Annotated in this window: 62 protein-coding genes and 1 other RNA gene; 49 read left to right on the plus strand and 14 right to left on the minus strand. The window is 59.8% G+C overall.

Annotated elements, in window-relative coordinates:
* Nucleotides 1-268: 268 nt before the first annotated feature.
* The 4 genes from I2H19_RS05250 (at nt 269) to I2H19_RS05265 (ending at nt 3,600) form a co-directional block, all read left to right on the plus strand.
* Nucleotides 269-511, plus strand: a complete 243-nt coding sequence (locus tag I2H19_RS05250; RefSeq protein ID WP_229089794.1) for a FeoA family protein — start codon at nt 269-271, stop codon at nt 509-511.
* A 40-nt stretch (nt 512-551) separates the two neighbouring features.
* Nucleotides 552-773 (plus strand): FeoA family protein, encoded by a 222-nt coding sequence (locus I2H19_RS05255; RefSeq protein WP_006234774.1) that lies wholly within the window; start codon nt 552-554, stop codon nt 771-773.
* A gap of 123 nt (nt 774-896) precedes the next feature.
* Nucleotides 897-3,224, plus strand: a complete 2,328-nt coding sequence (gene feoB / locus I2H19_RS05260; protein ID WP_195621783.1) for a ferrous iron transporter B — start codon at nt 897-899, stop codon at nt 3,222-3,224.
* A gap of 175 nt (nt 3,225-3,399) precedes the next feature.
* Nucleotides 3,400-3,600 (plus strand): hypothetical protein, encoded by a 201-nt coding sequence (locus I2H19_RS05265; protein WP_035136858.1) that lies wholly within the window; start codon nt 3,400-3,402, stop codon nt 3,598-3,600.
* Nucleotides 3,601-3,785: 185 nt separating this feature from the next.
* Here the strand turns inward: I2H19_RS05265 and I2H19_RS05270 are convergent, their stop codons facing one another.
* Both I2H19_RS05270 and I2H19_RS05275 read right to left on the minus strand, forming a co-directional pair.
* Entirely contained in the window at nt 3,786-4,490 is a 705-nt protein-coding gene (locus tag I2H19_RS05270; protein ID WP_195621785.1) for a response regulator transcription factor, read from the minus strand.
* Entirely contained in the window at nt 4,483-7,218 is a 2,736-nt protein-coding gene (locus I2H19_RS05275) for a sensor histidine kinase (RefSeq protein WP_195621786.1), read from the minus strand. The genes I2H19_RS05270 and I2H19_RS05275 overlap by 8 nt, the downstream gene beginning before the upstream one ends.
* Before the next feature lie 334 nt (nt 7,219-7,552).
* Between I2H19_RS05275 and kdpA the strand changes: the two genes are divergently transcribed.
* The 4 genes from kdpA to I2H19_RS05295 all read left to right on the plus strand — a co-directional run bounded on the left by kdpA (nt 7,553) and on the right by I2H19_RS05295 (nt 14,251).
* Nucleotides 7,553-9,376, plus strand: coding sequence for a potassium-transporting ATPase subunit KdpA (kdpA, locus tag I2H19_RS05280; RefSeq protein WP_195246057.1), 1,824 nt, complete (start codon nt 7,553-7,555; stop codon nt 9,374-9,376).
* A gap of 16 nt (nt 9,377-9,392) precedes the next feature.
* Nucleotides 9,393-11,453 (plus strand): potassium-transporting ATPase subunit KdpB, encoded by a 2,061-nt coding sequence (gene kdpB / locus I2H19_RS05285; RefSeq protein ID WP_195621787.1) that lies wholly within the window; start codon nt 9,393-9,395, stop codon nt 11,451-11,453.
* 12 nt (nt 11,454-11,465) lie between these two features.
* On the plus strand, nt 11,466-12,056 hold the full coding sequence (kdpC, locus tag I2H19_RS05290; RefSeq protein WP_195621788.1) for a potassium-transporting ATPase subunit KdpC: 591 nt from the start codon (nt 11,466-11,468) through the stop codon (nt 12,054-12,056).
* Nucleotides 12,057-12,301: 245 nt separating this feature from the next.
* Nucleotides 12,302-14,251 carry an NAD(P)/FAD-dependent oxidoreductase gene (locus I2H19_RS05295; protein ID WP_195621789.1) on the plus strand — a complete coding sequence of 650 codons (1,950 nt, stop codon included), beginning with the start codon at nt 12,302-12,304 and terminating at the stop codon, nt 14,249-14,251.
* A gap of 353 nt (nt 14,252-14,604) precedes the next feature.
* Here the strand turns inward: I2H19_RS05295 and I2H19_RS05300 are convergent, their stop codons facing one another.
* Entirely contained in the window at nt 14,605-15,696 is a 1,092-nt protein-coding gene (locus I2H19_RS05300; RefSeq protein WP_195621790.1) for an ATP-binding protein, read from the minus strand.
* Nucleotides 15,697-16,196: 500 nt separating this feature from the next.
* Here I2H19_RS05300 and I2H19_RS05305 point away from each other — a divergent pair, with 500 nt between their 5' ends.
* The 11 genes from I2H19_RS05305 (at nt 16,197) to ligA (ending at nt 27,493) form a co-directional block, all read left to right on the plus strand.
* Nucleotides 16,197-16,886, plus strand: coding sequence for a GntR family transcriptional regulator (locus tag I2H19_RS05305; RefSeq protein WP_195621791.1), 690 nt, complete (start codon nt 16,197-16,199; stop codon nt 16,884-16,886).
* A 125-nt stretch (nt 16,887-17,011) separates the two neighbouring features.
* Nucleotides 17,012-18,034 carry a LacI family DNA-binding transcriptional regulator gene (locus I2H19_RS05310; RefSeq protein WP_195621793.1) on the plus strand — a complete coding sequence of 341 codons (1,023 nt, stop codon included), beginning with the start codon at nt 17,012-17,014 and terminating at the stop codon, nt 18,032-18,034.
* Between the two features lie 42 nt (nt 18,035-18,076).
* On the plus strand, nt 18,077-18,571 hold the full coding sequence (locus tag I2H19_RS05315; protein ID WP_195621795.1) for a type II toxin-antitoxin system RelB/DinJ family antitoxin: 495 nt from the start codon (nt 18,077-18,079) through the stop codon (nt 18,569-18,571).
* Nucleotides 18,558-18,929: a HepT-like ribonuclease domain-containing protein gene (locus tag I2H19_RS05320; RefSeq protein WP_195621797.1), complete on the plus strand. Its 372-nt coding sequence runs from the start codon at nt 18,558-18,560 to the stop codon at nt 18,927-18,929. Before I2H19_RS05315 ends, I2H19_RS05320 begins: the two co-directional genes overlap by 14 nt.
* Nucleotides 18,930-19,063: 134 nt before the next feature.
* Complete coding sequence (locus I2H19_RS05325; protein ID WP_195621798.1) at nt 19,064-20,401, plus strand: glutamine synthetase family protein; 1,338 nt, start codon at nt 19,064-19,066, stop codon at nt 20,399-20,401.
* A gap of 50 nt (nt 20,402-20,451) precedes the next feature.
* A complete protein-coding gene (locus I2H19_RS05330) occupies nt 20,452-21,114 on the plus strand; it encodes a response regulator transcription factor (protein WP_118256204.1) in 663 nt (220 codons plus the stop codon).
* Nucleotides 21,115-21,294: 180 nt separating this feature from the next.
* Nucleotides 21,295-22,422, plus strand: coding sequence for a hypothetical protein (locus I2H19_RS05335; RefSeq protein ID WP_195363716.1), 1,128 nt, complete (start codon nt 21,295-21,297; stop codon nt 22,420-22,422).
* Entirely contained in the window at nt 22,412-22,765 is a 354-nt protein-coding gene (locus I2H19_RS05340) for a hypothetical protein (RefSeq protein WP_195363717.1), read from the plus strand. The genes I2H19_RS05335 and I2H19_RS05340 overlap by 11 nt, the downstream gene beginning before the upstream one ends.
* 21 nt (nt 22,766-22,786) lie before the next feature.
* A complete protein-coding gene (locus I2H19_RS05345; RefSeq protein WP_195520927.1) occupies nt 22,787-23,371 on the plus strand; it encodes a hypothetical protein in 585 nt (194 codons plus the stop codon).
* Between the two features lie 172 nt (nt 23,372-23,543).
* Complete coding sequence (locus tag I2H19_RS05350; RefSeq protein WP_195621800.1) at nt 23,544-25,004, plus strand: S1C family serine protease; 1,461 nt, start codon at nt 23,544-23,546, stop codon at nt 25,002-25,004.
* 260 nt (nt 25,005-25,264) lie between these two features.
* Nucleotides 25,265-27,493, plus strand: a complete 2,229-nt coding sequence (gene ligA / locus I2H19_RS05355) for an NAD-dependent DNA ligase LigA (protein ID WP_195621802.1) — start codon at nt 25,265-25,267, stop codon at nt 27,491-27,493.
* A 427-nt stretch (nt 27,494-27,920) separates the two neighbouring features.
* Here the strand turns inward: ligA and I2H19_RS05360 are convergent, their stop codons facing one another.
* From I2H19_RS05360 to I2H19_RS05370, 3 genes are all read right to left on the minus strand, one after another.
* Nucleotides 27,921-29,093, minus strand: a complete 1,173-nt coding sequence (locus tag I2H19_RS05360; RefSeq protein ID WP_195621804.1) for a hypothetical protein — start codon at nt 29,091-29,093, stop codon at nt 27,921-27,923.
* 109 nt (nt 29,094-29,202) lie between these two features.
* Entirely contained in the window at nt 29,203-30,042 is an 840-nt protein-coding gene (locus I2H19_RS05365) for a MerR family transcriptional regulator (protein ID WP_195621806.1), read from the minus strand.
* Nucleotides 30,043-30,098: 56 nt separating this feature from the next.
* Complete coding sequence (locus I2H19_RS05370) at nt 30,099-31,445, minus strand: MATE family efflux transporter (RefSeq protein ID WP_195621808.1); 1,347 nt, start codon at nt 31,443-31,445, stop codon at nt 30,099-30,101.
* 259 nt (nt 31,446-31,704) lie between these two features.
* On the opposite strand from I2H19_RS05370, the gene I2H19_RS05375 reads away from it, so the two are divergent.
* The 15 genes from I2H19_RS05375 to I2H19_RS05450 all read left to right on the plus strand — a co-directional run bounded on the left by I2H19_RS05375 (nt 31,705) and on the right by I2H19_RS05450 (nt 56,810).
* Nucleotides 31,705-33,534, plus strand: a complete 1,830-nt coding sequence (locus I2H19_RS05375; protein ID WP_195621810.1) for an ABC transporter ATP-binding protein — start codon at nt 31,705-31,707, stop codon at nt 33,532-33,534.
* Nucleotides 33,527-35,425 (plus strand): ABC transporter ATP-binding protein, encoded by a 1,899-nt coding sequence (locus I2H19_RS05380; RefSeq protein ID WP_195621812.1) that lies wholly within the window; start codon nt 33,527-33,529, stop codon nt 35,423-35,425. Before I2H19_RS05375 ends, I2H19_RS05380 begins: the two co-directional genes overlap by 8 nt.
* 215 nt (nt 35,426-35,640) lie before the next feature.
* A complete protein-coding gene (locus I2H19_RS05385) occupies nt 35,641-36,678 on the plus strand; it encodes a hypothetical protein (RefSeq protein ID WP_195621814.1) in 1,038 nt (345 codons plus the stop codon).
* 232 nt (nt 36,679-36,910) lie between these two features.
* On the plus strand, nt 36,911-37,966 hold the full coding sequence (gene moaA, locus I2H19_RS05390; RefSeq protein ID WP_271745826.1) for a GTP 3',8-cyclase MoaA: 1,056 nt from the start codon (nt 36,911-36,913) through the stop codon (nt 37,964-37,966).
* A gap of 4 nt (nt 37,967-37,970) precedes the next feature.
* Nucleotides 37,971-39,278 carry a molybdopterin-guanine dinucleotide biosynthesis protein B gene (gene mobB, locus I2H19_RS10115; RefSeq protein WP_195621816.1) on the plus strand — a complete coding sequence of 436 codons (1,308 nt, stop codon included), beginning with the start codon at nt 37,971-37,973 and terminating at the stop codon, nt 39,276-39,278.
* A 386-nt stretch (nt 39,279-39,664) separates the two neighbouring features.
* On the plus strand, nt 39,665-40,945 hold the full coding sequence (locus I2H19_RS05400; RefSeq protein WP_195621818.1) for an MFS transporter: 1,281 nt from the start codon (nt 39,665-39,667) through the stop codon (nt 40,943-40,945).
* 223 nt (nt 40,946-41,168) lie between these two features.
* Nucleotides 41,169-41,990 (plus strand): HAD family hydrolase, encoded by an 822-nt coding sequence (locus I2H19_RS05405; RefSeq protein WP_195621819.1) that lies wholly within the window; start codon nt 41,169-41,171, stop codon nt 41,988-41,990.
* A gap of 675 nt (nt 41,991-42,665) precedes the next feature.
* Nucleotides 42,666-45,830, plus strand: a complete 3,165-nt coding sequence (locus tag I2H19_RS05410; RefSeq protein WP_195621821.1) for a SpaA isopeptide-forming pilin-related protein — start codon at nt 42,666-42,668, stop codon at nt 45,828-45,830.
* Nucleotides 45,823-47,493, plus strand: a complete 1,671-nt coding sequence (locus I2H19_RS05415) for a SpaA isopeptide-forming pilin-related protein (RefSeq protein ID WP_195621829.1) — start codon at nt 45,823-45,825, stop codon at nt 47,491-47,493. Before I2H19_RS05410 ends, I2H19_RS05415 begins: the two co-directional genes overlap by 8 nt.
* 114 nt (nt 47,494-47,607) lie before the next feature.
* Nucleotides 47,608-49,290, plus strand: coding sequence for an isopeptide-forming domain-containing fimbrial protein (locus I2H19_RS05420; protein ID WP_229089795.1), 1,683 nt, complete (start codon nt 47,608-47,610; stop codon nt 49,288-49,290).
* Between the two features lie 1,041 nt (nt 49,291-50,331).
* Nucleotides 50,332-51,249, plus strand: coding sequence for a class C sortase (locus I2H19_RS05430; RefSeq protein ID WP_195621836.1), 918 nt, complete (start codon nt 50,332-50,334; stop codon nt 51,247-51,249).
* Nucleotides 51,250-51,553: 304 nt separating this feature from the next.
* On the plus strand, nt 51,554-51,865 hold the full coding sequence (locus I2H19_RS05435; protein WP_195621837.1) for an Asp-tRNA(Asn)/Glu-tRNA(Gln) amidotransferase subunit GatC: 312 nt from the start codon (nt 51,554-51,556) through the stop codon (nt 51,863-51,865).
* Nucleotides 51,865-53,379, plus strand: coding sequence for an Asp-tRNA(Asn)/Glu-tRNA(Gln) amidotransferase subunit GatA (gene gatA / locus I2H19_RS05440; RefSeq protein ID WP_195621838.1), 1,515 nt, complete (start codon nt 51,865-51,867; stop codon nt 53,377-53,379). Before I2H19_RS05435 ends, gatA begins: the two co-directional genes overlap by 1 nt.
* The gene (gatB, locus tag I2H19_RS05445) at nt 53,379-55,055 is read left to right on the plus strand and encodes an Asp-tRNA(Asn)/Glu-tRNA(Gln) amidotransferase subunit GatB (RefSeq protein ID WP_138375153.1); all 1,677 of its coding nucleotides are present in this window, start codon (nt 53,379-53,381) and stop codon (nt 55,053-55,055) included. The genes gatA and gatB overlap by 1 nt, the downstream gene beginning before the upstream one ends.
* Before the next feature lie 390 nt (nt 55,056-55,445).
* Nucleotides 55,446-56,810, plus strand: a complete 1,365-nt coding sequence (locus tag I2H19_RS05450) for an ATP-binding protein (protein WP_195233721.1) — start codon at nt 55,446-55,448, stop codon at nt 56,808-56,810.
* Nucleotides 56,811-56,874: 64 nt separating this feature from the next.
* Here the strand turns inward: I2H19_RS05450 and I2H19_RS05455 are convergent, their stop codons facing one another.
* Complete coding sequence (locus I2H19_RS05455; protein ID WP_195621839.1) at nt 56,875-57,873, minus strand: helix-turn-helix transcriptional regulator; 999 nt, start codon at nt 57,871-57,873, stop codon at nt 56,875-56,877.
* A 120-nt stretch (nt 57,874-57,993) separates the two neighbouring features.
* On the opposite strand from I2H19_RS05455, the gene I2H19_RS05460 reads away from it, so the two are divergent.
* The 6 genes from I2H19_RS05460 to I2H19_RS05485 all read left to right on the plus strand — a co-directional run bounded on the left by I2H19_RS05460 (nt 57,994) and on the right by I2H19_RS05485 (nt 65,107).
* Nucleotides 57,994-59,820, plus strand: coding sequence for an ABC transporter ATP-binding protein (locus tag I2H19_RS05460; RefSeq protein ID WP_195621840.1), 1,827 nt, complete (start codon nt 57,994-57,996; stop codon nt 59,818-59,820).
* Entirely contained in the window at nt 59,821-61,578 is a 1,758-nt protein-coding gene (locus I2H19_RS05465) for an ABC transporter ATP-binding protein (protein ID WP_195621841.1), read from the plus strand. It abuts the gene before it with no gap.
* 180 nt (nt 61,579-61,758) lie between these two features.
* Nucleotides 61,759-62,004 (plus strand): DUF6110 family protein, encoded by a 246-nt coding sequence (locus I2H19_RS05470; protein WP_195621843.1) that lies wholly within the window; start codon nt 61,759-61,761, stop codon nt 62,002-62,004.
* 78 nt (nt 62,005-62,082) lie between these two features.
* A complete protein-coding gene (locus I2H19_RS05475; protein ID WP_271745854.1) occupies nt 62,083-64,098 on the plus strand; it encodes a heavy metal translocating P-type ATPase in 2,016 nt (671 codons plus the stop codon).
* 143 nt (nt 64,099-64,241) lie between these two features.
* Nucleotides 64,242-64,595 (plus strand): hypothetical protein, encoded by a 354-nt coding sequence (locus I2H19_RS05480; protein ID WP_195621847.1) that lies wholly within the window; start codon nt 64,242-64,244, stop codon nt 64,593-64,595.
* Complete coding sequence (locus tag I2H19_RS05485) at nt 64,592-65,107, plus strand: type II toxin-antitoxin system VapC family toxin (RefSeq protein ID WP_195621849.1); 516 nt, start codon at nt 64,592-64,594, stop codon at nt 65,105-65,107. The genes I2H19_RS05480 and I2H19_RS05485 overlap by 4 nt, the downstream gene beginning before the upstream one ends.
* Nucleotides 65,108-65,167: 60 nt before the next feature.
* On the opposite strand, the gene I2H19_RS05490 is transcribed toward I2H19_RS05485, so the two are convergent.
* The gene (locus I2H19_RS05490; protein WP_195621851.1) at nt 65,168-65,602 is read right to left on the minus strand and encodes a hypothetical protein; all 435 of its coding nucleotides are present in this window, start codon (nt 65,600-65,602) and stop codon (nt 65,168-65,170) included.
* Between the two features lie 239 nt (nt 65,603-65,841).
* On the opposite strand from I2H19_RS05490, the gene ssrA reads away from it, so the two are divergent.
* From ssrA to I2H19_RS05530, 8 genes are all read left to right on the plus strand, one after another.
* Nucleotides 65,842-66,205, plus strand: a transfer-messenger RNA (tmRNA) gene (gene ssrA, locus I2H19_RS05495).
* A gap of 359 nt (nt 66,206-66,564) precedes the next feature.
* Entirely contained in the window at nt 66,565-67,443 is an 879-nt protein-coding gene (locus tag I2H19_RS05500) for a patatin-like phospholipase family protein (RefSeq protein WP_195621853.1), read from the plus strand.
* 157 nt (nt 67,444-67,600) lie between these two features.
* The gene (rplM, locus tag I2H19_RS05505; RefSeq protein WP_022094635.1) at nt 67,601-68,044 is read left to right on the plus strand and encodes a 50S ribosomal protein L13; all 444 of its coding nucleotides are present in this window, start codon (nt 67,601-67,603) and stop codon (nt 68,042-68,044) included.
* A gap of 2 nt (nt 68,045-68,046) precedes the next feature.
* On the plus strand, nt 68,047-68,442 hold the full coding sequence (gene rpsI / locus I2H19_RS05510) for a 30S ribosomal protein S9 (RefSeq protein ID WP_022094634.1): 396 nt from the start codon (nt 68,047-68,049) through the stop codon (nt 68,440-68,442).
* A 123-nt stretch (nt 68,443-68,565) separates the two neighbouring features.
* The gene (glmM, locus tag I2H19_RS05515; protein ID WP_195621855.1) at nt 68,566-69,903 is read left to right on the plus strand and encodes a phosphoglucosamine mutase; all 1,338 of its coding nucleotides are present in this window, start codon (nt 68,566-68,568) and stop codon (nt 69,901-69,903) included.
* Nucleotides 69,904-70,004: 101 nt separating this feature from the next.
* The gene (locus tag I2H19_RS05520) at nt 70,005-70,472 is read left to right on the plus strand and encodes a PTS sugar transporter subunit IIA (protein WP_306421699.1); all 468 of its coding nucleotides are present in this window, start codon (nt 70,005-70,007) and stop codon (nt 70,470-70,472) included.
* Between the two features lie 271 nt (nt 70,473-70,743).
* The gene (nagB, locus tag I2H19_RS05525) at nt 70,744-71,472 is read left to right on the plus strand and encodes a glucosamine-6-phosphate deaminase (RefSeq protein WP_022094631.1); all 729 of its coding nucleotides are present in this window, start codon (nt 70,744-70,746) and stop codon (nt 71,470-71,472) included.
* 444 nt (nt 71,473-71,916) lie between these two features.
* A complete protein-coding gene (locus I2H19_RS05530; RefSeq protein WP_195621857.1) occupies nt 71,917-74,916 on the plus strand; it encodes a BTAD domain-containing putative transcriptional regulator in 3,000 nt (999 codons plus the stop codon).
* Between the two features lie 69 nt (nt 74,917-74,985).
* Here the strand turns inward: I2H19_RS05530 and I2H19_RS05535 are convergent, their stop codons facing one another.
* The 6 genes from I2H19_RS05535 to I2H19_RS05560 all read right to left on the minus strand — a co-directional run bounded on the left by I2H19_RS05535 (nt 74,986) and on the right by I2H19_RS05560 (nt 82,373).
* Nucleotides 74,986-75,285 (minus strand): YhbY family RNA-binding protein, encoded by a 300-nt coding sequence (locus tag I2H19_RS05535; RefSeq protein WP_117583334.1) that lies wholly within the window; start codon nt 75,283-75,285, stop codon nt 74,986-74,988.
* 182 nt (nt 75,286-75,467) lie between these two features.
* Complete coding sequence (locus tag I2H19_RS05540; RefSeq protein WP_195621859.1) at nt 75,468-76,193, minus strand: methyltransferase domain-containing protein; 726 nt, start codon at nt 76,191-76,193, stop codon at nt 75,468-75,470.
* Nucleotides 76,194-76,670: 477 nt separating this feature from the next.
* Entirely contained in the window at nt 76,671-78,035 is a 1,365-nt protein-coding gene (locus tag I2H19_RS05545) for a PFL family protein (protein ID WP_195621861.1), read from the minus strand.
* Nucleotides 78,036-78,143: 108 nt separating this feature from the next.
* Nucleotides 78,144-80,702, minus strand: a complete 2,559-nt coding sequence (locus tag I2H19_RS05550) for a homocysteine S-methyltransferase family protein (protein ID WP_195621863.1) — start codon at nt 80,700-80,702, stop codon at nt 78,144-78,146.
* Nucleotides 80,703-80,712: 10 nt separating this feature from the next.
* A complete protein-coding gene (locus I2H19_RS05555) occupies nt 80,713-81,501 on the minus strand; it encodes a hypothetical protein (RefSeq protein ID WP_195621866.1) in 789 nt (262 codons plus the stop codon).
* Complete coding sequence (locus I2H19_RS05560) at nt 81,501-82,373, minus strand: methylenetetrahydrofolate reductase (RefSeq protein WP_195621869.1); 873 nt, start codon at nt 82,371-82,373, stop codon at nt 81,501-81,503. Before I2H19_RS05560 ends, I2H19_RS05555 begins: the two co-directional genes overlap by 1 nt.
* A 427-nt stretch (nt 82,374-82,800) precedes the next feature.
* Between I2H19_RS05560 and I2H19_RS05565 the strand changes: the two genes are divergently transcribed.
* Entirely contained in the window at nt 82,801-84,888 is a 2,088-nt protein-coding gene (locus tag I2H19_RS05565; RefSeq protein ID WP_195621871.1) for a glutamine synthetase III family protein, read from the plus strand.
* The last annotated feature ends 143 nt before the right edge of the window (nt 84,889-85,031 follow it).

Here is an 85,031-nt window from a genome sequence, read left to right on the forward strand (position 1 = left end):
GGCGCCTTTAGACGCGTGCCGGAAATCCAAGGGTTATACCCTAAGAGCAAACCACCCCTTTTAGGGGTGGTTTTGATTGGTATCAAAAGGCACCGCAAAGAGATGGTCTTTGCGGTGCCTCTTTTGTTTCGTATAGGAAACTTTTTCGAAATCTGAATGGGGACCCTTTCCAAAAAGTTAACCACGTGTTAGTTTACTATAGCGAACATAGGCGTGGTTAACTTTTACCGCGTCGATGTTGAGGACGAACTGACGTTAGGAGCCACTCATGTCTTGCGGACCGCAGATGCCGGCAATGCCGCTTTCGATGGTAAAAGCGGGCGAAACCGTGCGCGTGTCTCGTGTAAAGGGCAATGAGGATATGAAGCACCACCTCAAGGACCTCGGCTTTGTCGAGGGCAACGAAATCCACGTGGTGAGCTCGAGTGGCGCCAACATCATCGTTACCGTGCTGGGTGCCCGCTTTGGTATCGATTCCAAAGTGGCCATGCACATCATGACCGTCGCCTAGACGACGGTATTTTTGCAAGTACTGAAAGGGGGACAAGTAAATGAAGACGTTGGGTGACGTTAAGGTGGGCGAGAGCTCCACCATCGTCAAGCTTCACGGTGAGGGCGCGCTTCGCCGCCACCTTATGGACCTGGGGCTCATCAAGGGCACTTCGTTCAAGGTTGTGAAGGTTGCACCGCTCGGTGATCCGGTCGAGATCAACGTACGCGGCTACGAGCTTTCCATCCGCAAGGAGGAGGCGGCCGTCGTCGAGGTCCAGTAAGGGCTCGCGGCGTATATTTCTGCAGGTAAAGTTAGGTATTTCTAACTTAATGCAGCAACTTTGAAGCACATTATCCAGCCTGCGCGGAGAAAGCAGCGCAGGCACACAAGGAAGAAGGATTGAATGGCGGATTCTCAGATCCATGTCGCGCTGGCGGGTAACCCCAACTGCGGCAAGACCACGCTTTTCAACCTGATCACCGGCGCCAACGGCTACGTTGGCAACTGGCCCGGCGTCACGGTTGAGAAAAAGGAGGCCAAGCTCCTAAGCGACAAGAACGTTACCATCACGGACCTCCCTGGCATCTACTCGCTTTCCCCCTACAGCCCCGAGGAGCAGTGCTCGCGCGACTACCTCATGAGCGGCGAGCCCGATGTTGTCGTCCAGGTTGTCGACGCCACCAACCTCGAGCGCAACCTGTACCTGGCGCTTCAGGTTATCGAGACCGGCCTGCCCGTGGTCGTCGCCCTCAACATGGCCGACTTGGTCGAGAAGAACGGCGACAAGATCGACACGGACAAGCTCTCCAAGAAGCTCGGCTGCCCGGTCATGATGATCTCCGCTCTTAAGAACAAGGGCATCACGGAGCTGTTCGAGCAGGTTAAGAAGTCCGCTGCCTCCAAGGGCCAGGTGCCGGAGCACAAGTTCGACTCCTCCATCGAGGATGTCCTGACGCACATCGAGAACAACCTGCCGGCGAGCGTTCCCGCCAACAAGCGCCGCTATTACGCCGTCAAGCTGTTCGAGCGCGATGCGGACGCCTGCAAGCTCATCAACCTCACCAAGGAGAGGGCCGCTCGCGTGGAGGAGCTGGTCGCCCAGTGCGAGCAGGATTGCGACGACGATGCCGAGTCCATCATCACCGGCGAGCGCTATGGCGTCATCGCGCACATTATCGACGAGTGCATGACCAAGGCTCCTGCCAAGATGAGCACCTCCGAGAAGATCGACCGCGTGGTTACCAACCGTATCCTGGGCCTGCCGATCTTTGTCGTCATCATGTTCTGCGTATACTACATCGCCGTTTCCACCCTGGGCGGCACGGTGACCGACTTCACCAATGACCAGCTCTTCGGCACCGACGGCTGGTATGTGCTCGGCCAGGGTCGCGACGCCTACGACGCAGCTGTCGAGGCTGCGGGCGACGACGCCGATTCGGTCGACCCGGCACAGTACGGCCCCTATGTTCCGGGTATCACCACCGTGGTGCACGATGCCCTTGTGGCGGGCGGCACCGAGGACGGTGGCCTGGTCGATTCGCTCGTCTGTGACGGTATCGTCGGCGGCCTGGGCGCCATCTTCGGCTTCGTCCCGCAGATGTTCCTGCTGTTCGTCATGCTGTCCTTCTTGGAGGACTGCGGCTACATGGCCCGCGTCGCCTTCATCATGGACCGCGTGTTCCGCCGCTTTGGCCTGTCCGGTAAGTCCTTTATCCCCATGCTCGTGTCCTCGGGCTGCGGCGTCCCCGGCGTCATGGCCACCAAGACCATCGAGAACGAGAAGGACCGCCGCATGACGGTCATGACCACCACGTTCATTCCCTGTGGCGCTAAGCTGCCGATCATCGCCCTGCTCATGGGTTCCATCATCGGCGATTCTTCCACCACCGCCGCGTGGATCAGCCCGCTCTTCTACTTCCTGGGCGTTTTCGCCGTCATCGGTTCGGGCCTCATGCTCAAGAAGACCAAGCTCTTCGCCGGCCGTCCGACCCCGTTTGTCATGGAGCTTCCTGCCTACCACTTCCCGGCGATCCGTTCCTGGGCGCTGCACGTGTGGGAGCGCTGCTGGGCCTTTATCAAGAAGGCCGGCACGGTCATCTTCGCGTCCACCGTCGTCGTTTGGTTCCTCTCCAACTTTGGTAGCTATAACGGTTCCTTTGGCTTCCTGCCTGCGATGGACGGCATCCCCGAGGAGTTTATGGACTACTCCGTGCTTGCCATGCTCGGCAACCTGGTCGCTTGGATTTTCGCCCCGCTCGGCTTTAGCACCTGGCAGGCAACCGCGCTGACCGTCTCTGGTCTCGTCGCCAAGGAGAACGTCGTCGCCACCGCCGGTTCGCTGCTCTCCGTTGCCGACGCCGCCGAGACTGACCCGAGCCTGTGGACCGCATTTGCCGGTATGTTCCCGACCATGGGCGCTTGCGTGGCCTTCGGTGCCTTCAACCTGCTGTGCGCCCCCTGCTTCGCTGCCATGGGCACCATCCGCAACCAGATGGATTCCGGCAAGTGGACTGCGATCGCCATCGGTTACGAGTGCGCCTTCGCTTGGGTGATCGGCCTGTTCATCAACCAGTTCTACAACCTGTTCGTTCTTGGACAGTTTGGTATCTGGACGATTGTGGCCATCGTGCTGCTGGTTGCGATGCTCTTCCAGATCTTCCGCCCCATGCCCAAGCATGCTTGGACGGACGAGGACGAGGCCAACACCGCTTCTGCCGCGGTTTCCGCCTAAGTCCGAATAAGGATTAACCCCTTTCCACGAGCCCGGGTGTCCCAGCGACACTCGGGCTTTTTGGTGGGGGAGATGTGGCGTTTCCTCAGATAAAACCGACCAAAATAAACCTGTCCCTATTTGGTAGGTGGAGAATGGGGTAAAGTAAGTGGTGGTTAACTAGAGGAGGCTTCCTATGGCACCTATCGATATTGTTGTACTGGCTGTTATCGGTATTGCGTTTGTTGCCGTGTGCGTGCGCATCTACCGCAAGGGCACCTGCGCCGACTGCGCTCAGGGTGGCGTTTGCACGGGGCATTGCTCCAACAAAAAGACATGCGCCGCACTTAAGGGCGTGGACAAAATCGCTGAGGACCTGGGCCGCGGTATCAAGTAGGGCCCAGACATCCAAGTGCCCCGCGGGCATTCGTTCGCGGGGCACCTTGCGCATTTGGACGCGAGCGAGGCGAGCTGAAGAGTATTTTTGGGTATCGTTAAATCAGGTGCGGTGAAATACGGACTGTTTTGGCTGTCAAAGGCCTTATCTACTCCGTATTCCACCGCAACTTTTTGTGGGGTGGGCTAGAGACGCTGCATGCGGTACCCGACACCCATGTGCGTCTGAATCATCTTGGGGTGAGAGGGGTCTGCCTCGATCTTCTTGCGCAGGGTGCGCATGAACACGCGCAGACTCGCCAGATCGCTGTCCCAGCTCGTGCCCCATATCTCACGGGTGATGAAGGTGTGGGTGAGCACCTTGTCGACGTTTTTCGCCAGAAGGACGAGCAATTTGTACTCGGTCGGGGTAAGCGAGAGCTCGCGTCCGTCTTTCGTCGCGTATCCCGCGGCGTAGTCGATATGCAGCGGACCGTTGTCGAACGTGCTTGCTTCTGTCGACTCGTTCGACGCCATCGAGGAGCGCCTCAAATTCGCACGGACGCGCGCGAGCAACTCATCCACAGAAAAGGGCTTGGTGAGGTAGTCGTCTGCCCCTGCGTCAAGTGCTGCAATCTTGTCGGAATCTTCGGTGCGCGCCGAAATGACGATAATGGGGACTGCCGACCAGCTTCGGATCTTCGTGATGACCTCGATACCGTCAATGTCGGGAAGGCCGAGGTCGAGCATGATGAGGCTGGGGCCGTGCGACACCGCATCCATGATGGCGGCCTGGCCGTTGCAAACCTTGCTCACGACATAGCCGTGGAGGTCAAGCGCGGTCGAAACGAGGTTTTGAACGGTCAGGTCATCTTCGACCAGGAGGATGCGTGGCTTAGCGGCATTATTCATGAATCTCGATCTCCTCGGCGGGCAGGGTAAAACGGAAGACGGCCCCATGGGGGTGGTTGTCGCGAACCTCGATGACGCCGCCATGCGCCTCCACGATGGAGCGGCAGAGCGACAGCCCAAGGCCGATGCTTCGGCGCGAATCCACGGGCCGCGTATTGCTTGAGGTGAAGAAGCGCTCAAAGATATGAGGCTTGTCGCAGTCTGCCACACCCGGCCCATCGTCTGCGACGTCCACCACGACGAACGCGCCCTCGCGACGTGCGCCGATGGTGACAGTCGAGTCCTCGGGCGTGTATTTGAAGGCGTTCATGATGAGATTCGTAAGCACCTGCATGATGAGATGGACGTCGATGCGTACCAGCAGGATGTCGTCAGTGTGCTCGATGGTGACGGCACGTCCATGCGATGCTTGGGCGACATGGCTGAGGGCGGCCTCGATGACCTCGTCGATGAGCTCAGATGTGAGGTTGAGGCGAATGGTGCCGTCCTCGACGCGTGTGATGGCGAGGAGGTTCTCCACGGTATCGATAAGCCAGAGGGAGTCGTCGTAGATGGCATCGGCAAGATCGCAGCGTTGTTCGAGGCTGAGCTTCTCGTCGCTCTTCCGAAGGATTGCCGCAGATCCGGATATGGCCGTGAGGGGTGTCCTCAAATCGTGGCCGATGGAGCGCAAAAGGTTGGCGCGCAGCTGCTCATTTTTCGCCAAGACCGCAGCCTCTTCGCGCTCTTGCGCCGCCCGGTCGCTTTCGAGCGCCAAGGCGCATTCACCTACGATAGATAGGACGATCGAATGCTCGAAGGCTTCGATCTCGCGCTCCTCCAGGGCGATGCCGATGACACCGAATACCTTGTCGCCGGTGCGAACCGCGAGGTAGAGACAGCGCGCCTCAGGCAGGGTCCGCGTGCTTGCGCCCGCGCGCTTGTTGTTGGTGTAGGTCCAGGTTGCAACGGCGCGCTCGTAGTCGGTGAGCAGCGACGCGGATCGGTTTTCGGTGCCAGCGGACTCATAGAGCGCCTTGACGAGCGTGCCGTGTTCGGCGGGGTAGAAGACCACGTCGAGTTTTAGCAGTTTGATGAGTTGGTTCATGGCGACGCGGGCGCACTCCTCCGCGCTATGGGCTTGCTGCAAGAGCTGGTTCGTTTCGAGGAGTACACGCGTTTTGAATGCGTTCTCGGCGGAGGTACGGGCGTTGTCGGCGATGCGCGCAGTTAACTCGCCGGCGACCATAGCGGTAGCGAACATGATGCCGAACGTGACCAGATAGCTCCGGTCGTAGCTGGCGAGCGAAAACAGGGGCGTGACGAAGCAGAAGTTGTAAAGCACTACAGAGAGCACGCTCGATACGATCGTGCAGATACGCCCCGTCGTGGTGACGGCGGTCAGCAGGGCCGTGAGGATATAGAGGGATATGATGCTGGAATCGGCAAATCCCAGATGGCGGAAAGCCGTGCCGATCGCCGTGGCGACAAGAGAGAGGGCCAGCGTGCGAAGCACGTTTCGGCTGCTGGGCGGCTGCAGGGCGAGCGCATGGCGGCGTCCTTTGGGTCGGGAGGGCGGAGTCGACTGGTCTGGAATGATGTAAATGTCGAGGTTCGGGGCGAATGTTATGAGCTGTTCTACGAGAGATTTGCGGCCGAAGAGGGCCTGACGGACGCTGCTGCGCTCGCCCGTGCGCCCCATGACGATCTTCGAAATACCCGACAGGCGCGCGAACTCGGAGATCTGAAACGCGATGTCGTCGCCATAGACGGTTTCCATATGTGCTCCGAGCTGCTCGGCTAGGGCGATATTGGCTGCAAGCTTGGCGCGCTCATCATCGCTCATGGCTTGCGTGCGCGGGCTCTCTACGAACAGGGCGACGAGCTCGCTGCGAAACGCTTTCGCCATGCGTGCGGCGGCACGGACGATGCGGGGATTGGTCGGCGCCGGGGAGACACAGACTAAGATACGCTCCCTGGTGTAGTAGTCACGGTTTCCCAGCACGCGTGCGGCGTCTGTGAGGTGACCGGTGCGATCGGCGCAGCGGCGCAGCGCGATTTCTCGGAGTGCGGTGAGGTTCTCGACGGTAAAAAAATGCTGTTGCGCTCGGTCGGCTTGTGCGGGACGGTAGACGAGGCCGGCGCGAAGGCGCTCAAGTAGGTCTTCGGGCTCTATGTCGACGAGCTCGACCTGGTCGGCATCATCGAAGATACGGTCGGGGATTCGTTCGCTCACGACAACGCCGGTGATGGATGCAACCATGTCGTTTAGGCTCTCGATATGCTGAACGTTCACGGTCGTATAGACGTCGATGCCCGCATGTAGAAGTTCCTCGACGTCTCGATAGCGTTTGTCGTGGCGAGACCCCGGCGCATTCGTATGGGCGAGCTCGTCGACAAGGATGAGCTGAGGGGCGCGTTCGATAGCCGCATCTAGATCGAACTCGCTGAGCGCAATGCCGTTGTGCTCGATGAGTTTACAGGGCACGTTCTCAAGCCCTTGTGCAAGATGGGCAGTTGCCGGACGTTCGTGCGGCTCGATGTATCCCGCGACGACGTCGACACCTCGCCGCTTGGCGGCGTGGGCGGCTTGAAGCATCGCGTAGGTTTTGCCTGTGCCAGCAGCGTAGCCAAAGAAAATTTTGAGGTGTCCCCGGCTGGTTCGAGTGTCATCGGCGACCTCGTCTTTCTCAATTGCCTTGAGGATGAGGTCTGGATTGACGCGAGTGTCCGATGCGTCGCGCTGCATAGCGTAGCCTTTCTGAAGCGTTGTCCATGCGTGCATACGCGGTGAAGACACCACTGTATGCTCGCGAGGTCGAGTATAGGCGCACTGCAGCTGCAATAGTGCTTTCTACCTGCATCTTTACGGCATCTTAAGGATGTGAGCCCCGGCCCTCACGCCTCTTTAATCCCTAGAAGCGTTTACTGTCCCCAGACGCTTGCGAGGGCAGGCGTCCGAGACATCGGACCGCGTGTGAAAGGGGCGGTAAATGGACATCCTCATTCCCATCATCGGAGTCGTCTGCATTGGACTTCTTATCTATTACATCTACATTCTGATGAGGAGTGATTCGTAAACTATGGACGCTGCGATTCAGTACATCTTGTACTTTGCCGTACTCGTCGTCCTGGCCGTTCCGCTCGGTCGGTTCATGGCCCATATCATGGATGGTGAGCATACGTTCCTGTCGCCTGTGATTGCTCCTGTGGAGCGTGGCGTCTATCGTCTGCTTCGCATCGACGCGGCAGAACAGATGGGGTGTAGGCGCTATCTGGCGAGCGTGCTGGTCTTTTCGGGGATCGGCCTCGTGACTCTTGTGGCACTCCAGGCGCTTCAGTCCTTCTTGCCAGGCAATCCCCAGCACCTGCCGGGTGTGTCATGGGACCTGTCGTTCAATACGGCTGCTTCCTTCATAACCAACACCAACTGGCAGTCCTACTCCGGTGAGACCACCCTGTCCTACCTTGTGCAGTTCATGGGTCTCACTGTGCAGAACTTCGTTTCCGCTGGCACCGGTATCGCGGTCATGTTCGCGCTGATCCGCGGCTTCCGTCAGGTCAAGGAGCAGGGTCTGGGTTCCTTCTGGGTCGACCTCACCCGCACCGTCCTGTATGTGCTCATCCCGCTGAACCTCGTGTTCGGCATCTGCCTGGCTGCCGGTGGCGTCATCTCCAACTTCCAGCCGGCTCAGAAGGCTGAGCTCGTAGAACCCGTCGCTGTTCAGCCTAATGCAGACGGCGGCTGGAGCGTCATCGACGGCGCCCAGATTGAGGGCGACACGGTCAAGGTCGACGGCAAGGTTGTCGAGGGCGCGCGCGTGGTCACCGAGCAGTTCCTGCCCCAGGGTCCCGCGGCTCCTCAGGTCGCCATCAAGCAGTCCGGCACCAACGGCGGCGGCTTCTTCGGCGTGAACTCCGCCCATCCGTATGAGAACCCCAGTGCCTTCACCAACATCATCGAGATGACCAGCCTGCTGCTGATCCCGGCCGCCTGTTGCTTCGCCTTCGGTATCGGCGTCAAGAACACCAAGCAGGGCAAGGCCATCTTTGCCGCCATGTTCATCCTGCTGGTGATCTTCACCGGCATCATCGCCGTCAACGAGCATGCGGGCACCCCGCAGCTGGCCGATGGCGGAGCGGTCAATATCGAGATGACCGACGGCCAGGCCGGCGGCAACATGGAGGGCAAGGAGAGCCGTTTCGGTATCGCCTCCTCTTCTACCTGGTCCGCTTTCACGACGGCTGCTTCCAACGGCTCGGTTAACTCCATGCACGACTCCTACACCCCGCTGGGCGGTTTTGTCCAGATGCTCCAGATTGCTCTGGGCGAGGTCGTCTTCGGCGGCGTGGGCTGCGGCCTGTACGGCATGATCGGCTTCGCCATCCTCACAGTGTTCATCGCCGGCCTCATGGTCGGACGCACGCCTGAGTTCCTGGGCAAGAAGATCGAGCCGGGCGAGATGCGCTGGGCAGTTGTCCTGTGCTTGGCAACTCCGTTTGCCATTCTGGTGTGCTCGGCCATCGCCTGCATGGTGCCCGGTCTTGCCGACCAGCTCAACAATGGTGGCGCGCACGGCTTCTCCGAGGCGCTGTATGCCTTCACCTCATGCGGCGGCAACAACGGCTCGGCGTTTGCAGGCATGAACTGCAACATTCCCTGGATCAACGTCATGCTCGGCCTCGAGATGCTGTTCGCTCGCTTCATGCCCATCATCGGTACGCTGGCTATCGCCGGCTCGCTGGCCAAGAAGGGCAAGGTCGCCGAGAGCGCCGGTACCCTGTCTACCACCAACGGCATGTTCGTATTCCTGCTCGTGTTCATCGTTCTGCTGATCGGTGCCCTGAGCTTCTTCCCGGCCCTGGCGCTTGGCCCCGTTGCCGAGTTCTTCCAGATGATTGCGTAAAGGAGGGCGCAGATTTATGGCTATGCAAAAAGACATGATGGGCCGCGCGGTCCGCGACTCGTTTGCCAAGTTGGATCCTCGCGTCCAGATTCAAAACCCGGTCATGTTCCTGGTGTGGCTTTCCGCCGGCATGACCTCCGTCCTGGCCGTCGCTTCCATCTTCGGTGTGCAGGACGCGGGTGTGCCCACCTACTATGTGGTCGCCATCGCGGTCATCCTGTGGCTCACAGACCTGTTCTCGAACTTCGCCGAGGCGCTTGCCGAGGGCCGCGGTAAGGCTCAGGCCGATTCCCTGCGTGCGGCCAAGAAGGATGTCGAGGCCCATCGCATCGAGTCCGTTGAGGACAAGGAGCACTTCACCGTCGTTCCCGGCACCGAGCTTACGCGCGGCGACCTGGTGATCGTACGCGCCGGCGAGCAGATTCCCGGCGATGGCGACGTCATCGAGGGCGCTGCCTCCGTTGACGAGTCCGCCATCACCGGCGAGTCCGCCCCCGTGGTCCGCGAGGCCGGCGGCGATCGCTCTGCCGTTACCGGCGGTACCACGGTGCTGTCCGACTGGATCATCGTCAAGATCTCCAGTGAGCCCGGCCAGAGCTTCCTGGACAAGATGATCGCGATGGTCGAGGGTGCCGCGCGCAAGAAGACCCCTAACGAGATCGCTCTGGAGATCTTCCTGGTGGCCCTCTCCATCGTCTTTATCCTGGTCACGCTGGCCCTGTATTGTTACTCCTGCTTCTCGGTCGGTCTTAACGACATGGACAACCCCACGGCCGTGACCACGCTCGTGGCGCTGCTCGTGTGCCTGGCTCCCACTACCATCGGCGCCCTTCTTTCCGCCATCGGCATCGCCGGCATGAGCCGTCTGAACGAGGCCAACGTGCTGGCCATGTCCGGCCGCGCCATCGAGGCCGCCGGCGACGTCGACATCCTCATGCTCGATAAGACCGGTACCATCACCTTGGGCAACCGCCAGGCCGCTGAGTTCATTCCGGTCGACGGTGTCGATCCGGCAGAACTCGCCGATGCCGCGCAGCTGTCCTCTCTGGCGGATGAGACCCCCGAGGGCCGCTCCATCGTCGTGCTCGCCAAGGAGCAGTTTGGGCTGCGCGGCCGCACACTCGAGGATAAGGGCATGGAGTTCATCCCCTTCACCGCGGCGACCCGCATGTCCGGTGTGAACTACGCCGACAGCGAGATTCGCAAGGGTGCGGCCGATTCCGTTCGCGCTTATGTGGAGGCTGCCGGAGGAGTGTTTTCGAAGGAGTGCGACGAGGCCGTCGAACGCATTGCGAAGGTGGGCGGCACCCCGTTGGTCGTGGCAAAGGACCGACGTGTGCTGGGCGTCGTCTACCTTAGGGACATCATCAAGTCCGGCGTGAAGGAGAAGTTCGCCGACCTGCGCCGCATGGGTATCAAGACCACCATGGTGACGGGTGATAATCCGCTGACGGCCGCCGCCATCGCAGCCGAGGCGGGCGTGGACGACTTCCTGGCCGAGGCCACCCCCGAGGGCAAGCTCGAGAAGATCCGCGCGTTCCAGCATGAGGGCCATCTGGTCGCGATGACCGGCGACGGCACCAACGACGCGCCGGCGCTGGCGCAGGCGGATGTCGCCGTGGCCATGAACACGGGAACCCAGGCTGCCAAGGAGGCCGGCAACATGGTCGACCTCGACTCCAGCCCCACCAAGCTCATCGATATCGTGCGTATCGGCAAGCAACTGCTCATGACCCGCGGCTCGCTCACGACCTTCTCGGTCGCCAACGACGTCGCCAAGTATTTCGCCATTATCCCGGCGCTATTCTCGCCGATCTACCCCGGGTTGGACGCCCTCAACATCCTGGGGCTCACCAGCCCGTTGACTGCCGTGCTGTCCGCCATTATCTACAACGCGCTGGTCATCGTCGCGCTGATTCCTGCCGCCCTGAAAGGCGTGAAGTACCGCGAGCTTTCGTCCGGCCAGCTGCTGACCCACAACCTGCTGGTGTGGGGTCTGGGCGGTATCGTGGCGCCGTTCGTATTCATCAAGATTATCGACATGCTGCTGGCCTTGTTCGGCATTGGCATGATGTAGACGGAGGTTTGTATGTTCAAAGGTATCGCATCGCGCGCACTTGGCGTGTTCGCGCTGTTTACCATCGTCTGCGGCCTGGGATACACGCTCGTGGTGACCGGCGTCGCGCAGCTTGCGTTTCCGTACCAGGCGAACGGATCGCTTATTACGGTCGACGGCAAGGTTGTGGGTTCCGAGCTCATCGGCCAGAACTTCGATGATGAAGCCCACATGTGGGGTCGTATCCAGAACGTGTCAATTGTCGAAGGCGAAGACGGCGAACTCATGGCGTATGGTGCCCCGTCCAACCTGTCCCCGGCGAGTGAGGAGTATCGGCAGCTGATAGATGCGCGCGTGAAGAAGATTCGCGCCGCCAATCCCGATGCCGATATGGACGCTGTGCCCGTCGACCTGGTGACGTGTTCGGGGTCCGGCCTCGACCCGGAGATCTCTCCGGATGCCGCCGAGTACCAGGTCCCGCGCCTTGCCAAAGCCACGGGCAAAAGTGAGGACGAGGTGCACGACATCATCGCCGCGTGCACCAAGGGTCGTTTCCTCGGCGTGTTCGGCGAGCCCACGGTCAACGTGCTCAAGGTGAACCTTATGCTGGACGGCGTGCTGTAGGTGAAGGAGCGGCGGATGAGGGCATGACTGACTATCTGAGCCCTCAATTCCACTCCGCCCATCAGTTGCGGTGAAATACGGACTGTCTTGGCTATCAAAGGCCTTATCTACTCCGTATTCCACCGCAACTTTTTGGGGGTTGAGCAGAGACTGGGGGAGTGCGTGCGGTCGGGTACCGTGTGGTTGCTGGTATGATAGATAAGTCAGCAATTGCCGCCGAGCGGCTCAAATGAAAGGAACCCTGTATGGAGTCCTCCGCCTACCCGATGCTCTTTAGTCCGATCAAGGTCGGTACGACCGAGGTCAAGAACCGCGTCTTTATGCCGCCGGTGTCCACCAACCTGGCCGATCATGGCTATGTGACCGACGACTTGGTCGATCATTACCGTGCCCGCGCCAAGGGCGGCGTGGGCCTCATCATTACCGAGGTCGTGACGGTCGAGCCCACCTATACCTATCTGCCGGGTGACATGTGCTGCTACGACGACACGTTTATCCCTGGCTGGGAAAAGCTCGCCGCCGCCGTGCATGAGTATGGCTGCAAGATCATGCCGCAGCTCTTTCACCCCGCCTACATGGCCTTTAACATTCCGGGCACGCCGCGCCTGATCGCTCCGTCCTTCGTGGGACCGTCCTATGCCCGCGAGGCACCGCGTCCTATCACGGTCGATGAGATTCACGAGCTCACGCATCAGTTTGGCGACGCTGCCGTGCGTATGCAGAAGGCTGGCGTCGATGGCGTCGAGGTCCATGCGGCGCACGCCCACGGCATGCTCGGCGGCTTTTTGACTCCGCTCTACAACAAGCGCACCGACGAGTACGGCGGCTCGCTCGACGCCCGCATGCGCTTCTTGCTCGAGGTCATCGCCGAGATTCGTGAGCGCTGCGGCAAGGACTTTATCATCGACGTCCGCATTTCGGGCGATGAGTACACCGATGGCGGTCTGACCCTCAACGACATGATCTACGTCTCGCGTCGCCTGGAGAAGGCCGGCGTCGACATGATTCATGTGTCGGGCGGCACCACCATCAAGCGCGGCTCTGCGATTCCCGCCGCCGGCACGCAGCAGGCCTCGCACGCCGCCTGCTCGCGCGAGATCAAGAAGCACGTCAACATTCCCGTCGCCACCGTCGGACGTATCAACGAGGCCTGGATCGCCGAGGAGCTGATTGAGGACGGTGCCGCCGACATCTGCATGATGGGCCGCGCCAATCTGTGTGATGCCGAGTTCTGCAACAAGGCCGCTGCCGGCAACGCCGACGATATTCGCCCCTGCATTGGCTGCCTGCGCTGCCTGAACGGCATTATGTTTGGCAAACGCATCTCCTGCACCGTTAATCCGGACGTGGAGCGCGACGAGGCTGGCTACGAGCCTGCCGCCGAGGCCAAGAACGTGCTCGTTGTGGGCGCTGGTCCTGCGGGCATGGAGGCGGCGTTCATTGCCGCCAAGCGCGGCCACAACGTGGTGCTCGTGGACAAGCAGGACGAACCGGGCGGCGAGATGCGTATCGCAGCCGTTCCGCCGGCAAAGCAGGAACTCACCCGTGTGATCAAGTATCAGTATCGCCGTCTTGCTGAGGCGGGCGTGAAGTGCGTATTTGGCACCGAGCTTACTGCCGAGGACATTCAGCGCGACTACGCCGGCTACGAGGTCGTCCTGGCCTATGGCGCCGAGCCCATCGCTCCGGCCTTCATGCAGGGCTTTAAGCAGGTTATGACGGCCGACGACCTGCTGGGAGGCAAGGCTTTCCCGGGTAAGAAGATCGTCATCGTGGGCGGCGGTACCGTTGGCTGCGAGACGGCCGATTACCTGGCCCCGTTGGTCAACGACCTGTCGCCGGCCAACCGCGATGTCACCGTCATCGAGATGACCAAGACGCTCGCCGCCAACGAGGGCGGTGCCGGTCGCGCGGTGCTCATCACGCGCATGCTCTCCAAGGGCGTCCACGTGCTGACCGAGGCCAAGGTGACCGAGATCACCGAGGACACTATCAGCTACGAGAAGGACGGCGAGGTCCACACCATCGACGATGCCGATACGCTGGTGCTTGCCATGGGCTATCGTCCCAATACCAAGTTGGCCGACGACCTTGCCGCTGCCGGTGTTGCCACCCACGTGCTGGGCGATGCCAACAAGTGCGGCAACATTCGCGACGCCATCGGCGATGGCTACAAGGTTGCCTGCGAGCTCTAGCCAACCCCTTGTTGCGTGGGGGCAGGTTACTTTGCACCAACTTGGCGCATGTAAACCTGGCCCCATTGACGAGGTTTCCGCCATCCCAGGGCGGCTACATGGAGTAGCGCCCGTGCGCATCGATTCCCTCTCATAGATGTGCGGCACAAAGAACCCCGAGCTCACACGAGCTCGGGGCCTTTTTCGTCTGGATTGGGGACGCATAGCCGGACGAAAGCGTGTTGCGTTTGGCGTAAAACCATACGAAAGTGCAATTTGCGTCTTATTTCCGAACGTAAAACAGACGAAAACCGTTTACGTCTGCTTTAAATCCGTACGAAAACGGTTTTCGTCTTGCAGGGCAGTTGCCGTTTCTACAGTTCAACTTCCAGTTCGGCTTTGTGCTCGTAGAGGTAGTCGCGCATGTAGGGGATGGCAAATGAGACCTTGCCGTACGAAGGAGCCTCGATAATCGATTCTCTTAACAGGCGGCTGCGGACGGAGCTCACCTGTTGAGGCGTTTTGTTTAGGGCATCGGCAACCATGCTGGTCGAGCTCGTCTGCCCCAAAGACGCCATGCTCAGCAGATAAGCGATGCACGTGGGCGGAATGCGCTGCAGCGCGGGCTCAATCACCATGGCGCAGAAGCGTTCGCGTGCCGTTGCAATGCCACGCTCGGCTTCTTCTTCTCCAATAATCGCTGTATGTGCGCGTCTTGCCAACTGCCATGCGTAGTATCCAACGAGTTGGATCATGAAAGGATAGCCTTGCGTTGCCTCGGCAAGTTGGCCGGCAATACCTGGCTGCAACTCCATGCCAGACGCTTCAATGGTTTCCTCGAGGGAGTACGACACTTCGGTTACTGCCACAGCCTTCAGATCAAAGGGGAGGGCACGGCGCAAAAACGTAAGTGTCTTTCCGTTGATGATGCTTTCAATCATCGAAGGCAGCCCAGCAAAAACAAAGGCGATATCAAGGTCTTCGCCGATAACCTGCTGAATCGCAATGGAGAGCGTTCGGACCTCATCGAGCTCTGCGTCTTGAACCTCGTCGAGAGTGATGAGCAGGCCATTTCCATTCTTGGATATTGTCTGTCTCATGGCGTCGCGTAGCGATGGGCCGATTCGCTCAATATCTATGCTGCCGATGGATATGCCAGCTACGGTGGGCTCAAATCTGGCGTGTTTGGCCTGGAATTTGGGCTGCAGCTGTTCGAGAATGCGCTGGCAAAGTCCCTCGGTTGCGACCTCTTTTATGACCGTCCAGCCACGGCTTTGCGCCAAACGTGAGCACTCGTCAAGGAGGACCGTCTTGCCCGTTCCACGGACGCCGGCTATGCGCATTAGGCGCCCCGGGGCACCAGGCCCGTTGACGAGGCCCTCATTGAATTCTTCGAGCACATCTTCGCGGCCGATAATCGTGGGAGGTGTTTTACCTGCTGTGGGCTTAAAAGGGTTTGTTTGCATGTGAGCCACCTTTGCTCAAGATATAGCAAGATATAGCAAAGTATAGCAAGATATAGCAAAGTATAGTGAGATATAGCAAAGTAAGCGCTACTCACGGGTTTTGCGGTGGTGCTATTTTCCAAATGCCGCGCGGATAAAACGCTGGGCGAACAGCTTGTTGGCAACTCACGAGGGCTCGGGGTGCCAATTTGGGATGGAGTAGTGCTGTGCCACGAATAGGGCCTATCTACTACGTTTAAGCCGCAGAGGTCAACCATAGCCGGCTATTTTGAAAATCGATAAGCTCTCTACCCGCGGTTTTGTTTTCGCACTTTTCAGCATGGTCGGGGCTATCCGCGTTAACGTAGTAGATGGGCCCCTTTTGTGGCAAGGGTGCCGATCAACAGGACAGGGCAGGTAAAAGAGACACATCCCAAAAGACCGGTTGGGAGTTGGGACGTGTCGATGCGATAGTATTGCATGGTGATATTCGACAAACCGTGGCTTCATCCGAGGGCTTTATGGAACAGCAGCATTATCAGAGCCTGCAAGACCAGGCGTACAACGCATTGCGGTCCAAGATCATCTATGCCGAGCTCAAGCCCGGCACGCGCCTTTCGGCGATTGGTCTGGAAAAGGAGACGGGAATCGGGCGCACGCCCATTCGCGAATCCTTTGTGCGCCTGCGTGAGCAGGAGCTGGTGGAAACGCGTCCCAAAAGCGGCACCTACGTCTCTAAGATCAGCATGGAACGCGCCGAAAACGCCTGCTTTTTGCGCGAGAAGCTCGAGAGAAGCGTGCTTATTAAATGCTGTTCGGCCGCCTCGCCCGAGCAAAAGCAGCGGCTTGAGCAGATTCTTACCGAGTCCGAGTCGCTCGACCATGGCGAAACGCGCCGTTTCTTTGACCTGGATAACCTGTTCCATGAGACATGTTTTGAGATTGCCGGTCGTCACATGTTGTGGGATTGGATGAAGAGCGTCAACACGCATTTTGAGCGATACAACTGGTTGCGTATGGTGTCGCAGGATCTGGACTGGGAGCCGATTCGTCGGCAGCATCGCCGGATTCTCGAGGCCATTAAGAGGGGCGATACCGACGCGGCGAGCTATCTGGCAGAGACGCACTTGCACCTGATGCCCGAGGAGCAGGGCCCGGTTATCGCCTTGCATCCCGACTATTTTGAGCTGCCTAAAGACTCGTCTATCTAGCCCATCATCGCATCTGCTCGAGACGCAAAAACGACGCTGCTCACCTACAGCGTTTTGCAACCGAGATTTTTAAAAAAATGCCTAAAATGGCTCAGACCGCCGACAATTGGGAAACGGAGTGCGCTATGGCGCAGGTGAGAATCAAGGACATTGCCGCCGAGGCGGGCGTGAGTCCGGCCACGGTCTCGCGCTATCTCAACAACCGCCCCGGGCAAATGACCGAGGAGACCCGTGCCCGTATTGCCGAGGTCATCGAGCGCACCGGCTATCGCCCGCGTGCCGCCGCGCGCAATCTGCGCAGCTCGCGCACCAACCTCATCGGCGTGATCCTGGCCGACATCGCCAACCCGTTCTCGAGCGCCATGCTCGAAGGGCTTTCCGCCAGCGCCGCCGCGCGCGGCTGCTCGCTTATGACGGCCATTAGCGGCAACGATCCCGCCAAGGAGGCCGAGTCGCTCACCAGGCTTATCGATGCCGGCGTGGACGGTCTGGTCGTCAACACTTGTGGCGGCAACGACAAGGCGATCGCCGCGGCCGCGGGGCGCCTGCCCGTTGTGCTGCTTGACCGCGATGTTACCGCCGGCGGTGTCGATCTGGTGACATCTAACAACCGTGAGTTGGTCGCCGGCCTGGTAGACGCCTTGACCGCCGCTGGCAGCGAGCGCCTGTGCCTGCTCACCGAGGCAAGCGACGACAGCCCCGTGCGTCGCAAGCGCGCCGAGGCCTTTACCGACGAGCTTTTGCACCGCGGCCTTGCCGGCGAGGTCGTCACCCTGGCCGACGGGGGCGCCACGGGCGTCGGCCGCCTGGACGAGACCATCCGCGGCTATGCAGGTAAAAAGCTCGGCCTCATTGCTGTCAACGGCTTGGTTTTCCTGCGTCTGACCGAGGCGCTAGCGCAGCTGGGACCCTCGCTGCCGGCGGGGCTCAAGATCGCGACGTTTGACGACTACCCCTGGAACCATGTGCTCTTTGGTGGCGTGACCACGGCCGCGCAGGACACCCTCACCATTGCCGAGCGCGTAGTCGAGCGCCTTTCCGAGCGCATCGACGTTGTTACCACCACCGTGGGCGAGGCCGCAAAGCTCGCCCCCAAGCGCATCGAGATTCCCGGCCACATCGAACACCGCGCTTCGACCTCGCGCTAGCCTGTGTGATAATATATAGACAATGTCATACAGGAGGTATCCATGGCTGCGTCTGTGCTGAGTGTGCGAGTGGACTCGTCAATTAAAGACTCATTTGCCGAACTGTGCGAAGAGCTTGGCATGACTTCGTCTGTTGCGGTCAATATGTTTATGAGGCAGATGCTGCGCGAGCGCTCTCTGCCGTTTGTTCCTTCACTTGGTAAAAGCTCTGCGAGCGAAAGCGCCGCGACGGGCATTTTGGATACTGCCCAGATTGAGTCCGCCGTCCGCGAGGCGGCCAGCTCGATTCCCGCCATCAAAACCGTGATTCTTTTTGGTTCGTATGCCCGTGGCGAGGCGCATGCCGATAGTGATATTGACTTGCGTCTCGAAGTCGATCGCGAGCAGGGCTTTGGTCTTTTTGCGCTGTCGGCGTTTGGCGAGGCGGTGCGCAAAGAAACCGGGAGGCAGGTTGATCTCGTCTCTAGTGATCATCTTGATGACGAACTTGCCGCGGTAATCGAGCGCGAAGGAGTGATCCTTTATGATCGCGCGTAAGTCAGACAGCCTTCGCGCCCAAGAGGTTTTGGAGGCCATCTCCGAAACGAACGAGCGCATCAAGGCTTTTGATATCACCGAGGACCAGTTTCTGCATGCGAATGACGTGCGGACGAGGGCGTTGGCGGACTCCCTTTTGATGTGTGCGCTTAGGGTGACGGAAGAAGCGGGCAAATTGTCGGAACGCTCGCAGCGGCTTCATCCCGAAATTGAATGGCGTGGAATTATCGGCATGAGAAATTATCTTGCGCATGATTACGGCAATGTCGACCGCTCGGTTGTTTGGGATGCAGTGACGATGGAGTTCCCTGCGCTGGAACGAGCCTGTAGACAAATTGTCTCCGAATCTGAACGCTAGCCGCTCGTTCGCAACTGCCTGTTCGCACACGTTTTTTGAGCGCTTGATACGCTTTAACCCTGCGGAAACATTTTTCTGCGATAGTATCTGCGATATAGACCAGTCGAAACCCGCCCGAAAGAAAGGGGAGCGACATGAACCAGCAGAACATCGATTACGTACTCCGCTCCGTAGAGCAGCGTGACATCCGCTTTGTGCGTCTGTGGTTTGTCGACATTCTCGGCCGCCTCAAGAACTTTGCCATTAGCCCCGAGGACCTCGAGGTCGCTTTTGAGGAGGGTATTGGCTTTGACGGCTCCGCCATCGAGGGCTTTGCCACGCCTGAGGAAGCTGACATGCTGGCGTTTCCCGATGCTTCGACCTTCCAGATTTTGCCGTGGCGCCCGAGCCATAATGGCGTCGCCCGCGTGTTCTGCGACGTGTGCACTCCCGATCGCAAGCCGTTTGCCGGCGACCCGCGCGATGCCCTGCGCCGAATGTTCCGCAAGGCCGAGAAAGCTGGCTATCTGCTCAACGTGGGCGCCGAGCTGGAGTATTACTACTTCCCCGACGAGCACACCCCCGAGCCGCTCGACAACGTGGGCTACTTCGATCTTTCGGTGAGCGATGCCGCCCGCGACCTGCGTCGCAATACGGTCCTCACGCTCGAGAAGATGTCCGTGCCCGTGGAGTACACCTTCCACGCCGCCGGCCGCTCGCAGCACGGCATGAGCCTGCGTCACGCCGAGGCCCTGAGCATGTCCGACGCCATCACCACGGCCAAACTCATCATTAAGCAGCAGGCCTACGAGAGCGGTTGCCACGCCTCCTTTATGCCCAAGCCGTTGGCGGGCGAGGATGGCAGCGCCATGTTTTTGCATCAGTCGCTGTTCGACCACGACGGCAACAACGTCTTTTGGGGCGAGGGCGACGAGAAGTACCATCTCTCCGACGTTGCCAAGCACTATATGGCCGGCATCCTGGCGCATGCCCGCGAGATCAGCGCCATCACCAACCCCACGGTCAACTCGTACAAGCGCATCACCACGGGTGGCGACTCCGTGCCGCAGTATGCCACGTGGGGCCTGCGCAACCGCGCGAGCATGGTCCGCATCCCGGTCTACAAGCCCGGCAAGCAGCTGTCCACGCGCATCGAGCTGCGCAGTCCCGATCCCATGGCCAATCCGTACCTGGTCAACGCCGTCACGCTGGCGGCTGGTCTGGACGGCATCGAGCGCAAGCTGGAACTCCCGCCCGAGGCAACGGCCGAGACGCTCAAGCTTGCCGACCGTCAGATGGTCGAGGCCGGCTACACGCCGCTGCCGCGCTCGCTCAAAGAGGCGCTCGACGTGTTTGAGGACTCGCAGTTTATGAAGGATGCCCTCGGCGAACACATCCACAGCTTCTTCCTCAAAAAGAAGCGCGACGAGTGGCATAAGTTTGAGTCTACGATCACCGAGTGGGAGATCAAGCACTACCTGGCAAACTCCTAATCGCGCTGACTTGTTCCAGTACGATTGAGCTCATTTCTTTGGAGGCCGATATGTCCGAAAAGAGTGCCCTGTTCATGGCGCGCACGACGCGCTTCCACGAGTTTGCCCGCAGCTTGACGACCACCCTGGGTGTCGAGGTGAGCCTGGCTACCCCCGATTCGCCGACTGCGGCGCACGACTTTGACCTGCTGATCCTCGATTCCGATGGCATCCGCAGCGACCGCATCGATCAGATTGCCAAGTGGCTTGACGATCGCGGCGGTGTCCCCATGCTGGTGATTGTCGATGACGAGGCGCTCGGCACCCTGCGCCTGCCCAATCACGCGCATGCCGACTTTGTATGCCCCACGGCGACGCCCAACGAGCTTAAGGCTCGTGCGCAGCGCCTGATGGGCGAGGAGGAGACCGTCGCCGCCGACGATGTGCTCAACATCGATAACCTCGAGATCAACTTGGCCACCTACCAGGTGACGCTCGATAACGAGCCCATCGACCTGACGCTGATGGAGTACTCGCTGCTGAGCTTTTTGGCGACGCACCCCAACCGCGCCTACAGCCGCGAGGTGCTGCTGCACCGCGTATGGGGCTTTGAGTACTGCGGCGGCACGCGCACCGTCGACGTGCACATCCGACGCATCCGCTCCAAGGTGGGTCCGCAGATCGCGGCGCACATCACCACCGTCCGCGGCGTTGGCTATCTGTTTAAGGACTAGCAAGTAAATAGAGGAATGTGAGGGTACCGGAGATTTCTCCAGTACCCTTTTCTCGTTTAGGGAGAAAAGAAGACCTTTCACCGATTTAAAGTGGGTCAGTAAAAACAATATCAAACGTATAACTATCTCACGAATATCATTTAGTTACCGTATCTCCCTACTGCACGGATGGAGGAAGAAATGCGTTATTCGAGAAAGGTGATTGTCGGATTCATAGTATTGCTTGCCGCCCTGATGTCTCCAAGGTTGGTTTTTGGAGACGACGACTTGGTTCGTGTCACACCGCAAATAGCTGTGGAGCAAGCGCAAGCTTTCTTTGATGACGTATCGGATGAGCCGGTGACCGCTTGTGACCCAGTAAAAATGGTGAATTCCGATGGGGAATCAATCGGGTATATCGTTCGCGCGAAGCGGGATGACGTTAACTATGGCTACGTCGTATTTGATTCAGAGCGATCTTGGTGGATCAGCGAATACTGCTTGGCTCCGAACGCCCCTATGCCCATTGAGAATACAAGCGATGAAATAGCTCTTCTCGCATCCCAAGATGACATCGTTGCTTTGAAATTTGACGAGCTGTCTTTTGGTATTGCAGATCTGGATAATAACGTTGTTTTAGATGAGAAGGGATGCCGGTCAACAGCGGTGTTTTCTGTGGGAAATAGCCGCAGCGGATCTCCAGGCAGGTTCGAGGATGTTTTCGTATCGCCCAAAGACCTGTATAAGCAAGGATATGTCATTGACGCAAGTAAAACAATTTCAGGGATGATAACGCCTACACAATCAGAGGTTATTAAAGAAACGGGGACCTATGCTTGCGATGTGTCTGCAATGTTTGCGGTAAGCAGCCATTATGTAACGCTAAACCGGCTCAAATTGCCAGACTTATATCATGAGCTTTGGCAGTTATCGGGAACATCCGGCGATCCAAATAAGTCATTCGATCAAGCTACGGGCCTTTACTTTACCCAAGGAAGGACTCCATCTCCAAATGCTGCCCCGGCTATTAAGGAGTTCTGTGCTAGGCGCGGGAAAAGGCTTGAGACATCATTTGCTTGGTATCCATCTTGGGATTCTTTCAGGGCAACTGCAGATTCTGGAAATCTCAGTATTTTTTCTGGGACTCTCAGGTCAAGCCATGACGCTCATGCGATGGCTGTTGCGGGATATGTGGCTATGCATAATACATATTCAAATGATAAGAAATATATGCTTGTTGTCTGGGACGGCTGGTTCAATCAGCTGCGTTTTCTTCCATATGACACAACGATTTATATATCGCATGAAGGGACGTATTGTGGAGAGTGACGGCGAAGATGATAGAAAACGCATACGTAAAACGCTGGGGCTTCTTTGCGCATTTCTTGGGATATTGGTTGTCGCGGCCTATCAACCGAGCCCCTCGGTCGTTGGTGGAAAAGATGACGAACATATTTCAGTTGAAGTACAGACGCTGTCGGATATTCATAACGGGCAATTTGAGGCGCTTATGCCAAGTGGTTGCCGTAAGAAAATCGATATGCGCCGTAAGTCAAGTTCCGGATATGTCTCAGGGTTGAAAGCAGGTGATAAATGGATTCTAGTTTTTGTGGAAGATAAGGAACTTGACGGGACTGTTCTGTATCCCCATTCAGCTGAGAAAGTCAAATAAAGTAGACAAGGGGAATGAAGAATGATTGATAGAAAGCAGTTTTTAGGTCTGATGGCAGGGGCTCCTATTTTGATGCGAGCTGGGATGGCAGAAGCCGTGGAGTTGCCGGACGCTCGGAAGCGATTGACGCTCGTGGTCGACACGGTGGTCAGAGATGAAAATGGCAATGAAAAAACGCGAACAAGAAGCAGAGAGACTATTTTCACGCCAGAGAGCGAAATTGTGTCTGCGGACGCTATGGCCGGTGATGTCATAACAATCCAGAGGGAATCAGATGAAACGTTGCCGCTGCTTGCCAAGATTGAGCTCACGGTCGCTTATTTTAACGATAAAACAGAAATTGAGATTCGTTCCGGAAAGTACTCGATAGTCCAAACCGATCCGCTTGTGATGTATGCAAACGCTTGGTACGCGCTCATGCAGAAGGATAAATACGTGATGAATAACTTCACGGAAAGCGAAGCATCATATGAAACGGGGTGGGGGCCAACGCCATACGACGCGGAGAAAGATAAGTGGACGTGCGGATCAGGCATGGGTGCGACGATTACGGACTTTATTAACGATTCAACATATAGTTTTGCTATCGACTGTTATATCGAATAGACATGACGGCATAAAACGAATTGGCTTATAAGCATGTCATTACTTAAGCAAAGCTGAAATCTTGGCATCTAGTGCTCGGGACTGCCCAGCTTGGGGTACAACTCAACGTGAACAATGATGGCCCGCCACATGTTTGGCGGGCCTTTGGTTATTTGACGAAAGGATCGCAGCCATGAGCGAGTACGATTCCCAGCGTCCCCAGGATGCGGGCAACGCCGGCGAGACCCAGCAGCAGCCGCGTGTGCAGGTGGAGTCGACGCCTGCCGGCAGTAACATTCCCTACGTGCAGGCCTACGACACGCAGACCGGCAAGCCGCTGGGTGGCCAGCAGGTCGTGAACAAGCACACGGTGGTCAAGACCAAGACCAAAAAGCTGCCGATCTTTATTACGGCGCTTGCCGGCTGTGCCTGCGGAGCCCTGCTGGTCATTGCGCTCATTATGAGCGGCACGCTTGATATCGGTGGCGGCAAGAATGCCGTGACGGCGGGTGCTTCGGGTTCGTCGACGCAAAAGATCACCATTGACTCCGAGGACACCACGCTGGCCGAGGCCGTTTCTGCTAAGGCCCTGCCCTCCGTTGTTTCCATCACTGCCACTTCGAGCGGCAGCCAGAATGGCTCGCTTTCGCAGTCTGCTGACGGGTCGGATAACTCGGGCAGTGTCGGTTCGGGCGTGGTGCTCGATACCGAGGGCCACATCCTCACCAACAACCACGTGGTCGATGGTTACGACCAGTACGTGGTGACCATGGACGACGGCACCACCTACGAGGCCGAGTTCGTGGGCAACGATGCTTCGAGCGACCTGGCCGTCATCAAGCTCAAGGACGCCGACGCCTCCAAGCTCACGCCGATTGAGATCGGTGATTCCTCCAAGCTCAACGTGGGCGAGTGGGTTATGGCGATCGGCTCGCCGTTCGGCAACGAGCAGTCTGTCTCCACGGGAATCGTGTCGGCGCTGTATCGCTCCACGGCCATGAGCTCTACCAGCGGCAGTACCATCTATGCCAACATGATCCAGACCGATGCCGCCATCAACCCGGGCAACTCCGGCGGCGCGCTCGTCAACGACAACGGTGAGCTGGTGGGTATCAACTCGCTCATCGAGAGCTACTCGGGCTCCAGCTCGGGCGTGGGCTTTGCCATTCCGGTTAACTACGCCAAGAACATTGCCGACCAGATCATCGACGGCAAGACGCCGGTGCATCCGTACATGGGCGCTACGCTTTCGAGCGTCAATGCGCTCAACGCCCGCACCAACAAGCTGAGCACCGATAGCGGTGCGTACGTGGCGAGCGTCGTTGAGGACGGTCCCGCCGCCAAGGCTGGCATCCAAGAGGGCGACGTCATCACCAAGCTGGGCGACGACGAGATCACGAGCGCCGATGGCCTGATCATCGCGCTGCGCAGCCACGAGGTGGGCGAGAAGGTCGAGATCACACTCATGCGCGGCAAGGAAGAGAAAAAGGTCACCGTCGAGCTGGGTTCCGACGAGGAGCTGCAGAACCAGCAACAGGACGACAGCGCGACCGACACCGGCAACGGCGGTATTACCGACGAGCAGCTGCGCCAGTACCTGGAGGAGCTGCTAGGCCAGCAGGGCCAGGGTCAAGGCTACGGCCAGGGCTACTAGCGAGCCGTTTCGCTCATACCGATGCCAGAGGGGGCTGTCCCACCAACGCGGGACAGCCCCTCTTTTCTTATTGATCCTTTGGGGACGGAGGAAAACGGATCACTTGGGGCTGACAAGAGGCCTGGTTCGTAATGGTCTGAACTAACTGTCCACCCCGGTCTGGCGGCTGCCGATTCGGTGCGGTTCGAAAGGGCTATTCGACCCCATTGCGACCGGTGGTACTCTAGTATCCGTTTGAAATCGAGCGAAGGAGTGCTGCTATGGAGCAATCGAGCCTGTTTGGTGACGGTGTGGACATCGATACCGAAACGCCCGCGAGCGCGGATGCCACCGCACCGGTCGACGCCCATGCCCAGGCGGCAGCGCGCGCGGCCGAGCTGCGCCACGAGCTCGACTACCACGCCTATCGCTACTACATGCTCGATACGCCCGAGATCACGGATGCCGCATTCGACAAAATGCTCGTTGAGCTGCAGGAAATCGAGGCGACCTACCCCGACCTGGTGACGCCCGACAGCTATACCCAGCGCGTGGGCGGCTACGTGAGCGAGCAGTTTACGCCGGTCACGCACATGGCACGCATGTATTCCATGGACGATGCCATGGATCTGGACGAACTCGACGCATGGCTCCAGCGCACCGAGGATGCGCTCGGCGCCGGCAGCGTCACATATACCTGTGAGCTTAAGATTGACGGTCTGGGCGTGGCGCTTACCTACCAAAACGGCACCTTCGTGCGCGCGGCCACGCGCGGCGATGGCACCACGGGCGAGGACGTGTCGCTCAACGTGCGCACCATCAAGGATGTGCCCATGCACCTGTCCGAACCGGCACTTGCCCACATGGGCGCCGACCGCGAGCGCACTATCGAGGTGCGCGGCGAGGTCTACATGCCCAAGGGCAGCTTTGTTCGTCTGAATGAAGAGGCCGATGCCGAGGGCCGCGACCCCTTCGCCAACCCGCGCAACGCCGCCGCCGGCAGCCTGCGCCAAAAGGATCCCAAGATCACGGCGCGCCGCGATCTTGCCACCTTTATCTATGCCATCGCCGATACCGACCCGCTGCACGTCCACAGCCAGCGCGAGTTCCTCGACTGGCTGCGTAGCGCCGGCTTTAGCGTCAACCCTAACGTTGCCCGTTGTGCCACACCCGCCGAGGTCCACGAGTTCTGCGCCCAGGCGCTCGAGCATCGCGGCGACCTGGACTACGACATCGACGGCGTGGTCGTAAAGGTGGACAGCTTCCAGCAGCAGCTCGATCTGGGCTTTACCGCCCGCGCGCCGCGCTGGGCCATTGCCTTTAAGTTCCCGCCCGAGGAAAAGCAGACCGTCCTGCGCGAAATTCGCATCCAGGTGGGCCGCACCGGTGTGCTCACGCCGGTCGCCGAGTTCGATCCGGTGACGGTCGCCGGCTCCACCATCGCGCGCGCCACGCTGCACAACATCGACGAGATCCGCCGCAAAAACGTGCGCGAGGGCGACACCATCATCGTGCACAAGGCAGGCGACGTAATCCCCGAGGTCGTGGGCCCGGTGCTCGATAAGCGCCCGGCCGATTCGGTCGACTGGCACATGCCCGAGGTCTGCCCCGTGTGCGGCAGCCCCGTGGTCCACGAGGACGGCGAGGTCGCTTACCGCTGCGTCTCCATCGACTGCCCCGCGCAGCTCAAGGAGCGCCTGCTCCACTGGGTGAGTCGCGGCTGCATGGACGTCGACGGCCTAGGCGACGAGATTGTCGACAAGATGATCGCCGCCGGGCTGATTCACGACGTCGCGGACTTCTACCAGCTCACGGTTGACGATATCGCCGGCCTGGACACGGGGCGCACCTATGCCAGCTCCAACAGCAAAAAGGGCGTCAAGAAGGGCGACCCCATTCCGGTAGGCCTCAAGACGGCCGAGAAAATCATCGCCGAGCTCAACAAGTCCAAGAGCCAGCCGCTCGGTCGCGTGCTGTTTGCCCTGGGTATCCGCCACGTGGGCAAGAGCGTGGGCGAGGTTATCGCCGAGCGATTCCTGTCGATTGACAAGCTCATCTTGGCGAGCGAAGAGGATATTGCCGAGTGCGAGGGCATCGGTCCCAAGATTGCGGCGAGCGTCAAGCAGTTCCTGGCCGTGCCCGAGAACCTTGCCGTGCTGGAGCGCCTGCGCCAGGCGGGCCTGTCGCTCGAGGTCGACTTGGGCGCCGCGCACGCGCAAGCCGCAGCCGACGCTGGCGTGGCGGGCGAGCTCGCCGACGCACAGCCACTCGCGGGTCTGACCTTCGTGCTCACCGGCACGCTCGTCAACCGCACGCGCGACGAGGCGGGCGCGGCACTCAAGGTGCTTGGCGCCAAGGTTTCGGGCAGCGTGTCAAAGAAGACGAGCTATCTGGTCGCCGGCCCCAAAGCGGGCTCAAAGCTCACCAAGGCCGAGCAGCTGGGTGTGCCCGTGTTGGATGAGGCGGCACTTGAACAGATTTTGGCGACGGGTAGGGTCCCGGAGGCATAATGATTTGTTGAGGAACTGCGCAGAGGCTCAGTTCCTCAACATCTCCTTATAGTGTTTGCCTGTTCAATTTCGATATCGTTTCCCTCGTATGATCCAGATGCGTCTACCGACTCAAAGCGTGAGTAGGAAACTCTTGTCCCAACTTTGATTTGGGAAAGCTTGTCTTTGATTCGGCCAGATGAGGGGAATGTAATCCGGGTTTGCTTTCCAGCGTCGGTGTAGCGGGGACTGTTGTCTGTTTGGATTACGAGTTCCGTTCCCTCAATAGAATGAACGCTGCCGACTCCAAAGACAAGGTAATCATCTCCTCCGCTATAGCGGGCTCTATCTGTGCATGAAGAAACGGATGCAAACATAGCGAAAATCACCAATATCGTAACCAGGGCAAAGGCCGTGGTGCCATAGCATTTTGATGGTGCCATCCGGTTTACCAAAAGACTGTTCCGTTCAATTTGACCATATTGGGCGTTGCATAGTTAATCGCTCGGGGATAAGTGTTCCATCCGTCGAATACTTCGAGCCACTGCAGTTCGATGCCAGAGCTTCCATTATGCCCAGTAAAATAGCCAGTTACCGTGACTGTATGACCTGATAGCTCGACGGATCCTTCACTGTTTCGGCTGTTGATCCACATATGATACAAGCCGATATTCCCTTGATCGATAGTTGCTCTGTACTGAGCGAATTGAGGCTGATAACCGAAAAATTGAGTATTAAGTGCTCTACCCTTTTGAGCGGCAAGACTTTTAAACGGAACAATTCCATCTGGGATGATCGTGCTTCCGTACTCGACGCCCTGATCATTGGTCTTATACGTTGTTGTGCCAGTGACGTTCCATATTTCTTTATAATAATCGGGATTAAATTGATTAGCGTTTGAACTGGTGAGACCGTAATGCATTGATACAGCGTACAAGGCAGAAACGACGCATGCATACTTATTAGTGCGGGCTTCAACTAATGATTCCGAGACTCCTCGGAACGGTATTCCGTTTAAATCGTCTATTTGGAAATGCAACATCAAGTCATCTTCATTGATAATGACTGCATTCCATGAAGTTGGGTTATTGCTTTGAGGTGTTATACCCTTTTCGGTGACAATCGGGACAGACCGTATATTGTTATAGTTGGTTACACAGTCTCTAGTTCCTGGCACCAAAGTTCCATATTCAATATCGTTGTACGAAATTAGTACGGTTGGGTTTGTGGCCTGTTGGCCGGAATAAGTTGAAATGGCGTTTGATAGAGAAGCTGAAATCGGAAGAATGGTATCGCCGAGGGTTATCTCCTTCAGAAGCCCAGGATATGATGCGTCAAGTACTAAATAACCGTAAGGGCTTCCTTCCCTTGTGACACTGATTTCATAGCCACAGATAAGGCCGATTTGTTGGCATACGGGAACGATTTGCTCGATCTCTAAGTTCGCGGATCCGTCGACGATGGGCAACAGGGAAAGCGCGTAGTCTTGTGCTAGGTCTGATGTAAAAGCGACGGATGAGTTTGAGTCGGCAGCGAATACTCTTGTCGGGCGTGACGTGGATAAGCCGATGATCGAGGCTAGGCCGAGAAGAAACGAGCGACGTGATTGAACTCTGGGCATAATGTCTCCTGCCTATGGGGGGGCAATATGCTGTCATTTTATTTGCTACATAATACAATCTAATTCGGATTAAGGTAAATGGATGGAATTGCTCGATAAATGGTAGTGATTAGCGGACCGGTATCGCGATCCTCGTCACATACGCCCCCGGGTCGTCGCTGATGATGTCGTCGATGGGGGCGATTTCGCGCGAGGGACCGGCGGGGGACAGGTCGCGCTCGTGCATGTAATCGAGTAAGCGCTCATAGCGCGGGGCCGCCTGACCGTGCGTGCCGCGGAAGCTGACCGTCAGACACCGCGCGGCGGGACGTACTTCGACATCGCCCAGGTAATCGTCCGTGCCATCCAGCAGCAGAAAGACCTCGTCGTAGCCATCAAAGTCGCCGGCGGCAAGGCGTTCGGGCGCGATCCCGACGCCCAAGTTGCCCAGAAAAACAAACGTCTCGTGCTGGCCCGTCTGCAGTTGACGAATTTGCCACTCCAGCGCATAGGCGTCGGTAGGGTTGACGCGTTCGCGCAGCACGGCGCAGCGAAGTTCGGGCGCATCGATTGTGCAAATGATATCGAGCTCGTTGTTCAAGGCATCGTGCAGCAGGGCAAGCCGGCTGTTAATCTTGCGCGACACGCGTTCGAGCTCGCGGCGCTTGCGCTCGATGATTTCCTGTTGCTGAGCCAGTTGCCGCTGCATGAGGTCCACATCGCGCGTGGTCACAAACTCGCGGATTTGCGTGAGCGGCAAGTCGAGAACTCGCAGGTGGCTGATGGTGTTGAGGGTGGAGAGCTGCCGCGATCCGTAGTAGCGGTACCCACTTGCCGGATCGATGCGCGCCGGATCCAACAAGCCGATCTGCTCGTAATGACGTAGCGTTCCCACGCTCAGGTTAAACAGGCGTGCCACCTCGCCAATGCGGAGCAGGCCCTCTGTATGTTCAGCTGGCGAGTCGGTCATGGGACCGTTCCTTTCGGTAAAAAGCGGGGGAGGGCCGTCAGGCCTGCGTCGCTCCGTTACGCCATCAGCTTGTCAAAAGCCCCGCGCCGGTTGAGCACGGTAAACGCGACAACACAGATGACTGCCGACAAAATCGATCCGCACGGCGAAGCGATGCCCATGGGAAACAGCGTGTCGGAATAGGCGTTCGAAAGCAGCCACGCGCCGGGCACGCGAATGAGCGCTACGGCCAGCACGTTGTGCGCAAAGCCAATGTAGCTCTTGCCATACGCAGCGAAAAAGCCGCTAAAGCAAATGTGGATGCCGGCAAAAATCGCGTCGAAAATATAGCTGCGCATATAGCCGGTGCCGGCCGCGACCACCGCAGAGTCCTTGGCAAAAAAGCCGATAAACGCCGGCGCCACCAGCCACATCAGCACCGTGATCAGGCAGCCGTACACCACCGAGATCGTCATGGCGTCTTTAAGCACCTGACATGCGCGGTCGCCCTTGCCCGCGCCGGCGTTTTGCGCCGTGAGCGCGCTGACGGTGGCACCCATGGAACTCGGCACAATGAACAAAAAGCTGATCATCTTCTCGACCAGGCCCACGGCGGCGGCGTCGACGAGCCCTCGGTGGTTGGCAATGACGGTGATGAACATAAACGCCACCTGGATGCAGCCGTCCTGCACGGCCACGGGCACGCCGATCTTAAGAATGCTGCCGAGCACCTCGGGCTGGGGGCGCAGGTCGCTGCGCTTAACGTGGATGTTCGTGCGGCGGCTCTTGAGCCACACGAGTGCGAGGGCAACGCTGGCCGTCTGGGCGGTTACCGTGCCGAGCGCCGCGCCCACGGGGCCGAGCCCCATGTGCCCGATAAACAGAAAATCGAGCGCGATGTTAATGATGCACGCCACGCCGATCACGTACATGGGCGAGCGCGAATCGCCCAGCCCGCGAAAGATGGCCGAAAGAATGTTGTATGCGGCGATAAACGGAATGCCGACAAAGCAGATACGCAGGTAGGCGGCGGTTCCTTCGACTGCCTCGGCCGGCGTGCCAATGAGCGCCACGATTTGCGGGCACAGTGCGAGCAGGATAGCGGCCAGCACCACCGAGACACCCATAAAGAGCGTGATGGTGTTGCCGATGGCGGTCTCGGCGCGGTCGAAGCGACGCGAGCCCACGGCGTGGCCGACGATGACCGTCGTTCCCATGGCCAGGCCCACGAGCGTCACGGTAATGATATAGAGCGTCTGCGCGCCATTACCCACGGCGGTGATGCCGGCGGCGCCGCTAAACTGCCCCATCATGTACAGGTCGGCCATGCCGTAGAGCATCTGCAAAAAGTACGAGAGCATATAGGGCAGGGCAAAGACCGCGATGGTCTTAAGGACATTGCCGCGTGTGAGGTCGTGTTCCATGGGCGGGGCTTTCTGGCTTGGTTCGTTTAGCTACCAGTGTAGTGAAAACCCTACAACGATTGTAGAGTCAAGGTTTGTGTTGACGCCGGAGCGAAAAAAGTCTCGCGCACCATTATTCCGAGTGAATATGGACACACATCACGAGAACTCGCCGCCGGCGCTAACCTTGCAGAAAACGATTTCGGAATACTTGACACCATTATTCGGCGCGCAATAATACGTGCGTTTGCGAACAACGTTTGATGGGGGTTGAACCTGCGTGCGCAATCTCAAAATACTGTTTTCCTATCTAGGGGCATACCGTCGCGATGCCATCCTCGGCGTGTTCTTTGTGTCGGTCGAGACGGTGCTCGAGCTGTTTATCCCGGTCATCATGGCCAACATCATCGATGTGGGCGTGCCTGCGTGTGATATCAACTACATGCTGCTACAGGGTGCGTACATGTTGGTGTGCGCTGCGCTTTCGCTGGTACTGGGCTTGGGTTATGCCCGCACGTCCGCCCGCGTTGCCTCGGGCCTAGGCGCCAACCTGCGCGAGGCCGAGTACAAAAAGATTCAAACGCTCGCCTTTGGCAACCTGGACAACTACGACGCCAGCTCGCTCGTCACCCGCATGACCACGGACATCACCGTTATCCAAAATGCTGTGGGCAACGGCTTTCGCCCTATGGTGCGCGGCCCGGTGACGCTTATCGTCGGCCTTATCTACGCGCTGATGCTGTCGCGCCCGCTCGCCACCGTCTTTGCGATCATCTTGCCCGTGCTGGCAATCGTGCTGGGCGTCATCACCTATCGCGTGAGTCCGCTCTACCGCCAACTCCAGACCTCGATGGACCACCTCAACGGCGTGGTACAGGAGGACCTCACCGCCGTGCGTGCCGTCAAGGCCTACGTTCGTACCGAGCACGAGGAGGCCAAGTTCGACACCGTCAATACCGAGCTCGCGCGCACTGCGACAAAGACCTTTGGCAGCGCGGTGCTCAACCTGCCGGTGTTTCAGCTGTCGATGTACGTGGCTGCGCTCTCCATCCTGTGGATTGGCGGCCGCATGATTCTCGCCGGCAAGTTGGGTGTAGGCTCTCTCACGGGCTTTATGAGCTACGTGCTGCTGATCATGAACTCGCTCATGATGATTTCCAACGTGTTTTTGCTGCTCACGCGCGCTCTTACGAGTGTGGGCCGTATCGCCGAGGTGCTCGACGAGGAACCCTTTATCGCCAACCCTGCGGGAGACCTCGCGACTGCGGCGCCAGCGGACGGCAGTATCGAGTTTCGCGACGTTTCCTTTAAATACCGCGCGGATGCAGCCGAGGATGTGCTCGAGCATATCGACCTTCGCATCGAGAGCGGCTCGACGGTGGGCATCCTCGGCGGCACGGGCTCGGGCAAGAGCTCGCTTGTGCAGCTGATTGCGCGCCTGTACGACGCCACCGAAGGCGCCGTGCTTGTGGGCGGACGCGACGTGCGCGACTACGACCTCGCCGCCTTGCGCGACGCTGTGGGCATTGTGCTGCAAAAGAATGTGCTGTTCACGGGCACCGTGCGCGAGAACCTGCAGTGGGGCAATCCGCAGGCGTCGGACGATGAGCTCCTCGCGGCTTGCCGCGCGGCGTGCGTGGACGAGTTCCTTGATCGCATCGGCGGGCTGGACGGCGAGTTGGGCCAAGGCGGCGCCGGTGTCTCGGGTGGCCAGAAGCAACGTCTGTGCATCGCGCGCACGCTGCTCAAGCATCCGCGCGTGCTCATTTTTGATGACTCCACCAGCGCGGTCGATATGGCGACCGACGCAAAGATTCGCGAGCACATCGCTCGGATTCCCGATGCGACCGTGCTCATCATCGCCCAGCGCATCGCGAGTGTCATGGATGCCGATCGCATCGTGGTATTGGACGACGGTCGTGTCCACGGCGTGGGCACGCACGAGGAACTGCTAGCGGGCGACAACATATACCAGGAGATTTATGCCTCGCAGATGGAGTTTGCGAGGAGCGCGGACGCCGGCGACGGCAGCGACGATGGTTGCGCGAATGATCCGATTTCCTCCGTCGCATGCGGATCGCCCTTGGAAGGGGGTGAGCGTCATGCCTAAGACCGCAGCCCAAGCACGCCCGGCCGACCTCAAGCGCACTGTGCGCCGCTTGCTCTCCTACATGGGGCATGCCAAGTTCTCGTTGCTCGCGGTGGGCGTGCTCGCCTCCGTTGCCGCCATCGCGAGCCTCGCCGGCACCTACATGGTGCGCCCCATCGTTAACGGTTTGGCCACGGGCGGGGAGGAACTGCTCGCCAAGCAGGTCATCCTGACGGCGATCATCTACGCCGCGGGCGTGCTCTCGGCCCTGGGCTACTCACAGATCATGGTGCGCGCGGCCCAACGCGTGGTGTCCGATATTCGCCGCGACCTGTTTGCGCACATCCAGACGCTGCCGCTCAGCTATTTTGACAGCACGCGCTCGGGCGACATCATGAGCTTTTTCACCAACGACGTCGACACCGTCTCCGAGGCGCTTAACAACAGCTTTGCCAACGTGATTCAGGCCGCCATTCAGGTTGTGGGCACCACGGCTATGCTCATCATCCTTAACTGGCAGCTCACGATTATCACACTCGTGTGCGATGCGGCCATTGTGCTGTATGCGCGCTACTCGGGCGCGCGCTCTAAGCGTTTCTTTGCTGCCCAGCAGGCATCGCTTGGCGACCTGGACGGATATATCGAAGAAATGGTCTCGGGCCAAAAGGTCATCAAGGTCTTTAACCGTGAGGCAGCGAATGTCGCCGGCTTCACCTGCCGCAACGACGAGCTTCGCCGCACCGGTACCGCCGCCGTGAGCTATGCCAACTCCATGGTGCCCATGACCGTCGTGATTGGCTATGTCAACTATGCCATCGTCGCCGTGGCGGGCGGCATGCTCTGCATCAAGGGGCTCGCCGATGTGGGCGCACTTGCAAGCTACCTGGTCTTTGTGCGCCAGGCCGCCATGCCCATCAACCAATTTACGCAGCTCGGCAACTTCTTGCTCAACGCGTTGGCCGGTGCCGAGCGCCTGTTTGCGGCTATGGACCTTGAGCCCGAGGTGGACGAGGGCTGCGTGGAGCTGGTGCAGACGGGCGACGCCGCGTGGGCGTGGAAGATTCCCGAGGGCCAGGGCGTGGGCGCGTACGGGCACTTGCATGACGTGGCAGCCGTTGATGAGTCGGGCCGCGCGGTGGCCGCCGACGGCACCGAGCTCACGTGCGGCTTGGTCCCGCTTGCCGGCGACGTGCGCTTCCATGCCGTGGACTTTTCCTACGTGCCGGGCGCCCGCGTGCTCACGGACCTCAACCTGTTTGCCAAGCCGGGGCAAAAGATTGCGTTTGTGGGCTCCACGGGCGCCGGCAAGACGACCATTACCAACCTCATCAACCGCTTCTACGAGGTCGATGACGGCGAGATCGCGTACGACGGCATCGACGTCAAGCACATTGCCAAGGCCAGCCTGCGCGGGTCGCTCGGCATTGTGCTGCAGGACACGCACCTGTTTAGCGGCACCATTGCGCAGAACATCCGCTTTGGCAAGCTCGACGCGACCGACGAGGAGGTGCGCGCCGCTGCCGAGGCCGCCTGCGCCGACTCGTTTATCCGCCGCCTGCCGCGGGGCTACGACACACCGGTCACGGCCGACGGCGCCAACCTGTCGCAGGGTCAGCGTCAGCTGCTCGCCATCGCGCGCGTGGCCGTCGCCGATCCGCCGGTGCTCATCCTGGACGAGGCCACGAGTTCCATCGACACGCGTACCGAAAAGCTCATCGAGCGCGGTATGGACCGCATCATGCGCGGACGCACCACCTTTATGATCGCGCATCGCCTGTCCACCGTCCGCGATGCCGACGCCATCATGGTCCTCGAACACGGCCGCATCATCGAGCGCGGCACGCACGAAGAGCTGCTCGCCCAGCACGGCGAGTACTGGCAGCTGGCGCATGGCTTAAAAGAGCTGGATTAACCCGTTCGAGCACGATGCTTTGATCCCTCCGTGCCCCTCACCTCGACTCAAACCATCACAACATTCGACGTTTTTTGCCAAAAACGGGAAAAGCATCGAATGTTGTGATGGTTTTTCTGCCACTCGACCGGGTGGAATCGCTTTCTTGCGCACGAAGGTGTGCGGACCCGTGGGCAGGGGAATAAGGTTGGTTATCCGACTCCATTGGAGGGCTCATGGACCTGCCGATCGTCCTGTCCCATAAGACTGCCTGGCTGTACCACAACGTGGCGCGCCCGTCCGAGCCGCTCTCGCGAGCAAGCAGCCTATACGATGAGGACTCGCTTGCTAACGAGGCGGAGCCGACCGCGAGCCTGCCCAAATTGGGACTCGATGCCAAGGGGCTGAGGGCTTCAACGGCAGTTGGGATCGTTACCGACTATCTGGTCTCACTTGGTATTCCACGAGAAGAGCTCGATCATATCGACACGCTCGTCAACTTCGATTTTGAGCGCTCGACGCCGGCTGGATTTAGGTGCCACGTGTTTGGAGCGCCGGTACCTCCAGGCCATCTTATCGAGGTGGCAGAGGGCCTTCTAGTGGTTGATGAGGCCATGTGCTTTGTCCAGGCGGGCTCGTGGATGAGCGAGTCCGAGCAGCTGGAATATGGCTACGAAATCTGTGCCCGATACCATTTGAATCATCTGTCGACAGGCGATTATATCGAGATGGGGCAGAGGTATACCGTTGCCGACTTGATTGCTTATTGCAATGAGAACCGATCTCGTCAGGGGGCTATACGCGCGGCCGCTGTGCTCAAGCGCGTGCACGATGGCGCGCGGTCGCCCATGGAGACGGCCACCGCAATCATGGTCGTAGCAAAACGTTCCCAGGGCGGGCTGGGATACGCCAAGATCGAGCTCAACCATCGGGTCGATGTTCCCAACGAGTTCAAGTATCTCGCAAAGGCCGGGTATTTCGAGATTGACGTATATGCGCCTGCAAGCGGTACAGGGATTGAATACAACGGCTCGGACCATCTTGATAAACAGCGCAGCGCGTCGGATGCGGAGCGTATGACCGTGCTGAGTGCGCTGGGCTTTAGGATGATCGTCCTCACCGGGACTCAGTTTGCCCACCAGCTGCAATTGCATCGGGCGATGAACGCCATCGCACTTGCGATGGGCCTTAAGTGCGACCGAAGCGAAGCGTTTCAGAAGCGGCAGAACGACCTGCGAGAATTCGTGATTCGTCACTGGGACGGTGGCCTTTAGGGGTGCTTTGGTCCTTCTACGGGGTACCGTGGGCAGGCAAACCATCACAACATTCGACGTTTTTCGCCAAAATCGGGAAAAGCATCGAATGTTGTGATGGTCTGTGTTGAGGATGGGCTTGGAAAGTCCGTTTTGCTCGAAGCGACCTGTCCTGTCGTACGGGTGTCGGCATGATTCTCTCGTGGGGTATTATGTTTTCCAAAGAATAAAACGCCGCGTGAGGGGAGGCTGCGTGGACGGGCACGTGCAACATGACGGCTTTGGTCGCGATATCAACTACCTGCGCATTGCCGTTACCGACAAGTGCAATTTCCGCTGCATTTACTGCATGCCGGCCGATGGCGTGGCACCCCGCGCACACGATGAGCTGCTCAGCGCCGAGGAAATCGCCCGCTTTGTGCGCTTGGTAGCAGGGGAGGGCATTCGCCGCGTGCGCCTGACGGGTGGCGAGCCGCTGGTCAGTCGCCGTATCATTCCGCTTATTCGCGACATCCGCGCGATTCCGCAGATCGAGGACATCTCGCTCACCACCAATGGCGCCCTGCTACCCAAGCTGGCGCCGCAGCTCAAAGATGCGGGGCTTAACCGCGTCAACATTTCGCTCGACACGCTCGACCCTACGCTGTTTGGAAAGATTACGCGCCTGGGCCGGCTCGAGCAGACCATGACTGGCATCGACGCGGCGCTAGCTTGGGGCTTTGAGCCCGTTAAGGTCAACTGCGTTGTTGTGCGACGGCTCAACCAGGATGTGGCGGCCCTTGCACGGCTGACCGTCGACCGCCCCATCCACCTGCGCTTTATCGAATACATGCCCATTGGCGACGAGCACACGAGCTCGCATTGTGCCGTAGACCCTCACGCGCCCACACTCAATCCCGAGTTGTGGGACGCGAGCGACACCGTGCCGAGCGACGAGCTGCGGGCGCGCATCAATGCCGGCGCCGCTGCGGCGGGACTGGGCGAGCTCGAGCCGCTCGGCATCAACGACGCTCCTGCCGGCGCGGGCCCTGCGCGCTATTGGCACTTTCCGGGCGCGGCGGGAACGGTCGGCTTTATTAGCGCTATGTCCAACCATTTTTGCGCGAGCTGCAATCGTCTGCGCCTGACGGCCGACGGCAGCGTGCGCCCCTGCCTGTTCAGCGATGCCGAGTATTCGGTGCGCGAGGCGCTACGCCGTGGTGATGATATGCAGGTGCTTTCGATTTGGCGCGATGCCGTGGCCCACAAACCGCAGGAACACGCGATAATTGAGGGCACGCAACGATTTATGTCCCAAATCGGAGGATGATCATATGGCCAAGAGCAGGTACGCCGATGCCACCAAGGCCGCTCGCAGGGCCGCGATGTCTGCCCACAAAGCCACGTCTGCCAACAAAGACGCCGCGTCCGCGGCCGTGCAGCCGTCCGTGAGCGACAACGACACCGACTCCACCCGCGACGTACGCCGCGACGAGCTGACGCACGTGGACGCCAAGGGCGAGGTGCGCATGGTCGACGTGTCTGACAAGGCCGAGACGCACCGCATCGCCATCGCCGAGGGCACCATCCTCATGCATCCCGAGACGCAAGCCATGGTGCTGCAGGACCGCGCCAAAAAGGGCGACGTGCTTGCCTGCGCACGCGTTGCGGGCATTATGGCCATCAAACGCACGAGCGACATCATCCCCATGTGCCATCCATTGCTCATTACCAAGAGCAAGTGCGACATTGCGCCCATCGCTGCGGCAGGAATGCCGGCCGAGGACGCGCCCGAGGGCTGGGCGCCGGCGCGTCCGGACGGACAGGTCGGCTTCCATGTGCTGGTCACGGCCGGTGTGACGGGCAAGACCGGCATTGAGATGGAGGCACTGACCGGTGCGAGTGCCGCATGCCTGACCATCTACGACATGTGCAAGGCCGTTGATCGTGGTATGGAGATCGTCGATGTGCGCCTGCTGCACAAGGAGGGCGGACGCTCGGGCGTGTGGGATCGTGCCGAACGTCAAGCTGCTGCTGCCGAGGCCGCCGCTACTGATGGCACCGTGCCCGCGAGCGCATCCGCCCCGGCCGTGCCCGCAGCTCCCACTCCGGCCGCCCCAGCAATCGCGTTTATCGGTTACCAGAACTCGGGCAAGACCACACTTGTCGAGAAGGTCATTGCTGAGCTTACCCGCCGTGGCCTGCGCGTGGGCTCGCTCAAGCATCATGGACATCACGGCTTTGATATCGACGTGCCCGCCAAGGATACCTGGCGCCATCACCAGGCGGGATCCAAGCACGTGGGTCTCATTTGTGCCACGCGCTGGGCGGAGTACGCCGACACGCGCGAGGAGGACGAGATGCCCGCGCGCGAGCTGCTGTCGCGCTTCAGCGATGTCGACGTGGTAATCATCGAGGGCTACAAGACCGAGGGCTTCGACAATATCGTGGTTGCGCGCTCCGGTGTCGACCGTCTTCGCGGTAAGAGCTCGCTCGATCTGGTCGACGGCCGCACGCTGGCCTTAGCCTGCAACGAGGCCCTGGCGCGCCAGGCCTTCGACGCCGGCTTCGCGACCCGAGCCATCAACATCAACGACGCCCGAGCCATCTGCGACCTGATCCAAGACCACCTTCAGGCTTGACGCTGCACCGGCCCCAAGCACCCCATCTCGCCCCTCAAGCCGTCGCTCGCGTACCAAAGTACGCGTCGCTCCTCTTTCGGGGCGACCTGGGGCACTTGGAACCGGCTCGCAGCGCTGCCATAACATGCCAAAAAGGGACAGGTTTGTTTTGGCAGGTTTTATCTGAGCAAACGTCATTTCCACCACAAAGGGGCCAGGCCCCTTTGTGGTGGTTTTTGCTTTGGTAGATGTTTGGGACATGCCTTACAATCTACCGAGTAGTTCATGACGGGCGAAAAACGGAGAAAAGGGGCTTGATGCGTCCTTAATGTTTCATGCGGATAGATTGATTTGACAGACGGTGGCGAATGCCCGCCGTCCGCATTCGTATGAAACAAGGAGTCTCCATGCTCGCCTCTCTTTTCTCAAAGCCTCAATCATCGCTGTCCGTGCAGGCCAAGCGCTTGGTGGCGATGCGCTTTCTCATCTACACCGGGTTTCAGACCAGTTATTTTATCGGCGTCATCGGAACGCTCACCTATGCGGACGATGCCTCGGTCGTCGCGACATCGCTGGCCGTTCTGTTTATGAACGTTTTCGTGATCCTGGGATCCTTTGCGGGCGGCGCTGCGCTCGACGCCTGGGGTCCGCGCCGCCATTTCTTGCTGAGCATCGTCGGCACGCTCGCAACTGGCACGGCAATCATCGCCTTTGGCAGCGCGACCGGCATCGTCCTGCTCGGCGCGGTGTTTCTGGGCTTTGCGATGGGGTTCGCCCAGCCCATTGCCACGTCCTATCCGGCCTACCTCACCGATGATCTCGTCGAGCTCAAAGACATCAACTCCGCCATCGCCATGTTCTCAAACGTGAGTATTATCGTTGGCCCCACACTGGGCGGCTTTGTCGCGGCTGCTGCGTCGTCGCGCGCGGTGTTCGTGCTCATGATGCTCTTTACCGCACTGGCGTTCGTCGCCGGTTGGGGCTTTAGGCCGCAGACCAGCCATGTCGCCGGGCATGCGGATGCCGATTCGGCAGAGGAAGGGGAGCGTGCGGGACGAAGCTCCAACCCCAGCACGTCCGCCCGCGCCACCTTCGCAGCCAGCATCAAGACAGTTTTCACCAACAGCGTCCTCGCGCTACTTTTCTGCATCATTTTTCTTTCGAACTTTGGCTACGGAGCCTTCGATCCGCTGGAGTCGTTTTTCTATCGCGATTTTCTGCACGTTGGCGTTGAGTGGATGGGCTGGCTCTCGTCTGCCTGCGGTGTCGGCGCGGTGCTGGGTGCCGTGCTCGCGCTCCGCTTGCCGCCGCACCTGGTCAACCTTAAAACGCTGCTTGTGGCGCTTATGTCCGTGGGCCTGGGAAGCCTGCTCTATGTGGGGACACCGTACGTGGGCGTGGCCCTCGTCGGTCAGATCGCCCTGGGCATAGCCTGGGGTGTCGTCAATCCGCTCCACAACACCATCGTGCAAACGACGGCGCCGCTCGAGCAGCTCGGTCGCGTGAACTCGGTCATGGGCTTTGGCAATATGTTCGCCGGCGTGGCGCCGCTAGCGATTGCCCCGTGGCTGGCGGCGACGTTTGGCGTGCAGCAGACGCTCGTTGGTGCGGGCATGGTCGTGACGGCGGTTCCCGCGGCGCTGCTGCTGTTTGGACGCCGGCATTTGGATCGTGCCGCAAAGCAGTAAAAACCATCACAACATTCGATGAAAATCGCGATATTGCCGAAAAACGTCGAATGTTGTGATGGTTTGCGTTCCGGCCAGGCCACCCTTCGGGTCCGGCCACCACAAAGGGGCCAGGTACCTTTGTGGTGGTTTTTGCTTTGATGGGCCGCGCCTGAGCCTTGGTATACCATGTACACCATTTCCGACCACATTCAGCACCGCCGCACAACCCAGAAAGGTCCCCATGGACACCACCTTCAACCACATCAAAGCCGTGTTCTGCGATATCGACGGCACACTGCTCACGAGTCAGCACACGGTGTCACCGCGCACCGTGGCGGCGATCCGCGCCCTGCGCGAGCGCGGCGTGCTCTTTGGCCTGTGCACCGGGCGCGACGCCCACGCGACCGAGGCCATGTACGAGCTCTGGGGCATCGAAGGCCTGGTGGACGTGATGGTGGGCTGCGGTGGCGCCGAGGTCATCGACCGCGCGCACGACATCAACGAGCTGAGCTATCCGCTGCCGGGCAAGACCATCGCGCGCATCTGCAAACACATGGCGGACCTTCCGGCAACGCCCGTCTGCCCCCGAGACGGCGTGTTCTACGTGCCCGAGAGCAACGCGTGCGTCGAGCACCTGTCGCGCGTCGACGGCGTGCCCTACCAGGTGGTCGATTTTGCCGAGTTTTTGCGCGAGCCGCAGCCCAAGGTGATGTTTACCATGGCGCCCGAGGTGATGCCGCGGGTGATTGAGCGGGCGTCGACGTTTGCCGATGACACTGTTAAGGCGGCGGCTCTGCAAACCACACAGCGGCTCTACGAGTTCATGGATCCGCGCGTGTCCAAGACGCGCGGCCTTGTGCGCGTGGCGGAGCTCAACGACATGGAGCTCCAGGACATCTGCGTGTTTGGCGATGCGGACAACGACACCTGCATGGTGGCTGACGCCGGCGTGGGCGTGGCCATGGCAAATGGCAGCGATGCCACCCGTGCCGCCGCCGATTTTGTAACCGCGAGCAACGACAAAGACGGCATCGCGATCTTTATCGAGGAACATCTGCTGTAGCGCCGGGGGAGAACTACCGCAAAGGGGACGGGCTCCTTTGCGGTGGTCTCAGGCGATTTGGGCGAATTGATGCCTAAAATCTGCGCGAAAATTCAAATATGGTTGTCTGAACATTACGCTTGTAACTACCGATGAATTAAAGATATTCCCAGCAATTTAGTAGTCTATTCCTCCCGGTTAATGACCTACCGTTCACGATCGATTTTCGACCGTTCACAGGACGCATGCTCTTGAGCAAAATGTTGTGCAAATAAATAAAATGCTATTAAAAAATGATAACTAGCTTAATTACCAGTAGAAATAGATATTTCATAGCGAATAAACGAAGGTAAATCCGAGCAAATGTCAAGAGAATTGAGAATTCGCTACAAAACTATCGGTATTTTTGCTTAGATGTTCAAACAATCGTTACAATATGTACTATAAGCGTGCGCAATTACAGATTGCGTGGATACGTTTGATAGTGAAAGAGCAAGATCGCGGTCTCTTGGGGAGGAGACATCGATGAAAGCGAATTCAGAAAAAACTAAGCAGAGTAAAAAAGCGACGCGCCGTGTACTGGCAGGCGTTTTGTGCGGAGCCTCCGTTTTGAGCCTGGTACTGTCGCTCGTTATGCCCCCGATCTCGCAGGCCATCGCCAACGATGCCCAGACAGTTTCTACCGCGGAAACTGTAATGGGGGGGGGTTCCTCAAGTGAGTCCGCTGCTGTAGGTAACACCAGCGAGGATGCCGAAAACCAGAATAGCGACGAGACCGATGGCGGCGAGTCTGGCTCTTCAAATAGTGTTGAGCAGGCTCAGAGTGCGAATGCGGCTTCAGCGGGAGCGACGGCCACCGTGAAGCCGGGAATTTACGTTCCCACGTCTATCGGTATCGGTACGAATATCAATGTCTCAACCCCTGATCCCGGCGTGGCCACCTACGTCGGCCGCGACATGTACATCGGTGGTAAGCCGAGCGATAAGCCGAGCGACGGCACTATCGATCTTGATGCGGACAACGCCCCCACCGGCTCATATGCCGCTGAGGCGGAGGGCCTTACCGTGGTCCGTGGCAAGCTTGCCATGAATCCACTCAAAGAGAGCTGGCCCTATAATAATAGTAGCGGCGCTGGTTTCCGCTTTGGCACCGTTGGTTTTGGTTCCCAGTTCCGTCCTGTCTACGGCAGCACCGTGCTTGCGGTCGCCGGAATCGACAGTGCGATCACCAAAATGAGCGTTGGTTACAACGGCAACTTGCCGGGGGCGACTACCGTTGGCGCTTGGAACAAAGGCGCTTGGGTCGGACAGCAGAGACCTTTTGAGGGCGCGACTCCTTCCGGCTTTGCCTACACCGCGCAAATCGCAGGCCCCATCACATACTGGCGCGATAGCGACTATAAACGCCAGTCTGTGGTGACAATGCAGGGTAATTGGTACGAGGGCTTGTCTGCTCTGGAAAGCACCCTGTTCAATAAAGCTGTTGATTTGACTAATGTCAACGGTAGCGATTATTCGAGCTATAACGGTACAAATGGATACCTCTCGAAGCTATCGAAACAGCTCGACTCGTTTGAAGATACCGGCGAGGTGGATGTCAACGGCTTTGCAGAGCCTAATAGCAACTACGTCATCAACAAGTACAATAACGACGGAACAAGCTATACACTCAAATTCGATGGTAGCGACGATGGTAGCGGCAAGTCTGTTTCCGGTGCGCTCGATACCGGAATCCCGAGCAATAAGATTCGCAACACCGAGCGACTCATCACCTTTACCGGCGATGGAACTTCTATGCAACAGGTCTTCACCATCGCCGGTTCCGAGCTCTCCAACTGGAAGGATGACGTCTACTACCGCGGCGTCGACTTTAAGTTCACCAATATCCCCGAAGGCGCATCCATTGTCGTGAACGTTACAGGTACTAATCCTGTCGAGTTCCACAACGGCTGGCGCTTCTGGTGGGGAGATACAGAAATATCTCGCGGTTACGAGAGTCAGTACGCCAAGAAAGACCTTGACGCGAAATACTCGCTGGCCTCCCAGTCCATCATGTGGAACTTCGTCGATACCACCAGCCTTACCATTCGAGGCGGCATCGCGGGAGAAAACCGCGCGGACTGGGGATACGGCGGCACAGCCACCGGTGCCAAGTGGACTGACGACGATCCTGCGGCGGCTATGATCGGATCGATTCTCGTTCCCAACGGAAGTTTCGACGACCATGTGACTACCAACGGCCGCGTTTATGTGGGCGTCGATTTCTCAATGAACAGCCCGAAGGTTGCCGCAGCATTTGGTGAGGGTAACTCGGCTTCCGTCATCGATATGGATCAGGAGCGTCACAACTTCCCGTGGTCTGGGTCGTATACGCCCGACGGCTCCGCCGTTGCGTGGAGCAAGGTCGATGCGGCGAACGGCAACACGTCGCTTCCTGGTTCCTCGTGGGCTATCTATGGTTCTGTCGAGAATGCTGTCGCGGGCAAGGACGCTATCGTGACGGTGACTGACGGTGGCGCAAATGATTACGCTTCGGGTGATGGCAAGCTTCAGTTCAACTATCTGAACCAGAAGGCAAACATCGGCAATTCCAACGATACCAACTACTTCACGTATTACATCAAAGAGGAGACGGCGCCGGCTGGCTACCAGAAGTCAGACACCATCTACTATGCCACTATGAACAATTCTGGCGAGAAGCCGAACTACGTTCAGGGTTACGTGGATGAGAACGGCAAAAATGTTCCGTTCGAGAATAACCCCACAGGTGCCATTCCCAACACCAAGATCATCACCGGTACGGTGTCTTGGACCAAGGTGGGGGAGGGCGACACAAAACACACTCCTTTGGCTGGTTCTGAGTGGAAACTCACCAAGACTAATGACGCCGATGGTGCGGCCGTTAACCAGTCCTGGACCGTGAGAGATCAGGTGAGCGACCAGTCGACTTCGAGCGATACCACGTGGGTAGACACCGACACCGCGCCTGGCAAGTTCACGCTCGAGGGTCTGCTGCCGGGTACGTACACGCTTGTTGAGACCCAGGCTCCGTTTGGCTACAACTTGAACACCACGGTTTATGAGTTCACGGTGTCCAACGAGGACGGTTCCGTCACGTGGACCGAGGGAAAGAGCCCGACGATTGACGGGAACAACGTCTACATTTCCGACGCCCTTACCACTACGTCCGTGAAGATCCCGGTGACCAAATCTGTTCGCAATACGGACTGGCCGAAGGGCGATAAAGACAAATATGTGCCGTTCGAGTTCAGCATCGAGGCTACGGGGGCAAATAAGGATAGCGCACCTAAGCTTGATCCGACGACTATTTCCGTCGCTCCCGCAGCGGGCTCCACCAAGGTCAACGACATCGTGGCATCCTTTGGCGGTATCTCGTTCTCCAAAAAGCACCTCGCCAAGATCGACGATTCGAACCCGACTGGCGCCAAGACCTACACCTACACGGTGAAGGAGGTCGCGCCTACCACCGGTGCCATCGATAAGCTCCGCTACTCCAAGGCCGAGTACCAGGTTGCCGTCACGGTGAAGGCCGTCATGAATGAGACCACTGGCAAGTACACCGGTCTTACCACCTCTACCACCGTTACGCAGATGAAGGACGACATGGGCAACACCCTTGGCGAGAACGGGCAGGGCGTCGTGGTTGAACCCTCCGCCGCCGCGCCCGACGCCATTCCCGCCTCCACCTTCACCAACACCTACTCCACCTCTTTGCCTCTTTCTGGTATGTCGGGCGTCACTCTGACGTACCTTGCCGGCGCGGCGGTGCTTTGCGCTGCTGCGGCCTGGATGCACATTCGTCGCAAGGCGAATGCGAAGGGAGGTAAGCGTCGTGAATAAGAAAGTTTGCTCCTTCCCGATCATGTTTGCGCTGCTTGCCCTCCTGATCGGCACCTGCGCGGTTGTGTTCCCCGCTTCCGCGCAGGCCGCGCCGACCTCGACCGGTTCCATTACGGTGAGCGGCACCGTGGCGAGCAGATACGACGCCTACCAGATCTTTAGCGCCAACGTCGTCGACGGCGACAGCGACGCTAAGATTGCCACCGACCTCGCCTGGGCAAGCAACGCCGTGCGCGACGCCGCGCTGCCTGTGCTGCACAGCGCCGGCATGCCCAAATCCCAGACCACCGCGCAGGAAGCTGCCGAGTGGCTCAACACCGATTCCCACCTTACGAGCGCGCTGAGCGCACAGCTCGCTCGTTCCCTCCAGAGCTCTGGCGCCGTGCCCGTGGCCCTTAACGCGGGCACGACGGCCGAGCTGCCCTGCGGCTACTGGCTCATCGTCGCCGACGACGACGCCATCGCCCAGGGAGAGGCCGGCACCGCGCCGATCATGGCCCTGGTGGGCGGCAGCGCCGTCACCGTCAAGCCCAAGGCTGCGACGCCCAAGGTCGCCAAGCACGTGCTGGAGGACAGCACCACTGCATGGCAGAAGGCCGCCGACGCCACGGTCGCCGACGACCTGTACTGGCGCCTCTCGGCTACGGTCCCGGCCGGGCTCACGGCCTACGACACCTATACGGTGCGGTTCGTCGACACCATGGGCGCGGGACTCGACCCCTCCAAGGTGGCCGCGAGCATGCGCGTGTACGTGGCGGCGGGCGCGGACGGCGGCTTTGACGCCGTCCCGGCCGGCAAGGACGGCCGCGCCGGCACCGAGCCCGCGAAGGGCTGGACCGATATCACGGCCCAGTGCGCCACCAAGGTAGCGGCCGACGGTAAGACCTTCACCGTGCGCACCGGCGACCTCATCGCCGCGCTCGGCGGGGCCGACGCCTTCACCGCGGGCGCCCGCGTGGTCGCCGTGTACAACGCACCGCTCAACAGCGCATGCAGCCACGGCATCGCGAAGGGCAACCCCAACGAGGTCTACCTGCGCTACCCGCGCTCTCCCTTTGCCGACCAGTCCGGCGAGGCCGGCTTCACCCGCACGCCGAGCGACGATGCGTGCGCCTACACCTGGGATCTCGCGCTCACCAAGCGCGGCAGCGACGGCGACAAGCCGCTTGCCGGGGCGGTCCTGAGCATCGCCGACGACCGCGGTCGCACACTGGCGGCCGACGGCACGTGGGATGCGGAGGGCAAGGCCACCGTCACCACGGGCGAGGACGGCCGCGTGACCGTCTCGGGCGTGGACTCGGGCAAGCTGGAGGTCCGCGAGATCAAGGCGCCCAAGGGCTACGCCGCCTTTGAGGGTACGCGCTCCGTGACGGTCAAGGCCGAGGGCCTGGACGTCGACCAGGTGGTCGCCGCCAAGCCCAAGCTCACCATCACGGCCGAGTCGCCCCTGCGCGCCGACAGCGCGGACGGGTCGACGGGCAGCCTGGAGGCGTCGCTCATCAACACGCCCACCGGCACACCCCCTAGCATTACCACCGGAGGCTTTATGCCCTCGACTGGCGATATGGCAATGTACGCCGCGGCCGCCGCAGCGGTCGCCGGAGCCGCGCTCATCGTGGTCGCGCTCCTGGTCAAGCGGGGAGGTGGCAGCCATAAAGAGTAGCTGGCAGCCCCACAGAGAGCGGGGCGAGACATAGCGAAGCAGATGCTAAGACACAGACAGATGATGATCGATCGAATGGGAATCAAGCAGAAAGCAGAGGAAAAGAAGATGAGCATGAACAAGAACATCGCACGCCTGGCAGTAACGGCAGGCCTCACGGCGGCGCTGAGCTTCGGCGGCGTGATGGCCCCGGTTACGATGGCGTTTGCTGAGGGTGCGACGACTGCGAACGGCTCGGTGACTATCGAGAACGTTGAGGGTAACACTACCGAGTTCAAGGGCTATCAGATTTTCGGGGCCGATGTTGCCACCGATGGAACCGTCAGCAACATTACGTGGGCAAACACTAATGTGCAGAATGCTGTCGTGAGCTTTATCCAGACAGAGGACGAGTCCTATGTGGGAAAGACCGCCCAAGACGCCGCGGACTGGATCACGAAAAAGGTAAAGGGAACCGGTAAGACAACCCGCGTTGAGTTCGGTTCCATTCCATACAAGATTGCCGACATAGTGGACGGTCTTACCGAAAGCGCGACGACGACCAACAAAACCGTTTCCGGTCTTGAACATGGTTACTGGCTCTTCGTAACCGATCCCGACACCATCGAGACTGGTGACGCGGGTACGTCCCCCATCTTCACTGTCGTGGGAAGCGCGCCTGTTAAAATCACCGAGAAAACGGGCTTCCCCACTGTCGAGAAGAAGATCGTGAGCGACGCCGACGGTTTGGAGCACGACGCTGCTGACTCTCAGATCGGCCAGGACGTGACGTACAACCTTTATGGCACCATTGCCGAGAACTACGACAAGTACGGCACGTATTTCTACGAGTTCTCCGATCAGATTTCCAAGGGCCTGACGCTGCAGAAGGGCGCTAAGGTCTACCTGTATAAGAACAAGGCTGACGCGAAGGGCGATCTCACCCGCACGAAGGGTACGAATATTACTGATAACTTCAGGGAGTCGACCGATAGGGCCGCTGCCGATGGCAGCAAAACAACGAGGTGGACCTGCGATAATCTGAAGCAGGTCGCGGACGTCAATAAGGACTCCTACATCGTCGTCTCCTATAAGGCGCAAATCAACAAGGATGCGGTCATCGCGGGTGACATGAGTCACGATAACACCGTGACGCTTCACTACTCCAATAACCCCATGACCGGCGAGTGCGGCGAGACCCAGCCTGACACGGTCAAGGATTACACCTACGGCCTCAAGATCAACAAGGTCGACCTGGGTACCGAGAAGGCATTGAAAGATGCTAAGTTCACCATCACAACTTACGGTGACGAGAACAGCGCAAACGTTAAATATGTCAAGGATGATGGCACTTTGAGTGACACCGAGGTCGTTCTATCGACGGACGCCGATGGTGTCATTAGGCTTACTCGTCTCGATGCCGGCGTCTATTCGGTCACGGAGGTTACTCCCCCCTCCGGTTACACCGCGGTCAACCCCTTTACCTTCGAGATCAAGCCGACCATGACCGCCGATGGTCCGAAGGCTGGTCTTACTAGGCTCGATGGAGTACTTACGACTGACCAAGGCGGCAAGGTCATTGCCGGTATCACCGATGAGGATGCCGGCGATAACAATCTGACGGCGAAGCCTGGCTCCGAAAAGGACGCGGACGGCACCTTCAACATCACCGTCGGCGATACCAAGAAGGTTGGCCTCCCGCTGACCGGTCTCAATGGCGTGACCTTCACTTGGATTGCTGGTGGCGCGGTGCTGTGCATTGGTGTGGCGCACCTCATCCGCAGCCGTAAGCAGGCTGAGGAGTCCGAGCAGGAGTAACGCTCGCTCACCCATTCCTTTGGCAGGTGGGATGTGATGGCCATGAGACTTGCGGACACTTTTCTCGTCCATCGACGTTCTTGCTTTGCCATTCTCTTTTCGGGGCAGACTCCGCACTGGAGTCTGCCCCGTTTTTTGGACAACACAGGCAGCCTCCACCGTCCGATGCGGACTCATCCGTCATCGCGTTTCTTGACTCGTATGAGGTTCGGTTTAAGGTTCGTAGGCGCACGCGCGGTGCGGACGGTAGAAGGCATTTGCGCCGCGCGTGCAAATTAAAATGCCCGGGGTTAGAGGCCCGGGCATTTAACAACGTCGGAAACTGGTCGCCCGCGCTCCTAAGTACTTACGCGGGGTGCGCCGTTTTCTGTAGTTATTGTATCCCGAATCGCTTCGCCGATTTGGGACATTTTGAAAGCGCAAACACGTCGGGCAAACCCGGACAATGCGGCAAGGTTCCGCTGGATGAGGAATCGTGTTTATAACTATCGAACAAATGTTTGTCAAAATCGCGTTTACAAGCCGTGGGTGCATGCACTCGCAGTAAAATGGCCTTGCGACGCATCCCGTGCGCGGGCGGCCGACGACTCGATCGGAGGTCCCCAAATGCTGAAATTCCTTAACGCGCTCGCCGCCCTTGCGGCGGTGGGCACGTTCGTCATCGCGTTTCTTGACTCGTATGAGGTTCGGTTTAAGGTCCGTAGGCGCACGCGCGGTGCGGACGGTAGAAGGCATTTGCGCCGCAACAAGCGCAAATAAGAATGCCCGGGGTTCGGAGCCCGGGCATTTAACTAAAGCTGAAAACTAGGCCGCCCGCGCTCTCGTACACTTACGCGGGGTGCGTCGTTTTCTATTGACATTGTATCCCGAATCGCCCCGCCGATCCGGGACATTTTGAAAACTCAAATGCAGGCTTATCCTCGACTGGACGGTGCAGTCTATCTGCGTTGTCTGGCGTGGAAGCTCGTTAATCGGCTATTATTTGTTTAGACAACCTGAGCTGTAGAGGAGTGACCGGCGATGGTGCAGGGCGCTAAACATATGAAGAGCAATAACGCCGCGGCCAACGGCGGCTCAAGCCCTCAGCCCAAACCTCAACCAAAGCCCAAGCGCCGCCGCAAGCGACTGCCGCGCTGGGCCGACCGTCTCATCACCATCGTCATCATCCTTATTGGCGTGGGCCTTATGACCTGGCCATGGATCTTGGACCGGCTCGAGGCCTCGGGCGTGTTCAACCAGATCAGCACGGTGTCCAGCACCGTGGACGCGCTGTCTGCCGAGGAGCGCGAACGCATCCTGCTCCAGGCGCGCTCCTTTAACGAGCAACTTGCCGGCGAGGCCACCGAGCTCCCCGCCGACCAGATCGAGCCCTACGATCAGCAGCTCATCTTTGACCGCGACCCCATGATGAGCTGGGTCGAGATCCCCTCCATCGACGTGAGCATGCCCATCTACCACGGCACGAGCGAAGAAGTCCTTATGGCGGGCGTCGGCCACCTGGAGGGCACGAGCCTGCCGGTGGGCGGCACCTCGACGCATTGCGTGCTCACCGCGCACTCGGGCATGCGCAACCTGAGCATGTTCGACGACATCCATTCGCTGGAGCCCGGCGACCTGGTGCTGCTGCACACCATGAACAAGACGCTCGCCTACAAGATGGTGGACTCCGAGGTCGTGCTGCCCGAGGAGATGGAGTCGCTGACCATCGAGCCCGGCGCCGACAAGGTGACGCTCGTCACCTGCACGCCCTACGGCGTGAACGACCATCGCCTGCTGGTGCATTGCGTGCGCACCAAGTACAACAAGAAGGACGTCGACAAGCAAAAGTCGCTGGCCGGCCGCCACTGGGGCAAGCGCGAGTTTGCCGTGCTCATCGTGGTCGTGGCCATTGTGCTGTTGCTGCTGGACATCGTGATCCACGCGGTCCGCAAGCGCCGCAAGGCCAAGGCCTCGGCATAGGACATTCTCCAGAACCACCACAATGGGGACAGGCACCTTTGTGGTGGCCGGGGCTTCCAAACCATCACAACATTCGATGAAAATCGCGATTTTGGCGAAAAGCGTCGAATGTTGTGATGGTCTTCGTTGTGGACGGGACGGTTTTCGCTATGGACGGTGCGGTTTTGCTGCAGAACCGCCGGCCCGCCACCTGCCAGCCCGCCGCCCTCGTTACGTTTTCGCTGCATTTGGGTAAAGCACCTGCTCCAAGCGGCGTTGCCTTGTATACTAGAGCGGTTTAACTGTTATGCGGAAGGGAGCGCCTATGGCACTCAGCGAGAAAGACGTGCGCGGCATCGCCGAGTACGCAAAGATCGCACTGACCGATGACGAGCTCACCCAGATGACGTCCTACATGAACGACGCCGTCCAGATGCTCGAGCCCGTCTTGCAATATGACTTGCCCGACGCGGAGCCCACGTTCCACCCCATCGGAAGCCTGTCCAACGTGATGGGCGATGACCTGCGCGAGCCCGAGCGCGACCTGCCGCTCGACGTTGCGCTCGAAAACGCCGGCAGCGCGCGCGACCGCTACTTCCGCGTGCCGTCCATTTTGGGAGAGGGGGAGAGCGAGTAATGGCGCAGAGCTTCGATTCCCTTACCGCCGCCCAGATCGCCGCGGGCGTTTCCGCCGGCGACTTTACCGCTACCGAGGTGGCCCAGGCCTCCCTTGCCGCCATCGAAGCGCGCGAGGGCGGGGTCCAGGCATTCCTGCAGGTGGCGCCCGAGCTTGCGCTCGAGGCCGCTGCGCGCGTGGATGCCGACCGTGCCGCAGGCAAGCCGCTGCCCCCGCTTGCGGGCGTGCCGCTGGCCATCAAGGACAACATGAACCTCGTGGGCACGCGCACCACCTGCGCTTCCCGCATGCTTGGGGACTACCAGAGCGTCTACACCGCCACCTGCGTCCAGCGCATGCTCGATGCCGGCTGCCTGCCCATGGGCAAGGCCAACATGGACGAGTTTGCCTTTGGCAGCTCCACCGAGAGCTCGGCGTTCCACCGCACCAACAACCCTTGGGATACCGAGCGCGTGCCCGGCGGCTCCTCGGGCGGCTCCGCTGCCGCCGTCGCCGCGGGCGAGGTCGCGCTCTCGCTGGGCTCGGACACCGGCGGCTCCATTCGCCAACCGGCGTCGCTGTGCGGCGTGGTGGGCTTTAAGCCCACGTATGGCGCCGTGAGCCGTTACGGCGTGGTTGCCTTTGGCTCGTCGCTCGACCAGGTGGGCCCCTTTGCCCGCACGGTCGAGGATGTCGCGCTGGCCATGAACGCGCTTACCGGCGCGGGCCACGATCCGTACGACTGCACCAGCCAGGATTGCGCCGTCGACTTTACCGAGCATCTCAACGACAGCATCGAGGGTAAGCGCGTGGGCATCATCCCCGCGTTTATGGAGGCCGAGGGCCTGACGCCCGAGGTCAAGGCCGCTGTTCAGCGCGCCGCCCAGGAGCTGCAGAATCAGGGCGCCGAGCTGGTCGAGGTCGACCTGCCGCACCTGGACGCCGCCATCGCCGCCTACTACGTCATCGGCCCGGCCGAGGCGTTCTCCAACCTGGCCCGCTTCGACGGCATTCGCTACGGCTATCAGGAGGAGGGCTGCGCCAACCTGTCCGACCAAAGCTCGCTTTCGCGCGCCCACGGCTTTGGCGCCGAGGCCAAGCGCCGTCAGATGCTCGGCGCCTACCTGCTGAGCTCGGGCGTGTACGACAAGTACTACTACGCCGCGCAAAAGGCTCGCACGCTCATCACGCGGGACTACGACGCCGCATATGCCAAGGTGGACACCATTCTCATGCCCGCCTCGCCGCGCACGGCCTTTAAGTTTGGCGAGATCAGCGACCCCACGCAGATGTACCTCTCCGACCTGTACACCATCTCGCTCAACATTTGCGGCAACGGTGGCATCTCGGTGCCGCTGGGCTTGGGCGAGGATACTCAGCTGCCCGTTTCTGCCCAGCTGGTTGGTCCGGCGTTTAAGGACCGTCAGTTGCTCACGTTTGCCCGCGCCCTGGAGCGCGGCTTTGCCGATGCCGCCACGGGTGCGCCCGCGCTTTCCGTCGCGCCTGATTTTGCCGGGAAGGGAGGCGAGCTGTAATGAAGGAGCTTTCCGAGGTCCTGCAGGATTGGGAGGCCGTGATCGGCCTGGAGATCCATACCGAGCTCACCGCGCTCGATACCAAGATGTTCTGCAACTGCAAGCTCAGCCACGATGACGAGCCCAACGCCAACGTGTGCCCGGTGTGCCTGGGCCTGCCCGGCGCCCTGCCGGTGCCCAACAAGCGCGCCATCGAGAGCATCGTCAAAGCGGGTCTCGCCACCAACTGCGAGATCCAGCGTCACTCGATGTTCTACCGCAAGCACTACTTCTATCCCGACATGGCCAAGAACTTCCAGACCACGCAGGGTCCGGTCGCCTTTGCCATGTACGGCCATCTGGATCTGGATGTGACCGGTCGCGGTGCCGCCGAGCGCCCCGACTGCGCATTTGGCGAGGCCGAGGCTCAGAGCCTGGCGAGCGCCTCGGCCAACGCCGAAGGCCTGTCCACGTCCATGACGTCGACCATGCGCGAGGGCAATCAGCGCGCAGGTCACCTGGCCAGCTACGATGCGTCCAACCTGCAGATGCCCGAGCGCCGCGAGGACGGTTCCTACACGGTGCCCATCCGCATCCTGCGCATCCACATGGAGGAGGACGCCGCCAAGATGGTGCACGTGGGCGGTGCCGAGGGCCGCATTACCGCCGCGGCCGAGTCGCTCGTCGACTACAACCGCTGCGGCACGCCTTTGATTGAGCTCGTGACTGAGCCCGACTTGCGTACGCCCGAGGAAGCGCGCCTGTTTATGGAGAAGCTCCGTCGCATCTTTGTGACGCTGGGCATTTCGGACTGCTCCATGGAGAAGGGCTCTATGCGCTGCGACGGTAACGTGTCGCTGCGTCGCCGCGGCGAGACCAAGCTGGGCACCAAGACCGAGCTCAAGAACCTCAACTCGTTTAAGAGCCTGCATGACGGCCTTGCCTACGAGATTTGCCGTCAGGCCGAGGTGCTCGAGGAGGGCGGCATCATCTATCAGGAGACCCGCCACTGGGAGCCTAGTCGCAAGCGTACCGTGGTCATGCGCGTCAAGGAGACGGCCGACGACTATCGTCTGTTCCCCGATCCCGACCTGGCGCCGTTCGATCTGGACGACGAGTTTATCGACCGTTGCCGTGGCGAGATTCCCGAGCTGCCCGATGCCAAGCGCGCCCGTTTTGAGGCCGACTTTGGCATTAAGGCGGCCGATGCCGAGCAAATCGCCGGCGACCCCGAGTTTGCCGAGTTCTTTGAGGCTGCCGCTGCCGGTATGGCTGGCAAGGAGGCCCAGACGGTTGCAAACTTGCTGGTGAACGAGATGATTGCCTACCTTAAGGGTGCGGGCGTGTCGCTCACCGAGTCCGGCATTGCGCCGGCTCAGGTGGCGGCGCTTGCCAAGCTTCTGGCGACCGATGCCATCAGCTCCAACCAGGCGCACGAGGTCTTTGAGGCCATGGCCCAGACCGGCGACGACCCCAACAAGATCGTCGATGAGCGCGGTATGCGCCAGGTGAGCGATGCCGGCGCGCTGCAGCCGATCGTGGACGAGGTGCTGGCAAACTGTGCCGATCAGGCGCAGCAGTATCGTGACGGCAACCAGAAGGTCATCGGCTTTTTGGTGGGCCAGTGCATGAAGGCGAGTCGCGGCAAGGGCAACCCGAAGCTCTTCAACGAGTTGCTGAGAACGTCGCTCTCGTAAGCGGGAACCCGGGAGCCCCGGCAGGGCGGGTGCTTCCTCAAAATTTCGAACAGTCCTGCGCAAGACGAAGGCCACATTAAGTGGCCTTCTTTGCGTGCGGAACTCATTTTGAGGAAGCACCCGCCCTGCCGGGGCTCCCGGGTTCTGTGACGACTCGGCCGTTCGGGTCAGGCGGGCTGAATGGAATAGAGTGAATGGGCGCGCCGTTGGCGCGTCCATTTTTGTGCGGGTGACAAAGGGACTGTCCCTTTGTCACATTGCAATAAATGTGATGAAAGTGTGGCGAAATGAGCTTAAAACTTCTGTAAATGTGATAAATGTCACGTTTTACCTAGGGTAAAATGTGGGAAATATCACGTTTACGGAAGTTTCTTTGCGGGAGGTTCGGTCATGCAGCGAGATATCATTGCCAAGCTTAACGCTTGGAAAGCGTCAGAATATCGTAAGCCGCTTATCCTTAAGGGGGCGCGCCAGGTTGGAAAGACGTGGGCGCTTAAGGAGTTCGGCCGAACCTCGTACCTCAATTTTGTGTATCTGACGCTCGAGGAGCCGTCACCTGGGGTACAGAGCGAGTACGCTCAGTTTTTCGAAGGTACGCGCGATCCTCGACGGATCATCTCAAATCTTTCCCTGGCACTTGGACAGCCTATCGAGCCCGGCGAAACGCTGCTTATTATTGATGAGATCCAGGATTGTCCTTCTGCAGTCGGCGCCCTTAAATACTTCTGTGACGAGGCCCCCGAGTATCACGTCGCATGCGCAGGGTCTTTGTTGGGCGTTCGCTTGTCCCGTGAGACCAGCGCTTTTCCGGTGGGAAAGGTCGAGTTCATGGAGATGCGCCCCATGAGCTTTTCCGAGTTTCTGAAAGCCGAGGGCGCTGCAAACTACGACGAATACCTTGGCGGCCTTGATCAGATCGAGACAGTGCCCGATTTCTTCCATGTCCGTCTCGTCGAGCATCTTCGTCGTTATTTTGCATGCGGCGGCATGCCAGAGGCTCTTGGCCGGTGGGTGGAGACGGGCGATATCGTTCAGGTCGATAAGGTGTTGTCTGATCTCTTGGATTCCTACGAGCGCGATTTTGCCAAGCATGGTGGCCGTGCGCAGTTCGCCAAGCTTTCGCAAATATGGAACTCGATTCCAGCTCAGTTGGCGCGCGAGAACAAAAAGTTCGTTTGGGGTGCGGTGCGCGAGGGGGCTCGTGCTCGAGAATACGAGGATGCTCTGGAATGGCTTGCCGATGCTGGGCTCATCACGGCGGTTCGCCTTAATGCTGCCGGTGGTGTGCCGCTCTCTGCGTACGATGACCTCAAGGCATTTAAAGTCTACTGTCTTGATGTCGGCTTGCTGCGCCGCATGGCAAGGCTGGATGCGTCCGCTTTTGCCATCTCGGATGCGCTATTTTCGGAGTTCAAAGGTTCGTTCGCCGAGAACTATGTGCTTCAGGCATTACTTTCACAGTTAGATGCTGCTCCGCGTTATTGGACAAACGAGAAGCCGAAGCACGAAGTCGATTTTTTGATTCAAGTCGGAAACGAAATCGTTCCCGTCGAGGTCAAATCGGGAGAGGTCGTTCATTCCAAGAGCCTTAAGTACTATGCCGACAAGCATGCGGAGACGACTCCATTGAGGGTCCGCTACTCACTTAAGAACCTAAAGCTCGACGACGGGGTGCTCAACATTCCGTTGTATTTGGCTGATCGATCTGTCCCTCTTATCAAAAAGGCGCTTGATTGTGCACATCTTGACGTTTAGATCCTGGGTGAGCTGACGGGCGGCGGCTAATTAATCGCTCCGTTACGGCCAGGGAGCTTGGGCCTTAGCGATGCTTGCTTCGCCAAGCCGTGGGTGTCATGCCGGTGTATTGCTTGAAGGCTTGGGCGAAGGCGGCCTGCTGAGGGTAGCCTAGACGCTCTGCCACCTGCGCTATCGTGAGCGCGCTATCTGCCAAAAGGTCCTGCGCTCGCTCCATACGGCGTCTGCGAATGTAGGCGCCCAGGGACTCGCCGGTTTGGGCCTTAAAGGTGGCGCATAGTTTGGAGCGGCTTGTGTAGAGCCTCTCGGCCACCTCGTTGATACCCACATGTCTGCCTTTGTCGAGCGTGCGCTCAATCATTGCCGTTGCTTCTTCGGCCATGGTTATGCTGACGCGTGTGTCTGCCGCCTGCCGCGCCTGCTTGTGGGCCGCGCGCGAACAGGCGAGCTCCGCGACCATGGTCTCCACGATGCCCTGCATATAGACGTGTCCGCCTACGGTTTGGGCACGGTCCTCGTTAATCCGGCGCAGCGTGTGATAGATGGCAGACGTCGCTTCCTCGTGCCATGGCTCGGCAAACGCCTCAAAGATTCCCGCGAACTCGGTGGGATAGCGGTGCTCCAGTTCGTCAAAATATCCAGGCAAAAAGAGCACCGAGCGCGAGTGATAGAGCTCCCCCGCAAACAGCGGGCTTAATTCCTCGCCACAGCTATCTTGGATAAAGCTGCAAACGGCATTGTTTGGCCACGGTCCATGCGATGGTTTGAGGTTCGCGGGCGTTATGCCAGTCTCGGGCATGCATGTAAGTGTGGGCGCGCTGACTTCGCTCACGCAGGCGTACGGCTCGGGTGTGTATTCGGCCAGGTACATATCGTGCGTCGGGGTGATGAAATGCTCCATGACAATGCAGGCAGGGGAGAGAGGCATGATCCATGCGCGTCCGTGCGCCCGATCGTTTGCCACCTCGCCGGTAAAGACGGCGCCCTTGCCGGTAAGCTCCAGGCCAAACTGCTCAAACTGCGGTGCGTAGAGCTCGGTTATGTCGGTCGCTGCCCGCCGCATTTGCAAAAGCGTCCCTTTCCTTTGCAGAAACGTCCACAGCTCGGTTGATTGTGAGCCATGGCTAACATGCCAATGATAAGTTCATTACGGTTAACTCTCAAGCCGTTAGAAAGGAATCTCATGGCAAAGGAATCAAAAAAGGAAGGTGGAGGCATCGGCGAGCTGCTTGCATATGCCGGCGACCGTAAATTCCTAACGTATTTGGGCATGGCGCTCTCGGCGCTCTCGCAGCTGCTGAGCTTTGGCCCGTTCGTGTGCATTTGGCTTGTCGCGCGCGATCTTATCGCTGTGGCACCTAACTGGAGCGAAGCCACCGATATCGCGATGTATGGCTGGTGGGCAGTGGGTTTTGCCCTGGCAAGCATCGTAGTTTATTTCGTGGGGCTCATGTGCACGCACCTGTCTGCGTTTCGCTGCGCATCCAATATCCGCAAGACTACGAGCGAGCACCTGCTTAAGCTGCCGCTTGGCTACTTTGACACGCACGCCACCGGTGAGCTGCGTCGTGTTGTAGACGGATGCGCCGCCTCTACCGAGACCCTGCTCGCGCACATGCTGCCCGATATCGCCGGCGCCGCCGCCATGGTCGTGGGCTTGCTCGTGCTGCTTTTCGCCCTCGATTGGCGCTTGGGCGCGGCATGCCTCATCTCGGTCGTCGTTTCGTTTGGCGCCATGGCCACCATGATGAGCGGCAAAGGCGCCGAGTTCATGAAGGCCTACATGGGAGCGCTGGTCAAGATGAACAAGACCGGCACCGAATACGTACGCGGTATTCCCGTGGTCAAGGTGTTTCAGCAGACGGTCTACTCCTTTAAGGCCTTCCACGATGCGATCGCCGAATACGCCGACATGGCACAAAACTATGCGGGCACGTTCTGCCGAGGTCCACAGGTACTCAACCTTACCGCGCTCAATGGTCTTGTGGCATTCCTGCTGCCCGCGGCGTTGCTGTTGGCGCCGGGCGAGACGGACTTCCCGCATTTTATGGCAAACTTCACGTTTTACGCGATATTTTCGGCCGTGGTACCGACGGCCATGACCAAGCTCATGTTTGTGGGCGAGGCCTCTCAGATGAGTGCCGATTCGCTGGCTCGCATCCGAAGCATCATGGATTCCAAGCAGCTCTCCGTGCCCGCCCAACCCAAGCACCCTGCCGGCAGCGACGTGCGATTTGAGGATGTGAGCTTTACCTACGAGGGCGCCGAAGCGCCTGCCGTCAACCATGCGAGTTTTAGCGTTTCCGCGGGTAGCACCCTCGCCCTGGTGGGTCCCTCGGGTGGCGGTAAGTCAACCTGTGCAAGCCTGATCCCGCGTTTTTGGGATGTTTCCTCGGGTCGAGTGCTCGTAGGCGGTGTGGACGTTCGCGATATGGATCCGCACGAGCTTATGGACCAGGTCGCCTTCGTGTTCCAGACCAACCAGCTGTTCCGGCAAACACTTGCCGATAACGTGCGCGCCTCCAAGCCTACGGCCACTGACGACGAAGTGCGTGCGGCCCTCTCCGCAGCTCAGTGCGACGACATTGTGGCCAAGCTCCCACAGGGCATCAATACCATGCTCGGTGCCGGCGGAGCATATCTTTCGGGCGGCGAGGTCCAGCGCGTGGCACTCGCCCGCGCAATCCTTAAAGACGCGCCTATCGTGGTGCTCGATGAGGCCACGGCGTTTGCCGATCCCGAGAACGAGGCGCTCATCCAGCGCGCCTTTAGCAAGCTGGCGGCGGGTCGCACGGTCATTATGATTGCGCACCGACTCTCGACTGTAGTGGGCGCAGACCAAATCGTGGTGCTCAACCAGGGCAGCGTGCAGGAGTCGGGTACCCATGCCGAGTTGCTGTCCCAAGAGGGTCTGTATGCCAAGATGTGGGCCGAATACGAACAGGCAGCGAGCTGGAAGATTACTGCTGCGACCGCGGATGCCGCCGTCACGAAGGGAGGCGAGGCCTAAATGTTCGCCTCATTCCAAAAGAAGTATTTCCTATCCGATAAAGGCGTCGCCGGCGTAAAACGTGGCATTTTCTGGACCACGCTCACCAATCTTGTGACCATGGCCGGCATGGGCTTTTTGTTCCTGGTCATGACCGGCTTTGTCGAGCATCTCGTCACCGGTGCCGACCTGCCGGATGCCCTGCCGATCGTGGGCGGCCTCCTGGTCTTTTTTGTGTTGCTCTTTGCCTCTAACTGGCAGCAGTATTACTACACCTACTGCATCTTTTACGAGGAGTGCGGCAAGCAGCGTATGGGGATTGCCGAGCGCTTGCGCAAACTGCCGTTGTCGTTTTTCGGCCGTCGCGATCTGGCCGATCTAACCGAAACCATCATGGGCGACGTTCAGACTATGGAGCATGCCTACAGCCATGTGCTGGGAGAACTCTGGGGCGCCATCATCGCAAGCGCCATCGTGTTCGTGGCGTCGCTGTTCTTTTGCTGGCAGCTGGCGATTGCGGCGTTTTGGAGCGTGCCCGTGGCCTTTGCCGTGCTGTATCTGACACGCGGGCCCATGACCCCGGTGTTCGACCGCGTGCGCGCCGAGAAGGTCATGGTCACCGAGGCGATCCAGGAGACGCTTGGCTGCGTGCGCGAGATCCGCGCCACCAACCAGGAGGCTCATTATCTTGAGGGGCTCAACGCCGTGATCGATGCCGAGGAGCGCGAGACCACCAAAGGCGAGCTCGCCAATGGGCTTTTGGTCAACTCCGCCTTTGCCATCCTGCGCCTGGGGATTGCCACCACGTTGGTCACGGGCGCTGCGATGGTCGCCTCCGGCCAGGTCGACTTTTTGGTGATGTTTGCCTTCCTGCTCATGGTGAGCCGCATCTATGCGCCCTTCGATCAGGCACTGATGCTGATGTCCGAGCTGTTTGCCGCCGAGTCGTCGGCCAAGCGCATGCGCTCCATCATGGAGGAGCCCGTGGCGCGGGGCAGCGAGCAGTTTGAACCCGTGGGTCATGACGTGGTGTTCGATCACGTGGCATTTGGCTATGGTGCGGGCAGCGACGGACGCGCCGGCGAGAAGGTTTTGACCGATGTGAGCTTTACCGCCAAGGAAGGCGAGGTCACGGCACTGGTCGGTCCTTCGGGTTCCGGTAAGTCTACGGTGAGCCGCCTGGCCGCGCGCTTTTGGGATGCTACCGAAGGCACGGTCACCGTGGGTGGCGTGGATGTTGCGGGCGTCGATCCCGAGGTGCTCCTGCGCGACTACGCCATTGTGTTCCAAGACGTGCTGCTCTTTGACGACACAGTGATGGGAAACATCCGCCTCGGGCGTCGTGATGCCAACGATGAGGAAGTGCTTGCGGCCGCGCGTGCCGCCAACTGCGACGAGTTTGTGAGTCGTATGCCGCAGGGCTACGACACCATGATCGGCGAGAATGGTTCCAAGCTTTCTGGCGGCGAGCGCCAGCGCATCTCTATCGCCCGTGCGCTGCTCAAGGACGCGCCGATCGTGTTGCTGGATGAAGCGACGGCGAGCTTGGATGTGGAGAACGAGACCGTGGTACAGCAGGCACTCTCCCGTTTGCTTGCAGGTAAGACGGTTATCGTTATTGCCCACCGTATGCGTACGGTGGAAAATGCCGACAAGATCGTCGTGCTCAAGGATGGTGTGGTTGCCGAGCAGGGCACTCCGGCGCAGCTTAAGGCGGCGGGCGGAGAATTTGCCCGTATGGTCGCACTGCAAAAGGAAGCGGCTGCCTGGCAGCTGTAGGAATGTGACAAAGGGACAATCCCTTTGTCATATTGAGTTCATCCCCATAGTTTCCAAAAAGTTAGCCATTGTTGACCAAATAGTTATACTAAACTATTTTCAAAAGCGTGCTCGAGCAAACTAATGAACTCGGGTGCTAAGGCACCATGCCGCGCTTGTGCGGCAAAAGGGAGAAGCAACATGAAGAAGTCGACGTTTAACACCCTGCTTGTCGGTGGCGGTTTTCTGCTTGGCACGGCCGGCATCAAGCTGCTTACCAGCGCTCCGGTCAAGAATGCCTGCGTGCAGGGTATCGCGTGCGGCATGCGCATCAAGAACGGCTACCAGGACATGGTCGAGCAGGCCAAGGCTAATGTCGACGACATGGTTGCCGAGGCTGCCTACATCACCCAGAGCGAGTCCGCTGCTGACGAGGCAGCCGAGTAACGCTCCCAGGCACAAACTATGAGATTCTCGATTATTAGCGAGATCCCCGGCAGGACCCGTCTTCAATTGGCGGGTCCTGTGCCAGAGAGCGATCTCGATGCACTTCTTAAGCTCAGCGGCGATATCGACGGCGTGCACAGGGTGCGCGTGTATGGCCGCATTGGCCAGATGGCGCTGGAGTACGACGAGCCACGCCGCGCGAGCGTGCTCGACGCCTTGGGCGCACTCGATGCTCAAGCTATCGCCGATGCCAAGTCGGGCTACGTGATGCAACTCGAGCCGCGCAAGCACAAACTCGTTATGGATCTGGCGACACTCGTCGGTGCTCATTACGCACGTCGCTGGTTCTTGCCGACGCCTTTGCGTGCGGTATTTGTCGTGGCCGGTTACATGGCATTTTTGCGCGCTGCCCTTCATGAGCTGGCGCAGCCGCGCCTGACCGTTCCCGTGCTCGACGCTTCGGCCATCGGCATTTCGTTCGTCAAGCGTGATGTCGACACCGCGGGCCAGACAATGTTCCTGCTCAACGTGGGCGAGCTGCTCGAGGACTACACCCGCGCCATGAGCGAAAACGAGCTCATCAACTCGCTGCTCGATGTGCCCGATAAGGCACAAAAAGTGGTCGGCGACACCGAGGTAAGCGTTGCTGCGACCGAGCTCGAGCCCGGCGATTTGGTCGCCGTGCGCACCGGCATGTCTATCTGCATCGACGGCGTGGTCGAGCAGGGGAGCGCCATGGTCAACCAAGCGACCCTGACCGGCGAGCCGCTGGCCGTCGAGCGCAGCGCAGGCGACGACGTGTTCGCCGGCACCGTCGTGGAAGACGGCAGCATCTTGGTGCGTGTGCGCGCCAATACGGCGCAAACCAAACTGCGCTCGATCGTCTCGCTCGTGCAGACGGCCGACTCGCTCAAGTCCGAGGGCCAGTCGCACATGGAAGACCTCGCCAACAAGATCGTCCCGTGGAACTTCCTGCTCGCGGGCCTTGTCGCGCTCACCACCCGTAGCCTCATCAAGACCTCGGCGGCGCTGATGGTCGACTACTCGTGTGCGCTCAAGCTCACGGGTTCCGTTGCCGTCATGACTGCCATGAGCGACGCCGCCAAGATGGGCGTCATGGTCAAGGGCGCGAAGTACTTTGAGTCGTTTGCCAAGGCCGACACCATCGTTTTTGATAAGACCGGCACGCTGACCGAGGCTCAGCCGCGCCTGGCTTGCGTGCTCACCACCGATGGCTGGAGCGAGGACGAGATCCTGCGCCTTTCCGCTTGCTTGGAGGAGCATTTCCCGCATCCGGTGGCGCGTGCCGTGGTCAACGCTGCTCACGAGCACGGGCTCGAGCATCGCGAGCGTCACGCTGCGGTCGAGTACATCGTGGCGCACGGCATCGCTTCGTCCATCGAAGGGCGTCGCGCCATCATCGGTTCGGCGCACTTTGTATTCGAGGATGAGGGCGCGCAACTCGAGTCCGACATTAAGGAGCGCATTGAGTCCCAGATGCAGGGCTTGTCGCCGCTGTACCTGGCGGTCGATGGCACCGTTGTGGGCGTGCTCGGTATCGAGGACCCGCTTAAGCCCGGGGTTCGCGAGGCCATCGCCGACTTGCACGCGTTGGGCGTTAAGCACGTGGTCATGCTCACGGGCGACTCGGAGCGCACGGCCGAGCGCATTGCTCGCGAGGCAGGGGTCGACGAGTTTAAGGCCGAACTGCTGCCCGAGGACAAGTACGCCTATGTGGCGCGGATTAAGCGCGAGGGGCGCCACGTTGCCATGGTGGGCGACGGCGTCAACGACTCACCGGCGCTGGGCCTGGCCGATGTGGGTCTGGCCATGGGTGGCGGAAGCGACATCGCCAAGGAGGTCGCCGATATCATCCTGGCGGATACCGATCTGGCCGCAATCGTGCGCCTGCGCCGCATGAGTCAGGGGCTTATCGACCGTCTGACGAGTTCGTATTCCAAGGTGATGCTCACCAACTCGGCGCTGTTGGCATTGGGTATTACCGGCGCGATTACCCCGCAGGCGTCCTCGCTGCTGCATAACGGCTCGACGATTGCCTACAGCCTGAGCAACGCGAAGGCATATCTGCGCTAGCAGACGTGTTCGTCTACGTTATCTGGCCTGCGCCTGGACGGCATCGATGTCGTCCAGGCGCAGGCCTTTTGCATTTGACCATGTGCTAGCTTCTATATATAGTGGTGCTAGCATGGCTAGCAATTGAAGGGAGCGGGATCGACGTGGGTGCTGTTAGCGGCATGGCGCAGGTGAACGTTCGCGTGGATCGCCAGGTCAAGAACCGTGCCGAGGAGGCACTGCGGCTTTCGGGCGGGTCACTGCCCGAGCTCATCAAAAAGGTCGTGGCCAAGGTCGCACAGGGTGGCGGGCAGTGCGAGGAAGTGCTTGCGGCCGTCGACGACCGGAAGCAGGTCGTCGCGCCCGATGCTCCGTTCGTCGCGTCGTGGGCAGCGGCAGACCGGCTTTACGCGGACCTGGGCATCGCTACGTCGCCTGTATCCGACGATCGCGATTGGGACACAATCTATTCCGAAGCCATGGATGAGCATTATCGCCAAAAGGGGATGGTCCAGTGAGCGGGACGCCTCTCAAGATCATGGTAGACGCCAATGTATGGGTCGATTCGTTTTGCGTCGACCATGCCGAGTCGCTTGCCGCGCGTGCGTTTATTGGGCAGGCGACGGAGACGGGGGCGTTGCTGTTCTTTCCGGTGCATATCGCCAAGGACGTGCTGTACGTTGTCCAACACGAGCTGAAGCGTAGCGTTCTTGCCAGCGGGGGAGCGCTCGACGAGGCATCTGCCCGTGCAATTGGCAATGCAGCGTTGGCGTTTGTTCGGAACATGACCGAAAACGCCACGGCCGTGGGTGCTGATGCATCCGATCTGTGGCTGGCCGACAAATACTTAGCGCTCCATCGCGATTACGAGGACAACTTGGTGCTCGCCGCGTGCAAGCGCGCACAGGTCGATTACTTGGTGACCAATGGCCACAAACTGCTCGACCATGCCGATCTTGCAGCAAAGACCCCGCGCCAAATGATGCCGATTTTTGCTTTGGCCGAACGCGGTGGGCGGGTGTCCTGCTAGCGCCTGGCTGTCTGCGTGGCCTTCGGAACGTCAGCGCTCAGAAGGCCACGCATCCTTAAATTACAAAAGCTCGGCCTTAATGACGGGAGCTTCGGTGAGCTTTTCGGTAGCCTTATCGTCGGAATCGTTTAGTGCTGCCAGGCTGCGGTAGACCCACTCGTTGACCTGGGTGTTCTTGACGCCTGCGGTCTGCATAAGGGCGCCTACCTCGCGGATTGCTGCGAGCAGATCGGCCTTGGGGCCCGCGAGCTCGACCTCGATGCCGTGGTAGGCGGTCACGCCGCGGTTCTCACTCACGTGGTCGATAAAGCCCTCGACGGTCTCAAGCTGCTGGGCGAGAGCTGCATCATCGTCAGCGTCCAGCGCGACGAGTGCGTTCGATACCGTGAGGGCGGGATGCCCGCAGGGGACAAAGCCTTCGATGACATCCATAGCTTCGGTAATGGTTGAGCCCAGGCCTGCGAGGGCATTGACGAGCTGCTGCTTGGTATCCATAACGGTCCTTTCGACGGGTCAATTTTGCTTGGCGAAAATATACGTGACGTGTTCGGTAGCAAAAGTGCGAAGTGTGGCACACATTGGGGTCTTCACAGCTCGTGCATAGAACAGCTGTCCGCTTTCAGAACGTGGTAAGATAACACTTCACAAGCGGGGCTCGCCCCGCATGTTCCTTGAAAAGTCGACGGTTATCGGGTGCTTGCAGGCCCGATACCATCCAGACTTTCCCGACATTCGGGGGCGACTGGTTTCGACACGATAGCTCTGAGAGAGGAAGCAAGCCGAGGTCTCCTCGCCTCGTTAAACAGGGGTACCGTCAAATTGAATTGACAACAACTCTTCTTTTGAGCCTATGGCTCTCGCTGCTTAGTTTATAGCGGCGCGTCAACCCGGTGATTTCCCCGACACCGGCGCGACGTCATGTCAGGGGAATGCTCCTGCGCACGTAATCGGTATGGCGCAGGCTAAGACCGAACCGGTTAGGACGCCGCGAGCGTGTCGCTGCGCGCAAAGCGTCCGAGACTAAACCAGCGACTGAGCTTGGAGATGCCAATCAGGGGGCTTTCGTGGACCGGAGTTCGATTCTCCGCGCCTCCACCATAAGTAACAGGCAGGTAGATACTCATATCTACCTGCCTTTTTATTTCTAGTCCGTACCGCGGAGAATCGAACTCTATGCAGGGCGCGAGCGTTAAGCAAACGCGGAGCGTTTGTAGCGAGCGGGCGAGGGCGCCGGCAGGCGGCCGAAGCCGGTGCGGATTTGCGAAGCAAATACGCAGATTCTCCGCGCAAACTTCCGACTCAAAACGGATGCGATGTTTATCGAATCTCAGCTGGCCTCGCCCAGCATCAACGGATCCCCCCGTACCGCGGAGAATCGAACTCTGCTCCAAAACCTGCGCGCTCGCCATCCCAAAACTGGGTAGAAGAAAGCCAAAACGCAATCGCAGGAGGTCAACATGACTGCAGAAGATAAGGCAAAAAACGCCGGCAAGGTCGCGCTCGTCTTGGAGGGCGGTAGTTTTCGCGGGCAGTTTACCGCGGGCGTGCTCGACGTTCTCATGGAGGCCGGCGTCGAGATTCCGGCGGTATATGGTGTATCGGCCGGCGCCCTCAACGGCGTGAACTACAAGTCGCACCAGATCGGCCGTGCCAACCGCATCAACCTGGCTTTCTGCAACGACAGCCGCTTCATGGGCGCCGCATCGTTTGCGTCCACGGGCTCCATCGTCGGCTACGACTTTATCTTCAACGACGTCCAGGACCGCCTGGATCCCTTTGACAACGAGACGTTCGACGCCAGCCCCATCGAGATGTATGCCGTCGCGACGGACATGCTGTTTGGAACCGCTGCCTACCTGCCGGTTAAAAGCGCTGTGCTCGATCTCGATGCCGTGCGCGCTTCGACTTCGTTGCCGCTGGTGACGCCGCCGGTCGAGATCGACGGGCACAAATACGTCGATGGCGGCGTGGCGGATTCGGTTCCTATCGAGCATGTGCTCGAGGAGGCTGGCTTCGACCGCGCGGTCGTCATCGTCACCCAGGACCGCTCGTACGAAAAGAAGCCCTACGAGTTTATGCCGGCAGCGCGTGCTCGTTATGCCGACTACCCCTACCTGCTCGAGGCCATCGAGACACGTCACGACCGCTACAACATCCGGCGCATGCATCTGTGGAAGTACGAGCGCGAGGGTCGCGCCCTGGTTGTCGCTCCGCAAAAGCCGGTCGAGGTCGGTCATGTTGAGCACGATCCGGCAAAGCTGCTCGACCTGTATATTCAGGGCCGCCAGGAGGCAAAGCGCCTGCTTGCGGAAATCCAGGAGTTCGTCGAGCGTTAGCGTCGCAATACAACGGCCCATGGACGACATGTGCAGAAACTCTGGTCGGAGCCAAAATACCTGTTGACTCGGGCGGCGAGCGGGGTAATATGGACGGGTTACTTGCAGAGCCCCGTGAATCTCTGTAACAACACGTACTGTACATGGAGGAGTCTAAGTGATTTCGAAATCGACTCACTACGCCAAGCAGGGCGAGGTCCAGCGCAACTGGGTTCTCGTCGACGCCGATGGTGCTGTCCTGGGCCGTCTTGCCACCCAGATCGCAATGATCCTGCGCGGTAAGAACAAGCCCCAGTTCACGCCCAACAGCGACTGCGGCGACTTCGTTGTCGTCATCAACGCCGATAAGGTCCAGCTTACCGGTAACAAGGCAGACACGAAGACCTATTATCGCCACAGCGGCTACAACGGCGGCCTCAAGGCTGAGAGCTTCCGCCAGGCTATGGAGAAGCACCCGGAGAAGGTCATCGAGCGCGCCGTTCGCGGCATGCTGCCCAAGACCACCCTCGGCCGTGCCCAGATGACCAAGCTTAAGGTCTACGCTGGTGCCGAGCATCCGCACGCTGCCCAGAACCCCACGAAGATTGAGCTGGAGGCTTAAAGATGGCTGAGAACACCGTTGTCTACCAGGGTACCGGCCGTCGTAAGAACGCCGTCGCCCGCGTCCGTCTCGTCCCCGGCACCGGCAAGGTGACCATCAACAAGCGTGACGCCGAGCAGTATTTCGGCCGTCATCAGCTCGTTGAGAACGCCCTTGCTCCCTTCAAGGTGACCGACACCGCCGGTCAGTTCGACGTTATCGCTCTGTGCGATGGCGGCGGCATCTCCGGTCAGTCCGGCGCTCTGCGCCTGGGCATCGCTCGCGCTCTTCTGAACGCTGGCGACTACCGTGCTGACCTCAAGAAGGCCGGTTTCCTTACGCGCGATGCTCGCGTGGTCGAGCGCAAAAAGTACGGCCTCAAGAAGGCCCGCCGCGCTCCCCAGTTCTCCAAGCGCTAAGGTTTTATCTCCTTTCGAGATACAATGTACAAGCGGGGCCTGCCGATTCCTCGGCGGGTCCCGCTTTTCTTTTTCGACTAGGGTGGGCGGTTGCATATCGCCTGCTAGGGAAGGAGCGATCCTATGCCCCAGAACATCTTCGGTACCGACGGCGTCCGTGGCGTCGCCAACGCCGACCTCTCGTGCGACCTCGCGTTTCGCCTGGGCCGCGCGGCGACCAAGTTCCTTGGTCCGGATATCTGCGTCGGCCGCGACACGCGTCTTTCGGGTACCATGCTCGAGAGCGCTCTGACTGCCGGCATCATGGCCGAGGGCGGTCGTCCGCACTGCTGCGGCGTCATCCCCACGCCTGCCGTGGCGCTGCTCACCGTCCAGAACGAGCTCGACGGCGGCATCGTCATCTCTGCTTCGCATAATCCGCCGGAGTTCAACGGCATCAAGTTCTTTAGCCGCAAGGGCATGAAGCTTCCCGATGCGGTCGAGGAAGAGATCAGCGCCTGGGTCATGTCCGAGGAGGCCATGGCTGCCGACACGCTGCCGACCGGTGCCGGCGTGGGCCACATCATCAAGATGAAAGACGCCCGCAAGGCATACGTCGACCACGCCATCGATACGCTTGATGGCCTGAGGCTCGATGGCCTGGTCGTTGCCGTCGACTGCGGTCATGGTGCTTCTTGCCAGACCACGCCCGCCGCGCTGCAGCGCCTGGGTGCCACGGTCCATGCCATCAACACCGATTACTGTGGCACTGACATTAACGTTGAGTGCGGCTCCACTCACCTTGAGCCCCTGCGCGAGCTCGTGCTGCGCACCCACGCCGATATCGGCCTGGCCCACGACGGCGACGCCGACCGCGTACTGTTCGTGGACAGCGAGGGCAATGAGATCGACGGTGACTACATCCTGGCTATCTGCGGTTCTGACCTCGCCGCCCGCGGCAAGCTCGCCAACTCCGAGATCGTCTCGACCGTCATGTGCAACCTGGGCTTCTCCATCGCTATGAAGGAGCAGGGCTTCGAGATGGTTCAGACCGCCGTGGGCGATCGCTACGTTCTGGAGCGTATGCTCGCGGATGGCGCCGTCATCGGCGGCGAGCAGTCCGGCCACATCATCTTCCTGGAGCACAACACCACCGGTGACGGTCTGGTGACGGCTCTGCAGCTGCTGGCCGTGCTCAAGCGCACCGGTCGTACCCTCACCGATCTTGCCGGCATCATGAAGAAGTACCCGCAGGTACTCGTCAACGTGCATTCCGACAACAAGGCCGGCCTGGACGATTGCCAGCCCATCTGGGATGCCGTCGCTGCCGCCGAGAAGGAGCTCAATGGTCGCGGCCGCATCTTGGTGCGCTCGAGCGGTACCGAGCCGCTGGTCCGCGTTATGGCCGAGGCCGAGACGCACGAGCTGACCCAGCGCGTTGTCGACGACATCGTCGAGGTTGTCAAGCGCGAACTTCCCTAATGGTCAAAAACGAGTGCCAAGTGGTAAACTGTTAAGGCTATTTTGGTCGATTGGTATGTCCGAGGGGGAGCATGTTCACTAAAGTCCTAAGGTCTTTTGGTATGCGTGGTCGAGTCCTTACGCTGGATGCTCCCATCTCGGGCGACGTCATTCCGTTGTCCGAGGTCAATGACCAGACATTTGCCACCGGCCTTTTGGGCCAGGGCGTGGCGATTCAGCCTACGGGTACGCGCGTGATTGCGCCGGCAGACGCCAAGGTCGAGGCCATTTTTCCCACGGGACACGCCGTTGCGCTCAACACGGTCGATGGCTTGGACGTGCTCATCCACGTTGGCTTGGACACTGTTCAGCTCGAGGGCAAGCACTTTACCGTACATGCGCAAGTGGGTGACATCGTCCATAAGGGCGATGTACTCATTGAGTTCGATCGCGAGGCAATTGCTGCCGAGGGCTACGATGTGACGGTTCCCATCTTGGTGTGCAACTCCGTTGAGTTCTCGAGTATCAAGGGCTCCGTTGGTGTGCATGTCGAAGAGATGGACCAGCTCATCGTTGCTCGCGAGCGCTAGCAAGTGCACGTGGCCATTAGCCTACAATTCAAACACGTTTACGGAGGGCGCCCTTGAAAGAGGACGCCCTCCGTGGCAAGATGGGAAACGTCCGAGGCTAAACAGCTTCGGGTCGCCGTGGACGGGCAGGGGCCTCGACGCGGCTAGACACGAGACACATACATTACGCGACCTCGCCCTGGTGGCCGCACACGTTGGTTGCGGCCGACGCGGGCCGCGGGCAAGTGCTTGTAAGGGAGCCTTGCCTCTCTTGTACGAGAAAGGACGCGTAATGAAGATCATTAAAGCTAAAGACTACGAGGATATGAGCCGCAAGGCCGCTAATATCATCTCGGCGCAGGTTATCCTCAAGCCCGACTGTGTGCTGGGCCTTGCCACCGGCTCCACCCCGATCGGTGCCTACAAGCAGCTCGCTGCTTGGTACGAGAAGGGCGACGTCGACTTTGCCGAGGTCAGCACCTACAACCTGGACGAGTATCGCGGCCTTTCGCACGACGATCCCCAGAGCTATCACTATTTCATGCGTGAGAACTTCTTCGATCACATCAACATCGACCTGAACAACACGCATGTGCCCGACGGTTCCAACCCCGACGCCGCCGCTGCCTGCTCTGAGTACGACAAGATTGTCGCCGAGGCCGGTTACCCGGATCTGCAGCTGCTCGGTATTGGCAACAACGGCCACATCGGCTTCAACGAGCCCGATGACCACTTCTCCAAGGGCACGCACTGCGTCGACCTCACCGAGAGCACCATTCAGGCCAACAGCCGCCTGTTCGACAGCATCGACGATGTTCCCCGTCAGGCCTACACCATGGGTACCCAGACCATCATGTATGCCCGCATGATCCTGGTCGTCGCCAACGGCGAGGCCAAGGCTCAGGCCGTGCATGACATGTGCTATGGTCCGGTTACGCCCGAGTGCCCGGCTTCGATTCTGCAGCTGCACACCAACTGCGTTGTCGTTGCCGACGAGGCCGCCCTTTCGCTCTGCGAGTAGCGCGAATCCTGCAGCTCGACATAGCCTTGCCTAAGGCCTCCGCTTTGCGGGGGCCTTTTTGCTGAGCGCGCGCCGTGTGCTTGACGAAAATCTGGCCGCGAACTGGACGGGTGCGTCTGGTGCAGCATGATTCATTCCATAACAGATACTATGCATAAATGCTATGAAAAGGTCGCAGACGGTAGCTGGCGCTAGGTGAGTTGCGCAACACAATTGAACAGCGCTCATTTGAGGTACACTGCCAAAGGATGGGACAAGCTGGCAAGCGCATTGACCTGCGCAAAGACTGATTGGTTGGGGGATAAGTTTCAATCGGACCACGCTGAACAAAAACTTGCCATTTGCGTACCAACAAACATCCTAAACCGTAGCATCGCTCTATTCATCTAGCGATACATATGGTCTAGCGTTACGGTGTCCATGTGGTCGAGTTGAGGAGCGGGCATGGTTAACGATTTGGGCAATACGGACGACCTCGAGCTTATGCCGCTGGGCAGTAGTTATACGGTGCGGCGCGATCGCTTGATGAACGAACTTATCGCCAAGGGCCGAAAGGCCGGCATCGTAGTCCTCTACGCGCCTGATGGCTTTGGGAAAACCTCGGTGCTGCTGCAGTATGCCCAAGAGGTTAAAAACGATCCGACGCGAGGTCCCGTGCGGATCATTGAGGCAGACCGCGCCATTGGGCGCGAGGTGTTTATGCAGCTCGAGGTCGTTACCGAAGAGCTTAAGGACAAGCCGCACTCCCTGATCGCAATCGATAACGTGCCTAACCTCAGCCAGAGCGAGACCGAGGAGCTGATCGACCGAATCCGAAGCCTGCGTGCTATGGGGGTTGGGGTCTTTATGAGCTGCCGTCCCTCGAATCGCCAGCTGATTCATGGACTGGGCGATTCGATTAAAGTCAACGCGCAGATGCTCAAGGTGCATGCCTATGAGTATTCGGCGTGGGCATCGGCGTTTTCGATCAGCACATCGCTCGACTTCTATCAGCTTACGCAGGGCGTGCCCGAGCTCGTCTCGGCTATGCAGTCGGGACTATACGGGCAGGGAGACGTTGCCCAGATGCTCGAAAACGAGATCGTCAATATCTACGGTGCGGCACTTGTTGACCTGGCGTCGCTCGAGAACAACGCCCTGTTTAGTGTGGCATGCTTGATGGTCTTAATGGGTGAGGGCAATATTTCGGAGCTCGAGGCTTGCGGTGTTAGGCTTTCGGCGATTGACCAGTCCTATCTCGTCCGCGATTATCCCATTTTTGGCGTTGATCCGGCAGACCGGAGCTTTACCTGCTTGGGTACCGAGGACAACGCGCGCCTGCGATTGCGCAAGCTGGTCGCCGAAATTCGCCCCGAACTCGTTGTACGGGCGGCGCGTATATTGATTAAAGCGGGGCGCTGCGATACCGCGATGGACCTCGCCGACGCGTTTTTGGACCGCAGTGCGGTGTTGGAGCTTGCCGGGCAGTATGGGGTCGATCTGGCCCTGACGGGGCATGGAGTGGATGTCTGCCGCGCGGCGCTGGGAAAGACCGAGGCAGATGGTAAGGCATCGGAGCCGACGCCTGACGAGGCGCTCGGCATCTATCTGGCGGCGGTGAGCGTCTCCAATACAAAGCTCGCGCGGTATATGGCCTCAATTATCGAGCGTGCGGGCGAGCAAGCGATTTGCGAGCTCGATCCCGTGTCGTGGAAGGTGGCGCACGCGTTTACGGCCGCCTGTTATGGAGATAGTGGTCTGGGGCTTCCGGCAAGTCATACAGCGTTGGAAAGTGAGGCGTCCTGTGCCGCACTCGACATGCTGTCCGCACATGTCGAGATAAAGCATGGGCTGACCGAGCGGGCGAAGGGTGGTGAGATCCTCGCGGGGCTCAAAACGGATAAGGCCTACGATTGTGAGCTCGATATCGCGAGGACGTTTGTGCGGGCGGACCGCATGTTGACGGAGCTATTTGATGGGTCGTATGCAGGGACTGACGAGCGTGATGACGAGATGGCCCTGACGCTCGAGGCACTCGAAGCGCGTGACATCCGAGCACTCGCCATCTGGGTGCGCATGGTATTATCGGCGCGGCGCCTGTTTGCCGGCATGCCGGTGACCGACGAGCAGGCATTCAATGAGCTCGACCGTTTTGCCGTGCGTGTGCGTGACAATCAAGTCCAGTTGTTTGGCTTGATACTGGAAGGCTGGCAGTCGCTGGCCGAGGGGCGTCCGGTCAATGCCAAATTCCGTGCGGTGCAGGTGCTCAGGCTTGCCGAGGAATCGATTGGATACATACGCGACAACGCACTGCTGCTAGAGCGCGCGGCGTACTTACGCAATACATCGATGGTATCGGTGCGTGAAGAGGCAGAGCTGCTCGATTTGAGTCGGACGCAGGTCGGTGGTGCCGAGGCTTGGATGGTGGCGCTGCATTTGGCCTCCGCTGGCCGCGATAGCGACCTTGCAGCCTGGATGTCCATGAACCGCCCAGGGATTTTGGATCCGTCGTATCGGCTGTTTGCGCGTCTTGCGATGCATTGTCTGGGTGAGCCGGCTGCTAGAATTCGAAAGAAGCTCCCGGTGCGCGAGCTGTCGCGGTATTCGCTGCGTGACGACTTTGAGGGCGAAGGCGAGCGTCTGTTCCAGGCCGGCGATGCCGAGGGTGTCGATGCGATTGGCCATATCGAGATTCGCATGTTTGGGGCGTTTCGCGCCGAGCGCGACGGGTTTCCCATCACGGATAAGATGTGGCGCCGCAAGAAAGCGGCGACGCTTGCCGAGCGGCTTGCGCTGGGCATGGATGCGCTGGTCGACCGCGAGACGCTGGCTATGGAGCTGTGGCCCCACGCCGAGTTCAATAGCGCTCGTAACAATCTGTACTCGACGATATCGCGCCTGCGTTCGGCCTTGGGGCCGACACCGGACGGCAAGTCGTGTGTGCTGATCCAAAACGAGTGCATTGGGCTTAACGGCGATTACGTCAAGACCGACGTGCGGTTGTTTGATCAGATAAGCCGCGAAGTTTTGGGAAATCGCACGGGTGCGCGCGGGCCCCATCTGATCGAGCTGTGCCTTAAGATCGAGCAGCTTTACGCCGGCCCGTTGTATGTTCCCAATGGCTGTAATCCCACCTACTTTTTGCGTATGAGGCGCATTATGGAATCGAAGTATATCGACTGCATGATTCGGGGCGCGAATGCCGCCCTAGAAGAAAATGACCTGCAGTCGGCGGTATGGCTGGTGGAGTCGGGGCTGCGGCAAGAGACGGCGCGCGAGGACATGGTGCGTTGCGCTATGCGCGTCTACGGCGCGGCGGGGCGACGACGCGATATCGTCGAGCTGTACAGTGGGCATATGCATCACCTGAGGGAGCAGGTCAATGGCGTGCCCGAGCCCGAGACGCGGCGTCTGTACGAGCGCTTGGTCGAGGGCAGGCTTAACCGCGTGCTCGTCGAGCGATAAAAAATGAGCGTCCGAATTGCTCGGACGCTCACAAGCTTGATGTATGTTGGCTCGCCGGATCGTTGGCTCTTAGACGAGCTTAATCTTCTCGATGTCCTTGCGCGAGGACTCACGATACAGCGAGAACTTGCGGCCGATAACCTGGACGACCTCGGCATGGCAGCGATCGGCAAGCTCTTCGGCGGCCTCGCGGGCAGAAAGACTGGAACCATCGAGTACGGAGCACTTAACGAGCTCGTGCTTCTCCAGGTAGGCGACCGTCTGCTCGACGGTGCCCTCGTTGATGTCGGACTTGCCGATGATGATGGCGGGGTTGAGGTGATGGGCCATGCTGCGAAGCTGCTTGACCTGGGCTCCTGTCAGTGCCATGGGTTCTCGCTTTCTATGTTATGGGGCGCCCCGCGATGGGGCCTTAATCTACGTGAGCTGTCCCACGATAGCGCAGGAACGGCGTGGTGTGGGGCGTGTTTGCCCAGTTCAAAAAGAATGCGGATGCCGAGCGGGAGAACAGCGCGGGTTGCAGGCGGACGTGTACGGCAGCCGAAAGCGGTCTATGGACAGCTCGAAGAGACCGGCTCCCATGCAATAAACGCCCAACGGACCTTGCGGACGTGGTCGAGCATGTAGCGCCCTTGCGGCACGCCCTTGGATCCCGGCTCGCCGGCATGGGGATTCTCGACCATGTGCTGGGCGATGTAGTCGCGCAGACGGTCGATTTTATCCTCGTTGCCATGTTCGAGCATACGGGAGAAGTCCGCTACGCCCGCCTCAAGGCTATCGAAGGTGTCGCGACGAGGCGATTCAAAGTACGTAACCTGCGGCAGGGCACCCATCTGAATGAGAATGTTAAAGGCATACACAAAGCCATTACTGCAGGTAACCGAGGCGCCAATGGCGTTCATCACGTGCAGGTCATAGCGCGGGCTGGAGTTGGCGACCATCGTGACGGCACAACGCCGGCGAGCCGTGCGGTCGAGCTTGGCAAGCGCGCCTTTTAGGTCATTGGTGGTGACGGAACGACTGGCAAAGGCAACATCCACAGTCTTGGCAACCGGCCCAACCAAATCCCAATCATCGTCCCAAGCAAGTTCAAGCGGCGTAATCAGGTCCTCGAGCCCATAGTACTCAATGCCAGCATCAAGGGTGCCCAACATGGCAGGGGAAAAATCAGCTGCAATCACGGGATGCCCGTCTTGCGCAAGCGGAATAGCAATCGACCCAGCCCCACATCCCATATCCAGCACCGATTCACCGGGCTCAAGCGCCAGCAATTTCATAAAATCCCGAGCATATGGGGCAGTCTCCAACGGACGAAAATGTCGAGCCCGCTTATCCCACTCAAAAGAATCATCAGCCCGATGCCGAGCGGCCTGCAGACGCATCCATTCCTGATTCCAATCAGCAGAAAGAAGCTCAGAGTGAGCATCCCCATCAACCACGGGCCAACCTCCTAGCAACAAAAAAGCGACCCCTCCCAAAAGAAGAGCCGCAACCAGCATATATCAGAAAGAACCGATCCAACGCCAAACCGCCATACCAGCCAAGTGGTGCAGGAGCGAAGCAACTGCAACCGGGATAGAACCCAGCCAAGGTTGAGATGTGCGGGAGCCCCGGGGAGGGCAAATATATAAGGTCGATCGCGAGTTCCGCACGAGCCGGAGAGCACTTAATGTGCTCTCCGTGCGAGTCAGGACTGTCCGAGCAGGCGACCTTATATATTTGCCCTCCCCGGGGCTCCTCGCCAGTCCCCTCAGCTAGTTCTTCAGCGAGTTCAGCGGCGCCGGGAAACGTCCACCACGGTGGGCAAGCACGGTGCCGGCGTTGGGGTTCACCGGCATGATGGGTGCACGGCCAAACAGGCCGCCATACTCGACGCAGTCGCCCACGCCCTTGCCGATGGCGGGGATCACGCGCACGGCCGTGGTCTTGTTGTTGATGACGCCGATGGCCATCTCGTCGGCGATGATGCCGGCGATGGTCTCGACCGGGGTGTCACCGGGGATGGCGATCATGTCCAGGCCAACGGAGCACACGCAGGTCATGGCCTCGAGCTTCTCGAGCGAAAGCGCGCCGGCCTCGACGGCGGTAATCATGCCGGCGTCCTCGGACACGGGGATAAAGGCGCCGGAGAGACCGCCCACGCTGGAGCTGGCCATGACGCCGCCCTTCTTGACGGCATCGTTGAGCATGGCGAGCGCGCAAGTCGTGCCCGGGCCACCGCAGGTGCCCACGCCGATGATCTCGAGGATGCGCGCGACGGAGTCGCCGATGGCAGGCGTGGGAGCCAGCGACAGGTCGACGATGCCCTTCTCGACACCCAGGCGATGGGCGGCCTCGCGGCTCATGAGCTCGCCGGCGCGGGTGATCTTAAAGGCGGTCTGCTTAATCTTCTCGGCGACCTCCATCATCGATGCGGAATCGGGCAGCGTCTCCAGGGCTGCGGCCATAACGCCGGGGCCCGATACGCCTACGTTGATGACGGCGTCGGCCTCGCCACCGCCGTGGACGGCGCCCGCCATAAACGGGGAGTCCTCGACCATGTTGGCAAAGCAGACAAACTTGGAAGCGCCGACGGAATCCTGGTCGGCCGTGAGTTTAGCGGCATCGATGATGGTCTGGGCGGCCATAAGCACGGCGTCCATGTTGATGCCGGCGCGCAGGCTGGCGACGTTGACACTGGAGCAGACACGGCTCGTGGTGGCGAGCGCCTGGGGGATGGACTGGATGACGCGGCGGTCGGCGTCGCCGATACCCTTCTGGACAAGTGCGGAGAAGCCGCCCAGGTAATCGATGCCGAGCGTCTCGGCCGCGCGGTCGAGGGCGTGCGCGATGGGGGTGAGGTCCTCATCCTTGCAGCACGCGGCAATCTGCGCCACCGGGGTGACGGAAACGCGCTTGTTGACGATGGGGATACCGTACTCGCGCTCGAGGTTCTCGGCGGTCTCGACCAGATGCTCAGCCGTGTGCGTCACGTGGTCGTAGATCTTCGTGCACATGCGGTCGAGGTTCTCGTCGCCGCAACCCATGAGCGAAACACCCATGGTGATGGTCCTGATGTCGAGGTTCTGCTCCTCAACCATGCCGCGGGTTTCCGCGATTTCTGCGGGCGTGATCGCCATCCTTGCGCTCCTATCTGCCAAAACGAGCATAGTCTTTTCTATTCTAACGTGCCGCACGTGCCAAATGGCGCGCGCGGCACGTTTTGGTACTCGGTTGTTTCCGTTGTGTTACTGCCCAAAGACCTCTTCGGCGATACGAGCGCTTTCGGCGGCGTCCTTGGCGTAGTAGTCCGCGCCGATCTGCTTAGCATATTCGGGGGTGAGTACGGCGCCGCCTACGATGATCTTGACGCCCGGCACCTCGGCATGAAGCAATTTGATGGTCTCCTCCATGGCGACGACCGTGGTAGTCATAAGCGCCGAAAGGCCGACGAGCTTGATGTCGCGCTCCTGTACGGTCTTGAGCACCTCTTGCGGGTCGACGTCGCGGCCTAGGTCAAAGACGGTATAGCCGTAGTTATCGAGCAGCATCTTGACGATGTTCTTACCGATGTCGTGGATATCGCCCTTGACGGTGGCCACGCAGATCTTGCCCTTGTCGGCAATCTCGCCGGCGGGCATCAGCCGCTTGATGGTGTCGAAGCCCACACGCGCTGCCTCGGCCGAGGCCATGAGCTGCGGCAAGAAGAACTTGCCCTGGTCAAAGAGGACGCCAACTTCGTCGAGGGCGGGGATAAAGTGATTGTTGATGAGGTCCATGGCGTCATGATCTGCCAGCAGACGCTCAGTCTCGGCAGCGATTTCGCCTTTGCGGCCCGAGACGACCATGCGACGAATCGGGTCGTCGGTGCCGTCGGTGCCGGCGGTGCCAGCAGCGGGCGCGGCGTCGGTCGATACCGCCTGGGCCGCCGCCGGGTTCGCGGCGATCTTGTACGGATCGGTCCAGCCGGCGTAGCGCTCGATGTATCCGGTCGAGCCCTCGTCCTCAACGCTCAAGACGCGATAGCTGTAAACGGTGTCCATAAAGCGCTTGGAGCCCGGGTTCATGATGGGGGCGTCCAGGCCTGCGCCGAAGGCGGCGGCCAAAAAGACCGAGCCCAGCAACGGGCGGGCGGGCAGGCCAAAGCTGATGTTCGACACGCCGAGCGCGCACTTGACGCCCAGACGCTCCTTGCACAGGGACATGGCGCGCAGGATCTGTTCGGCCTGGCGTTGATTGGTCGAGGCGGTCATGACCAGGCAGTCGATGAGGATGCGGTCTGGGCCGATACCGTAGCGGGCAGCCTCGGCCACGATGCGCTCGGCGATGGCGAAGCGAGCCTCGGCGGTATCGGGGATGCCGCCTTCGTCGAGCGTGAGGCCGACGACGTTGGTGCCGTAGTGGGCGACTAGCGGAAAGATCTCATCCATGATCTGCTGTTTGCCATTGACCGAGTTGATGATGGGCTTGCCGGCGTAGCGGCGCACGGCGGCCTCGACGGCTGCGGGGTCGGTGGAGTCGATCTGCAGCGGCAGGAGCGTGGAACCCTGGAGCTGCTCGGTGGCCTGCTGGATGATCTTGACCTCGTCGATCTCGGGCAGGCCCACGTTGACGTCCAGGATATCGGCACCTTGCTCTTGCTGGCTGATGCCCTGGCTTACGACGTAGTCAAGGTCACCGTCGCGCAGGGCCTGCTGCAGGCGCTTTTTGCCGGTGGGATTGATGCGCTCGCCGATGACGGCGATCTTGTGGCCGTCGCAGGGAAGGTCCACGACCGTCTGGGCGCTCGTGACCGACATGCTGGGCTTGCGGTGGCGCGGGCTGGGCGTGTGATTGTCGATAAGCGTGCGCAAGGCCGCCATGTGCGCCGGCGTGGTGCCGCAGCAGCCGCCCACAACGCTTACGCCGTCCTCGATCATGCCGGCGACGGCCTCGGCGTACTCGGGTGCCTGGATATCAAAGACGGTATTGCCGTCATCGTCCACGCGGGGTAGTCCCGCATTGGCCTGCACCATAACGGGCTTGTCGGTAACGGTGAGCATGCGTGCAGCGAGCCCTCGGAGCTCGGCCGGTCCCTGGCTGCAGTTGATACCCAGGACGTCGGCGCCGATGGCGTCGAGCGTGATGGCGGCCACCTCGGGACTCGTACCCAGGAATGTGCGGCCGTCTTCCTCAAAGGTCATGGTGGCAAAGACGGGCAGGTCGGAGTTCTCGCGGCAGGCAAGGACCGCCGCCTTGATTTCGGCCAGGTCGGTCATGGTTTCGATGATAAAGAGGTCTACGCCCGCGGCGACGCCAGCGCGCACCTCCTCGGCAAAGAGGTCGTAGGCCTCGTCGAAGCTGAGGGTACCCAGGGGGCGAAGCAGGGCGCCGATGGGGCCGATGTCGCCGGCAACGTAGCGGGCGCCGGCCTCACGAGCGCAGGTGACGGCCGCGGCAAAGACATCTGCCACGGTGGCGGCGCCATCGAGCTTGTGCGCGTTGGCGCCAAAGGTGTTGGCGGTGATCACGTCGCAGCCGGCCTCGACGTACTGACGCTGGATGTCGGTAATGACCTGGGGCTCCTCAAAGTTGAGCAGCTCGGGTAGGGCGCCGGCCTTCATGCCGGCCGCCTGCAGCATGGTGCCCATGCCGCCGTCGAACAGCAGGTGTCCCGTGCCCTCGATGGCGGCGCGCAGTCGATCGTCCTTAATGCGAAGGTCGTCGATTGTGCGCGTCTTGTATGCAGCCCCGTTGCAGCGCGCAGCATTGACAGGTGCCGCCAGCGCAGCACCGTCAGAATCATGAGTGATAAGCGGAGTAAACATCAATGAGCTCCTAATGGCTGGAATAGCAGGTGGTGTGGGCGGCGCGGAAGCGGCAGTGCTCGCGCATGCGGCAGATAGTGCAGGTGGGGCGGCTTTGGGCGTCGTGGACCTCGCCATCAAACAGGCCGATCACCGCGGTCACGCTCTTGGTGGGCATGAGCAGGCTGGTGGGGGTGACGGTAAGCCCGATGAGCCGCGTGGCGTTGAGTGCGGCCACGATCGAGCGCTGTGCCGTAAGCGGGCAGTCGCCGTAGCCGGGGCTAAAGCGCCAGTTACCGGCGAGTCCGTGTGCGGTGGCCGCAGCCTTGACCTGCTGGTCCATCTGCTCGACGGCGGCTTCTACATAGGCAGAGCATGCGGCGTCGAGCACGGCTCCCTCTAGGGGCTGCTGGGCTCCCGTGGTGCGCAGACGACGCTCGGCGTCCATGCCGAGGGTGCATGCCATGAGCGCGGCAAAGCGGGCGTCTTTGAGATGGCGATAGATGTCGCGACCACGCAGCTCAACGTTGGTGCCGACCAAGCGAATGCAAGGCTCGCCCTGCTCGTCCACGCCCGTGGCATCGACGGCAAACACGCGCCGCACGCCACGGGGCTCAATGTCCAGTTCCAGACGCTCAACGACAAGCTCAATACGCTGCGACAACTCGGGCTCAATCTGCTGACCGCCGTAGCCCAGATAGCGCAACATTTCGGCACGGTCGACGCGGGGATGGTGGGCAGCATCGATACGATAAAGCGCCGGCGACGCAAGGTCGGCCGGCACTTCGACAGCGGTTGTATCGATGTGCGGTTTTTCCATTACCCCAGGCGCTCCATAATGGTTGCGGCGATTGCAGGACGATTCATAGTGTACAGGTGCAGACCGTCGGCGCCGTGCTCCTTGAGGTCGCAAAGCTGACGGGCGGCATAATCTACACCGGCTGCCTGCAGGCTCTCGGGGTCGTTCTCGTACTTGGCGAGAATCTTGATGACGGGGGAGGGCAGCGATGCGCCGCACATAAAGACCATGCGACTGATCTGTGACTTGCCCATAAACGGCATGATGCCCGCGGTAATGGGCACGGTGATACCGGCCTTGTCGGCAAGCTCGCGAAAACGGTAGAAGCACTCGTTATCAAAAAAGAGCTGTGTCACAAAGAAGCTCGCGCCGGCGTCCTGTTTTTGCTTGAGGTATTCGACCGAAGCGTTGAGGTCCTCACAGGCAATGTGGCCCTCGGGGTAGGCTGCGGCGCCCACACAAAAGCCGGCGTCGACGAGCTCGGGGATGAGGTCGCGGGCGTAGGCATAGTCCGAGGCGGGCTTGTCGTCCTCGGTCGCGCCAGCGGGAAGATCACCGCGCAGGGCCAGGATGTTTTCAACGCCGGTGGTGCGATACTCGTCGATCTTGGCGGCGATATCGGCGTGCGAGCGGCCCACGCAGGTAAGGTGTGCCACCGAGGGTGTATCGAATTCGCTCGTAATCATATGCGCGATGGGGGCGGTGGTGGCACCGTTGCCCGAGCCGCCGGCCGAGCAGGTGACCGAGACAAAGCTCGGCGAAAGCTTGCACAGATTGCCAGCCACCTCGCGAGCCGTGTCGAGGGAAAGCTCGCCCTTGGGCGGGAACATCTCAAACGAAACGGGTGCGGTGCCCTGGGGTGCTGCCTGCTTAAAAACCTCGTCGACGCGCATATCGTGCTCCTTTAGATACTTAAATAGTGTGATGTGTTGTAAGGATTCTACAGCACCACTGTGTCACGGTGGAGTTTCACTCGCTATTCGGGGATACCAATCAAAGATGCCTCGCTATCGACATTCCCTATAGCAGAGCGGTCAATCTAGGATGGGGCTATAAAGACTGGTATCTGATGCGAAATACCAGTTAATAGAGCCCCTTCCCAAATTGACTACCCTTAAACCATGGGGAGCGGTCTGCAATTTATACAGTTGATTGGCTGTTGAGAGCGGCAACGCCGCCGCGATGCGGTAACCTCATTGATTGGTTTCGTGACAGCAACATAACGGTAATGTTGCGGAAACACGACGAGTCTAACCTATGACTCGTTCGTTAGTAATCAACACCGCCTCTCACGCGGTGCCGATACGAAGGGAGTTCCGTATGGCCGATCTTACTGACCGCTTCGGGACCATGGTGTTCTCTGAGGAAGTCATGAAAGACTACCTTCCCAAGGACATTTGGAAGCGCCTCGCTGCAACCCTCGAGGACGGTGAGCCGCTCGATCTTGACGTGGCCAACGCCGTCGCCCACGCCATGAAGGTCTGGGCTATCTCCAAGGGCGCCACGCACTACGCACACTGGTTCCAGCCGCTTTCGGGCATTACTTCCGAGAAGCACGACAGCTTCCTGGAGCCCAACCACGACGGCACCGCCATTACCAAGTTTACGGGCAAGAACCTCATCCAGGGCGAGCCGGATGCCTCCAGCTTCCCCAACGGTGGCCTGCGTGCCACCTTCGAGGCCCGCGGCTACACCGCTTGGGATCCTACCAGCCCCGCCTTCATTAAGGACGATGTCCTGTGCATTCCCACGGCCTTCTGCTCCTACACGGGCGAGGCCCTGGACAAGAAGACCCCGCTGCTGCGCTCTATGACCGCGCTCTCGCGTGAGTCTAAGCGCGTTTTGGCGCTGTTTGGTAAGACCCCCAAGAAGGTCGTTCCTTCCGTGGGCGATGAGCAGGAGTACTTCCTGATCAAGAAGGACGCCTACCGCAAGCGCAGAGACCTGGTCATCACCGGCCGCACCCTCTTTGGCGCTGCTCCCTGCAAGGGCCAGGAGCTCGAGGAGCACTACTTTGGCGCTATCCGCCCTACCGTCTCGGCCTATATGAAGGACCTGGACGATGAACTGTGGGCGCTTGGCATTCCCGCCAAGACCAAGCACAACGAGGTCGCTCCCTGCCAGCATGAGCTCGCCCCTGTCTATGGCGAGGTCAACGAGGCCATCGACCAGAACCTGGTCATGATGGAGAAGATGAAGCTCATCGCCTCCCGTCACGACTTGGTCTGTCTGCTGCACGAGAAGCCCTTCGAGGGCATCAACGGTTCGGGCAAGCACAACAACTGGTCGCTTGGCACCGAGTCCGAGAACCTGCTCGACCCGGGCGACACCCCGCTCGACAACCTGCAGTTCATCGTCTTCCTCACCGCGGTGATCGAGGCCGTCGATAACTATCAGGAGCTCCTGCGTGCCTCCGTTGCCTCGGCCGGCAACGATCATCGTCTGGGCGCCAACGAGGCTCCTCCGGCGATTATGTCCATCTTCCTGGGCGACCAACTTACCGAGGTCGTCGAGAAGATTATCGATGGCAAGGCTTCCGTCCATGCCACGCGCGGCGTGCTCGATTTGGGCGCCGATACCCTGCCCAAGTTGATGCAGGACAACACCGACCGCAACCGCACCTCCCCGTTCGCCTTCACTGGCAACAAGTTCGAGTTCCGTGCCTGCGGCTCCGAGCAGAACGTCTCCGACTCCAACCTGGTGCTCGATGCCGCCGTGGCCAAGTCGCTCAAGTCCTTCGCCGATGCACTCGAGGGTACGCCCGAGGATAAGTTCCAGGACGCCGCGCTCGAGTACTGCAAGAAGGTGCTGACCGATCACCAGCGCATCCTGTTCTCCGGCGACGGTTACTCCGACGAGTGGCCCATCGAGGCCGAGAAGCGCGGTCTTGCCAACAACAAGACCACGGCCGACGCTCTGCCCGCTTTTGTTTCCGATAAGGCTATCGCGCTCTTTGAGGAGACGGGCGTCCTGACCAAGGCCGAGGCTCAGTGCCGTTACGACTGCAAGCTCGAGAAGTACAACAAGCTCATGAACATCGAGGCTACCACGATGGTTCGCGAGGCGCGTCGTACCTATCGCCCGGTCATTACCGCCTATGCCACCAAGGTCGCTAAGGGCCTTGAGACTATTCGTGCCGCCGGTGCTGAGGCCGCCATGCAGTGCGAGCAGAACACGCTCAACAAGCTCTGCAACGGCATCACCGCCATCAACGACTCTATCAAGGCGCTCGACGCCGTGCATCAGAAGGCCGAGGCCCTCGATGGTCAGGAGCAGGCCAATGTGTATGCACACGAGGTCGTTCCCGCTATGGATACGCTGCGCGCCGCCGTGGATGCCATGGAGGAGATCGTGGCCGCCGACTACTGGCCGGTTCCGACCTACGACGACATCCTGTTCTACGTGTAGAACGTAACTGACATATCGTCACGGTATTGAGCCGGGGTCCGCATCGCGCGGGCCCCGGCTTTTTGATTACGGGCTTTAGCCTGTGCGGGGCGCGCAGCGCGCCGCATCAGAAACCACCCGCTATGCGGGTGGGGCCAAACGGC

The sequence above is a fragment of the Collinsella aerofaciens genome (assembly GCF_015560135.1).
GTDB classification, from domain to species: Bacteria; Actinomycetota; Coriobacteriia; order Coriobacteriales; family Coriobacteriaceae; genus Collinsella; species Collinsella aerofaciens_AN.

What these genes read in the sequence shown, in the direction of transcription:
- I2H19_RS05535 (WP_117583334.1), bottom strand. Translation starts at nt 75,285, where the DNA reads ATGGCACTGACAGGAGCCCAGGTCAAGCAGCTTCGCAGCATGGCCCAT.
- I2H19_RS05545 (WP_195621861.1), bottom strand. Translation starts at nt 78,035, where the DNA reads ATGGCGATCACGCCCGCAGAAATCGCGGAAACCCGCGGCATGGTTGAG.
- I2H19_RS05270 (WP_195621785.1), bottom strand. Translation starts at nt 4,490, where the DNA reads ATGAATAATGCCGCTAAGCCACGCATCCTCCTGGTCGAAGATGACCTG.
- I2H19_RS05520 (WP_306421699.1), top strand. Translation starts at nt 70,005, where the DNA reads ATGCGTGGTCGAGTCCTTACGCTGGATGCTCCCATCTCGGGCGACGTC.
- I2H19_RS05365 (WP_195621806.1), bottom strand. Translation starts at nt 30,042, where the DNA reads ATGACCGACTCGCCAGCTGAACATACAGAGGGCCTGCTCCGCATTGGC.
- I2H19_RS05565 (WP_195621871.1), top strand. Translation starts at nt 82,801, where the DNA reads ATGGCCGATCTTACTGACCGCTTCGGGACCATGGTGTTCTCTGAGGAA.
- feoB (WP_195621783.1), top strand. Translation starts at nt 897, where the DNA reads ATGGCGGATTCTCAGATCCATGTCGCGCTGGCGGGTAACCCCAACTGC.
- nagB (WP_022094631.1), top strand. Translation starts at nt 70,744, where the DNA reads ATGAAGATCATTAAAGCTAAAGACTACGAGGATATGAGCCGCAAGGCC.
- I2H19_RS05345 (WP_195520927.1), top strand. Translation starts at nt 22,787, where the DNA reads ATGATTGATAGAAAGCAGTTTTTAGGTCTGATGGCAGGGGCTCCTATT.
- I2H19_RS05490 (WP_195621851.1), bottom strand. Translation starts at nt 65,602, where the DNA reads ATGGATACCAAGCAGCAGCTCGTCAATGCCCTCGCAGGCCTGGGCTCA.
- I2H19_RS05450 (WP_195233721.1), top strand. Translation starts at nt 55,446, where the DNA reads ATGCAGCGAGATATCATTGCCAAGCTTAACGCTTGGAAAGCGTCAGAA.
- I2H19_RS05250 (WP_229089794.1), top strand. Translation starts at nt 269, where the DNA reads ATGTCTTGCGGACCGCAGATGCCGGCAATGCCGCTTTCGATGGTAAAA.
- I2H19_RS05370 (WP_195621808.1), bottom strand. Translation starts at nt 31,445, where the DNA reads ATGGAACACGACCTCACACGCGGCAATGTCCTTAAGACCATCGCGGTC.
- I2H19_RS05410 (WP_195621821.1), top strand. Translation starts at nt 42,666, where the DNA reads ATGGGGGGGGGTTCCTCAAGTGAGTCCGCTGCTGTAGGTAACACCAGC.
- I2H19_RS05265 (WP_035136858.1), top strand. Translation starts at nt 3,400, where the DNA reads ATGGCACCTATCGATATTGTTGTACTGGCTGTTATCGGTATTGCGTTT.
- I2H19_RS05470 (WP_195621843.1), top strand. Translation starts at nt 61,759, where the DNA reads ATGAAGAAGTCGACGTTTAACACCCTGCTTGTCGGTGGCGGTTTTCTG.
- I2H19_RS05465 (WP_195621841.1), top strand. Translation starts at nt 59,821, where the DNA reads ATGTTCGCCTCATTCCAAAAGAAGTATTTCCTATCCGATAAAGGCGTC.
- I2H19_RS05430 (WP_195621836.1), top strand. Translation starts at nt 50,332, where the DNA reads ATGAAGAGCAATAACGCCGCGGCCAACGGCGGCTCAAGCCCTCAGCCC.
- glmM (WP_195621855.1), top strand. Translation starts at nt 68,566, where the DNA reads ATGCCCCAGAACATCTTCGGTACCGACGGCGTCCGTGGCGTCGCCAAC.
- I2H19_RS05435 (WP_195621837.1), top strand. Translation starts at nt 51,554, where the DNA reads ATGGCACTCAGCGAGAAAGACGTGCGCGGCATCGCCGAGTACGCAAAG.
- I2H19_RS05275 (WP_195621786.1), bottom strand. Translation starts at nt 7,218, where the DNA reads ATGCAGCGCGACGCATCGGACACTCGCGTCAATCCAGACCTCATCCTC.
- kdpC (WP_195621788.1), top strand. Translation starts at nt 11,466, where the DNA reads ATGTTCAAAGGTATCGCATCGCGCGCACTTGGCGTGTTCGCGCTGTTT.
- I2H19_RS05380 (WP_195621812.1), top strand. Translation starts at nt 33,527, where the DNA reads ATGCCTAAGACCGCAGCCCAAGCACGCCCGGCCGACCTCAAGCGCACT.
- I2H19_RS05555 (WP_195621866.1), bottom strand. Translation starts at nt 81,501, where the DNA reads ATGGAAAAACCGCACATCGATACAACCGCTGTCGAAGTGCCGGCCGAC.
- I2H19_RS05330 (WP_118256204.1), top strand. Translation starts at nt 20,452, where the DNA reads ATGTCCGAAAAGAGTGCCCTGTTCATGGCGCGCACGACGCGCTTCCAC.
- ligA (WP_195621802.1), top strand. Translation starts at nt 25,265, where the DNA reads ATGGAGCAATCGAGCCTGTTTGGTGACGGTGTGGACATCGATACCGAA.
- I2H19_RS05300 (WP_195621790.1), bottom strand. Translation starts at nt 15,696, where the DNA reads ATGCAAACAAACCCTTTTAAGCCCACAGCAGGTAAAACACCTCCCACG.
- I2H19_RS05550 (WP_195621863.1), bottom strand. Translation starts at nt 80,702, where the DNA reads ATGTTTACTCCGCTTATCACTCATGATTCTGACGGTGCTGCGCTGGCG.
- gatB (WP_138375153.1), top strand. Translation starts at nt 53,379, where the DNA reads ATGAAGGAGCTTTCCGAGGTCCTGCAGGATTGGGAGGCCGTGATCGGC.
- I2H19_RS05335 (WP_195363716.1), top strand. Translation starts at nt 21,295, where the DNA reads ATGCGTTATTCGAGAAAGGTGATTGTCGGATTCATAGTATTGCTTGCC.
- I2H19_RS05310 (WP_195621793.1), top strand. Translation starts at nt 17,012, where the DNA reads ATGGCGCAGGTGAGAATCAAGGACATTGCCGCCGAGGCGGGCGTGAGT.
- I2H19_RS05325 (WP_195621798.1), top strand. Translation starts at nt 19,064, where the DNA reads ATGAACCAGCAGAACATCGATTACGTACTCCGCTCCGTAGAGCAGCGT.
- I2H19_RS05385 (WP_195621814.1), top strand. Translation starts at nt 35,641, where the DNA reads ATGGACCTGCCGATCGTCCTGTCCCATAAGACTGCCTGGCTGTACCAC.
- mobB (WP_195621816.1), top strand. Translation starts at nt 37,971, where the DNA reads ATGGCCAAGAGCAGGTACGCCGATGCCACCAAGGCCGCTCGCAGGGCC.
- I2H19_RS05405 (WP_195621819.1), top strand. Translation starts at nt 41,169, where the DNA reads ATGGACACCACCTTCAACCACATCAAAGCCGTGTTCTGCGATATCGAC.
- I2H19_RS05530 (WP_195621857.1), top strand. Translation starts at nt 71,917, where the DNA reads ATGGTTAACGATTTGGGCAATACGGACGACCTCGAGCTTATGCCGCTG.
- I2H19_RS05400 (WP_195621818.1), top strand. Translation starts at nt 39,665, where the DNA reads ATGCTCGCCTCTCTTTTCTCAAAGCCTCAATCATCGCTGTCCGTGCAG.
- I2H19_RS05255 (WP_006234774.1), top strand. Translation starts at nt 552, where the DNA reads ATGAAGACGTTGGGTGACGTTAAGGTGGGCGAGAGCTCCACCATCGTC.
- I2H19_RS05360 (WP_195621804.1), bottom strand. Translation starts at nt 29,093, where the DNA reads ATGCCCAGAGTTCAATCACGTCGCTCGTTTCTTCTCGGCCTAGCCTCG.
- I2H19_RS05560 (WP_195621869.1), bottom strand. Translation starts at nt 82,373, where the DNA reads ATGCGCGTCGACGAGGTTTTTAAGCAGGCAGCACCCCAGGGCACCGCA.
- I2H19_RS05460 (WP_195621840.1), top strand. Translation starts at nt 57,994, where the DNA reads ATGGCAAAGGAATCAAAAAAGGAAGGTGGAGGCATCGGCGAGCTGCTT.
- rpsI (WP_022094634.1), top strand. Translation starts at nt 68,047, where the DNA reads ATGGCTGAGAACACCGTTGTCTACCAGGGTACCGGCCGTCGTAAGAAC.
- I2H19_RS05315 (WP_195621795.1), top strand. Translation starts at nt 18,077, where the DNA reads ATGGCTGCGTCTGTGCTGAGTGTGCGAGTGGACTCGTCAATTAAAGAC.
- gatA (WP_195621838.1), top strand. Translation starts at nt 51,865, where the DNA reads ATGGCGCAGAGCTTCGATTCCCTTACCGCCGCCCAGATCGCCGCGGGC.
- I2H19_RS05295 (WP_195621789.1), top strand. Translation starts at nt 12,302, where the DNA reads ATGGAGTCCTCCGCCTACCCGATGCTCTTTAGTCCGATCAAGGTCGGT.
- I2H19_RS05305 (WP_195621791.1), top strand. Translation starts at nt 16,197, where the DNA reads ATGGAACAGCAGCATTATCAGAGCCTGCAAGACCAGGCGTACAACGCA.
- I2H19_RS05455 (WP_195621839.1), bottom strand. Translation starts at nt 57,873, where the DNA reads ATGCGGCGGGCAGCGACCGACATAACCGAGCTCTACGCACCGCAGTTT.
- I2H19_RS05420 (WP_229089795.1), top strand. Translation starts at nt 47,608, where the DNA reads ATGAACAAGAACATCGCACGCCTGGCAGTAACGGCAGGCCTCACGGCG.
- I2H19_RS05320 (WP_195621797.1), top strand. Translation starts at nt 18,558, where the DNA reads ATGATCGCGCGTAAGTCAGACAGCCTTCGCGCCCAAGAGGTTTTGGAG.
- kdpB (WP_195621787.1), top strand. Translation starts at nt 9,393, where the DNA reads ATGGCTATGCAAAAAGACATGATGGGCCGCGCGGTCCGCGACTCGTTT.
- I2H19_RS05500 (WP_195621853.1), top strand. Translation starts at nt 66,565, where the DNA reads ATGACTGCAGAAGATAAGGCAAAAAACGCCGGCAAGGTCGCGCTCGTC.
- I2H19_RS05350 (WP_195621800.1), top strand. Translation starts at nt 23,544, where the DNA reads ATGAGCGAGTACGATTCCCAGCGTCCCCAGGATGCGGGCAACGCCGGC.
- kdpA (WP_195246057.1), top strand. Translation starts at nt 7,553, where the DNA reads ATGGACGCTGCGATTCAGTACATCTTGTACTTTGCCGTACTCGTCGTC.
- I2H19_RS05540 (WP_195621859.1), bottom strand. Translation starts at nt 76,193, where the DNA reads ATGAAATTGCTGGCGCTTGAGCCCGGTGAATCGGTGCTGGATATGGGA.